The organism is Flagellimonas flava, assembly GCF_900129665.1.
GTDB classification, from domain to species: Bacteria; Bacteroidota; Bacteroidia; order Flavobacteriales; family Flavobacteriaceae; genus Flagellimonas; species Flagellimonas flava.
The window spans coordinates 1-115343 of the sequence record NZ_FQWL01000005.1 but is presented as its reverse complement, the minus strand read 5'-3'; the positions used below and the strand labels follow the sequence as shown (position 1 = coordinate 115343).

Annotated in this window: 96 protein-coding genes, 1 tRNA gene, 1 other RNA gene and 2 pseudogenes; 40 read left to right on the top strand and 60 right to left on the bottom strand. The window is 41.4% G+C overall.

What is annotated here, in order from left to right; genetic code table 11:
• Positions 1-43: 43 nt before the first annotated feature.
• From BUC10_RS14245 to BUC10_RS18055, 21 genes and pseudogenes are all read right to left on the bottom strand, one after another.
• The gene (locus BUC10_RS14245) at positions 44-2455 is read right to left on the bottom strand and encodes a glycoside hydrolase family 2 protein (protein WP_073180859.1); all 2412 of its coding nucleotides are present in this window, start codon (positions 2453-2455) and stop codon (positions 44-46) included.
• 135 nt (positions 2456-2590) lie between these two features.
• Positions 2591-4252: a sodium/sugar symporter gene (locus BUC10_RS14240; protein WP_073180857.1), complete on the bottom strand. Its 1662-nt coding sequence runs from the start codon at positions 4250-4252 to the stop codon at positions 2591-2593.
• 139 nt (positions 4253-4391) lie between these two features.
• Positions 4392-5417, bottom strand: a complete 1026-nt coding sequence (locus BUC10_RS14235; protein ID WP_073180855.1) for a LacI family DNA-binding transcriptional regulator — start codon at positions 5415-5417, stop codon at positions 4392-4394.
• A gap of 1 nt (position 5418) precedes the next feature.
• Positions 5419-6465: a UDP-glucose--hexose-1-phosphate uridylyltransferase gene (locus BUC10_RS14230; RefSeq protein WP_073180853.1), complete on the bottom strand. Its 1047-nt coding sequence runs from the start codon at positions 6463-6465 to the stop codon at positions 5419-5421.
• The gene (galK, locus tag BUC10_RS14225; RefSeq protein WP_073180851.1) at positions 6446-7609 is read right to left on the bottom strand and encodes a galactokinase; all 1164 of its coding nucleotides are present in this window, start codon (positions 7607-7609) and stop codon (positions 6446-6448) included. The genes BUC10_RS14230 and galK overlap by 20 nt, the downstream gene beginning before the upstream one ends.
• A gap of 84 nt (positions 7610-7693) precedes the next feature.
• Positions 7694-9097, bottom strand: a complete 1404-nt coding sequence (locus tag BUC10_RS14220) for a serine hydrolase domain-containing protein (protein WP_073180849.1) — start codon at positions 9095-9097, stop codon at positions 7694-7696.
• A gap of 53 nt (positions 9098-9150) precedes the next feature.
• Positions 9151-10041 carry a hypothetical protein gene (locus BUC10_RS14215; RefSeq protein WP_073180847.1) on the bottom strand — a complete coding sequence of 297 codons (891 nt, stop codon included), beginning with the start codon at positions 10039-10041 and terminating at the stop codon, positions 9151-9153.
• On the bottom strand, positions 10020-10925 hold the full coding sequence (locus BUC10_RS14210; RefSeq protein WP_073180845.1) for a polysaccharide lyase: 906 nt from the start codon (positions 10923-10925) through the stop codon (positions 10020-10022). The genes BUC10_RS14215 and BUC10_RS14210 overlap by 22 nt, the downstream gene beginning before the upstream one ends.
• Before the next feature lie 276 nt (positions 10926-11201).
• Positions 11202-11411, bottom strand: a complete 210-nt coding sequence (locus BUC10_RS14205) for a hypothetical protein (protein WP_073180843.1) — start codon at positions 11409-11411, stop codon at positions 11202-11204.
• A 51-nt stretch (positions 11412-11462) separates the two neighbouring features.
• Entirely contained in the window at positions 11463-13064 is a 1602-nt protein-coding gene (locus BUC10_RS14200) for a sulfatase family protein (RefSeq protein WP_073180841.1), read from the bottom strand.
• Positions 13065-13182: 118 nt separating this feature from the next.
• Positions 13183-15762: an MGH1-like glycoside hydrolase domain-containing protein gene (locus BUC10_RS17925; RefSeq protein ID WP_073180839.1), complete on the bottom strand. Its 2580-nt coding sequence runs from the start codon at positions 15760-15762 to the stop codon at positions 13183-13185.
• Positions 15763-15820: 58 nt separating this feature from the next.
• Positions 15821-17374 (bottom strand): sulfatase, encoded by a 1554-nt coding sequence (locus BUC10_RS14190; protein ID WP_084732664.1) that lies wholly within the window; start codon positions 17372-17374, stop codon positions 15821-15823.
• A gap of 59 nt (positions 17375-17433) precedes the next feature.
• Positions 17434-18810 carry a sulfatase gene (locus BUC10_RS14185; protein WP_073181050.1) on the bottom strand — a complete coding sequence of 459 codons (1377 nt, stop codon included), beginning with the start codon at positions 18808-18810 and terminating at the stop codon, positions 17434-17436.
• 98 nt (positions 18811-18908) lie between these two features.
• The gene (locus BUC10_RS14180; RefSeq protein ID WP_116465779.1) at positions 18909-21071 is read right to left on the bottom strand and encodes an alpha-galactosidase; all 2163 of its coding nucleotides are present in this window, start codon (positions 21069-21071) and stop codon (positions 18909-18911) included.
• Positions 21068-22267, bottom strand: a complete 1200-nt coding sequence (locus BUC10_RS14175) for an aldose epimerase family protein (RefSeq protein WP_084732663.1) — start codon at positions 22265-22267, stop codon at positions 21068-21070. Before BUC10_RS14175 ends, BUC10_RS14180 begins: the two co-directional genes overlap by 4 nt.
• Positions 22268-22543: 276 nt before the next feature.
• Positions 22544-24049, bottom strand: a complete 1506-nt coding sequence (locus BUC10_RS14170; RefSeq protein ID WP_084732662.1) for a RagB/SusD family nutrient uptake outer membrane protein — start codon at positions 24047-24049, stop codon at positions 22544-22546.
• An 11-nt stretch (positions 24050-24060) separates the two neighbouring features.
• Positions 24061-27429, bottom strand: coding sequence for a TonB-dependent receptor (locus BUC10_RS14165; RefSeq protein WP_084732661.1), 3369 nt, complete (start codon positions 27427-27429; stop codon positions 24061-24063).
• Between the two features lie 131 nt (positions 27430-27560).
• On the bottom strand, positions 27561-28766 hold the full coding sequence (locus BUC10_RS14160; protein WP_073180834.1) for a FecR family protein: 1206 nt from the start codon (positions 28764-28766) through the stop codon (positions 27561-27563).
• Positions 28767-28978: 212 nt separating this feature from the next.
• Entirely contained in the window at positions 28979-29623 is a 645-nt protein-coding gene (locus BUC10_RS14155) for an RNA polymerase sigma factor (RefSeq protein WP_073180832.1), read from the bottom strand.
• A 216-nt stretch (positions 29624-29839) separates the two neighbouring features.
• Positions 29840-31756: a sulfatase-like hydrolase/transferase gene (locus tag BUC10_RS14150; protein ID WP_222843731.1), complete on the bottom strand. Its 1917-nt coding sequence runs from the start codon at positions 31754-31756 to the stop codon at positions 29840-29842.
• A gap of 480 nt (positions 31757-32236) precedes the next feature.
• A pseudogene (locus BUC10_RS18055) lies at positions 32237-32731 on the bottom strand (NAD(P)-binding oxidoreductase).
• A gap of 284 nt (positions 32732-33015) precedes the next feature.
• On the opposite strand from BUC10_RS18055, the gene BUC10_RS14135 reads away from it, so the two are divergent.
• From BUC10_RS14135 to BUC10_RS14110, 6 genes are all read left to right on the top strand, one after another.
• Positions 33016-33594, top strand: a complete 579-nt coding sequence (locus tag BUC10_RS14135; protein ID WP_073180825.1) for a TetR/AcrR family transcriptional regulator — start codon at positions 33016-33018, stop codon at positions 33592-33594.
• A gap of 73 nt (positions 33595-33667) precedes the next feature.
• Positions 33668-34672: an NADPH-dependent aldehyde reductase Ahr gene (gene ahr, locus BUC10_RS14130; protein ID WP_073180823.1), complete on the top strand. Its 1005-nt coding sequence runs from the start codon at positions 33668-33670 to the stop codon at positions 34670-34672.
• Between the two features lie 118 nt (positions 34673-34790).
• Positions 34791-35204 carry a nuclear transport factor 2 family protein gene (locus tag BUC10_RS14125; RefSeq protein ID WP_073180820.1) on the top strand — a complete coding sequence of 138 codons (414 nt, stop codon included), beginning with the start codon at positions 34791-34793 and terminating at the stop codon, positions 35202-35204.
• Positions 35205-35223: 19 nt separating this feature from the next.
• Entirely contained in the window at positions 35224-35667 is a 444-nt protein-coding gene (locus BUC10_RS14120; protein WP_073180818.1) for a nuclear transport factor 2 family protein, read from the top strand.
• Positions 35668-35773: 106 nt separating this feature from the next.
• Positions 35774-36853: a zinc-dependent alcohol dehydrogenase gene (locus tag BUC10_RS14115; RefSeq protein WP_073180816.1), complete on the top strand. Its 1080-nt coding sequence runs from the start codon at positions 35774-35776 to the stop codon at positions 36851-36853.
• Between the two features lie 141 nt (positions 36854-36994).
• Positions 36995-37669, top strand: coding sequence for a ZIP family metal transporter (locus BUC10_RS14110; protein ID WP_073180814.1), 675 nt, complete (start codon positions 36995-36997; stop codon positions 37667-37669).
• 184 nt (positions 37670-37853) lie between these two features.
• Here BUC10_RS14110 and BUC10_RS14105 read toward each other — a convergent pair whose 3' ends face one another.
• The 10 genes from BUC10_RS14105 to BUC10_RS14060 all read right to left on the bottom strand — a co-directional run bounded on the left by BUC10_RS14105 (position 37854) and on the right by BUC10_RS14060 (position 46625).
• Positions 37854-38207 carry a DUF983 domain-containing protein gene (locus tag BUC10_RS14105; RefSeq protein ID WP_073180812.1) on the bottom strand — a complete coding sequence of 118 codons (354 nt, stop codon included), beginning with the start codon at positions 38205-38207 and terminating at the stop codon, positions 37854-37856.
• A gap of 11 nt (positions 38208-38218) precedes the next feature.
• The gene (locus BUC10_RS14100) at positions 38219-39103 is read right to left on the bottom strand and encodes a formylglycine-generating enzyme family protein (RefSeq protein ID WP_084732660.1); all 885 of its coding nucleotides are present in this window, start codon (positions 39101-39103) and stop codon (positions 38219-38221) included.
• A 4-nt stretch (positions 39104-39107) separates the two neighbouring features.
• Positions 39108-40139 carry a S1C family serine protease gene (locus tag BUC10_RS14095; protein WP_073180809.1) on the bottom strand — a complete coding sequence of 344 codons (1032 nt, stop codon included), beginning with the start codon at positions 40137-40139 and terminating at the stop codon, positions 39108-39110.
• A 26-nt stretch (positions 40140-40165) separates the two neighbouring features.
• On the bottom strand, positions 40166-41059 hold the full coding sequence (locus BUC10_RS14090) for a DUF6268 family outer membrane beta-barrel protein (RefSeq protein WP_073180808.1): 894 nt from the start codon (positions 41057-41059) through the stop codon (positions 40166-40168).
• Between the two features lie 12 nt (positions 41060-41071).
• Positions 41072-41611 (bottom strand): DUF4136 domain-containing protein, encoded by a 540-nt coding sequence (locus tag BUC10_RS14085; protein WP_165614908.1) that lies wholly within the window; start codon positions 41609-41611, stop codon positions 41072-41074.
• Positions 41612-41790: 179 nt separating this feature from the next.
• Positions 41791-42783 carry a transporter gene (locus BUC10_RS14080; RefSeq protein WP_073180806.1) on the bottom strand — a complete coding sequence of 331 codons (993 nt, stop codon included), beginning with the start codon at positions 42781-42783 and terminating at the stop codon, positions 41791-41793.
• A 4-nt stretch (positions 42784-42787) separates the two neighbouring features.
• Positions 42788-44557, bottom strand: coding sequence for an arylsulfatase (locus BUC10_RS14075; RefSeq protein ID WP_084732659.1), 1770 nt, complete (start codon positions 44555-44557; stop codon positions 42788-42790).
• 110 nt (positions 44558-44667) lie between these two features.
• Positions 44668-45474: a transporter family protein gene (locus tag BUC10_RS14070; protein ID WP_116465778.1), complete on the bottom strand. Its 807-nt coding sequence runs from the start codon at positions 45472-45474 to the stop codon at positions 44668-44670.
• 134 nt (positions 45475-45608) lie between these two features.
• A complete protein-coding gene (locus BUC10_RS14065; protein ID WP_165614907.1) occupies positions 45609-46307 on the bottom strand; it encodes an ion channel in 699 nt (232 codons plus the stop codon).
• A gap of 6 nt (positions 46308-46313) precedes the next feature.
• Positions 46314-46625: a hypothetical protein gene (locus BUC10_RS14060; RefSeq protein WP_165614906.1), complete on the bottom strand. Its 312-nt coding sequence runs from the start codon at positions 46623-46625 to the stop codon at positions 46314-46316.
• A gap of 138 nt (positions 46626-46763) precedes the next feature.
• On the opposite strand from BUC10_RS14060, the gene BUC10_RS14055 reads away from it, so the two are divergent.
• Positions 46764-51827: an AAA family ATPase gene (locus BUC10_RS14055; protein WP_073180801.1), complete on the top strand. Its 5064-nt coding sequence runs from the start codon at positions 46764-46766 to the stop codon at positions 51825-51827.
• Here the strand turns inward: BUC10_RS14055 and BUC10_RS14050 are convergent.
• On the bottom strand, positions 51819-52586 hold the full coding sequence (locus BUC10_RS14050) for a LytR/AlgR family response regulator transcription factor (protein WP_073180799.1): 768 nt from the start codon (positions 52584-52586) through the stop codon (positions 51819-51821). The genes BUC10_RS14055 and BUC10_RS14050 overlap by 9 nt on opposite strands.
• A gap of 78 nt (positions 52587-52664) precedes the next feature.
• On the opposite strand from BUC10_RS14050, the gene BUC10_RS14045 reads away from it, so the two are divergent.
• Positions 52665-53297, top strand: a complete 633-nt coding sequence (locus BUC10_RS14045; RefSeq protein ID WP_073180797.1) for a peroxiredoxin — start codon at positions 52665-52667, stop codon at positions 53295-53297.
• 742 nt (positions 53298-54039) lie between these two features.
• Here BUC10_RS14045 and BUC10_RS14040 read toward each other — a convergent pair.
• On the bottom strand, positions 54040-54852 hold the full coding sequence (locus BUC10_RS14040; RefSeq protein WP_073180795.1) for a hypothetical protein: 813 nt from the start codon (positions 54850-54852) through the stop codon (positions 54040-54042).
• 254 nt (positions 54853-55106) lie between these two features.
• Here BUC10_RS14040 and BUC10_RS17870 point away from each other — a divergent pair, with 254 nt between their 5' ends.
• The 12 genes from BUC10_RS17870 (at position 55107) to BUC10_RS13985 (ending at position 62665) form a co-directional block, all read left to right on the top strand.
• Positions 55107-55268 (top strand): hypothetical protein, encoded by a 162-nt coding sequence (locus BUC10_RS17870; protein WP_165614905.1) that lies wholly within the window; start codon positions 55107-55109, stop codon positions 55266-55268.
• Between the two features lie 86 nt (positions 55269-55354).
• Complete coding sequence (locus BUC10_RS14030; RefSeq protein WP_245812836.1) at positions 55355-56959, top strand: tetratricopeptide repeat-containing sensor histidine kinase; 1605 nt, start codon at positions 55355-55357, stop codon at positions 56957-56959.
• Positions 56960-56962: 3 nt separating this feature from the next.
• Positions 56963-57628: a DNA-binding response regulator gene (locus tag BUC10_RS14025; RefSeq protein WP_073180790.1), complete on the top strand. Its 666-nt coding sequence runs from the start codon at positions 56963-56965 to the stop codon at positions 57626-57628.
• A 93-nt stretch (positions 57629-57721) separates the two neighbouring features.
• A complete protein-coding gene (locus tag BUC10_RS14020) occupies positions 57722-57973 on the top strand; it encodes a hypothetical protein (protein WP_073180788.1) in 252 nt (83 codons plus the stop codon).
• Positions 57974-57995: 22 nt separating this feature from the next.
• Complete coding sequence (locus BUC10_RS17865; protein WP_165614904.1) at positions 57996-58136, top strand: hypothetical protein; 141 nt, start codon at positions 57996-57998, stop codon at positions 58134-58136.
• 2 nt (positions 58137-58138) lie between these two features.
• A complete protein-coding gene (locus BUC10_RS14015) occupies positions 58139-58675 on the top strand; it encodes a hypothetical protein (RefSeq protein ID WP_131819088.1) in 537 nt (178 codons plus the stop codon).
• Entirely contained in the window at positions 58672-59034 is a 363-nt protein-coding gene (locus tag BUC10_RS14010; protein ID WP_073180784.1) for a hypothetical protein, read from the top strand. The genes BUC10_RS14015 and BUC10_RS14010 overlap by 4 nt, the downstream gene beginning before the upstream one ends.
• Before the next feature lie 101 nt (positions 59035-59135).
• Positions 59136-59786: a hypothetical protein gene (locus BUC10_RS14005; RefSeq protein ID WP_073180781.1), complete on the top strand. Its 651-nt coding sequence runs from the start codon at positions 59136-59138 to the stop codon at positions 59784-59786.
• Entirely contained in the window at positions 59783-60127 is a 345-nt protein-coding gene (locus tag BUC10_RS14000; RefSeq protein ID WP_073180779.1) for a hypothetical protein, read from the top strand. Before BUC10_RS14005 ends, BUC10_RS14000 begins: the two co-directional genes overlap by 4 nt.
• 27 nt (positions 60128-60154) lie before the next feature.
• Positions 60155-60415, top strand: coding sequence for an alanine-zipper protein (locus tag BUC10_RS13995; RefSeq protein WP_073180777.1), 261 nt, complete (start codon positions 60155-60157; stop codon positions 60413-60415).
• Between the two features lie 12 nt (positions 60416-60427).
• On the top strand, positions 60428-60868 hold the full coding sequence (locus BUC10_RS13990; protein WP_073180775.1) for a hypothetical protein: 441 nt from the start codon (positions 60428-60430) through the stop codon (positions 60866-60868).
• Between the two features lie 24 nt (positions 60869-60892).
• Positions 60893-62665: a DUF6119 family protein gene (locus tag BUC10_RS13985; RefSeq protein WP_073180773.1), complete on the top strand. Its 1773-nt coding sequence runs from the start codon at positions 60893-60895 to the stop codon at positions 62663-62665.
• 99 nt (positions 62666-62764) lie between these two features.
• Here the strand turns inward: BUC10_RS13985 and BUC10_RS13980 are convergent, their stop codons facing one another.
• Together BUC10_RS13980 and ssrA are read right to left on the bottom strand one after the other, a co-directional pair.
• Entirely contained in the window at positions 62765-64006 is a 1242-nt protein-coding gene (locus BUC10_RS13980; protein ID WP_073180771.1) for a site-specific integrase, read from the bottom strand.
• Between the two features lie 234 nt (positions 64007-64240).
• Positions 64241-64639: a transfer-messenger RNA gene (gene ssrA, locus BUC10_RS13975) on the bottom strand.
• Between the two features lie 424 nt (positions 64640-65063).
• Here ssrA and BUC10_RS13965 point away from each other — a divergent pair.
• Both BUC10_RS13965 and BUC10_RS13960 read left to right on the top strand, forming a co-directional pair.
• Positions 65064-66269, top strand: a complete 1206-nt coding sequence (locus tag BUC10_RS13965) for an NAD(P)-dependent oxidoreductase (RefSeq protein ID WP_073180767.1) — start codon at positions 65064-65066, stop codon at positions 66267-66269.
• 82 nt (positions 66270-66351) lie between these two features.
• Entirely contained in the window at positions 66352-66627 is a 276-nt protein-coding gene (locus BUC10_RS13960; RefSeq protein WP_131819087.1) for a hypothetical protein, read from the top strand.
• Here BUC10_RS13960 and BUC10_RS13955 read toward each other — a convergent pair whose 3' ends face one another.
• The 4 genes from BUC10_RS13955 to BUC10_RS13940 all read right to left on the bottom strand — a co-directional run bounded on the left by BUC10_RS13955 (position 66628) and on the right by BUC10_RS13940 (position 70186).
• Positions 66628-67740, bottom strand: coding sequence for an Sb-PDE family phosphodiesterase (locus tag BUC10_RS13955; protein WP_073181039.1), 1113 nt, complete (start codon positions 67738-67740; stop codon positions 66628-66630).
• Between the two features lie 136 nt (positions 67741-67876).
• On the bottom strand, positions 67877-69229 hold the full coding sequence (gene creD / locus BUC10_RS13950) for a cell envelope integrity protein CreD (RefSeq protein ID WP_073180763.1): 1353 nt from the start codon (positions 69227-69229) through the stop codon (positions 67877-67879).
• 53 nt (positions 69230-69282) lie between these two features.
• Positions 69283-69576 carry a winged helix-turn-helix domain-containing protein gene (locus tag BUC10_RS13945; RefSeq protein WP_073180761.1) on the bottom strand — a complete coding sequence of 98 codons (294 nt, stop codon included), beginning with the start codon at positions 69574-69576 and terminating at the stop codon, positions 69283-69285.
• Position 69577: 1 nt separating this feature from the next.
• Positions 69578-70186 carry a hypothetical protein gene (locus BUC10_RS13940; RefSeq protein WP_073180760.1) on the bottom strand — a complete coding sequence of 203 codons (609 nt, stop codon included), beginning with the start codon at positions 70184-70186 and terminating at the stop codon, positions 69578-69580.
• An 85-nt stretch (positions 70187-70271) separates the two neighbouring features.
• Between BUC10_RS13940 and BUC10_RS13935 the strand changes: the two genes are divergently transcribed.
• Positions 70272-70637 carry a DUF1801 domain-containing protein gene (locus BUC10_RS13935; RefSeq protein WP_073180758.1) on the top strand — a complete coding sequence of 122 codons (366 nt, stop codon included), beginning with the start codon at positions 70272-70274 and terminating at the stop codon, positions 70635-70637.
• Position 70638: 1 nt separating this feature from the next.
• Here the strand turns inward: BUC10_RS13935 and kdsA are convergent, their stop codons facing one another.
• On the bottom strand, positions 70639-71457 hold the full coding sequence (kdsA, locus tag BUC10_RS13930) for a 3-deoxy-8-phosphooctulonate synthase (protein WP_073180756.1): 819 nt from the start codon (positions 71455-71457) through the stop codon (positions 70639-70641).
• A 70-nt stretch (positions 71458-71527) separates the two neighbouring features.
• Here kdsA and BUC10_RS17780 point away from each other — a divergent pair, with 70 nt between their 5' ends.
• Complete coding sequence (locus BUC10_RS17780; RefSeq protein WP_131819086.1) at positions 71528-72085, top strand: DUF3575 domain-containing protein; 558 nt, start codon at positions 71528-71530, stop codon at positions 72083-72085.
• Here BUC10_RS17780 and BUC10_RS18070 read toward each other — a convergent pair.
• Positions 71992-72240, bottom strand: a pseudogene (locus BUC10_RS18070) (LytTR family transcriptional regulator DNA-binding domain-containing protein); the annotation flags it as partial. The gene BUC10_RS17780 and the pseudogene BUC10_RS18070 overlap by 94 nt on opposite strands.
• Before the next feature lie 269 nt (positions 72241-72509).
• Here BUC10_RS18070 and BUC10_RS13920 point away from each other — a divergent pair.
• Positions 72510-74909, top strand: coding sequence for a TonB-dependent receptor (locus BUC10_RS13920; RefSeq protein WP_073180752.1), 2400 nt, complete (start codon positions 72510-72512; stop codon positions 74907-74909).
• 185 nt (positions 74910-75094) lie between these two features.
• Positions 75095-76894 (top strand): translational GTPase TypA, encoded by a 1800-nt coding sequence (gene typA, locus BUC10_RS13915; RefSeq protein WP_073180750.1) that lies wholly within the window; start codon positions 75095-75097, stop codon positions 76892-76894.
• Here typA and ppgK read toward each other — a convergent pair.
• Both ppgK and BUC10_RS13905 read right to left on the bottom strand, forming a co-directional pair.
• Positions 76891-77649, bottom strand: coding sequence for a polyphosphate--glucose phosphotransferase (gene ppgK, locus BUC10_RS13910; protein ID WP_073180748.1), 759 nt, complete (start codon positions 77647-77649; stop codon positions 76891-76893). The genes typA and ppgK overlap by 4 nt on opposite strands.
• Before the next feature lie 146 nt (positions 77650-77795).
• Positions 77796-78479: a cell division ATP-binding protein FtsE gene (locus tag BUC10_RS13905; protein WP_073180746.1), complete on the bottom strand. Its 684-nt coding sequence runs from the start codon at positions 78477-78479 to the stop codon at positions 77796-77798.
• Positions 78480-78677: 198 nt separating this feature from the next.
• Between BUC10_RS13905 and BUC10_RS13900 the strand changes: the two genes are divergently transcribed.
• The 3 genes from BUC10_RS13900 (at position 78678) to BUC10_RS13890 (ending at position 84652) form a co-directional block, all read left to right on the top strand.
• On the top strand, positions 78678-81698 hold the full coding sequence (locus tag BUC10_RS13900) for a tetratricopeptide repeat protein (RefSeq protein WP_073180744.1): 3021 nt from the start codon (positions 78678-78680) through the stop codon (positions 81696-81698).
• Positions 81699-81709: 11 nt separating this feature from the next.
• Entirely contained in the window at positions 81710-83461 is a 1752-nt protein-coding gene (locus BUC10_RS13895; RefSeq protein WP_073181037.1) for a TonB-dependent receptor, read from the top strand.
• A gap of 102 nt (positions 83462-83563) precedes the next feature.
• On the top strand, positions 83564-84652 hold the full coding sequence (locus BUC10_RS13890) for an OmpA family protein (RefSeq protein ID WP_084732656.1): 1089 nt from the start codon (positions 83564-83566) through the stop codon (positions 84650-84652).
• A gap of 33 nt (positions 84653-84685) precedes the next feature.
• On the opposite strand, the gene BUC10_RS13885 is transcribed toward BUC10_RS13890, so the two are convergent.
• Positions 84686-85021 (bottom strand): carboxypeptidase-like regulatory domain-containing protein, encoded by a 336-nt coding sequence (locus tag BUC10_RS13885; RefSeq protein WP_131819085.1) that lies wholly within the window; start codon positions 85019-85021, stop codon positions 84686-84688.
• Positions 85022-85180: 159 nt separating this feature from the next.
• Between BUC10_RS13885 and BUC10_RS13880 the strand changes: the two genes are divergently transcribed.
• Positions 85181-86269, top strand: a complete 1089-nt coding sequence (locus BUC10_RS13880; protein ID WP_073180737.1) for an OmpA family protein — start codon at positions 85181-85183, stop codon at positions 86267-86269.
• A gap of 138 nt (positions 86270-86407) precedes the next feature.
• Positions 86408-88030, top strand: a complete 1623-nt coding sequence (locus BUC10_RS13875; RefSeq protein WP_073181035.1) for an amidohydrolase — start codon at positions 86408-86410, stop codon at positions 88028-88030.
• 45 nt (positions 88031-88075) lie between these two features.
• Here the strand turns inward: BUC10_RS13875 and BUC10_RS13870 are convergent, their stop codons facing one another.
• On the bottom strand, positions 88076-88606 hold the full coding sequence (locus BUC10_RS13870; RefSeq protein ID WP_073180735.1) for a DUF2911 domain-containing protein: 531 nt from the start codon (positions 88604-88606) through the stop codon (positions 88076-88078).
• Positions 88607-88847: 241 nt separating this feature from the next.
• Here BUC10_RS13870 and asnB point away from each other — a divergent pair, with 241 nt between their 5' ends.
• The 3 genes from asnB to BUC10_RS13855 all read left to right on the top strand — a co-directional run bounded on the left by asnB (position 88848) and on the right by BUC10_RS13855 (position 93790).
• Positions 88848-90518 (top strand): asparagine synthase B, encoded by a 1671-nt coding sequence (asnB, locus tag BUC10_RS13865; RefSeq protein WP_073180733.1) that lies wholly within the window; start codon positions 88848-88850, stop codon positions 90516-90518.
• A 249-nt stretch (positions 90519-90767) separates the two neighbouring features.
• A complete protein-coding gene (gene gyrB, locus BUC10_RS13860; RefSeq protein ID WP_073180731.1) occupies positions 90768-92708 on the top strand; it encodes a DNA topoisomerase (ATP-hydrolyzing) subunit B in 1941 nt (646 codons plus the stop codon).
• A gap of 68 nt (positions 92709-92776) precedes the next feature.
• Complete coding sequence (locus tag BUC10_RS13855; RefSeq protein ID WP_313785976.1) at positions 92777-93790, top strand: DUF6588 family protein; 1014 nt, start codon at positions 92777-92779, stop codon at positions 93788-93790.
• Positions 93791-93793: 3 nt separating this feature from the next.
• On the opposite strand, the gene BUC10_RS13850 is transcribed toward BUC10_RS13855, so the two are convergent.
• Together BUC10_RS13850 and BUC10_RS13845 are read right to left on the bottom strand one after the other, a co-directional pair.
• On the bottom strand, positions 93794-94351 hold the full coding sequence (locus tag BUC10_RS13850; protein ID WP_073180726.1) for a DUF6882 domain-containing protein: 558 nt from the start codon (positions 94349-94351) through the stop codon (positions 93794-93796).
• A 130-nt stretch (positions 94352-94481) separates the two neighbouring features.
• The gene (locus BUC10_RS13845) at positions 94482-94853 is read right to left on the bottom strand and encodes a hypothetical protein (protein WP_073180724.1); all 372 of its coding nucleotides are present in this window, start codon (positions 94851-94853) and stop codon (positions 94482-94484) included.
• Between the two features lie 247 nt (positions 94854-95100).
• On the opposite strand from BUC10_RS13845, the gene BUC10_RS13840 reads away from it, so the two are divergent.
• Positions 95101-96027: a malate dehydrogenase gene (locus BUC10_RS13840; protein ID WP_073180722.1), complete on the top strand. Its 927-nt coding sequence runs from the start codon at positions 95101-95103 to the stop codon at positions 96025-96027.
• Positions 96028-96204: 177 nt separating this feature from the next.
• Positions 96205-99171, top strand: coding sequence for a protein translocase subunit SecDF (secDF, locus tag BUC10_RS13830; protein WP_073180718.1), 2967 nt, complete (start codon positions 96205-96207; stop codon positions 99169-99171).
• Positions 99172-99207: 36 nt separating this feature from the next.
• On the opposite strand, the gene BUC10_RS13825 is transcribed toward secDF, so the two are convergent.
• The 11 genes from BUC10_RS13825 to folE form a co-directional block, all read right to left on the bottom strand.
• Positions 99208-99984, bottom strand: coding sequence for a HEAT repeat domain-containing protein (locus tag BUC10_RS13825; protein WP_073180716.1), 777 nt, complete (start codon positions 99982-99984; stop codon positions 99208-99210).
• 11 nt (positions 99985-99995) lie between these two features.
• Complete coding sequence (locus BUC10_RS13820) at positions 99996-100319, bottom strand: hypothetical protein (protein WP_073180714.1); 324 nt, start codon at positions 100317-100319, stop codon at positions 99996-99998.
• Positions 100320-100329: 10 nt separating this feature from the next.
• The gene (locus BUC10_RS13815) at positions 100330-100848 is read right to left on the bottom strand and encodes a GNAT family N-acetyltransferase (protein ID WP_073180712.1); all 519 of its coding nucleotides are present in this window, start codon (positions 100846-100848) and stop codon (positions 100330-100332) included.
• Positions 100845-101384 carry a DinB family protein gene (locus BUC10_RS13810; RefSeq protein WP_073180710.1) on the bottom strand — a complete coding sequence of 180 codons (540 nt, stop codon included), beginning with the start codon at positions 101382-101384 and terminating at the stop codon, positions 100845-100847. The genes BUC10_RS13815 and BUC10_RS13810 overlap by 4 nt, the downstream gene beginning before the upstream one ends.
• 1 nt (position 101385) lies before the next feature.
• On the bottom strand, positions 101386-102636 hold the full coding sequence (locus BUC10_RS13805; protein ID WP_073180708.1) for an ATP-binding cassette domain-containing protein: 1251 nt from the start codon (positions 102634-102636) through the stop codon (positions 101386-101388).
• Between the two features lie 28 nt (positions 102637-102664).
• A complete protein-coding gene (locus tag BUC10_RS13800) occupies positions 102665-103189 on the bottom strand; it encodes a GNAT family N-acetyltransferase (protein WP_073180706.1) in 525 nt (174 codons plus the stop codon).
• Positions 103190-103672: a DUF192 domain-containing protein gene (locus BUC10_RS13795; protein ID WP_073180704.1), complete on the bottom strand. Its 483-nt coding sequence runs from the start codon at positions 103670-103672 to the stop codon at positions 103190-103192. It lies immediately after the preceding gene.
• Between the two features lie 11 nt (positions 103673-103683).
• Positions 103684-104619, bottom strand: coding sequence for a prolipoprotein diacylglyceryl transferase (lgt, locus tag BUC10_RS13790; RefSeq protein WP_073180702.1), 936 nt, complete (start codon positions 104617-104619; stop codon positions 103684-103686).
• 129 nt (positions 104620-104748) lie between these two features.
• Complete coding sequence (gene yidD / locus BUC10_RS13785; protein ID WP_073180700.1) at positions 104749-104976, bottom strand: membrane protein insertion efficiency factor YidD; 228 nt, start codon at positions 104974-104976, stop codon at positions 104749-104751.
• A 23-nt stretch (positions 104977-104999) separates the two neighbouring features.
• Positions 105000-106481: a cysteine--tRNA ligase gene (gene cysS, locus BUC10_RS13780; RefSeq protein WP_073180698.1), complete on the bottom strand. Its 1482-nt coding sequence runs from the start codon at positions 106479-106481 to the stop codon at positions 105000-105002.
• A 14-nt stretch (positions 106482-106495) separates the two neighbouring features.
• The gene (gene folE, locus BUC10_RS13775; RefSeq protein WP_073181033.1) at positions 106496-107176 is read right to left on the bottom strand and encodes a GTP cyclohydrolase I FolE; all 681 of its coding nucleotides are present in this window, start codon (positions 107174-107176) and stop codon (positions 106496-106498) included.
• Positions 107177-107311: 135 nt separating this feature from the next.
• Here folE and BUC10_RS13770 point away from each other — a divergent pair, with 135 nt between their 5' ends.
• Both BUC10_RS13770 and BUC10_RS13765 read left to right on the top strand, forming a co-directional pair.
• Positions 107312-109117, top strand: coding sequence for a T9SS type B sorting domain-containing protein (locus BUC10_RS13770; protein WP_073180696.1), 1806 nt, complete (start codon positions 107312-107314; stop codon positions 109115-109117).
• 115 nt (positions 109118-109232) lie between these two features.
• Entirely contained in the window at positions 109233-110684 is a 1452-nt protein-coding gene (locus tag BUC10_RS13765) for a T9SS type B sorting domain-containing protein (protein ID WP_073180694.1), read from the top strand.
• Between the two features lie 47 nt (positions 110685-110731).
• Here BUC10_RS13765 and BUC10_RS13760 read toward each other — a convergent pair whose 3' ends face one another.
• Complete coding sequence (locus BUC10_RS13760; RefSeq protein ID WP_073180692.1) at positions 110732-112231, bottom strand: OmpP1/FadL family transporter; 1500 nt, start codon at positions 112229-112231, stop codon at positions 110732-110734.
• Between the two features lie 38 nt (positions 112232-112269).
• Positions 112270-113601, bottom strand: a complete 1332-nt coding sequence (locus tag BUC10_RS17775) for a hypothetical protein (RefSeq protein ID WP_131819084.1) — start codon at positions 113599-113601, stop codon at positions 112270-112272.
• Between the two features lie 95 nt (positions 113602-113696).
• Here BUC10_RS17775 and proS point away from each other — a divergent pair, with 95 nt between their 5' ends.
• Both proS and BUC10_RS13745 read left to right on the top strand, forming a co-directional pair.
• A complete protein-coding gene (gene proS / locus BUC10_RS13750; protein WP_073180688.1) occupies positions 113697-115172 on the top strand; it encodes a proline--tRNA ligase in 1476 nt (491 codons plus the stop codon).
• A 78-nt stretch (positions 115173-115250) separates the two neighbouring features.
• Positions 115251-115322, top strand: a tRNA-Glu gene (locus tag BUC10_RS13745).
• Positions 115323-115343 lie beyond the last annotated feature (21 nt).

The following is a 115343-nucleotide window of genomic DNA, read 5'->3' as shown; positions in this document are numbered from 1 at the left end:
CGCAATTCCCATCCTCCAGCATAGGGATTAAAAAACGTATCAATTATTTTTCAACGGTCAAATACGTACCCTTGAAGTTTTGATTTAATACCATAAATTTCAAATTTTTGGTGGTTTGGTCCGGAACAACCTCAATGGAAGCCTTTCCATTTGACATGGCAATGATTTCGCTTCCGGTTGGCGTGCCTTGGTTTTTTAGGGTAGTGCCACCTTCCAAACACTGGAAGTATACTTTCTCCTCATAGTCCAGGCACCTAAGTCCTTTGTCATCCACGGCCGTTGCAGTAAGCAAAAAATTCCCGTTGGGCAACCTTTTGGATGAAAGTATCAGCTTCTTGGCGGGACCGTTCTTAATGTGTCTATAAGTGATTTCCAAAACGTCTTTAACACTATTTCCGTTCCTGTCCTTACCCTCGGCGACTAATATGTTGTCGCCAGAAACAAATGTTACATCCCAATTTAGGCCCGAAGCCGGAAAAAGGGCCATATTCCTTTTTTTTGTGCCCAGACTTTTTCCATTGTGGGTTAGGGTCACTTCATTGCAATTGCCAAAAACGGAAATATTTCTGGCCAATCCTTCTGGGCCCTGGCGTTCGGTCCAGGTATGTGATTCGATATGGACAAAAGGTGCTTTGGCCCAGTAACTCTTGAATACGTAAAAGGCATCTTTAGGATTTCCATTGCGGTCCACCAATCCCTTTTGGTTGATGTATGGAATGTCGTTCTCGGGGCGTAAGGGTGTTCCAAAATCCTTGAATGCCCACTGTGCGTTGCCCACAAAGGTGGAATCGGTTTCGGTAATCCTTAAATGCCAATCGAAAAGGTCTACGATATAATTTTCGCTCCAATCTCCAATTTGGGCAATATTTGCCACATTGGTCTGAACAATGGCTTCCTCCCATCCATCAGACGATATCATACCTTCTCCGGTGATTGGATTTTCTGAATGCCTGCCAACATGACTTGAACCGCCATACTCAGCATGTAAAAAGTGTTTGTATTGGGGCTTGTAGGTATCCAATGCCTTCCGATAGCTCTTGTAGCTCCCCGAATACCAACCGGACCATATGGATGGTGAAAAGACATCGACCAATTGGGCTCCCTCATAATATTTGCGAATGGCCGTTTTTCTTGTGGGATCCATGGTATGGGCAATGGTATTCAATTCTTTTAAAAATATATTCATTTTTGCTGTGTCATCTCCACCTTCAAAATCTGGTAGCCAGTACATTTCGTTGCCCAAGGACCAAATGATGACACTGGGATGGTTGCCATTTTGCCCTATCATCTCCTTGAGCATGTTTTTTGTGTTTTTTTGCCACACTTCCCCTCCAAGGCCTCCACGGCACCAAGGTAGTTCATCCCAGACCAGAAGTCCCAGTTCATCACACGCCCGATACACCTCTGGGTCCTGGGGGTAGTGGGCCAAACGAACAAAATTTGCTCCCATTTCTTTGATAAGTTCCATGTCCTTTCGATGCTGTTGGTTGCTCATTGCCGCTCCGACCCCGGCATGTTCTTCATGGCGATGTGTGCCCCGCAACAAAACCCGTTTGCCGTTTAGATAAAACGGTCCATTTTCCTTAAACTCAAACCAACGGAAACCGACCCTTTCGTTTACTTCATCAATCAGGGTTTCATTTTCCCACAATTGAATGGCAACTTCATACAAATGGGGACTATCGATATCCCATAATTTAGGGTTTCGAACTTGAGGGATGACCATGGAATCATTGTCATTTACGACTTTTTGTATCCTTGAAACCACCTCCTTTCCCTCAGGGTCCCGTAAAATAGTTTTTAAGAACAGATCGGTATTTCCCCGTGTTCCCTCGATTGGGACATCGATTTTTAGGGAAGCATTCGAATGGGAGACCGTAGGCGTGGTCACTTTTACCTTACCTAGGGCCAATTTGGGTTTTTGCAATAGCCAAACATCTCTGGTGATACCTCCATAAATGAAAAAGTCGCTTTTTTGTGAGGGAATGATATCTTTGTAATACCCGTTGTCCACACGAACCATGACCTCGTTTGTTCCTTTTTTTACAAATGGGGTCATGTCCACTTCGAACCCCAAGTACCCTCCAATGTGCTCACCGGCATTCATACCATTGATATACACGGTTGTGGTGATGTTGGCTCCTTCAAAATATAGGATGTACCGTTGGTTCGTGTGTATCCCATCGATTGGAACATCTTTTCTGTACCAACTTGCCGATCTTCTGTAGCCGGGTAAATTATCAACGGTGTCCTCATCGTTCCAGGTATGGGGCAAGTCGACTGTTTCCCATTCGGTGTCATCTGGTATTTTTGAAGGCTCATCATAGGGTACCTCAGTATAGCCCCAATTTTTGTTCAAAAGTGTTTTGGATCTTTTTTCGTGCCCCATTTCAACTTCACTACAAGAGATTACCAGCAGAAAGGAAATAAGGGCAACTGGAATTTTATGTATCATATTGTTTTTTAAGAAAGTCCCCTTGATTGCTTTTTTTCAGGGTACGGTTTGACCTATTCTATTGATTTTGTGTTCGGTGGAAAATTTCCAATTTCATATCCATTTTGAACTGCGTTTGGTTTTGTGTCATCTGCCCTACCAAAACAGGGCATATACAACCGCTAGGACAACCAAAATGGCAAAGCTCCCAATATTGAACAAGGGGCTGGTTTTAAATGTTTCCTTGGATAGGGCAATGCCCTTTACATCATTCTCCCCTTTTTTCTGAAGGTAACTTACCAGGGCGATGATCGACATGGTGCCGAGACAAGTAAGTCCCATTTGATCCATCCATGGCAATGTCGGAAACCAAGATTCGAATGCACTGCCTGCCGCCCACCCTTTCGGGCCCACCTTGAAGAACATCGCAATGGGGATGGAAGCCAAAGCGCCAACTATGGCCCCTCGATTGGTAGTCTTTTTCCAGAAAAGCCCCAATAGAAAAACAGCCAAAATCCCAGGGCTTACGATACCTGTATATTCTTGTATGAATTGAAATGCCTGGTCAAGACCATCCAGTATAGGGGCGATTGCCACCGCAATCGCAAGGGCAACACCAGCGGATAAACGCCCCACGTTTACAGTGGCGCGATCATTTGCATGCCTGTTGAAATATTGACGGTAGATATCCATGGTAAAAATCGTCGATGTGGAGTTCAACATGGAAGCCAAGGAGGAAACGATTGCGGCTGCCAAGGCGGCCACGGCCACTCCCTTAAGTCCCGTGGGCAAAAACTGCATCAACCAGGGGTAGGCCTTATCCGATGCACCGGATGAGGGAATGTTGGCGACGCCGTTTTCGCCTAAACTAGCCAACATTTGTGGGTCATTCACAATTACATAGGCGGCAATACCCGGTATCACGACAACTAAAGGAATAATTAGCTTAAGTCCCGCCGCAAAAAGGATGCCTTTTTGCGATTCGCGCAATGATTTTGCCGCCAGGGTGCGTTGTATAATGTATTGGTTGAAACCCCAATAGTAAAGATTTGCCACCCACATGCCACCTACCAAAACTCCAATCCCGGGAAGGTTGATATATTCGGGATTGGACTTGTCCAAGATCATGTCAAAATGATTTGGGGCCGCTTCGAAAATATTATGGAGTCCGGCCAAGACTCCTTGGCCTCCCGAGGCACTGTCCAAGGCCAAATAGGTGGTCACCAGTCCTCCAAACACCAAAAAGATCACCTGGATGATATCAGTCCAAGCTACCGCCGACAACCCTCCATAAAGCGAATAGGCCGCAGCAAAAAGTGCTAGCCCAACAATGGCGTATACTATATTTATTCCCAGAATGGTCTCGAGGGCCAATCCCCCTAAATAGAGTACTGAAGTAAGGTTTACGAAGACATAGAGGGCAATCCAAAACACGGCCAATATGGTCTTCAAATTTGTGGAAAAGCGCTTTTCCACAAACTCAGGGATGGTATAGAGTCCCTTGTCAATAAAAATGGGCAGGAAATACTTGCCAACGACCAAAAGTGTAACTGCACCCATCCATTCATAAGAGGCGATACCTAGGCCTAAGGCAAAACCGGAACCCGACATTCCAATAAATTGTTCAGCGGAGATATTGGCGGCAATCAATGAGGCCCCAATGGCCCACCAAGGTAAAGACCTACTGGCTAAAAAATAGTCCTCTGCATTTTTTTCTTGCCCTTTTTTGGTTCTTGAGACCCACAGCCCGACACCTAATATCAACAGGGCATAACAGACAAAAACGGTATAGTCCAAAAATTCAAATAAAGTGTTCATTGTTTTATTTACAATTGATTTTATTAATGATTTAGTTGTTTTACTGTTCTGAAGTCTATGTGCTCAGCTCTGGGATTCGTACAGGTTCCTCCCAAGAAAAACCGGGATATGTTCCCCTTTGCCGCTATCCCCATCCCATTCATTTTTGTTTCATTTTTTTTGTGGAATCCCTTAATACCAATTCTGGTCGTATGACGATTCTTTTGTTTTCCCGTTGCGGGTTAATAAGTATATCCCTAATCAATCGGAGGGACATTCGTCCAATTCTTTCGGCATGCTGGGAAACCACACTTAGGGCAGGATGGGAGGCCTGCGCCATGGGCCCGTTTGTAAAACCAATCACTGATGCTTTTTTGGGGACTTTATGCCCCAATTGTTGCAAGGTGTTCAGAGCATAAACGGCAGAAAGTTCATCTGCCGCCAAGATGCCATCAAAACCATGTTTCGCCATTGCACCCGAGAACGTTTTCTTGAACTTGGCATAGTCGCTGAACTCGATGGAAAAAGAGGTATTCGATTTCGGTCCCATGGATTTGAGTGCCGACAGGTAGCCTGCCTTACGTGACCGTCCCACGCTCGTGTTTGCTATCGGGGATAAAAAGGCAATTTTTTTACATCCGGACCTGTGCAGGTATTCCGTGGCGATCAAGGCCCCATTGAAATCGTCAATGGTCACCGAATCGATGGGCAGTTCCCCGTGAATCCGGTCAAACATCACCATGGGCAACCCATAGTTCAATATGTTTCTGATGCTACTGTAGTCATTCGACTTCTGTGTTTCCTTTGAAAAGGAGATCAGAATCCCATCCACACTATGATTGATCAATGACAACAGGTTTTTATATTCATCCTTTTTTCGGTCGTTGGAAAAAGTGACCAGGAGTGTGAATCCATATTTTGATGCCTCTTTCTCTATTCCATGCAATACTTTTGCAAAAAAATCATCAATCACATTGGGTACCATGATCCCTATGGTCCGGGTAGTTTTGGACTTCAGACTACGGGCATAGTGATTGGGTACATAGCTTAAAGCTTCGGCGGTTTCCCGAACCCTCTGCTTTGTTGATTGGCTGATTTCTGGACTGTCACTGAGCGCTTTTGATATTGTGGACGGCGAAACCTTTAGAAATTGTGCCACTTCTTTTATGGTTGTCATCTTGGGCATCTTAATCGGATTTTTGGCTATAGTGCTCGTTTGAAAGTTTTCTGAGGGTCTGCGCCGCCTGTTCCACGGTAATGTCACGTTGCGGGTTGGCGAACATTTCATAGCCGACCATGAATTTCCTTACCGTTGCCGAACGCAACAACGGGGGATAGAAGGACATATGGAAATGCCATTCTTCATGGCCCGCCCCGTCAGTGGGAGCCTGATGAATTCCCATGGAGTAGGGGAACGGGGTCTCAAAAAGATTGTCATATTTTATGGTGACCTCTTTGATGATTTCGGCAAAACCTGTCCTTTCGCTCTTAGCCAGTTGTTCGATGTTTTGGTAGTGCTTTTTTGGGGCAATCATGACTTCATACGGCCATACCGCCCAAAAGGGGACAAGGGCCAAAAAGTCTTCGTTCTGTGCAACGATCCGCTCATTGAGATGGATTTCCTGTATCAAATAATCCTGTAAAAGACTAGCACCGTTTTTCCTCCAATAATGAAGTTGTTGGCGCGATTTTTTCTCAACTTCCTGTGGCACGGAACATTGTGCCCATATCTGCCCATGGGGATGTGGGTTGCTGCAGCCCATCAATTCTCCTTTGTTTTCGAATATCTGAACATGGTTGATGTTTTCCATTGCCCCCAATTCGGTATACTCTTTCTGCCACAGACCGATCACTTTTTCAATGGCCTCTATTTTCATCAGCGGAAGGGTCAACGAATGGTTTGGGGAAAAACAGACTACCTTGCAAATGCCGGTCTCGTTCCTTGCCCTCAAAAGCCCATCTTCATACCCATCATCTGGAGTATCGGAAAGGAGGGCAGAAAAATCGTTGGTAAAACTATACGTTGATTCGTAATTAGGGTTGACCTCTCCGCTAGCTCGTGTGTTGCCCGGGCAGAGATAGCAGTTCTCATCATATTTTGGACGTTCTTCCGATACCGTTCCTTCCTGTTTGCCCTGCCAAGGTCTTTTGGTACGGTGCGGTGAGACCAGGACCCATTCACCGGTCAATATATTGTGCCTTCTGTGCGGGTGTTCATCCAAATTTAAACTCATCATATGTTTGTTTTGTTATTGAAGTACCCTGACTGGGCACGGTTACAAAATGTGAAAGCTTTATTTTGAACTTTTTTTCATAGGCTATTGAGGCCCTTTCAACATAGTCAACTACCGCATCTTTATTGATAAGGTTTAACGTACAACCTCCAAAACCACCACCGACCATTCTAGATCCCAGAATTTCTTTGGTTCCTTTTGAAAATTCTACCAAGAAATCAAGTTCGGGACAGCTCACTTCATATTTTTCGCTTTGACCTTTGTGTGACCTGTACAAGAGCTCGCCCAATTCTAATAGGTCATTTTTCTTGAGAGCTTTGGCAGCTTTGAGAACCCTTTGGTTTTCCTCCAAAATGTAACTGCACCTTCTGTAGCGCACATCTCCCAAGAGCTCCCTACATTCCTCCACCATTTCCATATTGATTTCCCTAAATGAGTTTTTTACTCCAAAATGGTCCGTAATGATTTTTAATCCAGATGCACTTTCCTCTCGTCTCGTATTATAACCACTGGTCGAAAGGTTGTGCGTCACATTAGTGTTCAGCATTAAAATGACATAAGGATTCAGTTTTGTTGGGATGTATTCGAAATCCAACGATTGGCAGTCGAGCAACATGGCATGGTCCTTTTTGCCCATTACCGATGAAAATTGGTCCATGATGCCACATTTGGTTCCTACGAAATTATGTTCAGCACGTTGGCTCAGTTTGATGAGTTGCCATTTGTTCAGCCCGAGTTCAAAAAGCTCGTTCAGTCCATAGGCCAGCCCACATTCAAGGGCGGCCGATGAACTGACTCCGGAACCCGCAGGCACCTCGGTATACATTTCACAATCAAAGCCTTTAAGCCCTTGGGTCAACAGTTGCAGCTCGTTCAACACCCCCAGCACATAGTTGTGCCAACCCTCGGTACCCGGTTTTAGACTAAATAGGTCGGCCACCAAAACACTGTCAAATCCCCTACTTTTTATTCTACAAGTGGTCTTAGTTCCATTCTTCGAAAGCCTCATATAAATTCGCTTGTCTATGGCAGCGGGTAGCACAAAACCGTCATTGTAATCCGTATGCTCGCCAATGAGATTAATCCGTCCTGGAGATGAAACCTGAATCACATCGCTGCTTTCCTTTGTTAGTGTAATACCCATTGTTATCTTGTATACATATTTATCGATTGTTACAATTTGCTTGCCTTACTACCTCTTTCTTTTCTTGACAGAACTACTCTATACTCAATCCACTGGAATTGGTTCGACCAGATTGTAAACTTCTGGATGTTTTGTCTGCAAATAATCTTTCAATTCTTCAGCTAAATCAATCTTCTCCTCCATGACAAGATTTGAGTAAAACTCAGCCAAAATTTCAGGTGGAGTGCTGTATCCTGATTCCTTATTTTTATACTCTAACTCATACCCTTTCAAAACCTTCTCCAATGTTTTTCCCTCACTGAGTTGTTTGCCCATTGCGATTTGGTAGGGTGGTTTTATTTCTATCTTTTTATGGTGGATGACGTTTTTCCAAAAATTATAGGTATAGGTAGCAGGGACAAACTCTGAGACCGTGTTAGTTATAATAACCATGGCAAATGAGTTTTCCGGTTCAATGAGTACAGAACCACTAAAACCCCCTTGTCGCCATGAGTGTTCGAACAAGCAGGAATCAGAAACTTTAAGTACCTGCCAACCATAAGCAGTGTAGGTATCATTAGAAGTTTGGTATTGTCTTTTAAAGAGTTCTTTGTATTCAAATTGGAAAATGTTGTTTGCCTGATCAATAAGAATTGTAAACAATTTGAGCATATTAGAGAGCGAACTGTGAAAACCATGGCTACCTGCATTTTCCCTTGCATAAGGGTAAAAATCTCCGTTTTTATAGGTATGGGCCAAATAGTTTTTCTTCACCTGTGGTTTCGCCAACTTGGCAATATCTACCTTTCTGATTTCAAATGTAGCATCTTGTATGTCCATTGGTTCTAAGACAAGGGAATCCAACAAATGTTCAAATTTTTCACCAGTCGTTTTTTGCATGATATCTGCCAATATATCAAAGCCATACCCACACCAAGTTCGTTTACTGCCCGGTTCAAAGAGTAGTGGTAATCCGGCTATGCTTTTAGAGGTCATCTCCAATTCGTCGGTATCATATTTTGTGTCATCCCAAGTTGGATTGGTATCTTCTATGCCCGAGGTATGGGTCAATAAGTGATGGATGGTCGGTTGAACACCATCAAATTCCTTGTCGAGGTAAGGAATATATTTTCTGAATGGAATGTCCAAATCTACCAGACCTGCCTCTTCTAACTCCAACATGGCCATGGTCATAGGAACTTCACTAAATGAGCCCATGTAAAAAAGCGTACTATCGGTAACTGGAAGGTTCATATGTTGATCGGCAATTCCTTTGGAGAATACAAACTCATCTTCACCATAGCGTATGGCAATCGCCAAACCGGGTAGACTATATGCCTCATATATTGAATCACAGATTTTAGTTAACTGTGTCCTTTCAAGAACCAAGTCTACCGGTAGTTGATTTTTGGTCGATTTTTTACAGTTGTAAATCGTACCTACCAGAAAAAATACCCAAAGCAGCCTTTGGGGGATATTATATCTGTGTAGTAAAGAATTATAGTTCATCTCCTTCTGTTATATTCCGAAATGGGGAACACAATCCGTTTATCAATTACTTATCACCAAAACCATCTACTATAGCTTAAACCCAATCCAAACGTTTGGCTAGATGCTCCATTGAATTGGGTATAAGCCACACTTCCATCTTCAAAAAAGAGGGTATCAACACCTTCGTCTGAAGATGCATAGTCGTAGAAAAGAATTACTGCCAAACTCGATTTTCCAATACTTTTAATAACAGAAAACTGGCTGTTGATGCTGTACATATTTGCTTTATGGCGAAAGCTGTCAGGATGTTGTAACTCTTCAATCAAGTTCCAATCTCCTGAAGCCCTGTATTTGGTAGCGCCCAACCGACTTTCAAAGGCCACTTCCCAATGATTTTTAAAACCCATTTTTAGTGTTACTCCCAATGTCGGGCCATAGGTGTAGGGTCTATAAGAACTATCCAACCCATTAGATTTATTAATGATGGATAGATAGCGGTTTGAATACACCACCCCTAGATAAGGGATCATGTAAAGATTTCTACCCAATTGGAAATCATAAGTCATACCAACATCTGACTGCACAAAATGTCCTTTATTGGCATTTTCAGATGTCCTAAAAACTGGATTCTGTCGGTTATCGCCTTCATAATCGGTGTCCGTAACATTACCACTCAAGGTTGTCATTACAACTTGACTTAACACTATCCGAAATTGACTTGAAATCTTGTAACGAAGCCCTATTAGGAATCCTGCATTGACAAGGTTTTCCCATTCCAGTTCGGATAGAATATTAGGGTCTGCACCTTCGAGATTTCCAGCAATTGACCATGAAAAATTTTCTAAACTTACCACTGGTGCCAATTGGACTTCCAGTCTATTGGTCTGACCCAAAAGACTGGAAGCACTGAAGGTTACCAACCAAAAAACCAATAAACTTCTTAACTGGCTAACCTTTTCCATTTCACATAATCGAAACGAACGAAGTGATCATTGTTCGCTTCCCAGGTTGATGAACTACCTCCCCTGAATGTGTTAAACAATAATTTTTCTACTTTCCTATTGTTGGAATTATCACTCCACCACATGTTGCTCTTGTCTAAAAATTTATTTCCATTAACCCACATTTTAAGCTTGCCGTTTTGGCTTGAATTACTGGTGTTCTGCTTGTAGTAGATTTTAACGGTATACCATACCCCCGTTTGTAGAGATGAGCTGCTGGGCCATTTAGCTCCAAAATTTTCAGCACAGTCATCAGGCATTCCTCGGGAGTAAACGCCTGGTCGGAAATATGCAGTACCGTTATTATCACCTTTTGACATATCTGGCGCGTACCAGATACACCGTACACTACCGCCCTGGCCTGCTCTGGCATCATCACCGTTGCAGCCCGTGACTCCATTACCAATTGAAAAGCCCCAACCCATTTTTCCTCCGCGACTCCACTCAAATCCACTATTGAATTTCACCTTGAACTCCACCTCATACTCTGTACCATCAGATACATTGACGGTAGAATTCATACCACTGCCAGAACCTACCTTGTTCTTCTTCAAGGTTATTCTAAGTGCATTGGCTCTTATGTAAGCTCCTGCTTCACCTGAACTCCAGCCTCCAATACTGCCAAAATCAGAGGTGGCCATAGAATTGGTATAGGTTTGATCAGACTTGTTAAAACCAACTGTTCTGTTGGAATAGACCGCACGGGCAAGGGTGTTTTCAGAGGAATCCTCTATAAGGGGAGCCTCTAGGTTTTCTTTCTCACAGGAAGAAATCATGACTGCTAGGCACATGGTCCCAACAGCATAAGACCAAAATCTGGTCTTTAAAACTTTTGTTGTTTTCATTTTTTTAATAGATTAGATTACTTACTACAATATTTGTTTAACAGCTGGAGAGATTTCCAACAGTATCTCGGCTATCCCGATTCATAGGGTAGAGTTTTTTAGGGCTCATTTGATTTTTTTAATGATGACCTTTTCGAGATTGTTCCCATTGGCATCCACATAAAATGGTTCGAAATCACTTTCAATGACCCAGCTTGCCTTTGGGTTTTTTCCACTCATATAATCTTCATAAAAATGACTTAGCTTTACTTGTGGACTACTTTCATATAGATGGCCTTAACCTTGAACCCTAAGGTCATTTTGGTTCTCTAGATGCGCATAAAGACTTGCTTTAAGTTGATCTTTGCTTTCTTCAAATCGTGCCTTCCCTTCCAAATTGTTCATACAATACGGGTTTTTCTTAATATTGTACAGTTCTTCGGAGGGCCTTTTGCCAAAATTCCATTTCCAGTATTTCTTGTCAACACCTGTTCTTCTACGCTTCAAAATTATTTTTATCCTCCTGTGTAGAGGTTTTAAAATGCATCTTCCCTACTTTTAGTTAAAATCACCCTTTTCAAAATCAGAAGGATTAACCCAACCGGAATTCAGTTTTTCTCCTGCCATGTATCGTTCGTAAAAGTTGACCCCTGTTGAATCTGCATATTTATAGTTATCAAATATTTCCCCATTCCCTAAAATTCTTGGGTCTGTTTGCTTTGTTAACTCTGAAACCATTAGATTCTTAAGCCTCTCAGCAGTTGGCAATAATTCAGGCTCATTCACCAGATTGTACATACATTCCGGATCTGTCCTGATGTTGTAAAGTTCATATTCTGGCCTCTTGCCAAAAGACAGATTCCAATAGTGGGACGTTTTAGGGTCTTCCCTGGATTTTAATATTTCTGTCTTTGTAATGCTTCCATCGCAATTCAAATAGCCTGTGGATGGATTTCCGGCGGGCCACCTTTCCGTCTCAAAGTTTTGGATAAAGAGATAATCTTCCTTTACAATTCCACGAATCGGATAGCCCACGTCATCAGGCCGCCCAATATCGTGTCGCTCTTTACCTATAAGGACAAAATCTCTAAAAGTATCTTTAACATCCGATTGATTGGAGTCAAAAAATTTGACCAAACTTTTGCCGGTAATAGGTTCCATTCCGCTTGAGTCTTGACCAATTTTGGCCAGTTCTAAAAATGTAGGCGCCAAATCGATAAAACTTACCAAACCATCGATAACCCTACCAGGATTTTTGATGCCATCCTTCCACATTATTGCAAGTGGTAAATGATTTGAAAGCTCATATTCTTGTCCCTTGATTCTGGGAAATGGCATGCCATTGTCAGAGGTTACCACGATAATGGTATTATCCAACTTTCCTTTTTCCTCCAAAGTTTTTAGCATTTTCCCCAATTGAAAATCAAAATATTCTATCTCATAAGCATAATCCAATAAATCGGAGCGAACAGCTTCATTATCTGGCCAAAAGGAATACACCATATCAATCTGCTCAATTTTCTTACCGCCTTTGCGAATTCCAGACCCTTCTTCATAAGCCCTATGTGGTTCTCTTGACCCATACCAAAAACAGAATGGCCTATCCCCTTTATCAGCTTCCAAAAAGCTTGAAAAATTGGCGGCGTAATCGACAGTTGAGATTTTGCTAGTAGGAGGTGAAGTTATTTTTTCATTATATGCTTTACCAAGTAGAAACCGTTCTGATCCATCTGCGTTTTTGGCAATTCCGGGAGCCCATCCTTTGTCTGTATAACCTACATGATAGTCGTTTTCTTCCAAAACTTCAGCATATGTTTTGAATTTTTGTGGGAAATAGCACCAATGGTTTGCGGCCTCTTCCAATTGCCAAGAATTTCGCCCCGTAAGAATGGAAGATCGAGAAGGGGCGCATTTGGCGTTAGGGGTATAAGCCCTCGAAAACAAAAGCCCTTCACTGGCAATTCTATCAAAATTCGGAGTATCTATCCAGTCACAGCCGTAAGCTCCCATATGGAGATACGTGGCATCATCCATTATGGCAAAAAGGATATTGGGTACTTCTGATATTGTCTCTTTATTCTGATCTTTGCAACCCAATGAAAATATAATGAGAACCAGAAACAGCTTCAGAATCACTTTTTGGAGTTTAAGTCGTATCATCTTCACTTTTTTATCAAAAATTTGGTTTTAATTACGAATGTTTCAACCTGGGCCTACTTGATGAAAAATATATGTGAAATATCGCCCATAATAGTTGAGTTAATACGGTATGAAATTGTTACTTGTCAAAACCCAGATCCTCTCCTTTATGAATGGCCAGACCAATCTGCTCAACACTTAGTTTTCTGCCATTATACCAAAGCATCCATTGATCATTTTCTTCGTCAAAAATGACGTAGGGCTTATAACAGGCATCCCGGTCCCATCCCTCTTTACTGGTTTTGATAATGGGATTTTGAGGATGTCTCTCCCAATTGGAAACACCATCTTTAGAACGTGCTACTCCAATCTGTGCCCAATGAACGTCGTGGAAGCCGATGTAGAACATATAATACCAGTCCTTATGCTTTACTACCTGACAAGCCGTTACTTTTTCATACTCCCATGGGCTGTTCTGGTCCGCACTAAAAACAGGATTGGCTTCATGCTTGTTCCATTCTACCCCGTCTGTGCTGGTAGCATAACCAATGGCATCCGGTTCGTATTGTTCCCCTCCGGAATACCACATTTGATAAAGATTGTTGGACTCATCCCAGATTACATGGGGACACATAATGGCGTTCTTTTCCCATGGCACACTGGGTTCAATGACCGATTCTCCTTGTACTCTATTCCAAATAATCCCATCCGTACTGGTGGCCAACCCGATTTCAGATTTATTTTCAGGAGTTGAAATCTGGCCCGTGTACCACATTTTATAACCTTTGTCATTCTTAATGACCACGGGGCGGTTTACCCTATCTTCCCACTTTGATTCCATATTGGGTGCCAGGGAAATTTGGGGCTTGTCCCAGTTCTTGCCATCAGTGCTTTCCACCAGGGCAATACTTTGTTCTGGGCGCCACGAAAACCACATCTGATATTTATCTTCTTCCTTGAGTAGGGAGACATCGAAACATGTTCCCAGCTCGCCTCCCAGAACCGGGTTGCCCTCGTATTTTTCCCAACCAGCATTGGTCTCACTATAGGTTTCCGTCAAGGGAGGAAGTTCTACTTCTATTCTTCCTAGTTCTTCGCTTGAGGCAATCTGTTTGCCATTTACATAAACCATAATTCCCTTGCCCAACCCATATTTTTTTCCGGTCTTGTCATAAACTATGGATATTTTTTTATCATGGTACAGCACATTGTCCAGTCGGAAATAATCCCATTTTTCCTCGGGAACAAGCGGGTTAATCTCTAAAATGTTGTCTTCTCTAGGCCTTAGTCCCACCAAACCTGTAACGATAAGGTCTATATATCCTGAATGATTGTAATGGACACCTCGATCCTTGTCATCTGCATTCTTTTCGTACATGATTTTTCGCGAGAGCCAATCACCATTTTCGGGATTGATGCTCTCCCCAATCCAACTCACTTCTTTGCCATTTTCCAACTTAAGTCTATGTGAATGTGCATAGTCACCTAAAACCTTCAAGTAATCTTCCTTACCTATGACTTGCTGGTCGTAATTATTTAACAAGTTCGCAAGACCCACCAAGGTTTGGGTAGTTGCAAATGGCCATGAGGGGCCATTCCAAAAGCACATATGGCCATTTTCATACATAAAGTCAGGATGCCTCTTTTCGGCAGATGTGGGGCCATAATCAGAATAAAAACCTTGGGAATCCATCAATTGGGCCCATGATTCCTCGTAGCCTTCATCCGGAAGATTGAAATACCACGGTATATAACCGCTCAACTCCCTGGCCTCGGAAAGAATAGGTGAATCACCATTGTCAATGGATGATTTAAAAAATTGGGCATCATGATCCCATAGTTTATTTTGAACCAAGCTTTTTAGTCCCTTGGCCTTATCCTCGTATAGTAGTGCAGTTTCTTCCTTACCGGCCAACTTCGCTATTTTAGAAATTGCAAGGGCATTTGCATACATATAGGAATTTGTTGCGACCCGATAGCCCTTGTGTGCCAAACCAGGCGGATAAACCTGTTTATGGGCAAGATTATTTGCAATAACTGTGTCAGGAACACCGCTTATACTGAATTCCATACCTTCCCTGGTATCGATGCTCCAAAAAAGGCCATGTTTGGTCATTTGCCTTTTTTCAAAAGATTCATAGAAATCAATCATCTTAGGAAGTAGTGCCGTAAGAGACTCCTTTTCTTTGACCACCAAATATCTCTGATAAAGGGCATCAACTATCCAATTGGAATAGCGATCCACTTGACCCTTTTCAAACCAAAATCTCGAATAGTCATCGAGATAGCTAGTCTCGTGAAACCATCTGAACTCATTGTACTGATGACCGACGGGGCACACTATGGTGTTCTCTGGGCCAGCCCATGGCACCTCAGGCAGAAACTCGGTCATTACAAAAGATTCCTTGCTCTTTTTGATATGTTTTCTGAGGGTCCACCACCTAAAGTAATAGGTCTTTTCAATAGTGCTATCGGGGCATTCAAAAAGTGGTATCTGACCTCTTAACCAAGCCCAGGCCTTATCGTTTGCTACATAGGAATCGGATTCATATAAATCGTCATTGTTAAACCTGTCTATATAATGTTTGAAGTCATCTGGGTTCAACTCCGTCATTTTCGATGGCTCGGTCACTTCCTTCGGCTTATCCTGACAACTCTGGCCAATTCCCGCTAAACAAAGAATTAGGCTATAAAAAAATGTGCTTTGTAGTTTTCTCATCGATTCAAATTGAATACTGTTCATAAAAAAGTTCGCTTATCTATGCTTTAATAATCTGTCATTGGATTTTGCGCTGTCTTTGGAGACGGTTACTAAAGTCCTTCACCATGTCGGTGTGCTCGTACCGTTCTGCAATATTTACCGTTTCATCGGGATCTTTATGGTGGTCGTAAAGCATTCGCGCTTTGGTTCTACCGTCTAAGGTGTACCATTCTGTATATAGATATCTGTCCGTTTTGATTAGATCTGCGTCCACCCATCTTCCAAAAATGGCATCCTTGCCCTTTGCATTGGGGTTTTCAATCAGGTAAGCAAAACTATCACCCTGAAGATGATAAGGCCTGGACAACCCTGCAAGGTCACAAAGGGAGGGATAGAGGTCAACAAGTTCGGTAAGGGCCTTGATTTTTTGGCCTCCTTTTTTATTCGGAATTTTCACTATTAAGGGAGTATGCAGGGCTATGTTGTATGTGGAATGCTTGCACCAAAGTCCGTGCTCCCTTAGGCTCCAACCATGGTCGCCCCATACCACCACAATCGTATTCTCCTCCAATCCAAGCCTTTTTAGCTCTTCCATTACCCTACCTATCTGGGCGTCCACATAGCTCACGCACGCATAGTAGCCGTGCATCAATGAGCGCGCCATTGCATCGGACAAAGGGCCTTCTTTGGGAATGTCGTCGTAGGTGCGCAGTTCGCTGGAATTATGGCGCGCCTCGTCCGGAACGTTCTCCGGGTATTCCATGAATTCGGGGAACTCGATTTTATTTGGATCATAGAGGTCCCAGTACTTGGCGGGGGCATTGAAGGGCAGGTGCGGCTTTACGAAGCCCATAGCGATGAAAAAAGGCTGGTCGCTTTCAGCAAACCTCTGCAGCTCCTTTATTGCGCGGTTCGCAATCTTTCCGTCCAGATAGGCAGTGTCGGCAACTCCCGCCTTTTCAATCGGTGCCCGGGTTCCAAAATTTTCGGGACGTAGGTAGTTCAACCTTTGTTGTTCCCAAGAACCGGGCTCAAATACCCTCGGATGCCAAGGTGTCTCGCTCCAGCTGTCAAGGGCATCCTCGTTCCAATTGTGCAATATCTTCCCAAGGCTCAATGATGCATAACCATTGTTCTTGAAATGCTTTGGCATGGTGACAACGTTGGGTGCATCAACATCGATATAGCTTTTATGGGTAAGAAAACGTGAAGGGCTGGGCCGTAAACCTGTGAGGATACTGGCCCTGGAGGCCCCACAAACAGGGGCATTGCTATAAGCACGCTCAAACAGAAAACCTTGATCGGCCAATTTATCGATATTGGGGGAATATATTTGTGATTTGCCATAGCAGCCAAGTTCGGGCCTTAAATCATCCACTGCTATGAAGAGAACGTTCAAGGGCTTTTCCTTGGTCTTAGGTAAAGATCTTTCAATTTCATTTTCATTCTTTTCAGATACCGATTTCTGGGCATTCGCAGATGACGTATTTTCTTTGTGATTAATAATTTGATGATCAGTTGGTTCTTTTTTGCGGATCTTATCGACCCCGCTTTTTGAAAAACTCCAGATAAACCCTAAGACAAAGAACCCTAATAGGCTATAAAAAAATATTCTAAGCTCCCTTTTCATTGTGTTCTGTTTATATAATTTCTTATTGTTCCAATAATGTTCCCTTAAGGGTACACTTGTTATTCAATTTGACGTAATTCTTCAACACGTTCGCTGAACTTGTTTATCATATCGGCATTACCCTGTTTTTGAGCAATATTTTTGGTTTCGTTTGGGTCGATCAAATGATCATAGAGCATTCGAGCTTGTGATTTGCCATCTTCGGAAAACCATTCTGTATAGCCATGTTGTCTGGTTTTCATAAAATCAGCATTTTGCCATCTGCCAAAAACCGCTTCTTTTCCGTTCGCATCTGGGTCTCCCAACAAGTAGGTAAAACTATCGCCTTGGAGATGACTGGGTTTAGTTAGGTCGGCCAAATCACACAGCGTAGGATACAAGTCAACGAATTCCACTAATGAATGAACCCTTTGATCACCTTTATTGACCGGGGTCTTTACAATGAGGGGTGCCCGCATAGCGACATCAAATGTGGAATGCTTGCACCAAAGTCCGTGCTCCCTTAGGCTCCAGCCATGGTCGCCCCATACCACCACAATCGTATTCTCCTCCAGCCCAAGCCTTTTCAACTCCTTCATCACTCTCCCGATCTGGGCATCCACATAGCTCACGCACGCATAGTAGCCATGCATCAATGATCGCGCCATTGCATCGGACAAAGGGCCTTCTTTGGGAATGTCATCGTACGTGCGCAATTCGCTGGAATTATGGCGCGCCTCGTCCGGAACGTTCTCCGGGTATTCCATGAATTCGGGGAACTCGATTTTATCCGGGTCATAGAGGTCCCAGTACTTGGCGGGGGCATTGAAGGGCAGGTGCGGCTTTACGAAGCCCATGGCGATGAAAAAAGGCTGGTCGCTTTCAGCGAACCTCTGCAGCTCCCTTATTGCGCGGTTCGCGATCTTTCCGTCCAGATAGGCAGTATCGATAACTTCCGCCCTTTCATAGGGCGGTCTCTTATCCTTATTTACATCCAATTGATAATTAAGTCTTTGTCTTCCAGCATTTCCTTCTTCGAACACTCTTGGATGCCAGGGTGGTTCGCTCCAACTTTGAAGGGCATCGTCTGCCCAATTGTGTAGCACCTTTCCCAAGCTTAAGGTCAGGTATCCGTTGCGTTTAAAATGTTGGGGCAGCGTAACCACGTTCGGCGCATCAACATCGATATAGCTTTTATGGGTAAGAAAGCGTGTAGGGTTGGGTCGTAAACCGGTTAGGATACTGGCCCTCGAAGCTCCACAGACAGGTACATTGCAATAGGCCCGTTCAAAGAGCGTGCCCTCAGCGGCCAGTTTATCCATATTGGGAGAAAGTATTTGTGATTTGCCGTAACAGCCCAGTTCGGGTCTCAAATCATCCACTGAAATAAAAAGTACATTTGGTCGTGTGCGCTCACTATTGTAGGTCTTTGTGCCGCACGCAAAAACTAGTACCATGGGAAAAATCCATATACAGCCATAAACATACCTTGCAATATTTTGATTCTTATGAGTCATATAGTGTTTGGCCATTTGTATAAAAATTCTTTATCATCTCAGTTGTATTGATATCTGTAAAGTGCAAAACTGTTCGCTTTAGGCAACATGAATTGAATACTTCCTTGATCATCCACTAATGCTTCAAAGTCCTGACCATGGCCAAGTATACTGGTCATGATTACTTTTCTGCCTTGAGGAAGCCAAGTATTTATGGATGCTGCGTCGTTGTCATTACCTTCCCTGAACACAAGAAAGTAGCCCTCATGGTTCTCCTTTAAGGATTGAAAGCCTGTCCATGATTTTCCTGAAGGTTCTTCACCAATGGGTAAAATAATGCCTGAGTGAATGTCATGCATGACCTCCTTATATCCCTGTACGATCGGGGAAATGTCAAATGCCTTTTCAGGAAGATTGCTCCCTTCAAACCAAGCCAATGGCTGGCCCATCATGGTTATGGCAAACTGATAGTCGAAGGGTAGTTTGTGGGGAGCGAATGGATCATCCGACCTATATTTTTCCTCGTTGCGCCATTTGTTCAAAAATTCTATTTGAAGATTTTCTGCAGGAACATAGCGGGAGAGCATCCACAGGTTTCGCAATGTCCAATGTGGGTAGTAATTGCTCCAATCCGTATACCGATTTTCAAGGAAAATGTTTCCATATTCCTGTAAATAATGGTAGCCTCCCCGTTTTCCCGCGGTCGCATCCAAATTAAACACTACCTTGCCTTCGGTATCTTCCACTACTTTGTCGAAAAGCCTGCGAAGATTGATTTCAGATTGTTTATCAGGCAATTCAATGCCATCAATCTTAAAATTCGTTATACCATATTTTTCGTATAGCGATAAAAGCACATTTGCATCCTGCTCCCAATTCTTATAACTATCTGCATCGCTTGGATGAAACCAGAGTCCCAATTTTATACCAAGGAACTTGGCTTTTTCAAGTATTGGTTCCAGGCCATTGGGGAACCGTTCCGGATGGGGCTCCCAACTTTCCGCATCCCACTGGTTCCACAAATTCCCGGATTCATCAACAGAATTTTTTGAAAGGCCTTTTTGCCATCCATCATCCAATTGCAAATGGGTTATGCCCAATCTAGATCCTGCCTCCAACTCGCGTATTGCGAATACTTCGTTGATTTTTCCGTCTTGGCCGCGATCTCCCCAAGTGTTCATCATCAACATCTCGTCACGGATTGAATCACGGTTCCGCAATTGTTTTTGATACAATCGCAATGCTTCAAGCTTACCCAACTCATCCAACCCTGCCACTCCAATTACAACTCCGTACCCCCTTGTCCATTCCGTTTCCTTTATATTGGAGGTATTCATTCCCAGACCCACGACCTGTAGTTCATCGTACTTGAAATAAAAATCATAGCCCGGATAATACAATTGCTTATTGGATAGAGGGGCCTCTTTTAAAACAAAAAGCTGCTCTTCTTTTATCTGGTCAAAGGCAAACAATAGATTACCCTTTAGCAATAAGGGTCGATTAAAGGCCAAGTAGTTCTCGTCTTGTATTAAATTGTTGTTTATGTCGGTAACATCCTTAAAATCAACAACGTTTAATTTCCAATGGTTGCCAGGCATTATGAGCCTATCCAAGATTGGGAACGGATTGGTTTCTTCTAATTGTTTTAACAACTTTTTTTCTTCCCCCGACATTGCCGATTGAGTAAAAGTCTTATCATTCCAATCTATCCTTGTTTTTCCTTTGAGATAAATATCGCAGACTATGGCTGGAGTATCAGGATAAATTCTGAACACCTTTTTAATATGTAATTCACCAAGGGAATATTTTAGGGTGGCCTCCAGATGACCATTCAAGATATTAGTGCCTGCAACCCACTGAGCTTCAAATGTTGCATTTTTCGGGGAACTACCCTCCTCAGGAAAAGTAGTATTTGGTTCAGTTTTTATTGCCCAAGTATGATTGGAATCCTTATTGGTGATGGCCAAGCCAAGTAGATTACCTCCGTTCCATAGAAATTGTCGTTCAATTCTTGTATTTCCCAGTATAAGGGTGTCATTTTCCAAACGTGCATAACAACTCTCTTGATATAGTGATTCGGCCGATGCAAAAGTTGGAACTGACCAAACGATGAAAAAAAGTAGGTGGAGAATTGTATGTCCATTTTGCCCAAAAATTTTGTTTGTAAAACAATTGAGCGTTTTATTTAAATTGTTGCCGATATTTTCTTTCAACTCAATCATTTCTTGATTCCAAACTTGTAAACTGTTTTGTGGGTATAGGTTTCACTGGGAAGTAGCACTGGGCTTGGGAAATGATGCTGGTTAGGGGAATTAGGAAAAAACTGTGATTCCATACAGAATCCACCATTTTTTATGATGGGTTTCCCATACTTTCCGATTTGGGTGCCATCCAAGAAATTGCCCGTATAGAATTGGAGTCCGGGTTTGGTGGTCAGTACGGTAAGAGTCCGCCCTGACTTGGGTTCTAGTACCTTTGCGGCCAAACTAAGAACGTCCCTTTCTGTTTTGTTAAGAACATAATTATGATCGTATCCCCCAGAAACGGAGCCTATTTCCAAACCAATGGTTTTTGGAGCTATAAAATCCATTGGCGTATTCTTTACAGAGATAATCTCACCAGTAGGTATCAGTGTCTCATCAACAGGGGTATAAAAATCCGCGTTAATGCTTACTTCATGCCCCAATACATTTTCGATTGGGTCATCACCGTCTGAAAGGCCTAAAAGGTTAAAATAACTATGGTTCGTCAGGTTGATTATTGTCGGCTTGTCCGACGAAGCCCTATATTCTATGACCAGTTCGTTATTCTCGGTCAAGCTATAATCGACCTGTAGATCGACATTTCCCGAATATTCGGATGAATTTTCGGAACTATGGTATGTCAGTCTTAGTCTTGGTTGTTCTTTTTCATCGACAATTTGTGACGACCAAAGAACCTTGTCCAAATTTCCCTTGACTCCGCCATGAAGATGGTGGTCGCCATTGTTAGCTGACAATACATGCTCCTTTCCGGCTAGGCTGAATCTTGCATTACCTATCCTGTTGGCGTATCGGCCTACAAGAACACCAAAATAGGAATCGTTTTTATGGTACAGGTCTTCAAACGAATCATATCCAATTATGATATCGGCGCTATTTCCATTTCGGTCAGGGGTTTGCACCGATACCACCGTGCCTCCGTAATCGGTAATTTTGACAACCAGGCCACTAGAGTTTTTAAGGCTGAACAAGTTGACTTTTTTACCATCGGGCATAATACCAAAAACTTCTTTAGTAATTAAAGAATCGCTCATATTATCAAATCCGAAAACCTCCATTGTAGTTAAAAAAATAAGTAGTACAACAGTATACCCCTTTGGCCAATAATTGACTTTCTTAAAGCCTTGTTCCATTATTTGTTCATCTTTTATAATCATTCTAGGGAATTTTGTGTTCTAGAAACTGCTGTAGAGTATTCGTATTAATCTTGAATAAGTCTAATACCTTAGAAAGGAAGTTCAGATATGACTAAAGAATCAATTGTAGATAGGCTTAGGCTCATTTTTTTAAAAAGAGCACCCTGATTCCAATTCGTGGTGTAGCAGGGATACTCTTTTCTTAAAAAAACCTAACTCAAATAATTACTAACATAGCCCCTCTAAAAAGGCCTTTTGCTTGCACAACTATCCGTTAATCGTTTATCCTAACACCAATCAATATCCAGGATTCTGTTCAAGACTTGGATTCACCGAGAGTTCGTTTGCAGGAATTGGATAAAGTACGTGATGAGGCTGAATACCATCCTCAGCAAATTCCTCTTGCGACATGACCTCATAAAATATTCCATACCTCACTAAGTCGAAACGCCGCTTCAATTCAAAGTTTAGTTCTAATTCCCTTTCCAATCGAACAGCATCCCTGAATTCATCTTGACCCAATCCCGATAAGGGTGCAAGTCCGGCCCTATCCCTTACCTCATTAATGGCATCGTAAGCATCTTGTGTTGGGCCATTATTTGCTTCATTATCAGCCTCTGCTATAAAAAGTAATACCTCTGCATATCTATAAATTGGGAAATTTGTTGGCTGCCTTCTGCCGAAATTTCTAAACTCGTTATAAGGTCGGCCTGAATCAAAGTATTTTAGGCTGTATGGCCTTGTTTCCTTCGGATTGGTACCTCCATTGAATTCAGTATAATTCCAAATTCTAACAGGGGAATCCACAGAGGCCGTTTCAGTACTTACAATAATCGTATCAAAAGAGGCCGATCGTCGCAAATCCTCATCGGAATACTTGTTATATAGACCCCAATCTCCATTATAATTTGAAGTTCCCGATTGATATCCTATAAAGTTCGGTCGTGTTCGCGCCGGAAAAAATGCCTGAAGACTGCTCTCTGCCATATCCCTTTGGGTAGAAAAAATATGTTCAGGGCCATTTTCGTTGGCTATCAACCAAAGATCGGAAAACGGTCTTACCAAGCTATAAGTTCCCGAGGCCTTAACTTCTTTCGCCTTGGCTGCCGCCAATGCCCATTTGGAATCATCTTCTAAAGGAAATCCGGCCATAGTCAGATATACATTGGCAAGTAACGTCTTTGCAAACCCTACCGTGGGCAATCCCGGTCTTCCAAAATCGACACCTTCCAACAAAGACTCTGCCTCCAAAAGATCATTTTCAATCAACGCATATACCTCGGCAACTGGGCTTCTGCCCACCTCAAGTCCAGATCCCAGGTCGGATATGGGTTCGGTAACAATGGGCAAATCTCCAAACAACTGAACCAAATGAAAATAGAATAGCGCCCTGAAGGACAAAGCGGCACCCCTATATCCAGGAATCCAACCCTCATCACGTCCCTCCAATGCCTGTAATATCTGGTTCATCGCATTGATGCCAAAATAGTTGGTTTCCCATAGAGACAGTATTCTTGGGTTATCTGTTAAAAATGTATAGTGCTCCATATCCCCTCGGATATTCCCAGGCAAGAATCTGGATGTAACATGATCAGCCCCATAACCTACGACATCCCATAAATCCCTGTCATAATAGTCGTTTCTGCCAAATCTAGTTTGCACTCCTCCAATAAGTTGTATAACATCATTCTGTGTATTGGGAAAATTATCGGGCGATAAAAAGTCCTTTGGTTCTTCTTCCAAAAAATCACTGCATGCACTTGACAGCACTATCAAGATTGCAAGAATCATTATTTTTCTCATTTTCTTTTTTTTTAAAAGGTCAAATTAAGACCGATGTTATAAATTTTTACTCCTGGAAATCCACCATGATCATAACCCAACAAAATGTTTTGATTAGATAAATTGTCATTTCCTCCTCTTGAATTCACTTCAGGATCATAGCCCGGATAATTGGTTATAGTAAATAGGTTTTGGCCACTCACATATACTTTGGCAGCCTGTATTTTTAACCTGTCTAATAATGTTCTTGGAAAATTAAATCCTAGCGACAAATTTTGTAATCGTATATAGGACCCATCATGAATATATCTGCTTGACATGTCTCCGGGTCCCTCACCAAGACCCTGAACCGTATTACTGGTGCCTTCACCATTCCAAAAGTTCCTTATCGAGGCTAAAGAATTGGATTCTCGGCCAACCCTGGAAAGTTGAAATTCGGTTGTCCAAAAAACTTCATTGCCCTGTACACCCTGAAGGGTAAAGTCCAAGTCGATATTTTTGTAAGATAGATTATTGGTTAAGCCCCATATAAAATCGGGTTGGGCATTACCGATAACAGTTCGGTCTTCAGAATCTATAGCACCGTCCCCATTGACATCTTTAAACTTTACTCTACCTGGCGCGCCACGGGGGTCATTTATGGCATCAACTTCAGCCTGATTCTGGTAAATACCATCAAACACAAACCCATAAAACGATCCCAAAGGTTCACCAGGAGTCAATATGCCGCTCTCGCTTATCTCACTAAAGACCGAGCCAGAACTCAAGATCAAATTTTCGTCCCCACCAAGGTCCAAAACCTCGTTTTCGTTGAAGAAAATATTGAAGTTCGTATTCCACCTAAATGTATCAGAGTTTACGTTGACCGTATTCAATGCAAATTCAAATCCTTCGTTGCGCATACTACCGATGTTCTGAACCTGGCTGCTGAACCCTGTATATTTAGGAAGCTCTTTATCGAAAAGGAGATCCTCGGTTTTCTTATAATAATATTCCGCAGTGAAGTCTATTCTTTGGTTGAAAAGTCCTAAATCCAAGCCAACGTTATAGGAAGTAGTAGTCTCCCATTTTAAATCGTTGTTCGCTATACGACTTGGAATCGATCCATTCAAGGCTACTTCTTCGCCAAAATTTATAGCGACACCGGATTGGAACGCTGCTAAAGATTGGTAAGGCTGAATAGCCTGACTTCCAGTCACCCCATAGCTCCCCCTCAACTTAAGATTGCTTATGGTCTTACTATCCTTTAAGAATTCCTCTTGACTTATTCGCCAACCTACTGAAGCTGAAGGAAAATAAGCCCATTTGTTATTTTTGGCAAAAACAGAGGCTCCATCAGCCCTAAACGAAGCTGAAAGTAAATATTTGCCGCCGTAGGAATAATTGATCCTACCTAAAAAAGAAGCTAAAGTCCTCCTATCAAAGAAAGTAAATGCCGGCCCCAGGTTTGTCGCCAGTTGAATACCATTAAATCCGAGTTCATCACTGGAGAAACCTGATGCACTAGTCGATAGTCCCTTGTTCTCAATTGCTTGTGTAGTGAATCCAGCAAGGACATTCAGATTGTGTACCTCGTTGAAGGTGTTGGAGTAGTTTAGGGTATGCTCAAGCAGATAATCTGTTTGGTTTCTACTATTCACATTGGCAAATCCGATATCTTGAACACCTACCAGTTCCCTGCTATCATATCTTTGCTGCAAAAAATCCCTGAGGATATACCCAAAATTAAGCTTATACGTTAATCCTTTAACAATATCCAATTCCCCGTATAGATTTCCGAAAAGGTAGTTTGTAGATCTAACATCATCCCTTTGATTCACCAGACGCACAGGATTTTCCGCAATCGGCTCAAATGGATTATAGGTAAATGTGTTTATGGATTCATCAAAAACAGGATAAGCTGGCGAAGAAATAAGGGCTGCAAAAGTTACCGGCCCTCCATCGTTCCCAAAGCCTTCGTTCATTTTCACTAAGTTGTTCACCGTTCTTGAAAAGGAAAGATTGTTCCCAATCCTAATTTTTTTGCCTAGTTTTTGTTCTAGGTTCAATCGTATGGTCGCTCGATTGAAGTCGGCATTCTTTATGACGCCTTCCTGATCAAAATAATTGAGCGAAAAAAGATAATTTGTATTCTCGGTACCCCCGGAAACCGAAAGCTGATAATTCTGTATAGGAGCCGTCTGGAAGATTTCATCTTGCCAGTCCGTATCCGCCGCAATAGGACCATCAAGGTTAATTGAATTCGGGTTTTGATTCAAAATACTGGTCCACTCATTGGCATTCAACAAATCTATTTTCTTGTTGACATTTTGTACACCTCCATATATATTAAGGTTCACGGTCGGCTTTCCTTTTCTACCTTTTTTAGTAGTGACTATAATGACCCCATTTGCACCACGAGAGCCATAAATTGCTGTAGCAGAAGCATCTTTCAATACCTCTAAGGAGGCAATGTCATTGGGGTTTATAAAAGTTAGGTCTCCACCTATAAGTCCGTCGATTACAATTAAAGGATTGTTATCACCTTGAATGGAGTTGCTTCCTCTAATCCGAATCTGAACGGTTCCACCGGGATGGTTGGAAGTCGAAGAGATTTGCACACCTGGGGTCTGGGCTTTCAATCTTTCCTCTACCCTTGGCGCATTAATGCTGTTGATCTGCTCGTCATCCAAGGAAACCAGAGCTCCTGTTAAATCACTTTTGGCCTGCGTTCCGTAACCGATGACCACCACTTCGTCTAAGCCAGATGTGCTTTCCTGCAATGATACGTTGATACTGGTCTGTCCATTGACAGCCACCTCTTTCTTCTCAAACCCTATATAAGACACTACCAAGGTTGCATTGGCATCTGCAATTGAGATTGAAAAATTACCATCGAAATCGGTTACAACACCATTAGTAGTACCTTTCTCAACTATGTTGGCACCTGGCAATGGGGTCCCATTTGAGTCCGAAACCGTTCCTGAAACCTGAGCTTGATCCGGTTGTTGGGTCGGTTTTGATTGTTTTACCGGTTGTATAACCCTAGTAGAAGTGCCGGTCGGGGTAAGTACAATTTGTTTTTCGATGACTTTGTAAATAGCGACTCCGTTTGAAAAGAGTTCACGCAATACATTGTCTATCCGTTGCTTTTTTGCATTGATGCTTACCTTACGGCTTAAATCGAGTTCTTGACTACTGTAGAAAAATTTGAATTCCGAAACTGATTCAATTTCATTCATTACCTCCAAGATGGAGGCATTGGTCATATTGACTGTGATTTTTGCCTTTTGGGCATATCCCGTCTCTGCCTGTAATTGAAAAAAAACTGTTAATATGAGCAGTAGCGAGATTTTCATTTTCAAGTCAAACTTTGGGAATGCATACTTCCTTTTCTTAGGGAAGTTCCTTAGTTTTTTCATAATTTTGAATTGATTTTAGTTAGTTTACTTACGACTAGATCATTTGTTAATCGGAAAGTGTTGCACCACTTTCCGATTTTTTTGTTTCATAGGCTGACGGTTTAAGGTTTGTATCTAATTTGTTGATTATTTTACTTTCTTTCCGTTATAATTATTGTTTCTCCCTCAACAGTAAAGTCAAATGCAGTATGTTCGCTGAAGACTTTTAATATGATGTCCAACGATTCATGTTCAAAAGTTCCCGTAAACCTTTTGTTGTTTAAAGCCAAGAACCGGTTGTTTATTCGAACATTAAAATGGCGCTCCAATTCTTTCAAAATCAAATCGAACGAATCGTTTGCAAAAAGCAGTTTGTTTTCCTTCCAAGCAATATATTTTAATACCTCTGCATCTTCAACGGCTATGGTATTGTCTTGATAGACCGCACGTTGACCGGGAGCAATGGCTATTGGTTTCAACGCCTCGTCATTATTAGAGCGGTAGACCCCGACACTTCCCTCAACAAGTACGGTGGATGTATTGTTCTCGTTCTTGTAACTTGAAACATTGAACTCGGTACCATATACCCTGGTATTCATATCATCGGTAATTACTGTAAAAGGCCTTTCTTCATCACGCTTTACGGAGAAATACGCCTCCCCGTCGAGATATACATCTCGATTAGAGTCTTTTAAGAAGGTCACAGGGTATCTCAGTTTTGATCCCGAATTCAGAAACACATGGGTTCCATCAGATAGCATCAGTTCAAATTTCTTTCCATATGGAACGGTAAGCTGGTTGTAGTGCAAAGTTTCCTTACGCGATTCGGGTGATTCATACAGTAGGGTATTCTCTTCCTGCCGCACGATAATACTGCCTTCGGAATCCTTGACAATATTTGTGGAGTTTTCCTTAAGAACCTTGACGGTTCCATCCTCAAGTTCAAGGGTGATTTCAGAACCTGAAAGTGACGGGACAGAATTAGTATCAAAGAGCCCGGATTGATAGATTCCAAAACAGGCCACCGTAAATCCAATGAACACGGCAGCGGCCCTTAGAAGCGCAAGTTTTCTATATTTTTCGAAAAAGTGGAATTGGCGTGGGTCTTTATGGTCATCTTTTCTTCTCTCCACAATAACGCGCCACATCGTGTCAAAATCCTGTTTGGAAAGAGGGTCATTGTCAAAATTCATCAGAAGAATCTGCCTTTTGGCCTTTTCAACGATTTCTTTCTTTTCTGGATGGTCGGAAATCCAGTTTTCCCAAAAATTGGACGTCAAGGAATCACTGTCCAAAATCCATTTTTGGAAATACTCGTCCATTACAAAATCCTCAACCTCGTATTTGCAATATTTCATCAACAAAATTTTGATAATTGTCAATCTCTAATTAATAAGAGGTGATTTCTGTCATTTTACTTAAAAAAAGTTGGAATTTTCGTGAATTTCTTAATAGGTCGGTGAGAAACAACCGTGAGCCTTTGGAACAATGGGCTGAAAACCAATGATATAATAGTCTCTTCAAAAGAGCAGGGGGCCGAAGGTTTTGGCCAAGCAGAATTAGGATAGCATCACAAAAGAAAAGCTAAAACCGACAAGCTCAGATATTGCCTGAGCAACTTTAAGGTGTAAGCTACTAAATTGTACGTTTTCTTTTTGTCCAAGGACATCACCTCGGCAATTTCTTCATAGCTTAAGCGACTATAGAATTTCAAATGAATTACCTCTTGTTGCTTGGGGTTGAGTTTTCCTAAAGCTTTTTTCAATTTTTTTCTTTCCTCATCAAAGCGCTGCTTTTCAATCAAATGAATTTCCTGGGAGGGGACTGTTTCTTCAAAACGCTCTAGATGATAGAAAAACCCCAGTCTGTTTCTTTTATTGGATGCTTTCGAAATAAGGGCTCTACGAATGGATTTGTACAGATAGGATTTAATGGATTTAACTTCTCCCAACCTTTGTTTGGTATTCCATAGCTCTACAAAAAGGTCCTGTATCGTGTCTTTTACCAAATCTTGGTCATGAACCAGCTTTATCCCATAACTGTACAATCTACTAGCATTGTCATTGTAGATGGTTGCAAAAGCATTTTCGCTGCCAGACTTGAACTCCTGCCAAAGTTGAAGGTCCGAAGGTGCGTTATGCCCATTGGATGGGGTCTCCATCCGATTTTGTTTTTCATTTTTTTCGGTCTCAATATGTCGCTGGGCAATTTTCACTTGAAATAGGCTTGCTTTTTAATAGGTCACATTGTAAATCTGCAATAAATATATTTTTGAAAGTAAGGTATTATTAATAAAAAATATCATTTTGTAATAAAAATTCAAAAAAACTGCAAAAATAGTAAGAATAATCTTATTGGTATATCTAAAATATCATTTGATTAAAACAAATCTTTGTCTTGGTTCATGACTACGTTGCCGGAAGCATGTGAATTAAATTTTATATTCAGGTCCAGTGTCAATTTCAATTTTCCATTTCTTACAGAGATATCGTACCATCCTTAAATCGTAGCGTGAACGGTCATTCTCATAGTTTTGCTTATAAAAATCAACAACCGCTTTTTTGATTTTTTCATCTTCAAGTCCCAAAACATCCACTATGTTCAGCGTATGAACCCTTGAGTAATGATCGCCGTGAGCAAGATTTTCAATAAGTTTTGCACGAGCAATTTCTCGCTCACCCAAATTATACAGCACCTCCGACAACACATTGGTTACGGTAATCGAGGGATCTCCCAAGGCAAGTTTTATGCTTTTAATTTCACCCATAGCATCACTTTTCAGAATTTGAAGACCCGTTGCCCCCCAATACCTAATAGCATTGTCCTTGTGATATAAGTATTCCATAATTCGGGGCAAAGAGTCCCTTGTCGCAAGGGATACATTCTCGGCAACCTGTATTATTTTCTCTAGATTATTGCCGTCAGAACGCAGATAATCATATACTGTGGTACTTTTTGTTCGCTCCATGAGTTCAGCTTCTGGAATAAACCCTGCATCTTTGATCTTTTTTGTCCATTCGAGATTTTTCCTCCTAAGTCGCCACAAATCGGAAACGTACTCAGGGCGGTCAGCAAGATTCTCTGTTTCCCATGGGTCGTTCTCAAGATCATATAGTTCTTCTACTGGCTTGCTTTCCCAAAACGCAGACTGAATTTTGTTCAAGTTTCCCAACTCCCATTCATTTTGCCAAGATTGTATTGATCTGGCCCGGAACAAATAGTTCAAGGGTTGGCCGTATGCGCGAAAAGGCATATAGTTTTTGATGTACCTAAATCGTTTGTCGCGAACTGCTCTAGACATATCATAACGCTCATCCATCCTTCCCTTGAAAATATGTACATAATCCGATGGTTCTTCTTTGAATTCACCCAAGAACACCTTGCCCTGCATGTGGTCAGGAGCGGCAATACCTGCGAGGCCCAACATAGTGGGGGCCAAATCCACAAATGATATCATTCTAGCTACCTTTCCGCCAACTTTTGAAGGCCTCCATGTTTTGTATTTATCAGGTATCCGAATGATAAAAGGGACCCTGGTACCCGTCTCAAAGGGATAGCGTTTGCTCCTTGCCAAGACCCCACCATGGTCGCTGTAGTAGAAGACTATCGTATTTTCAGCTAAGCCACTATCCTCAAGCTCTTTCAATAGTTTACCTACCTCTGCATCCATCTGTGTAATCCTATCATAGTACTGCGCCCAGTCATGTTTTATATCCGCTGTAGGGGGGTGGTACGGAGGGATGGCCATTGCTTCAGGACGATGCACAAGTTCGGAAGAAGGAATCGAATCATGAATACTGCTTTCATGGGTAGTATGTATGTTTTTTACATGAAAGAAGGGTTGTCCTTGGTCACGGTTACTGTAATGCGCGGTTTCGGAAGATTCATCCCAGACCTCTTTCGAGATTGGAGTGTTGGTATTGTAATCTTCCTTTGCATTGTTGGTACAGTAATATCTTTTCTCTTTCAAGTATTCCGGAAAAAAACGTACAACCTGGGACAGGGGGTTGTAGCTCCTCATATGCTGACTGCCATTTGAGGTGGCATAAACTCCAGTGATAATTGTGTTTCTTGCTGGGGAACATACAGGAGCGTTTGCGTAGGCATGGGTATACAGATGGCCTTCCATGGCCAATTTGTCAATATTAGGCGTAGTGGCAAGAGAATCCCCATAACAGCCGAGATAGGCGCTATTGTCCTCGCTGACTATCCAAAGGATGTTGGGGGGCTGGGTTTCGGTCACCTTTGTACAGCTGCCTAAAACAAGCAACATTGTCAAAACCATTAGCGCTATGGGCTGTCTGGCTGACTTTAAATCCCAAAATAAATGTCCGGTTCGTAAATTCATAAATGTTTTATTGGTGGCAACATCATCTTTTTAATAAAATTTTTTCCCGCTGTTTTTATAGAGAAGGCAAAGCCAATCGAGCGCTCCATACGAATTTCATCCCAATCAATGTGACCCTAAAGCGACAACTCTTTTCTAAGACCTTTGGGAATCACTCGGCAAATTATTGTATTTGTCAAGCGTTCCAATCTTTTTAAAACCAATCGATTGGTGCTGAAAAAACAACATTAAACTTTTCTGTGTATTATATACACATATATGAAAATAGATATTTTTATTGAAGCAGGAAAACCAAGTACTGCAAACCCAGTTGCTTTGGTACAAAAACAGCAAAACTCAAAAGAGCCTATTAAATCTGGCTCCCTTAAGTGATTTGCGACCATTTATTGAGCTATTTTTAGCTATTGAATGAAAGTAAACAAAATAAAAAAACCTGTAAATCAGTAATTTACAGGTTTAATGGTTTGAAATGATGCCATTTCAGTGGAGCTTACCGGTACCTGGAACCTCTTTTAAGTTCCCGGGCTGCAATATGGAATAGTTCAACCCAGTGTTCTTGGTCAACCATTGGTCGGCATAATGCTTCGAAACATAGTAGTCCCTAAGCTGGTCAATATCGTCAATGTGCCATTTGGACGTGTCGAGCGCAAAAAGGGTGCTCAATAAAATATAACGGGGTATGTTGAGCTCTTCGGCGGCCTGCATGGTCTTAATGGCACCGTGCAAATCTACCTGAAATAAATCCTTGCCACGTTACCCCGACACAAAATAAACGGCCCCTACATCGCTGGGAACCGTGTTCACGATGTCCTTTATATCGTCGAGCAGGTTCAGGTTGATCGGACTATAATTATCCGATTCAAACAGTCTTTCTTCCCCTCTTGAAGTACCCACAACGGTATGGCCCTGTTCAAGCAACTTTTCGGTCAACAAACGGCCGACCCTGCCCGTTGACCCTATTACCAATACTTTCATTTCAATATTTTTTTGTTCCTAATTTTTTGACTGTTTCCTAAAAACCACATAAGTTTATCTAAGCCTCTACAATAACCCTTTTCAACGAGGCATTAAGGTAAACCTCTGATAGTTAATTATATATATGTGTTTTTTTGAGATAGCTACCGACTTCTGTCGTGTTTTTTCCAATGCCATTACAGACAACCCTTGAATATGAAAAGTTGCAAATGGGAAAAAAAACAAACATTTTTTTATTTCTTTTGTAAGCGTATAGATTTGTATACGACTGTTCGAATATTAAAATGAAAAAAGAGAATATACATAGGGCCTTGGAGACCGGGGTAAAGGTTTTGAGCCAGAAAGGGTACCACAATCTTGGACTTAGGGAATTCTTGGAAAATGCCGAGATTCCCAGTGGTTCATTCTACTACTATTTCAAGAGCAAGGAAGACTTTGCCGCCAAAGTACTTGAACATTATGGGGACAAGGTAGCCGCTTACTTTACTTTGAGGTTACTGGAAAGTGATGCGCCACATAAAGCGAGATTGGAAACGGTTTTCAATGAGGAATTGGAGCGATTGGAGGCCACGGCATGCAAGGAAGGATGTATGGTCGGCACCCTCACCAGTGAGATAGCCGGACAGAACGAGTTCATCCAGAAGGTGGCCGATGGCAATTACAAAAAATGGCAGGACATATTTGAGCGTTTTTTCATGGAAGGACAAGAGAACGGAGCTTTTTCCAAAGATTTTAAAGCTTCAGAAATGGCGGTGTTCTTTCTGACAAGTAGACAGGGCGTGATGACACGCATGAAAGCTGCTGGAAAAGATGAGTCCTATCGGCTGTTCAAATCCTTTATGACGAAAATGATAGAGAGTTGATTTTTTTTTTTGGCATATAATATACGAACGTTCTAATAGTAAATAATAATACAATCATACCATATAGAATTAGATGAAAGTAAATGCATACGCAGTTCAAGAGCCCAATGGAAAATTGACACCATACACCTATGAACTAGGTAAAATCGGGGCGGAAGATGTCGATATCAAAGTTACCCATTGCGGAGTTTGCCATTCAGACCTGAGCATGATGAACAACGAATGGGGCATGACGGAATACCCCCTGGTTCCTGGTCACGAAATAGTGGGGGAGGTCATTGCTATCGGAAGTTCCGTGAAAAACGTGAAAGTGGGACAAACAGTAGGCATGGGCTGGTTTTCGGGCTCCTGTATGAGCTGCTCCAGTTGTATGGGTGGGGACCATAATATGTGTGATACTGCTGAACAGACCATAGTGGGCAGACATGGCGGGTTTGCAGACCATGTCCGTGGACATTGGTCATGGGCAATCCCAATTCCCGAGGGAATGGATTCTGGCAAAGTAGGCCCATTGTTCTGTGGTGGTGCGACGGTGTTCAACCCGATTGTAATTGCGGGTGTGCAACCTACGGACTCCGTTGGGGTAATCGGTATCGGAGGGCTTGGGCACTTGGCCCTTAAGTTCTTGAAGGCCTGGGGATGTGAGGTAATCGCTTTTTCTTCAAATCCTGATAAAAAAGAAGAGATTCTTGCCATGGGGGCGTCCAAGGTCATCAACTCCAGAGACCCAAAAGAGTTGGCAGCGGTACAGGGGAAACTCAAACTTATCCTAAATACCACAAATGTCAACTTGGATTGGAATGCCTATCTATCGGCCCTTTCAAAAAAAGGAAAACTACATACTGTTGGAGCCGTATTGGAACCCATGGAAATTCCAGCTTTTAGTTTAATTGCCGGAGATAAAACGGTAGGCGGCAGTACCGTTGGAAGTCCCGAGTTGACCAAAACAATGCTGGAGTTCTGCGCAAGGCATGAAATTTATCCAACGGTGGAAGAGTTTCCCATGGAAAAAGTAAATGAGGCCATGCAGCATCTAGAGGCGGGCAAAGCACGGTTTAGAATAGTGCTTAAAAACTGATAAATCATAAAAAAGAAAAATCGCACTAATTACGGTGATGGTGCACTAGGAGTTTAAAACATCATTAAACGAAAGTTCAAATAGTAAATATTAATACAACAATAAATAATAAGAAAAAATGGAAACAGTTACAGAATTGACAAAAGAGACAAAGGCAGATGAAGTTCAAAGCTTCAATGAGTACAAGGAAGTTGAAAAGGCTTTACAGCCCTACATTGAGAGTGCCAGTACGGGTGATGGTAAGTTGAGCCGTTCGGCGTTCTTTGACCATGCCCATATCCTTGGGTCCGTGGGCGGAACCGTGTACAACCAGACCGCAGATGAATTTGAGGCAGTGGTAAACGAGGGTGGGCCATCCCCTGAAGTACAAAGCCGTATTGCCTGGATAGATATATCAGGGCCGGCAGCTGCGGCCAAGGTAGAGTTCATCGATTGGGTCGGGCTAAGGTTCACCGATTTCTTTGTCCTTTACAAGGAGGAAGGGAAATGGAAAATCAGTGGCAAGGTGTACGATTCACACGCAAACAATTAATCCATAAAACTAAATTCAGATGAAGACCTTAAGTATAGTGGTATTTTCCCTTATTGCTTTCAACTCATTTGCACAGAAGGGAACAGCGCAGGAAAAACAGAGCTTTGATGCGTACAAGGAAGTGGCCAAGGCCTTGCAGCCCTACATAGAGAGTGCCAAGACAGGCGATGGCAAATTAAGCCGTTCGGCATTCTATGCCCATGCCCATGTTGTGGGATCAGTGGACGGGGAAGTATATAATGTGACCGCGGACCAGTTTGAAGGTATTGTCGATGAAGGCGGGCCTTCCGAGAACGTAAGGCACCATATTGCATGGATCGATATTTCAGGACCGGCTGCAGCGGCCAAAGTTGAATTCTACGACTGGGGCGGATTCCGTTTCACCGACTTCTTTGTCCTTTACAAGGAGAACGGGAAATGGAAAATCAGTGGCAAGGTGTACGATTCGCACTCACGCAACTAATACATGAAACAATTTGATATCAACAGGAAGGCCCGAAAGATACTTGATCACGTTCGGGCTTTCTTTTAAAATCTGATCACAGCAAAAACAAAATAAATAAGTAATTATGAAAGCAGTAGTTTATAAAGAAAGAGCAGAAATCGAGGTCGTGGATATACCAAAACCTCAATTATTAAAAGATGATGACGTAATCGTACGTATCACACTTGCTGGTATTTGCGGAGCGGATCTCGAATTCACCCAAAACGGTCCTGAAATGGGTCTATTTGAAGGAATGCGGATCGGTCATGAATTTGTGGGTGTCGTAGACCAGGTGGGCAAGGACATTCATACCTTGAAAGTCGGGGACCGTGTTATAGCCTCCGCCATGTTCGTGGATGGGGATTGTTACTATTGTAAACGTGACCTACCTTCGGCATGCGACCATGGCGGTTTGTTCGGGACACCGCTTTTTGCACAGCACGGAGGTGATGATATTCAAGGAGGACAGGCTGAATTTATACGTGTTCCTTACGGTAATTCAACACTTTTCAAGCTTCCAGAAGGTTTGACCGGGGATGAGTATGATACCAAGGTTCTTCCACTGGGGGACAATTTTGCCACCGGTTATCACGGGGCATTGAACGCAAACATCAAAACAGGTGAGACCGTAGTGGTCATCGGTGATGGTGCGGTTGGCCTAAGTGCGGTAATGGCCGCTACATTATTTGGTCCCTCTACCATTATCCTTGTTGGGCGTCACGATAGTCGATTGGAATTGGCAAAAACCATTGGAGCGACCCATGTGGTGAACTCTAAAAATGAAGACCCTGTAGCTTTCGTCAAGTCACTTACAGAGGGACGAGGTGCAAACTCTGTTATCGATTCTGTAGGTAACAAGACCGCGATTGCACAAGGCATGGAAATGACCCAGGCCGGGGCATCGATAAGCGTTCTTGGGTTTGGCCATCTTTACGAGCAAGTCGAGCAGCCGTATTCATCAGCATTGTTTAGGAACATAACCATTCACACAGGTGTTGTAAACGTAGCTGCCTATATGAAAAAATTACTTCCAATAGTGGAGAGGGGCATTATTGACCCGAGTAAGATCTTTACCGATATTTTGCCATTGTCAGAGGCAGTGAAGGGATATGATTTGATGCGCGATCGGACATCGGGAACACTTAAAGTGGCACTGCGTCCCTGATACATTTAGTATTAGAAATTCAAAACAATTACAAAATCGATGTGTCGAAAAAGATTTTAAAAAGAATCTTTTTTGACACTCTTTTAAATTCAAAAATCATATCGTCATAACGTTCGATTGAAACTTTTAAGTAGTATTCCCATGAACAAGTATTTACTCCCTGTCATTGCCATTTTGATCGGTGTTGCCATTGCCTTTATCACCAAAAAACAGAAATCGATAGGCACAAAGCTCTTATTGTCATTTAGTGGTGCATTTCTGTTGGCATTAACACTGTTTGATCTATTGCCAGAGGTGTACCATCATTTAGAGGCCGACCAGACCGGACTTTTTATAATGTTGGGTATTTTGTTGCAAATAGTTTTGGAATTTTTCTCTGGAGGGGCCGAGCATGGCCATGATAATTTACATAACCGGGACAAAGGGTTTCCATGGTTGCTTTTCATCGGTCTTTGTATCCACAGCTTTTTGGAAGGGTTCCCGATACACGAACATAATGACATGATGTATGGTGTATTGATTCATAAGGTCCCGGTGGCGGCATTGTTGACCACATTTTTGTTCCAGTCCAACTATAGCAAAGTTCAAATTGCTGGTTTCCTGATCGCATTTGCGGTAATGACCCCTTTGGGCACCTTTATATCCAATAATACGATATTGGCCACAGAATATTTGGATATCGTCAATGCTTTGGTTATCGGTATCTTTTTGCATATTTCCACAACTATTTTATTTGAGGCGGGCGAAGGCCATGAGTTCAACCTATCCAAGTTGTTAACGATATTTTTGGGTGTTTCAATTGCCCATTTTATCTAATTGTTCACAAAACGAGGCTCAAAATAAGTTACGACAAGGGTAATGGACTAGCTTTAAATGATAATTTCCAAGAAAACGGCGGGTTAATGAGACTCTCTGGGCAAAAGATAAAGATTCCTAAGAATTGTTCAATTCTTAAAACTCAAATCGTTCGTATGAATGGTTCTAAAAGTTTATGGCCAAGTCAATTTCGGTACTCTTTAAAAAGATAAATCCATAATATCCGTGAAATTCTCAGGTTGAATGAAGAGAGGAGGATAAGAACTAAGGCAATAACCCAAATGATTCGTAGGTCAAAACGTTCTGAAAAGAACGGACTGGCCATCAGATATGTCAAGATACCTTGACCTACTGTAAGTCCATAGCTAACATACATAGCCCCGTAGAAGAAACCTGGTTCTTTACGGTTTTTAAAGCCGCACTTCGGACAACTCTCGTTCATTTCAGCTTTTCTGAAATTGAAGTAGATGTTGGAGTTTTTGAAAATTTTCCCTTCACCGCAGTTGGGACACTTATTGGTCAAAATGTTTTTGATCATCGTTATGAGTTTTAATTGTTAGGGATATCTTTTACGCATCTAAAGCCTACATGCATTAGAGAGGTTTCAGGTGTGGAACCACTTCTTCCTGATACTCGATACCCATGACAGACCATTGGGTCGCATAGATAAGAACCTCCTCGCTGGGCCTTTTCACTTTCGGCTTTGGGAACGAACGGTTCCGAACTTTGATCATAAGGTATTTTCCAGTTTTCACACCACTCCCATACATTGCCAGCCATGTCCTCTAAGCCCAAAGGGGATTCTCCAAAAGCTCCTACGGGAGAAGTGTATTTGTAACCGTCTTTCACGCTATTATAAAGTGGGAAAGCACCTTGCCAGACATTTGCTTGGTATTTGCCATCTTTCATAAGGGTATCTGAGCCCCAAGGATACTTAGCTGTCTTTATAAGTCCTCCGTTTCTTGCCGCATGTTCCCATTCTTGCTCAGTGGGCAAACGTTTGCCAGCCCATTTGCAATAGGCTTTAGCATCATTCCAGGACACTTGGGTGACTGGGTGATTATCCTTTGCATTTGCTCCTTTAGGACCTTGTGGAAACATCCAATTGGCGCCAGCAACCAAAGTCCATTGACCTATCTCCATTTGAAATACCCCTGCATTGCCGAATTTTTCCGCATCCGTTTCATAGGCTGTTTCTTGTACGAACGTTCGGAACTGGGCCACCGTTACGGGGTGGATATCCATATAGAATGATTTTGTCACCTTTTCATGAACTGGCCCCTCTTGTTCAAATACTTCATTGGATCCTATTAGGCTCGTACCGCCAGAAATCACTACCATTCCCTCTGGGCTGCTTTCTGTTGAGCTAACAAACGAGCTGAACAGCGTTGCTGTAATTATCAATGCCGTTATAATTGGGATAAATTTTTTCATTGCTTTAGTTCTTTAATTGAACGGACAACTTCTCTATTTTTCCACCCCTAAGGACTTCCAGTTTGAGGTAGCCATTCTCGTGTTTTTTGTCTTTTATGGTTTGGACTATTTCTTCCAAAACATCTAAGGAATCTAGTTTGATATTGTTCACGCTTAGGACAATATCTCCTCCTAGTGTTATTTCTTCTTCGTTAAATTCAGTGGTTAGAATTCCACCTTTTAATCCAGCAAAGTCTGCCGGAGAAAGCGGAACAACCCTTTGGATTAGGAGACCACTTTTTTGAGGAACATTGAGCAAATAAGCCAAACCTTCATCGAGTATATAACCATCTAGTCCTGTGTACAGGCTATTTTCATCTACCACCAAATTCTTGGTAACATTAGAGGTTGCAGCGAACCCAATTCCTTCAAAACCTCCAGATTCAGAGAGGATTGAACTCACAATTCCGATTACCTCGCCCTTATTGTTAAACATCGGACCTCCCGAATTACCGTGATTGATCGCTGCATCGGTTTGAAAAAATTCGGCCCTCAGGAAACCAGTAGTTTTATTTAGTTCTTGGTGTCTCCTGCTTATGTGTCCTACAGAGAGCGAATGTGAAAGCCCATAGGGAGCTCCAATGATGCACACTTTATCTCCTATTTGGGTCTTATCAGAGTCTCCTAGTGTTACCACGTTCATTTGGTCGGGTATCCAGGCCAGTTTTAGCAAAGCGATATCTGCACCTTTGGACAATCTGATGACTTTAGCAGGAACTTTTTTTCCTGAAGTGAATCTGATTTCAATCTTCTCTGCTGTTTGAACAACATGCGCCGCCGTAAGGACCAAACCATCCTTTGAAATCACAACTCCAGATCCCTGACCCTCTTCATACAATGTAAATGATGGATTTGAGCGATCCTTTGAATTGGCTATAATTTCAACTACCGCATCATTGACTTTTTGGTAGGTTTCTGAGGGGGTCATTTCGGATTGCCCAGCAACCTGGTGAAAACTGACGATTAAAGCAAAGATTAGATTGAAAATGGTTTTCATAACATTAGAAATGAGTGGTTCTGGACTTACTTTATCAAGAGAAAACTAGCTTTCACGAATGCCCCATTTTCTAGACCATAATCCTCAGTATCACCATTGACATCTGTTGCCGTGAGTTTCCTCTTTAGCGAGATACCTCCTGACAACTGAAGTCTTACGCTTTTTGATAAATCGGTTGCAATGGTTGGCCCAATATTGTATCTGGAAAATTTTACACTTTCGATCTGGCCTATGTTGGTTTCTGCGTCCTCAACATTCAAGGCATACTCATTACCTTGAAGATCTACACGAAACCCAAGTATCATTTTGTTAAGACGGTATCTCACAGCCGCCTGAACGGGTGCCAAAACCAGAACATCTAAATTGTCCTTTCGATAAATGAACTCTCCCATAGGAACCAATTGAGGCTCACCAAATCCATTGGTATAAGCTGCACCCAAACCGAACTTAAATCCTTTGTTTGTTATATGTCTTATAAGACCTGATGCTTGAAGGGTAAATGCATCCGATGTTAAACTTCCTGAGAAATCTGAAGCTATGGTAGGTGAAAGAATTGCCCTTATCGCCCAATTATCGTTAAGCTTCTGATTAATTCCAGCCGATAACTTCAGTGCATGTAGATTGGCCTCAACACTTCGGTCATTTGGTAGGTCATTTAAAGGCCCGCCTAGAAATGTATAGTCTATACCACCCAATAAAATGGTCTTGTCGTTTTTTAACTTGAATGGAGCTAAAAAGAATGCTTTAAACTCAGAAAGATTTATTTCAGTTTCCTGAAGCTGTTGATTAGAAGGATTATCCAAACTTACTGCTGGATTAAAGGTGTATGATATACCTGCCAGGTTAAAGTCTTCTTCTTGAGCGCTGATTTGCAAGTAAGAGATTGCTACAATTAGTACGGTTAATATCTTAGTTTTCATAACTCCTTGTTTTTAAAGAATTTGGTCTTTTTTGTATTGGTTAAAAATGGCTTTAACGGCTTCGTTTATTTTTTCTTCCAACTTGATTGAGTTAGAGGAAATGACTCCTGATGTACTTCCGTGCCAAACAACTTCCTTGGTTTTGGAATCAATAAAATCGACTATCAAGGTACCTTCCGTATATTCTCGAATTTCGACCTCAGTGATTTGATACTGCCACCTTCTCCTACCGTAATAGTTGGTGTATGTGTCAAAGTCTTGTTTTGCATCAATTACCACGAAATAGTTGATTAAGATATCTGGGCCAGTAACGCCAGAATTGGTCTGAACAACTGATAATGATCTGGCCTCCTGTTCGATAGCTGTTTGCAATTGCATTTTTTGAGTGGGGTTTACATTGGGCAAGAAGCCTTCTTCGGTATCGGCAACCGTGTAGAAGTTGTATTTTTTCAAATCTGCATTGTCAGCAATGTCGCTGGACACTCTTAAACTGGAGCAACTTGCAAATACTAGTGCAAGTGCTACGTATAAAAATTTCAATGTTGTTTTCATGACTAATAATTTTAGGTTGTTAAACATAATTTCTGGTCAAACTTACCCTTGAAAAAGCTTGTAAACACTCGAGAACTTCCCATCGTGCCTATTGGGTTTCCCAACGTAAAACGGGAATTTTAGACATAAAAAACCACCTGCAAAACAGGTGGCCCAAACAACTAAACTCAAAAATGAGACTAATTACTTTCTATATAGTTTTTAAACTTGTTTTGAAAATCATGAAAGCTCCAACTTAGGGTGATTTTTGTAAGGGTTCCATCAAGTGACACATTGTCGTTACCTGACGAAAAGGATTGATTATGTGTCATTGTTAGATTTAGATTGTCATTGATGTTGAAGCCAAGTGAGGCGCCTATCAGGTGTACATTTTGACCTGCTTGCTCATTTACCAATGCGCCTGTTTCGTTCAAAAAGAATTCCGAATCACCTCCATTGATATAACTGTAATCCAAAGACAGATAGCTCTTGTTGGTGATATCTCTGGTCAAATGGCCCTCTAGAGTGAAAAGTCCTTTCTGTTGAACCTCTTGTCCTTGAAAATCATTGTTGTTGGATATCAAGGTGTAAGCGGGGAATAGCTCAAGTGTAGTTTTCTTTCCATCAATCCAAGGGCCTATACGTTGTATGAATGGAAGCCCAAGCTTCAACTTGAATTGATTACTACCGATGTTTACCGCTTCATCGGATTCATATTGTCCTATGGGAAAAGTCAATCCAGCCTGAAAGTAGAGTAATGAGGGACTTTCATGTCTTACAAAGTCCTTGATCATTAATCCTTTTGCACCGATTAGATTTATGGTGTTCAACCAGGTTAAATCTCCAAATCCATGCTGAAATATGGTATTGGAACTACCTACAGGCCCAGGTGCATCTACATCCAAGGTTGCTGTTAGGTTTCCTGCTGGCATAATAAGCGTTGAATAAAACGTTCTGCCGAAAATGGGTTGACTTCTTGTGTAAGTTAACATGTACAAGTTACTTTCAACCGTAGCATCGGGGTTAATAAAACTCAAGTTGTTTATTGAAGCATTGGCCTGAGCACTTATAAAATGGGCGCTCAAAATATTCAGATTCTTTGGTACTGCTGCATACGTTCGTGGTCCATCAATCTGTGCAAATAGGTTTGCTGATGATATAATTACTAGAAATAATGTTATTGCTTTTTTCATGATTTTAGTTGTTAGATTTTGTTTCTACTGGGATTTCACTTCCTCGACCAAAGTCAGGGTCGTATACTGGGGGTCTAGGTGGTAATTTGTCCTCCATGCCATCAAAATTCGTTCTGTTAGGTATTATGACATTATTCTCTTTTTGATATTCATCCCAGTCCAGTTTCAATTCTTGAAGCTTGGAAGGATTTTTAGCTGCGAGGTCAAAGCGTTCTCCAGGATCTTGTTTTACATTGAATAACTGCCATTCCCCATTACCTATTGGTTCGGGAACATTTACAATTTTCCAATCCCCTTTTCGTATTGATCTGGCGCTGAACAATTCTGTGCCTAAGTAGTCATTTTCACTTCTCGGAGACATGGTTTTACCATCTAACATACTGGCCCATGATTTACCTTGTATGGCAATGTTGGTTTGGTAGTTGTTAGAAGAGACTCCCGCTAACTCCAAGAATGTAGGTGCGATATCCTTTACATGCAGAATAGCTTCCGTGTTGATAACTCCCTGGTTGTCTTGGTTGGGGGAAACCACAATCAAAGGCGATCGAATACCCCCTTCATAGGTAGTATATTTGAATCCATAGAAAGGCGCACTTGAAACTTGTGCCCATGAAGGTCCATACGCAGTGAAAGACTCGGCCCTTCCCCAATTTTGAAAACCGTGGGTATACGTTTTGGCCATCCAATTGGCGGCGGCTGTACCAGGATACTTTTTATAGGTAGAAGCTTTGTCATTTACATCTGGACCATTGTCCGAAAAGAAAACGATGTAGGTGTTATCTTTTAAATTGTTCTTTTCCAGATACTCCATTAATCGTCCTATTTCCATGTCCATATAGTCTAGGACAGCAGCATAGATTTCCATTTTTCTGGCAGTTGTGACTTGAGCCAGTACTTTCAACTCGTCAAATCCAGGGATGTACCAAAGGCGTTCACCCATTTCGGTTTTCTCCGAAAGAATGCCCATTTCAACCATACGCTCTAAACGCTCGTCTCTTAACACATCCCAACCGTTGTCAAAAACACCTTTGTACTTTCGTAACCACTTATTGGGAACCATCAATGGGTCATGGGGAGCTTGATGGGCCAAGTATGCAAAGAATGGTTTACCATCATGCTTGTTCTCATCTATGTAAGAGATGATTTTATCAGTAAATGTGGTTGTGGCATAGTAATTTTTAGGAAGCTTAGAAAGATACTGGTCATCTTCAACAAAATGATTAGGTGTTGCATCTTCATCAGGACCATTCATTGAAAAATAACTTCCAGAGCCAGATAACATGGAGAAAGAACGTTCAAACCCACATGCTGAAGGGAGATGCTCTTTGTTTTTCCCTAAATGCCATTTTCCCGTCATGTATGTATGATATCCATTATCTTTTAGGATTTCCGCAATGGTTGGAACCTCTTTGCTTAAAAAACCTTCATAACCTTTTTCATTGATTTGATTGGGTGCTGGATATTCATACATATTGCCCAATCCAACTAAATGATTGTCAATTCCCGTTAAAAGCATAGAACGGGTTGGTGAACATGTCGGAGCTACATAATAGTTGGTATAGCGGGTACCCTCCTGGGCCAGCTTATCTATGTTCGGGGTGTTTATTTCACCTCCAAAAGCACCCACATCGGAGAACCCCATGTCATCTGCTACGATGACGAGGAAATTTGGCTGGTCTTTTGTTTTCTCTTGCGCATAGGTCTTGCCACATAGAAGGAGCACTATCAATGCAAGCAGAGAAAGCATTTTCGATTTTAATTGATTCGTTTTCATAATTTTCAAATTATCAGGTTGTACTTATTTTAATTTTGACACAATGTTATGGATGTGAAGTAGGTCTTACCACTGGTATTTCCCGAATGGGGCATTTCATCTTCCCAACGTTACTCGGTGTTACTTTTCTTTTGGAATATGGCTTTAGGAATCAAGGCGGTAAAGGAGACTTTAAATGTCCAATCACCTCCAGTAAGTTCTGGGCTTTCAATTAGGTAATCGGCTCCAACCTGCACGTTAAATGGAAGAAACCCTTTTGGTTTAACAAGTTTTCCAAAACCGATTCCCATTGGAATCGTCCATCGATTATCTGAATTAGCTTCCCACTTGGCCACCACTTTGGGAGAGGTGGATAAATAGTATCCGTTGGGCAAGTTGTAGTTAATAAAGGGCTGAATCGTAAATGCTGAATTATCACTTTCCAGGGACCAAACGTTATTGATCAGCATCCCAATTACCCAATTACTTGGTTTAATTACACCTACAATGGATGGCCCTACTCCCCATTCTTTAAGGCCTAAATTTTCACCTGCTGTTGGTAAGTTGAATACTGGTCCTATACCCCAACTTATTTTGCCCTTTTTTGTGTAGAACACAGAAAGGTTTACATCACCTATTCCATTAAAATTTCCCGACTCGGTAAAAACATTTGGCTGGTTGACAATGGGTAGAATTACCCTGGTAATAATCTTTCCATCCGCAACAGGTATAACGGGCTGAATATTGGTAACGTTCATTGTCCGATCAAATGGACCAACTCCAAAAGTGGTATTGTTTTGAAATGGGACACTAATAATGTTGGCAATGGGATCTTGTGCAATTTTGGCCAAGTCTTCCTCGGTAAGTTGGCCAAACCCTTTTGAGCAACCTAGATAAAGGCAAAGTAGTAAGAATACAATGGGTTTAATTTTTTTCATGACTTCTAGATTTATTGATTATTGACCAAATCTAGAAGCGCTGATAACCATAAACACCCCGCAATTACCTATCGTTATCGTATTACTTCCCAACGTATTGATTATTGCCAGATGATGATGATAATTGTTAGGGGTTAAGAGTTTGAAGGATCTTGAATTAGATACTTCCCAACTAACATTGCTACCAATATTGTGAGATAAAGTTGCCCTGTAATACCTATTAAAAGGGCCATTGACTGAGCTGGGGCCGTCAATGGTAGAACGTCTCCGAAGCCAAGGGATGTCAATGTGGTAAAAGAAAAGTAGGTAAGTTGATATAAATCGCTTCCCTGATTTAGATTGTACGAATTGGGAACCAATAAGTTTATGAACTGAAATAACTGACCTCCAAATAATCCAATTAAAAAGTAACCAGAAACGGCCGCCGAAATAATGTTCAAAGTAATTTTAGGACTGTTCCAAATGATATTAAAGAGACGATAACTAAGAAAAGTAAGAAAGGCGCTGGTGAAAAAGGCCCTTAAAAACTTTACCACGGGAAGTAGTCCACTTTCAGCCCCAAGCCAAATAAATATGATTGCCACGATACCAATCGTAAAACCGACTAGAAAGTGCCTAATGGAATTGGAAATCAGTTGTATGCCTGTAAAAACAACAAAAGATAAAACTACCTGAAAAATCAATGCCCTTAAATGTGGAAGTAAATAAACTGGTATGGGTAGTAATAGTAACAGAACAAGGCTTAATAAAAGCCAAGTAGAATTGTTTTTGCCTCGGAAAAGAAACCGTTGCAGCTTCAGGTGGTAACGATATGCCTTGCGGATTCTTTTCAAAACTATTCACTTTATGTTGTATCGGAGTTTGAGTAGTATTAGTTCTTCCTCCAGTTCATTCCGAAGCTCAGATAGTCTATCGCTTCCCTTTCTTCCTTTTTGACCAGCAATTAAGCCATTGATGCACTTCTCCAAAAAAGGGACATCTGCATTTTTGTTACCGTTTATGAATTCCATAGTTCCTTTCAAAGCAAATAAAAAGTATTGGGTTTCCGAAGTGTCTTGATAGAGGTTCATCACCCTTTCGGTCTTCTCCAAGTAATATTGTAATACCCTGTGGCACTCATTGAGTAATCTTTGTTTATCGTAAACGGTCATGGCAAGAAATTTCATCAAAAGTATTCCATGACCAATGGGATGGACATCAGTAATTTCCCAACGTTCTTCCTTGACTTCCGAACGTACTGGGATATTGCCCCATTATTAATATCTTGAAGTGGTCATAATTTGAAGTAAATGTCATTCACTGCAAAGTTTTCCGATGTGAGAATCAATGTTCAAAACATTGATGGAAAGCCTATGCTCATTGAAAAAATTCATTCTGAACGGAGGATTGAAAGTGTTTTCTTGGATGTGCCTCATATACTCAAACCATTGGGGTCTGAAGAAAACCATATTTCTTATGATTTCATGGATATTGAAAAGTTTGACCCACCAATTCCAAGAACTGAAACGGATTTTATAGACCTTCTAAATAGTTGCTTGCAGGTTGTCCAGGCTCTTAAATCACTTCATCAAAAGAATATGTCCATTGGGACTTTGTCATCTAGCAGGATTGCGCTAAATGAAAAAAAGGAAATTATGATTTTGGGCAATTCCTTATTTCGTGAAATACCCTTTAAATCTTCATCCGAGGTTTATGCTCTTGAGGACTTGTATTTCTCGGCTCCTGAAAACTATGAAAACACGGTGATAGTCGCCGATAATCGTTCAGATTTCTATTCTCTTGGGATTAATTTATATACATGGGTTACTGGAAGTCTACCGTTTAAAGGGAATGATAAATTAGAGCTAACGCATCAGCATCTCACCAAGACTCCGATTGCTCCTTCAGATATTAACCCTAAAGTGCATCCAAGCTTCGAAGAATTAATTTTAATTCTTTTGGCTAAAAATCCAAATGAAAGGTATGCCTCGGCATTTGGTCTGTTTCAAGATTTAAGTGAAATATCGGAAGCATACAAAATAGATGAGGACAAAAAAATACAACTTCATAGGGATTACAATCCTGGTAGAATAGAATTCGCATCCATACTTTTTGGAAGGGAAGACCAATTAGGAAAATTGGAAGAATGCTATAAAAAAGTAGGCTACCTAGATTCCCAAATTGTTTTCGTAGAAGGTTATTCTGGAGTAGGGAAAACAAGCCTGATCAATAAGTTCATTGACGGTTTATCTCCCAATAAGAACATTGTACTGGAGGGGAAGTTTGATCAGTTTAAGAACACACCATATTCCGCAATTCAGTCGGCGTTTACCAGCATGGAAAGACAACTTCTATTGAACTCAAAACTTGATACAAAGAAACTTCAAGAGACTCTTAAGGAAGCCCTTGGGAAAAATGCTGGGGTTCTGAAGGAGATCATTCCAGGGATTTCTGCAATGGTACCTAAATTGGAAGTAGTTGAGGCATTAAATCCGATTGAGACTAGAAACCGTTTTGTTTATGTCTTTCAAAAGTTTTTTGAGGCGGTCGCAGACCTAGGATTGAAAATCATTCTGTTTTTGGATGATTGGCAATGGTGCGACGTTCCATCTTTGGAACTTGTTAATGCTTTTGTCAAGATTGAAAGTAAAAATGTCTTTTTTCTGTTCGCCTATCGAGGTAATGAAATTGATAGCAATCATCACTTTCATAGATTCAAAACGGAAATCGAAAAAAGAGAAAATTACAGTCACTTATTGGTATCTCCTTTAAACAGAAAATCGGCAAATGAAATGATTGCCAACACTCTGGGGATGAATGAAACTGACACTTCAGAGTTTACAAAGCTTATTTTTCCCAAAACGGAAGGGAACCCATTTTACATCAAACAATTCATAAACTCTTTACACCAAAATAGGGCGTTGAGTTACGACTATGACAAACATGTTTGGAGATGGAAAAAGTCGATGGTAGGTGCCAAAAATGTATCGGACAATGTAGTTGGCCTGATATCCAAAAAGATTGATAAGCTCTCTTACGAAGCCCAGATTATTTTTAAGGTTGCCTCCTGTATTTCGGGTCGATTCGACTTGGATTTAATATCGGAGATAAGTGGGATAGAGAAAGTACTAATGCCGATATTATTGGATATTTCCATTGGTAGTGGTTATATCATCAAGACCCAAAATGACGGTGTCCCAAAATATTCATTTGCCCACGATAGAGTGCAACAAGCAGCATATCACCTTCAGGTACCTTCGTTTAATCTATCAAACGAGAAACTACATTATCGACTTGGAAAGACTTTACTTAAGAAAAAGAACCAAGCCGATTATTCCATTGGCGAAATCCTATTGCATTTTGTTAATGCTAAAGAGCATATAGAAATTGATATTGCCAAGGCAATAATCAAAGCTGTATTGGGTCAGAATAAGGAATCGGGCCTGTCCATTACCCCTGAGGCGAGTAAACAATATTTTGAGCTCGGTCTTTTCCTAGTTGACAAATTTGAAATATCACAGTACCGCTTTCAGTGTTTACATGGAATTTGCGAGTCCTTATTTCTATTAGGTGATTTGGAAAGTGCTGAGATTTTTGCAAATAAGGCTTTTTCGGCAACTACGAAGGTTTTGGAAAAAGTTCAGCTCCTAAGAATGAAAATGCTTTTTTACGAAAGCTATGCGATGTATGAAAGGAATATCCAGACTGGTTTGGAAGCCCTTGAACTGTTCAATATACAGGGTCGAATTCATTTTGAAAACAATGGTCTGGAGCCACTGATCCAAAAGGAATATGAGTTGTTCAATTCTCTTGCTGCCAAAGACAACTTGCTGCAAGACTTGGCCCATCGAAAAATGACCTCTCCAGAGGATTTGGTCGTTATGGATGTATTGGTGAACATGAATGCCTCCGCATACTTTGTTGACCTTTATCTTTTTGCTTGGAGCACCTTAAAAATGACCAACCAAACCTTGGAAAAAGGGTTGACGCATTCTACTCCGTTTGCTTTGGTATTTATGGGGTCTTTACTGGTTGCTTTCTATAAAGAATTCGACTATGGCTACGAATTTGGAAAAATTGGAGTTGATTTGCTTTCCCATATCGACAATGACCAATACAAATGCAGAACATTATCTATTTTTCCAATTTTCATTCAGCATTTTAAAGAACCTATTCTGGCAGGCACTTCAAATTTGGACGAATCCATTTACAGTGGATTGGAAACAGGTGATCTACCTTATGCGGGGTACTCCTTTTATGCAAAAGTGCGGGATGCTTTTCTAGCAGGGGATGATTTGATTAAAACTTTGGAAATCTGTGATGAAAGCATAGTATTTATGGAAAAGGTCAATAATCAAGGTTTGTTGGCCCTCATGAAACTACTTAAAGGAAGTCTGTTGAAATTATTGGGCAGGTTTGACCCGGAATATCAGTCTAAAGAGATGGAGGCCCTGAAGTTTTTACAAGAGGTAAAGTTTTTCACCGCAATATCCCACCATTATATCTTCAGGAGTTGGGTGTGTTGTATGCTTAAGGAATTTGAAGAGGCCAGCATTCTTTTAAAGCAAAATGAGGAGATAGTGATCTATGCGGCCTCTCAACCGCACGTGCCAAAACACTACTTTCTGGATTCACTTTGCATACTCTATTTGAACGAATCACTTACGAAAAAACAGGAAGAAAAAGTAAAAGAAAATCAAGGAGTCCTGAACCTTTGGAGCAATAGTATGCCCGATAATTTCAGTGCTGAGTATTATCTAATCGAGACACTTTTAAAAGGACGCTCTGGCAAAATCGAAGAGGCGCTGGGAACTTTTAATTTAGCCCTTAAATGGGCGGAAAAAGGTGGTTTGAGAGGTGTTAAGGCGTTTGCCTATGAAATTGCCTCTGACATGCTTAAATCAAGCGATTATTCCATTTTGGCCGAGGGGTTTGAAAAAAATGTGAATTCCATCTACGAACAATGGAATGCGGTGGCAAAGGCAAAGAAAGGCAAAAATGAAAAGACAACTTTGGATTACACGTACTCAGACCTCACGACTGAAAGTTTGATTAGGTCCATGCAGGTAATTTCATCGGAAGTTAACAAAGGTGATGTAGTTGAAAAGCTTCTAAATGTGCTTATGGAAAAAGCAGGGGCGGACCGAAGCGTGTTAATCCTAATAGAGAAAGGGCACCCCTATATAGAGGCAGAAATAAACTTGAACGCTGAGAAGGAGCTTTTGGTCAAGGAACCCCTTGGAAAACAAAAGTCAATTCCCATTAGCATCATTGAATATGTCATAAGCTCTAAAAAGGAATTCGTTTTTGACAGTAGTGATATAGCGATTTCGGTAGATAAAGACTATATAGAAAAAACTAAAATACAATCATTGCTTGCCCTGCCCTTAATAAGGCAAAAAGAGCTTATTGGAGTTCTATATCTTGAAAATCGAAAATTCCAAGGTTTGTTTCAAGGGAACGATCTCGATACACTTAAGGTAATCGCATCTCAGGCTGCCATATCAATTTATAACACGCTCCTTTTTGAAGAAGCCTCCGAACTTAATATAGCACTGCAATCTTCCAAAGACGAATTGAGTAAGATGAACCTTTTGTTGGAGGATAAAATAAAGGATAGGACCAAAGTTCTTAGACAGGAAATTGAAACCCGAAAGGAAATTGAAGAAGAACTCAAAAAGGCTCAAAAAGAAGCGGAGAAATTTCATCAACAGCAGATAAAGGAAGAGCGACGGGAAAGCTTGCAATCAAAAATGATGATGTTATCCTCCCAAATGAACCCACATTTTATTTTTAATTCTTTAGGCTCGGTACAGTCTTACATATTGAATAATGATACCAATAGAGCTGTGGACTTCATTTCTGAATTTGCGGGGTTGATGCGAAAAAACCTGATCAACTCGACTACCAAATACATATCAATAGCTGAGGAGCTGGAGTTTTTGGACAAGTATCTTTTGTTGGAAAAAATACGATTCAACGACAGTTTTGAATACCATATAAGCGAGGAAATAGATAATCCTCATGACACGTTGATTCCACCAATGTTGCTGCAACCATTTATAGAAAATGCAGTGATTCATGGACTAAGCAAGCTAGAAGGAAGGAAAGGGAGCTTAAAAGTCCATTTAGACGAAACAGAGGATAGGATTATCTGTATCATAGAGGATAACGGAATTGGAAGAGAGAATGCTTTAAAGCATAAGAGCCAAGGTCATAAGTCAGTTGCCATAAGTAATCTTGAAACCCGATTGGAACTTCTAAATGATTCCAGTGAGGATAAGGAGTATACTTACGAAATATTAGATTTAAAAGACAAGAATGGTCCGTCGGGGACAAGGGTAAAAGTATGTTTCCCGAATGACTTACATTAACCTATTGAGTAGGTCGTCCTTCTTTCTAACTGACACATCTACATGTGATCCATCTTTCATTATCACATATCCACCCTTTCCTTTCACATATTTTTCCAGGTGAGTAAGGTTGATCATGTGAGACTTATGCACCCTGAAGAAATTGCACTGTTCCAATAGTGCTTCATACTCTTTCAAAGGCTTTGAGACCAGTATTTTTTTCCCACTTTGCAAATAAAAGTTTGAATATGACCGTTCCGCTTCGGCTCTTATAATGGCCTCGGCCTCGATAAAGTCTATTCCATCCGAAGAAGGTAGGGCAATTTTGGTAAAGCGTTGGTCTTCCAACTTCAAGTTGGATTTAAGTACATTAATCTTTTCACTACTAACGGTAACCCCTTTTTTGTTAATGACTTTTGCAGCCCTAGCCACTGCATCTTGTAGCTCCCTAATATTTATGGGCTTCATGAGATAATCGAGAGCGGCATATTTTATTGCGTTGATAGCATAAAGGTCATGAGCAGTAGTAAATATTACTTCGAAAGGTGGTTCTTCGAAGTGGTCAAACAAGGTAAAACCGTTACCACCAGGCATCTCAATGTCCAAAAAAATTATTTGAGGACTTTTATCCATTATCAAACTAACGGCTTCTGAAACATTCTGGGCATTTCCCAAGATTTCAATTTCAGGGCAAAAATTGCCTAACATTTTTCCCAGGGTCTCATGATGACGAGCCTCATCATCAACAATTATTGCCTTAATAGTACCCTCAGTTTCCATTATTTGTTCGTTACTAAGTAAATATACATTTATTACTCCTTTAGTAATTCTTTGTTATTTAATAATTTAGTCAAAGCCATGTCAATTACTTTAGGTTCGATAGCACCAGATTTCAGCGCAAGCACTACAATGGGAGAATTGGGATTCCATGAATGGCTTGGCTCAAGTTGGGGGCTATTTTTTTCACACCCGGAGGATTACACCCCAGTGTGTACAACGGAGCTTGGGGTAGTCGCTAATTTACATGATGAGTTCAAAAAACGAAATGTTAAGGCAATTGCCCTTAGTGTTGATAGCCTTAATTCTCATAAAGGCTGGATATCCGACATTGAAAAAACAATGAAAACTACGGTGAACTTTCCGATAATCGCTGATGAACAAGCAGAAGTCGCTCAGCTTTACGGAATGATTCATGAGGGGAGTTCTGATAAGCACACCATTCGGTCGGTCTTTGTTATCGGGCCCGAAAAGGATATTAAATTGATGCTTACCTATCCTATGGCCGTAGGCAGGAATTTCGATGAAATTTTACGAGTGGTGGATGCTCTTCAACTTAGTTATAAACATCCTATTGTTACCCCTGCGAATTGGGAACAAAATGATGATGTGATTATCGATCCTTCCATTTCAAGTGAGGAAGCGGGCAGAACATTTCCAAAAGGACACGAGGAGGTCACTTCTTATTTGAGATATACAGAACAGCCAGATTAAGCTTAAATGATTTTTTTGCGTTAGGTATTATATTTTGCGGTTTCCATACAATGTAATTCAGACGTATAAAGACCAGAACCTAATTCTGGAGTACAGGTGATTACCGGCTTTACAATACTTTCGTTTTTTATACTCACCGAATAGCTCACCTAAATCAAAAAATCAAAGAAACTACAATAAAATATTGTGCGTAATAGACTTTCCTATGAATTGAATTCATTTTTCATTAAATAATATACGGAAATACTAACCTTAATTCTACATAAAATTTGACGGCTTTTGTGGTCATTTAATAGATGCCCAAAGCGCATAGTGTTTACATTTTTTGTCCTGCCAGCAGGACGTGGAATGTAAAGCAAGAGGGTAACACGCTAACGCGATGTTACGATTTTTAGTTTACTGATTTTCAATATCTTACAGAGATATAAAAATCCGTGAAAAATAGTTTTTGTGACAAAAACCTTGGGAACCCCTATAAACACGGAAAATTTTTGGCACAAAAAATAATGTTTGATTCGAATTGTAGCTGTTTGAGGCACTTTTTTTCACGGATTTAATTTGAAGTTATTTGTTCTGATTTGAAAATAGAATTGATTTGAAAATAGCAAGTACGCCCTATTTCAATTTTACTTCCTGCCTGTCAGCAGGCAGGTACGCTTAGCTTCCCGCACACTATAAAATCGAAACAGGATCCGGCGCAGGTTATTTATGGTAAGATTTGGGGAAACTCTGGAAATATGAGTTACGGATATTTTTCACAAATGTATTTTTTGATCATATAACTAGTTATTGGATTAAGGGATTTACCTGTTTCTGGATGTCTTGCCAAGTCAGTGAAATATTCCAGTTCACCTAATGAATTTTTTCCATACCATAGATTTTCCAAACCCTCTTCTGTGAAAAACTCTGTATTGCAATCTGGAGCGATTTTTTCAAAATACTTGATCCGATCTTCTTTATACACCTTTAATAGACCTTGTTGTAATTTTTCTGCATCAAATTTTGTTTCAATGTAATGACTACCATTCCATATCATCCATCGCTGTCGATTTACCGAAACTATTACCATAAAAATAGCTGTGGTAATAATAAAAAGTATGATTAAGATTTTATACTTTTTTAAAAAGACTAGCAATTTTTGAAGGATGCTTTCACTTTTTATACTCTCCTCAAACTCTTCATAAGTTTTGTAACCAAGAAATCTACAAAGACCTACAACAACCTTTAGTTGTTTAATACTTATATCCTTCAGGTTGTTCCCCAACTTTTTTGCTTCATTGAAATAATCACGATAACTTTTCTCACCCAATCCGAATTCCATTTCATCTTTGATAAAATTTGAAATATCGCCTGCTAGGTCAACTTTTGAGGGCTTTTTTTCTCCTCTTTTTTTTCTTTCCTCCTCTGCCTTTTTAAAAGCATGAATGATTAGTGTTTTGTGCATTAAAAGGTTGATTTTTAGATAGTTTAAAATAGGAAATCTTTTGGAATGTCTGTGGAATTTTTGCTCAGAAAACTTTCCAAATCTCTTCCATAATAATTCCTGGGTTTCCAAGATTTCATCATTTCATTTGCTTCAGAATTTGAAAATGTCTTCTCGTATAAGGCTTGCGAGTTTCAATTCTAAATCAGAGGGATTAAGTCCATTGCTGTAGGTAATTGAGAAGTAATTACAGCTGTGTACTTCTTACCTCAATACTTCTCAATCGAGAGGGACGCCTCTCATATTTCTATGCGATTTCTCATCGCAGAATTCACTGAATAATAACTCGGACAGCCATTGGTATGTCCATTTTCAAAGCAAGTAAAATGACAAAAACATATTTAATTTTGTTTACGGTTTTCCTCAATTTTATGCTGTTTTCCTGTACGCCGGAAAGTATTGCAGACGAGGAAATTTATATAGAAGCCTGTTGTGGCGGTGATGGCGGAGATATTCCCCCACCTCCACCTCCTGGCGGGGACAACTAATTATTATTAGTTTATATTTTAGAGGAATGAAGTACCAAAACATTTCATTCCTCTTTTTTTATTTATTGCTGTCATTTTTGATAACAATGATTTCTGGTAAATGTACAGCACAGGATAAATCAGATAGTGTAAGCTATTACTACTATGCTATCCTAAACCCAAAACAACCTGAGCATTTGCCTGACGGAATCAGCTATTATTCTAAACGAAAAGAAAGAAATTTAATCAATGGAGATACCTTAAGAGCTATTGGAGATTTGAGAATGATTGCCATTGGTCAGTTCAAAATAGGAAATGTATACGACAGTGAAAGCTCAATTGTAGAAGCACTTGATTTGATCAACAAAAATAAGAATAGAGATAATTTGGTTGAATCACGAGTAGGATTACTAAATCAACTGGGGAGGGTTTATCGGTCTGCCAATAATTATGAAGAAGCTCTCAAGTCTTTTGAAGAAGCTCTCAAAATGGCCTCGAATACAAAAGATAGTATCACAATACTCAACAATAAGGCTAATGTGCATAAGGACATGCTTCAATATCAGCAAGCACTAAATCAATATGTTCTAGTCTATGACAAGACTTCGAGTGGTAGTGACAGTTTACAACTGGCTATGGTTTTGGATAATCTTGGATATGTACAAGCTAAGCTAAATCTGCCATCAGCACTGGACAATCTAAACAAAGCTTTAAAGGTTAGGATAAAGGAAAATGAACTTGCTGGAATTTACAGAAGCTATAAAAATCTAACCCATTTCTTTCTTGACAAAAATGACAAAAAGAATGCCATGCTTTATGCAGACCAAGCTTATGCGATTGCCAGAAAACTGGAGAATGGTGGGTATGTGCAAGATGCGTTATCACTATTTGTTGAATTGGATGAAGACCCCAAAGTGAAACAATACAAGAGATTGACCGATAGTATTGTTGAAGCAAGACAATTGGCTGAAAATAAAAATGCATACATAAAGTATAATGTTGAGGAAGAGCGAAAGAAAACAGAAGCAAGCAGATTGCAGCAGGAGAAGGAGAAGCGTTTAAAACTTTTATATAAAGCTATAGCGGCTTTAATACTTTTAGCGTTATTGGCTTCCTATTTTATTTTTCGATACCGGTACAAAAAAGGAAGATTGGAGCAGGCATATAATACCGAGACTAGAATTTCCAAAAAAGTACACGATGAGGTGGCAAACGATATTTATCAAGTAATGACCAAACTGGAAAACAACCCGGATGTTAAGTCTGATGTCATGGATGATTTGGAAAATATTTATTCTAAGACAAGGGATATTTCGAGGGAAAATAGTCCTATTGACTTTAATGAAGATTTTGATCTTCTGCTAAATGACCTGCTTCTAAGCTTTAAAAATCAAAAGGTAAATATTGTTACTAGAAATATTGTAAAAATAGATTGGAGTCGGGTTTCAGATTTGAAGAGAATGGCAATTTACAGGGTCTTGCAAGAACTATTGACCAATATGAAAAAGCATAGCAAGGCCTCATTGGTCGCATTAACGTTTAATAAATCAGGAGCTAAAGTGTCCATTGATTATAAAGACAATGGGATTGGATGCGACCTGAAAAAGAAACTCGGGTTGCAGAATGCGGAAAACCGTATTACCTCTCTAAAGGGAACCATTACTTTTGATTCACAAAGAAATAATGGATTTGAAGTTCATATTATTGTTTAGAATATGTTTAGAAAGGTATTGGTAGCGGAAGATATGGATGATGTAAACCAAGGGGTTTACACGATTCTTTCCAAATTGGATATTCCTGAAGTTCATCAAACACAGTATTGTGACGATGCCTATTTAAAAATAAAGAGAAGCTATTTAGATGATGGGCCTTATGAATTATTGGTCACAGATTTGTCTTTTAAAGTAGACCATCGGGAACAAAATTACCCTTCAGGAGAAGCTTTAATTGAAAAAGTAAAAAGCGAGTATCCCAATTTAAAAGTCATAGTATATTCCGTTGAGGACAGGCTTCAAAGAGTTAGAACTTTGGTAAATGACTATGGGATTGAGGGTTACGTTTGTAAAGGGAGAAACGGTCTTAAAGGACTATCCAATGCAATCACATCTATATATAATAATGAACGTTATCTCTCTGAAGAAGTGAAAAACGCACTGAGCTCAAAGTTGGATTTAGGAATTAATGAATTCGACATTGAACTGATGGAACACTTAGCCAAAGGTCTTTCACAAGATGAAATCAGTTCGTTGTTCAAGAAGAAAAATATCTCCCCCTCCAGTTTAAGTTCTATCGAAAAACACCTGAATAAACTTCGCATACAGTTCGGGGCTAAAAATGCCATACACTTAGTGGCAATTGTAAAGGATTTGGGGCTTATTTAGTTTCCAAAAAATTTATTTTCTATTGATGAGGAATCCCGTAATGAAGTGGTTCTTCAAGTTTTTATTTTCCCATAATAAATAAAAACAGTGTATATGGCACTTTACTTTTTAAGTTACGATTTACGTAATAATAGGGATTATCAAAAATTGTATGATGAGCTAAAATCTTTCGGAGCAATTCAAGTTTTAGAATCAACCTGGTGTTTTAAAAGGGTTAATACTTCCATAGCTGCTCTGAGGGACTATTTTAAGGGATTTATCGACAAGGATGACGGACTATTAATCGATGAGTCAGTGGGTTGGGCGACATATAATTCCAATAATACCCCAAACAACCTACCATAACTTTAATTTCAAAATATATCCAATGGCAAAACAAAGAAAGACGAGTAAAAAAGCAGCTTCTTCCGCATCCAAAGTTTTGAGGGATAAAAGAACTAGCAAAGACAGCAAGAGAGCTGCAGGTAGTGCTCTTTCACAGAGAGCACCTAAAAAGAAAAAGAAATGATAATGAATAAAACTATTAGTCTGTTAATTGCTTTATTAAGTGTTGGTACAGTTTTTAGTCAAGACCTAAAAGAACAACAGTCTAAAATGTTGGACTTTGTATCGAAAACTGGGGTTTTGATCAAATATGAGGATTATCGATTGCCTAGTATCAAGTTGAACTATGGAATTGCCCAAGCAAGAATAAGGAAATTGACCAGTGGAACAGAAACAAAATTGTTCTACCAAATTTCCAAAGAGGGCAAATATGATACTAAGACGGCCTCGGTTGCTTATGAAGATTTACTAGAGATGCAAAAGGCACTAGAAAATCTGAAATCTCAGAGTACAAACGACACTTCTACATACGCAGATTATATTGAGAATAAATTTGTGACAGATGACGGATTTCAAGTTGGTTATTTTGTGAGTAAGGGTAAAACTAGTTGGTATCTAATTCTAGAAAAGTACGGAGATGGTAATACTGTTTTTATGAAAGATGTAGCCAGTATAGATGTAGCCTTTGATTTGGCAAAAACTAAGATGGATGAGCTAAAATGAAAAAGTTTGTTTTGCTCTTGGCTTTAATGTGCTCTGGAAACAGCTTTTCCCAACAGATAAGCTGCAACAGATTGTTGGAATTTGTTGAATCGGGGGGATATGGGAAAGGTTCTTTGAGCAGCTACACCCTTAATTCGTCCTGGTTGTACAAGGTAACTGCCTACGAATATAATTACAGTATTTATGTTGTGGCTGAAATAAAAAGGAATGAGTATAGTTTTAGCACAAACACATACATCTTTTGTGGTATTCCTTCTCAAAACTGGAGCAATTTTCGATATGGAGGTTATGGAGATCCAAATTCTTATGGGAAAAGATTTCATAAGTATATTATAGACTACGTATGTAATTGTTACTGAGGGTTAAACTTCATCCAAAAATTTAAAGACCTTACGGAAACCCGTAAGGTTCTTTTTTGCAGAGGGAATAAGTTTGTTCTTCAACTAGTAACAAACATAAAATGAAAAGACTTACTCTCATAATTATTTGCTTGTTCATACTACAATCTTGTTCCTCGCCTCTAGACAAAAAATATAGTAAGATATCACTTTCCGCAGATGCGAAAGAAATTAGAGAAAAGGCAGGATTGTCTGATGAAGAACTTCAAACAATGGCGGGTTGGATTGCTAAAGCCGAATTGACCGGAGAATCCTTGGAAGGAAAAACTTATAGCGAAATTCTAGAGGAAGCTAATGACTACGAAAAACAACAAGAGAATCTTGCAAAAAAGACAAAGCTTGAAGAAGAGCAGAAGCGAATAAAAATGGGGTCCACATTGACAGTTGCTCTTTATGATAAGGGTTATACTGAATATGATTACCAAGATTATCTGACTTATAGCTTGGCTTTTGAAAACAAATCTCAGAAAGATATAAGAGCATTTAAAGGAGTGTTGACCATCAATGATTTGTTTGACACGAAAATTACTTCTATCAATTTAACAATTGATGAAACAATTCCTTCGGGAACCGTATACAGAGGTACGTATACAACTGATTATAATCAGTTTAGAGATGAAGATGTTAGATTGAGAAATAAGGACATAGAGGATTTGAAAATTGCTTGGACACCTGAAAAGATATTATTTGAAGACGGAACCTCTCTCGAATGAAGAAAAAACACTTTGAATATATAAGTGTATTTCTTGCTCTGCTGATTTCCTTTTTATTGGGAAGGGAAAGTAAGAGCGTTGGTTATGAAGATAGGTTTCACAATGAAAACACTTATCAGAATATCCCAAAGTTTGAACCGGAAGGTCCGCAAAACTTAGACACCATTCATCTTCTTACGGGTGAGAGCCCTGAAGTTTATGTATGCAATGGTAAATCAAGCAAACGCTATCATTATAAAAAAAACTGTAGAGGTCTTTCAAATTGTAGATCATCAATTTCTAAAGTGAGTCTTGAGGAGGCCAAGAGAAGAGGAAGAACGCTTTGTGGATGGGAAGATTAGAACACAAGAAAATTCAATCTGAAATAAATGAATAAAATTTCCAACAAAACTTTGATTGTTGTTGTTTTTATTATGGTGTTGGCATATAATATTCAACTTCAAATTAAACTCAATAGGATAATGAAATCTGTAAGTAATGCAGAGTATGAGGCCAGAATGGCAAAAAATAATGCTGAGGATGCGGCTTCTTATGCAAGTGATGCTGCAGACTATGCAAGGGAAGCTTCTGAATATGCTCAAGAAGCTGCTAATAAAGCTTTTGGCAATGAATGTTGGTCGTGTCCATAATCATTATACAATATGAAAAGCGCTGAATACATTAAATATTTACTTTATGCAGGGGCTGTATTAGGAGCTATTATTATAATTTCAAAAGTGATAAAAGCGGACAACAGTGATAATTCAAAAACCTATCATGAGCAAAAGATGTCCATTGAGGAGATTGAGAGTGCAAATCCTGTTCAATTTTTAACTGCTAATGGAAAGTATAAAGAAAGCTTTTGGGGTACTGAACTGAAAATAAATGGAAAGATTTCTAATAAGGCTACTGTAGCCAGTTATAAGGATGTTGTTTTAAAAGTTACCTATTATTCCAAAACAAACTCTGTTATTGGAAACAAAGAATACACCATTTATGAAATTTTTCCTCCTAATAGAACAATGCCTTTTAAGTTGAGCATTAAAAACTATAAAGAGGTAAGCTCAATTCGGTTGGAGGTAGTCAATGCATTACCATACTGAATTAAAACAACAAATCTTTATCATATGTCACGACGTGTAAATGCCAAGCTTTATAAACTTCAAGACATAGTTGTCGAGAATTATGCCGGTTCTGAAGAGTTGGTTGCTAAAATGATTGATGAATATAGGGAGAAGAGTGGAAATCAGTTTGTTTCCGTCACCTTAAATGCCAATCTGACTTCAAATGGTTATACACCTAAACTATATGTCTATAGAACACAAGAAAAAAATCCAAAGTGGGTTGATTTTCTTTCAGAAATTGTTGCAAATGAAAATGACTTGGGTGAATTGGAAGCAAAGTACTCATCGTTCATACTCTTCTTATATAGTGAGAATAGGATTTACGCTATTACAAAGGGATATTTCGGAAGATATATCTTAGAAGAGTTAATGGATCGCTTCTTTGGTCTTGAGGTATTATCGAGGTTGGTTAACAAGAGTGAAACAGAAATAAGACAAATAGAAGAAAGAGGGGTTTTCGGAGAAGTGCTTGGAGCTGAGAGATATTTCAGAGAAAATTACAATCTAAGCTATGAGGATGATTTTGGCAAAATTTATAAAAAAATGTTGGCTTCAATAAAAGAAGAAAATTTCGAAAAACTGGGTATAGTTAAAAAACGGGATGATATTCGGAAAGTATCTGTAAATGGAAGTTCCTCGATTGAAATGTCAACTAATTTTGATTATAATGAATTACTACAAAGAGTTTTAAAAATTGAAGAATTACTTGAACTTGAAGGTGTTCAATTTAATCAGTTTTACAGGCTTTCTATGAGTGAATTGGGAGCAATAAGAGATAACCTAAATGAAGAATTAATCAAGATGGCCTATAATTCTTATATGGAAGGAGAATCAATAGATTTTTATCATCCGGACGTATTCGAATATATGAGGTCAATTGAGGCTAGATTCAATGTTGATGGAGATTATCTAGAAATATCCTATGCATATTCAATTGGCTTTACTTCAATCATATCCCAATTGGTGGCAGAGGACAAAATAGATTCCTCGACGGAAGCTACTTTCTTGGAAGGTCTACAAAATTGTTATGGAGGTTATAAAATTACTGAAGATGGAGCTTATTTGAATGAAGTTTCTTTGGATAAATGGATTGGGGGAGAAGTGGAGTTTGATGGGAACAAGTTTTTCAAAATCGATAATGATTGGTATCGATATAGAGATGGTTTTGATGACCATCTAAACACATATTTTTCAGAATTTGACTTTGATGCAATAGTGCCAGATTACAAGCTAGAAGCTTGGGACCTTAATCTAGTTCCAAAAGAAGGGGGCTACAACGATGAATATAAGAATGTTGACAATTTTATAGTGACGGATACCAAACTTCTGAATCAAATCGAAATTTGTGATCTAATTAGAATTTCAGAAGATTCAATATATCTGTATCATGTGAAAAAAGATCTTGGTAGAGATTTGAGAGTTCTTTCAAATCAAATTGTTAATGCTGCAAGAATACTTAAATCTGCAATAAATGAAAGTGACAATGCCCTACTAAAAAAGTACTATAGCACTGTTTCCAAGAATTACGAGGATAATGAAATTACATATAATAGAGATGACAAGAGTATCCCTGTGGGAGAAAGCGATTTTATCGATTTGTTCAAGACAAAGACTATCGTTTTTGTCTTTTCTTACTCATCAGCTTCGGATGTCGCAATTAAAGAAGAAATCATTGCAACCAATTCAAGGATAGCTAAACTTTCACTTTTATATTGTATGAGGGATATGAGGAGTACTAACTTTAGCTTTTTAATTGAGAGAATTTCTCAACTTTAGTTTGTTTCAATCTATGGGATTTTGGAAGAAATTATAGGCAAAAAATATGCTATAACATAAAAGTTAGCAAAAAAATTTACGTCTATACTGGACCTTACTCTAATTAGAAGTTTTTTTGTTTACCTCGGCGCTAGTCAACTTTTCCTTTAAAATTGCCATATCCTCGCCCACCTTCTTATTTATGATCTTAGCATAATGTTGTGTAGCTCTAAGATTTTTATGACCTAACATTTTTCCTACAGTTTCAATTGGTACACCATTGGAAAGAGTTACAGTAGTGGCAAAAGTATGTCTGGCAAGATGCGTAGTAAGGTTCTTTTTGATACCGCATAAATCAGCAATTTCTTTGAGATAAGCATTGGATTTTTGGTTACTCAATATGGGAAGAACACATTCCCCGTTCATCACTTTGGGATGGTGTTTGTGCTTCGCCAGGATGGCCAAGGCATTTGGCAGTAGGGGAATGCTAAATTTAGCATCAGTTTTGGTCCGTTTGGCTTCTATCCAGAGCTCTCCATCAATATTTCTAACCAAATTATCCTGAGTCAAGTTCTTCACATCAATATAAGCTAGCCCTGTATAGCAACAGAAGACAAACATATCCCTAACCATATCAATTCGTGGCCAGTTAATTTCAAGATCTACCAGGCGTTGCAATTCTTCTGTAGAGAGAAATTCACGGTCTACCCATTTAAACTTAACCTTGTAATTGTAAAAAGGATCTCTGGCTATCCACCCGTTGGCAACCGCCAGGCGGACAATCTTTTTAAAGTTGTTGATGTATTTTAATGCGCTGTTGTGATTACAATCTTTCACCGATTTCATAAAGTATTCAAATCGGGTAATGAACTTCAGGTCTACATCCTGGAACGGTAAGTCTTCCCTCTTGTATTCATGGCGAATGAATTCCGCAATATGGTTTCTGGTGGTGAAGTACCGCTTCCAGGTACCGATGGCAAATTCCTTATCTACCAGTTTTTTCATTTGGCGGTTGTGTTCATCAAATACAACCAGAAGCATTTTAACCTCTTTGTCTTTGCCTAAATAAATGTTTTTGACATCAAGGGCCGTAAATGGTTTTCCCCCTTCTATTAATTCATGTTGTATTCTATTTATCTTATGCCGTATTGTGGTCATAAAGCGATTCAATTCTTCGGCTTCAACACCTTTCCCTTTTAATTTATTCATCCGCGAGTCCCATTTGGACGGATCGACTTTTCGGTGCAAACTTATTGATGTTCGCCTCCCATCTACCGTAATCCTTAGGTATAAGCCTGCTTTTCCGTTCTTATCCCTACGCTCATTTTTTATATAGAATAGTGTTGAAAACGTACTTACCATTTTTTAAGTGTCGATTTGTACCTTTTAAAGATAATAAAAAGAAATTACATAATCTTTTAATTAATTGAAAAATAGTAAATTACAGAGAAATCGACACCGCATTTTATTTTTAAAATAGGTGTCGATTAGGTGGCATTTTAAATGATATTATTTGGGTATAAATGAAACCATATAAAATTAAAAAATCCTGTAAATCAGCAATTTACAGGATTTTAGTCTAATTTGGTGTTCTAAAAGTGGAGCCGGGGAGAATCGAACTCCCGTCCAAACAAGCAAAGTCAATGCTTTCTACATGCTTAGTCTATGTTCAATTTTAGATGCACAACCGACCAAAGACCGCCTATTGTACACTTAGCTTCTTAAAATTTTAGTGGTACTGCCAAAGCGAGCCGTACCCTTATGTTGACTTTTATGGTGCTCCAAAACGGATCGCCGTCAACAAGGGCTATCCAGGAACATCTCGCTTCCCTACCTAGTAAGGACGAGGCAAATCTTACTATAATTCAGATTATGCGGCAAGAGCGTAATTATTATCGCCAATTAAAAGTGTGGAAAATGAGATTAACGAGCTGTATCCCAGCGCTCGACATGCTTACATTGCCAATGGTCTCGCTGTCAAAACCAGTCGGCCCCGTAATGAGTTAGGTACGCTTTGCTTACCGTAAACGAATTACGACCATCGAACCTGCCTTGGGCTGGGAAGATGGACAAAATCCTCTCATTTTTTTATCAAAGAACTGACGTCACTTCGAGTGTCCCGAACTTGTTTCGGGATGTATCGAGAAGTGGGCGTTCGCCCCTTCACCAATCTTTTTCACCAAATGGTTTCAAAGAGCTTAGGTTTCGGGGCACCAGGCTATTGGCTGTACACGCCTTTGGCGGGGTACGTGCCGCTATCCCTAACGCAAAAATCGTACAAATTGCGTACGTTTGCCATGCTTTAAAACTAAGCAAGGCCTGCAAAGGTACCCCAAAAAGCATTCCAAAAAAAGTTTTGAAATCCTGCTTTCAAAAAGTTATGTTTGTAACAATAGTCAACCAAAAAGTTATATAATTCATGAAATTCGGCATCATCCAAGAAAGAAAGTCCCCGCCAGATCGCAGAGTAGTGCTATCTCCGACCGAATGTCAAAATGTGCTCCAAGCCTTTCCAGAGGCGCAGATTTTGGTCGAAACTTCGCCCATTAGGGTCTTCACCGATGATGAATATGCCGAAATGGACATCCCTGTGGTCTCCGCTATGCAGGATGCCGATGTGCTCCTAGGCGTAAAGGAAGTGCCCATTGATGCCCTTATTCCCAATAAAAAATACTTCTTCTTCTCCCACACCATTAAAAAACAAACCTATAACCGGGATTTGCTTCGTGCCATTCTGAAAAAGAACATTGAGCTCTATGATCATGAGGTTATCACCAATCCCAAGGGGCAACGTTTGGTGGCCTTTGGGCGCTATGCGGGTATTGTGGGGGCCTACAACGGATTTAGGGCATACGGACTTAAATACGGGAGTTTCGACCTGCCCAAGGCGGAAACCCTAAAGGATCAACAAGCGTTGATAGATGAGCTCAATAAGATAAAACTGCCCAACATCAAAATCCTGCTGACCGGCAGGGGTAGGGTAGGTAATGGATCTCGTGAAATGCTGGATGCCATGGACCTAAAGCGGGTCAATGTGGGTGACTACCTAAACGAATCGTTCAACGAACCGGTGTATTGCCAAATAGACGCATCAGAATACAATAAACGTAAAGATGGGGTTCGGGGCAACAAGGCCGATTTCTTCGCCAACCCCGAAGAATACAAATCCAACTTTTTCCGCTTTGCGGAAGTGACCGACTTTTACATCGCCGGGCACTTTTACGGTGACGGGGCACCCTATCTCTACACCCGGGAGGATGCCAGACACCCTAACTTTAAAATCAGGGTGGTAGCGGATATTAGCTGTGATATAGACGGACCTGTGGCTTCCACCATTCGCCCTTCTGAGGTGGCGGACCCCGTTTATGGCTATGACCCCCAATCCGAAACCGAGGTGGATTTTAAAAACCCGGATGCCATTGCCGTAATGGCCGTGGACAATCTCCCTTGCGAGTTGCCCCGCGATGCCAGTAACGGTTTTGGAGAGGCATTTTCCAAATATGTGATTCCCGCATTTTTTAATGGGGACGAAGACGGCATCTTGGAACGGGCCAGAATGACACAAAATGGGAAGCTTACCAAACGTTACGCTTATTTGCAGGATTACGTGGATGGTCTGGAATAAATTGGTGTTGGTCGAAGCTATTTAGGTCATACCCAATTGGATAGGTTTTTTTCTTATCTTGGGCTTCCTAATATCCAAAACAGTGACATTCAATTGGCTCAATCCTGGAACTTCCGATCCGGCTACCAAAAAAGTCTGTATTGATTTAGAATATAGGCTTAGACCGCGAATCACGAGGTTCCTCCTATCTCAATTTGATGGAGATCATCTGTTGGATTTTTCAAACTTTTATTTTGACGTGGACTTAAAGAATGAATGGATTTGGATTTCTGAACAAACCCCATTCGATATCATTGAAAAAATAAAGGCCGATTTTGATCGGGAAATCAACGGATCCCGGCTTTTTTCTGTTGCCTAACTAGTCAACTTTAACTTTTCTACTTAAAACAGCATGTGTCTTTGGTGCTACGTAGGTTTTAATGGCACTTAATTTCAGTTCAATTTCTCCCAACACCTCCAACGTCTTTATCTGTAGTGTTTTGGTCCCCATAGCCGGAACGGTGAACACCTCTGGACTGGAATAAAACGTATAGGGCATCTGGTTTTTGAACAAGAGATCGGCACTGGATACGTTTTCAAGCGTAACCTTCAACACTTGGGTATTGGGAATGTACGAGACATCTGAAATTTTAATACAAGCTTCGAGTAGTGGTATTAGATTTTCTTCTTTTCCCACCAACAAATTATTAAAAACCGCAACAGTACGGCCCGCAAATAAGGCCTCTTTAACGCTTGAGGCGGTTTTCTCCTTTGCAAAGACCAAGGTTATGGGGCGATCATGGCCTTTTTCCGTATAGTGCCAATCTATTAACCCATGAATATCGCTGGTTCCCATAATGGTCAGGTTGTTTTCCAAGGCCAGGGCCAGGGACTCCTCGGCATAGTCGCGCTCATTGATAACCTCAATGCCGTGCAGCTCTCCATTTTTAATGCGCTTTTTCTGAAAATCGCTCAAATAAGGATTTCCGTTTGGGTTTTGGGGATACCAGGCAGGATGGTTCCAAAAGACAAAGGCATTTTGCTTCTTGGCAGCGGCAAAAGCATCTTTAGCTTTTTCGGTTAGCAGTGTATTGGCATTTGTTATAAATATCGCATTGCTATGTCCCATAGGCTCACTACGGGTTATTTCCGATCCGTTGATGACCAGTAAGTCGTGGTCTTTGGCCTCGTTCAGTGCCAATTCATAAGCCCTGTTCCGGTCTGGATGCGGAATATCTTCGGAGTGCGGTTGATACTCTAGATGTTCGGTAAGGGAAATAACGTCCAGATTATCGCGCAAAGCTTCCATGACCCGGATGGTAGGCCACACGTTACCGTCTGAAAAAACAGTGTGCTGGTGAAAATCGGTTTTTAATGTCTTGTATCCCGGCACATCCGGAAATGAAATGGCTCCAGGGAATCTGTGCGAATGGTCTTGGGCCGTTAGGAAAACAGAAGAAATAAGGGAGAGAAAAAGAAGTTGGTTTTTCATGTTGTTGGTTTTTTCAAAGGTATAAAACCCTATACCAGAATGAGTTGAAAATGATAGTTTTTTGGTTAACAAACCATTTCGACATCTCCAAAAATGCTGCGATGGGAATCCAAGACAGCATTTGGATAGTGAATGATTAGTTTGTGCCTCCTGACCAGTCAATTTTTCGAGAAGTAAACATGATGGTGCCCAAGATTACAAACAGTCCAATACTACCAACAAGGAGGGCATAGTCTTCCAATTGTATGATGACAAAGATGAATGCATACAAGCTAAACATGGACCCTAGAACGAGCAAAGTGAATTTTGGATTTTTCAAAATGGAACGGGAATAGATAGTAATAAGGCCCACTACTGCAATACCTGCAACGAGATATGCAAATAGATAGTTCCGATGTTCTGAAATGGAAATCAACAAGGTGTAGAACATCACCAAAGCCAAGCCGATCATGAGGTATTGGAAAGGGTGTATGACAATTTTACTACTGATTTGGATCAAAAGAAAAACAAGCAAGGTAAGTCCAATGATCATGAGGCCATATTTGCTGGTACGCTCGGTTTTTTGATAGTCATCAACCGGCACCATAAATTCTGTTCCCAAAGAGAATTCTGATAGATCCGGCAAATTGTCAAAGAAATACTGACCAAACCTACGGTTGGTTTCCAAAACCTTCCAATGTGCCTCAAAACCGGAAGCACTGATTTTCTTCCTTTCCGTTTCGGGTAAAAAGTTGCCGTTGAAGCTAGGAGAGTGCCAGTTCGATTTCATGAAAACTTGGGTTTCCTTCCCAATAGGGATAAACTGTAGTGTACTGCTTCCATTAATATCCACAGATGAAGAAAAAGATATGGAACCTTCTTGAATGGATTTCAAATCTTTTAGAAAACCGGATTCCAGAGTGTTCATATAACTATTGTCGAACTTGGGCTTTAACGCATATTCCTCCGCACCCAGCTTCACTTTGACCGTATTTCGGATGCCTTTGAGGTTGCTGGTCTTAAACAGGACCGTTGCCTTGTCCCAAAGGATGTTTTCCTCTTGCACTTCGTTTGCGGAAAAATTCAATTTGGCAAATGACCCCTTCATCTTGGTCTTCGCGGTAAATACTACGGACTCGTAAATACCCCTTTCCAGGGGCTGTGTTTCCACATTGGAATCAATATGGAGTTCCCAAGGAAAAAAATAGGCATGGTGCCGCACGGCTTTCTGACTTTTTAAAAAGGTCTTGGTCTTTTCATCAAATACCTTTTCCTCAACAAATACGTTATAGGGAACTTTTAAGATAGGGCCGTTCATGACCACTTGTTTGCCCCATTTGGAGTTGATTTCTTCAATGACCTCGTGCTGGCGAAACCCTCTTTCCCGGATAAGGTCTTTTACAAATCCGAGGGGAATCAATAGAATTAAGATTAAAAATCCGACCATGAGCATCTTGGCAGAGATGGAGTTTTTGAACCAGTTGCCAATTTTTTGTTTTTGTGTATTCATAATATTAAATTAAAAGTACTTTGTATTTCAAAGTATATAAGTAAAAATTTTTGCTATTGCTTTTTTATAAGTTGTTCCAGGGCCTCTATATGTTTTTTAAAGGCCATTTTACCACTTGGGGTGACGATATATCTCGTATTTGGTTTTTTTCCGATAAAGGATTTTTCAATTTTAATATACTCTGCTTTTTCCAGGGTTTTGGTATGACTGGCCAGATTTCCGTCCGTAACATCCAAGAGTTCTTTTAGCCTGTTGAAATCCACCTCTTCGTTCACCATTAGGATGGACATAATGCCCAGTCTTATACGGTGGTCAAAGAGTTTGTTTATGTTGTCAATAAGCCCCATGCTATGCTTTTTCTTCCTTGAAATAGATCAGACTACCATAAATAATATGCAACAGCCCAAAGCCAAGTACCCAGAACCAGAACCCATAGCCGGGCATGGCAGCGCAAATGAGGCCCAATACTATCTGTAGGTACCCTAGATAGCGGACCTTGCCGATAGTGTATTTAGCTGCATTGACCAGCGCCAGTCCGTAAAAGATGAGCATCAAGGACGCTGTGAGCCCATAATGTTGACTATTTAGTTTGATCAAGATGTAAATGCCGCCTGTAACCAAGGGAATCAAAAAATTGATGAGCAGCCGCTTGGTGGTCTCATCCCATACCTTTTCGTTGTTTTTTTTGGCTTTTTTAGAGGTGAGGAGGTAGGCGGTTACGAGACTAAGGATGGCTACTGCGATTAAAACACCCACGATCATTTTAAAGTTCCAACTATGCAATATAACATAACCGCCCTGTTGTGGGATAAGGTAAAAGTGGGCTATAAGGGCTCCAACAATGGCATAGGTTCCAGCCAATATTCCGGAGAGGCCGCTAAGGGATATAAATCGCGAAGAACGGTTCATCAAATCCTTGATTTGTGAAATGTCTTCCAAATATTTTTTTGATTCCATTTTAAAGTACTTTGAATTTCAAAGTTAATTAAATATTTGAACCTTCCAACTTTTTTTCGTTGAACCAAACTTTTATTTTTAGCTAATGAATCCTGCTGAAGATTATATACTAAGCCAGAAGGAACCTTTCAAGTCAATGCTGTTACAACTGCAAGTATTGATTGAGACGACAGTTCCTGGGGTAGAATTAAAGTTCAAATACCGAATTCCCTTTTATTATTTGGACGGAAAGCCACTATGTTACCTGAATGTTCCTAAAAAGAAAAACTATGTGGATGTGGGGTTTTGGAGTGCGGCACACTTAACGGTCCATCAAGATAAAATGGTGACAGAAGGCAGAAAGGTGATGAAATCCCTCCGCTATGCCAATCTTGAGGATTTGGATGCCCAAGTATTGGTGGAAGTGCTTATGGAAGCCTGGCAGGTAAACCACAAAGGTTTTTGGAAATAAGTTACAATCCTTGAACCACTTTCCTGATAGCGGTCAAATCTGTAAGCAATTTCTCCAGTAAACTCAGGTCCAGCATATTGGCACCATCACTTTTGGCGTTGGCCGGATCAAAATGGGTTTCCATGAACAATCCATCCACCCCGGCAGCAATACCAGCTCTGGCCATAGTACCGATCAATGCAGGTCTACCCCCGGTGACCCCGGAAGACTGATTGGGTTGCTGCAGACTGTGGGTAACATCCAAAACTACAGGAGCATATTGTTTCATGGTAGGAATACCCCTAAAGTCAACAACCATATCCTGATACCCGAACATGGTGCCGCGATCGGTAATCCATGCCTTGTCGCTTCCTGAGTCAATTACCTTTTTTACCGCATGTTGCATGCTCTCTGGACTCATAAATTGTCCTTTTTTCAGATTGACCACTTTCCCGGTTTTGGCTGCGGCAACAACCAAATCCGTTTGCCGGACCAAAAAAGCTGGAATCTGAAGGACATCAACATACTCGGCCGCTTTCTCCGCATCGGACACTTCGTGAATATCCGTAACAGTGGGAACCTTAAAGGTTTCTGAAACCTTTCTAAGAATTTTCAGTGCTTTTTCGTCCCCAATTCCAGTAAAGGAATCAATCCTACTTCGATTGGCCTTTTTGAAACTACCTTTGAAAACATATGGGATTCCAAGCCTGTCAGTGATGTCCACTACACGCTCGGCAATACGAAGGGCCATATCTTCACCTTCTATGGCGCAGGGACCGGCGAGAAGAAAAAAGTTATCACCTTTTGTATGTTTTATCTGGGGAATTACGTCTAATTGCATGCACTTTGATTTTGTGCAAAAATACTATTTTGATAAAGGAATAGTTCTAATACTACCAAATTAACCTACGATGAAGAGAATTTTTGTTGGGCTCATGATGGGTTTCACTTGCATGCTGCAGGCACAATTTGGAAAGAATTGCGAAGTTCGCCAGCTTAAGATCAACCTTTTTAATCCAGGGTTGGAATACGAAATGGCATTGGGTGTAAATAGCACTCTAGACTTTAGGGTGGGGTGGCAAGCAGCACTGGAACCTGCCAGTTCAGAACCCTTGGAAAACTACAATTTTTTTCCGGCCATAACCATTCAGAACAGATACTACCACAACTTTAATGGAAGACAACAAAGAGGTAGGGATATCTACGGAAATTCCGGAAATTACCTAGCACCGACAGTGGCTGTTTTTTCTCCTGACGCCCGTGTTGTGGATGGAAGACAGGTAGATGGAGTTCATGGATATGGTGGACTGGTGTATGGTATTCAAAGGAGTTTTAATTCTGGTCTTAGCTTTTCACTTGATGCTGGGGCAGGATATTATGTTGGACCTTTTAAAGGGGACATCCTTCCCGTAGTAAACCTGAGTATTGGTTGGATCATAAGCGAAAAAAGATGGTGCGTGGGCCGATAAGAATCACAGCATAATTCTTTTACTTTTTCCATATTGATCATGGAGGAGCGATGTACCCACGGAACCAGTTTGGGATGCAATTTTTCCTCCACATCCAAGATGCCAAAATTGCTGAGGTATGCTTGGGATGCTGCATGTATCTTGGAGTAATCACCGTAGGCTTCGACCTAGATAATGTCCTCACATTTAATAGAGATCAACTTCTTATTGTGGTGTACAATAGAAGGGTTCTTCCATAAAAATGCTCTACGTCAACGCCCCAATTTTGTCGTTTTTGGGATGGAGTCACTCCACCTTATGAATGGTCCTATGGACCCATGGATGGTCAAGACCAATAAACTGGAAGTGGGTCAATTCGTGGGATTCCAATTTTACTCCTGTAACGAAATGGGAATTTTTGGGTATCTAATTTAAATCGACAACTATGAAAAGTCTAACCACTTTGTTTTTTATGTTAATCATTACGGTTACACAAGCGCAAACCATTATGGGTACGGTAACCTCGAATACAGGCGCATCAATACCCTATGCTGCGGTGACCCTAACTTCAGTGTTGGACAATTCGCTGATCAAGGCAACCATAACTTCTGAAGAGGGAACATTTGAGATCAAAGGAGTCTTTCCCCAAGAGTTTTTGTTGAACGTTTCTAGTATTGGCTATGCCGATTTTCAAACCCAGTTGACCAACGAAAAGGATAAATTGGACTTGGGTATTATTACCATGGCCGATGCTGCGGAAAGTCTGGAGGAGGTTACTGTGGTTGCCGAAAAACCTATGGTTCAAGTGTTGGCGGACAAAACGGTATTTAATGTCGAAAATACCATAAATGCCACTGGGACCAGTGCATTTGAGCTATTAAGAAAGGCCCCCGGGGTCATTATGGACAATACCGGAGGCATTATTTTGGAAGGGAAGACAGGAGTGCAGATTTTTATAGACGGAAAATTATCTGTGCTTCAAGGCGAGGATTTGTCCAATTACCTGGAAAGTCTTCAAGCCACCGATATCGAAGCTGTGGAAATTATCACGCAACCCTCTTCAAAATATGATGCGGCCGGAAACGCGGGTATTATCAACATCAAACTAAAGAAAGATAAAAGCCTTGGGACCAATGGAACCTATACCTCCGGGCTGACCAATGGGGATTTTGCTCGATTTAATTCCAGCCTAAATTTTAACAACAGGGGAAAAAAGGGGAATCTCTACGGAACCTACAGTAACCGTTTTGGCAAGAGCACCAGATTCATCAATTTGTTCCGAACACAATCCGGTACCCAGTTTGATGCGGAGACTAGCAGTGTCTACGACCGGAACAGCAATAACCTTAAATTGGGTTATGATTACTATGTGAATGACAAGCATACCGTGGGGGCCATTTTCAACGGAAATTTCAACAACGGATTTACTACCGACAATTCCAGAACACCCATCCGACCTGTTCAAGTGCAGCAGCTGGACAGTGTGCTGGTGGCCCTGAACCAAACCGACAACACCTCGTACAACATCAACACCAATCTCAATTATAGGTATGTGGACACCTTGGGCCATAGTGTCAATGTGGATTTGGACTTTGGGAAGTACAACAGCGACAGGAATGCTTTTCAGCCCAACACCTATTTCAGTGGGGACGAATCCCAGGTTCTTACGGAGCGTATCACCCTCCAAAAAACACCTATAGATATCAGTATCGCCACCATAAAAGGGGACTACGAGCAGAATTTTTTAAAGGGAAAGCTAGGTACTGGGATTAAAATTGCCCTTGTGAATACGGACAATACCTTTGATTTTTTTAATCAACAGGGAGGAGTTAGTGTGTTGGACCCAACCCGGAGCAATCAGTTTGAATATTCGGAAAACGTTAACGCGGCTTATGTCAACTACAACAGGAAATGGGGCAAATGGAACCTGCAAGCTGGTCTACGGATGGAAAATACCATTTCTGATGGAAAGCTGGAAAGCGCCCAGGAGAATGAAAATGAAAGGGTGGAGCGTAACTACACAGACTTTTTTCCATCAGGGGGATTGACTTATCAGCTGAATCAAAAGAACCAGTTTGCCCTGACTTATAGCAAACGAATCCAACGCCCAAATTATCAATTGCTCAATCCTTTTGAATACAAACTCAATGAATTGTCCTTTGGTAAGGGGAATCCTTTTCTTCAACCGCAATACACGGACAATATTAAACTATCCCATACCTTCAACTACCGGTTGACCACTTCCTTGAGCTACTCTTACATCTCGGACTTTTTTGCGCGAGTTACTGTGGCTGAAGGGGAAAGCGCCAGTTTTTTGACCACTTTGAATGTAGCAGATCAGGAAATCATCAATTTGGGAATTTCGTACCCCAAGAAAATCTACGAGTGGTGGAATCTGTATTTCAGCTTGAATGCCTACATCAGTGACTACAAGCCCACTAGTCCAGAATTTTTGGCGGTAAAGCAGGAAACCCTCAGTTTTTACGCCCAAAATACCTTTACCATTTCCAAAGATTTTAAAATGGAAATCTCAGGTTGGTACAGCTCTCCTTCCATTTGGGGCGGAACCTATGAAACAGCATCCTTAGGCTCTTTGAACATAGCATTTCAGAAAAAGTTTTTTGACAACAAGGTCACCGGGAGATTGGCATTCAATGATATTTTGTATACCATACCCTGGAGGGGAACCACACAATTTGGCGAACTGTTCATTGATGGAACTGGAGGAAGTGATTCCAGACAAGTAGCTTTTAGCTTTACCTATGATTTTGGGAGAAATGAAATTAAAAAGGCTAGAAAAAGGAAAACAGGATTGGAAGATGAAAACAACAGAATAGGAAGTTAGTTGCCGTGTTTTGGTTAGGACTTTGATAACGCGCTGTTGGATTTAGTTTTTGGTTTTAAAGCCCAATGGGCTCCGAGCAATAGAAATGGACTCAAACTTTCTCATAATCAATAAGATAAAAATAACATATACGAGGGTGGACAAGTAAAAAATAGCAGTATCTTTGCGGGCTTAAAATTCAGCTTATGTCCAAGATTAAGAATATAGCCATCATTGCCCACGTTGACCATGGGAAGACCACCTTGGTGGATAAAATTATGTACCATTGTCGCTTGTTTCGTGAAAATGAAAACAAGGGCGACCTTATTTTGGACAATAACGATTTGGAGCGGGAGCGTGGAATCACCATTGTTTCCAAGAACGTTTCCGTGGTCTACAAGGATACCAAAATCAATATCATTGACACTCCCGGTCACGCCGACTTTGGCGGTGAGGTGGAACGTGTATTAAATATGGCCGATGGCGTATTACTGCTTGTGGATGCCTTTGAAGGCCCAATGCCGCAGACCCGATTTGTACTGCAAAAAGCCATTGATCTAGGATTGAAACCTTGCGTGGTCATTAATAAGGTGGACAAGGAGAATTGTACCCCTGAAGAAGTGCACGAGAAAGTGTTCGACCTGATGTTTGAGCTTGGGGCCGAAGAGTGGCAATTGGACTTCCCGACCGTTTATGGTTCGGCAAAGCATAATTGGATGAGTGAGGACTGGCAAAAGCCTAATGATACTATAGAACCACTATTGGATATGGTCATAGACCATGTTCCAGAGTTTAAACCAGAACAAGGCTCTACCCAAATGTTGATTACCTCCTTGGATTTTTCCTCTTTTACGGGACGAATAGCCATCGGTCGCTTGCAACGAGGAACTTTAAGAGAGGGGCAACAGATTTCTTTGGTAAAAAGAGATGGAAATATTGTCAAGACCAAGGTGAAGGAATTGTTCACTTTTGAGGGTCTTGGACGTCAAAAGGTGCAAGAAGTGGTTGCCGGGGATATTTGTGCTATTGTTGGGGTTGAAGGTTTTGAGATTGGCGATACGGTAGCCGATTTTGAAAATCCTGAAAAATTGAAGACCATTGCTATCGATGAACCCACCATGAGCATGTTGTTCACCATCAATGACAGTCCATTTTTTGGAAAGGATGGGAAATTCGTGACTTCCCGACATATCAAGGAAAGACTGGAAAAGGAATTGGAGAAAAACTTGGCACTTCGCGTAGAAGAAACCGATAGTGCGGATAAGTTTATGGTGTTCGGAAGAGGTGTACTGCATTTGTCGGTACTTATAGAGACAATGCGTCGCGAAGGCTATGAACTACAAATTGGTCAGCCTCAGGTAATTATTAAAGAGATAGATGGGGTAAAATGCGAACCGGTAGAGCATTTGACCATCGATTTACCAGAAGAAGTTTCCGGGAAAGCGGTGGAAATGGTATCAATCCGAAAAGGAGAAATGACCAGTATGGAGGCCAAGGGTTCGCGAATGCTATGCGAATTTATAATTCCTTCTAGGGGAATAATAGGCTTACGGAACCAATTGTTGACAGCCACAGCGGGAGAGGCCATTATGGCTCACCGATTCTTGGAATACCAACCACTCAAAGGAGATATTGCACAACGTATCAACGGTTCATTAGTTTCCATGGAAAACGGTACGGCAATTCCATATTCCATAGACAAACTTCAGGAACGAGGTAAGTTTTTTATTGACCCAGGAGAAGATATTTATGAAGGACAGGTGATTGGCGAGAACTCCCGTGGAGATGACATGACCATCAATGTGACCAAGACCAAAAAACTTTCAAATGTTCGTTCCGCGGGTGCTGACGACAAGGCAAAGATTGTTCCGGCCATCAAGTTTTCCTTGGAAGAAGCGTTGGAGTATATCCAGAAAGATGAATACGTTGAGGTGACGCCAAATCATCTTCGACTTAGAAAGATATTTCTAAAAGAAGTAGACCGAAAAAGAAATAAAATAAACTAGGTTAAATGCCCGTGGTGTTGCTCTCGTAGGCAGGCCACGGCAGGACCGATAATGCCTGCATGGTTCATTAATTCGGCCTTTACAACTTCCGTTTCAATGGTGATGAGGTGACTGAATTCCTTCCATTTTTTGGAGGTGCCGCCACCCACAATGATGAGGTCCGGAGCTGTAATCAGTTCCACATATTTTAGGAATTTATTGAATCGCTTTCCCCACTTCTCGTAGCTCAGATTTTCGCGCTCTTTTGCCGAAGCTGCGGCCCATTGTTCAATTTTGTCATATTTTTTATATGGAAGTTGCCCCAATTCAAAATTGGGCAACAATATCCCGTTATAGAAAGCCCCGCTTCCCAAACCTGTGCCAATCGTGATCATGATGACCAATCCTTTTCTGCCTTTGCCCACTCCATAGTTCATGGAAGCATAACCCGCAGCATCAGCGTCGTTGAGCACGGTAAATTCGTGACCTGTTGCTTGTGTAAAGAGTTCATCAATATTTACACCCAGCCAACTGGAATCCAAATTTCCAGGTGAAGCACATACGCCATTCTTGACAATTGTGGGGAAACCGCAACCTACAGGACCTTCATAATTGAAATGATCTACAATTTGCTTGACCACTTCGGCCATATCCCCTGGTTTCCTCGAACTGGGCGTTGGAATGCGATGTCTTTCCGTTACCATTTCGCCGGTTTCTGCATTTACCAAGGCACCTTTAATACCTGATCCACCTATATCAATACCAAGAATTTCCATAAAAGGGATAAAATTTAATGCTGCAAAAGAAACAAAAAAGTTTTGGCCATCAAAACCTGAAGATATCTGGTTGTCAAATTGTTGTTAACGGGATCCTGTACCTGTGCGAGGGAATAGCGTCTTGGGGAAAATAAACATCGGTTTACTTAAACCGCTTTTTGTATGACTTCAAATACCTTGCTGCCATCACATTTTAAGGTTTTATGGGGATATTTTAAGATCAGCGCGTAGTCGTGGGTGGCCATGATGATTGTCCGTCCGTTTTGATTGATGTCCTGAAGCACTTTCATCACCTCAACACTGGTTTGGGGATCTAGATTACCTGTAGGCTCATCGGCAAGGATAAGTTCAGGGTCGTTCAATAAGGCCCTTGCTATCGCAATACGTTGTTGTTCCCCTCCTGAGAGTTCATGCGGAAATTTAAAGCCTTTGGTCTTCATGCCCACTTTATCCAATACCTCTTCAATTTTGGAATCCATTTTTGAGGTATCGGTCCATCCAGTGGCCTTTAGAACAAAGCGTAGATTGTTGTTCACGTTCCGGTCCGGTAACAGTTTAAAATCCTGAAAAACGATGCCCAATTTTCTTCGCAGAAATGGAATTTCCTTTTCCTCCAGTTTTTTTAAGTCGAAGTCAACAATAGAGCCTGAACCTTGTTTTAAGGGCAGATCGGCATAGAGGGTCTTCATGAAACTACTTTTGCCACTCCCGGTTTTTCCAATGACATAGACAAATTCCCCTTTTTTTACCTCCAAGGTGATATCGTTCAAAATGAGATTCTCGTTTTGGAAAACGGCAACATCCTGCAATTTTAAGATGGTTTCAGGCATTTATGGCAAAAGTTTATAAGTTATGGGTACATTCCTATTGACGATTTGATAATAAAAGACAACAGCAACTTAGGTCAAAGTTACCATGTTTAAAGTTAATATGCATGAAGGTTTTACGAACTACCTTTGGCCTAAAATATACTTTGGCTTAAATTTTCACGTTATGGTAACAGTCAATCGAGAACAGCGTAGAACACTATGAATCGAAAAAATCTCCTTTATTTTCCCATATTCTTGGGAACTTTTTTTGTGCTTTCGGCTCAGGAAAGTCAAATTTTCACCCACGAAGATAAGGTGTACCAAGAGGCCTTAACGCTCTATAACAATCAGCAGTACCAAGCGGCCCAAGCTATTTTTGAAGATGTAAAATCCAGCACCGAGGACGGGGAGACCGAAGCCAATAGTGCTTATTATGCCGCCAATGCCGCTATTCGATTGAACCAACGCGGAGCGGACAGACTCATGGAGGATTTTGTGGATCGTTATCCCACTTCCACCAAACGAAATTCAGCTTTTTTGGATGTGGCCGATTACTATTTTGAGACTGGAAAGTACCCTTATGCCCTTAAATGGTATAAAAAAGTGGATCAATCTGCGATGTCCAATGCAGATAAGGAACGTTTCAATTTTAATAACGGTTACGCCTTATATGCTTCAAGAAGGCCCAAGGAGGCTGAACGCTACTTGAGCAGGGTGAGCACCTCGCCTAAATATGGCTCACAAGCCAAATACTACTTAGGCTATATAGCTTATGAGCAAGACGATTACGATGAGGCAAGTGCCCGTTTTGATCAAATCACGGACCCGGAACTGCTCAATGAAAAACTATCCTATTATCAAGCCGATCTAAATTTTAAACTGGGCAATTTTGAAGAGGCCATCGCCATGGCCAAGAAACAATTGCCCAAATCAGATCGGAAAGAGGTTTCCGAACTCAACAAGGTCATCGGGGAAAGCTATTTTAATCTGGAACAATATGATGAAGCCCTTCCGTACCTTAAAAAATACAGGGGTAGAAGAGGGAAACTCAGCAATACGGATTACTACCTCATGGGATATAGCCATTATAAGCAAGGAGATTTTGAAGGGGCTATCCAGCAGTTCAATAAAATCATTGGTGGAACCAACAGTGTTTCCCAGAATGCATATTACCATTTGGCCGAGTGTTACCTCAAATTGAATAAAAAGCCGGAAGCCCTAAACGCTTTTAGGAATGCTTCCCAAATGGATTTCAGCCCTGAAATTGAAAGAGATGCCTTGCTCAATTATGCAAGACTGAGCTATGAAATAGGGAATGCCTATGAGCCTGTTCCCGAAGTCATGACCTCCTATTTGGAGAAGTATCCCAAAGATCAACACCAACAGGAAATTCAGGAGCTTTTGGTGGATTCCTATATCACATCCAAAAACTTTGAGGGTGCCATGGAACTTTTGGAAAAGAACAAAGGATATGCCAGTAAGGAAACCTATCAAAAGGTGGCATTTTATAGAGGCGTGGAACTTTTTATGGAAGGCGATTACGCTGGCGCGGAGGAGCGTTTTTTAAAATCCTTGAAGAATGTGGGCAGTACCGATTTTGAGGCCAGAGCATTGTATTGGAAGGGAGAAAGCAACTATCGTCTCAATCGATTTGAAGAGGCCCTGGATGACTTTGGTCGTTTCAAACGACTGGCAGCTGCCAAGAATTTGCCCGAATATCAACATTTGGACTACAATTTGGGCTATGTCCACTTTAAATTAAAAACCTATGGAAGTGCTATAAACCATTTCAAAAATGTCACAAGTTTAGGAGTTGATGCAGACGGAAGGTTGGGGGATAGCTATGTGCGCTTGGGTGACAGCTATTTTGTAACCAGCAAGTACCAATCTGCACTAACAGCCTATAACGATGCTTCGAAATTAAATGGCCCAGAAAGGGATTATGCTGCTTTTCAGAAGACGTTGTGCAACGGATTTTTGGGAAAAAACAAGGCAAAGATTGATGGGTTGAACCAATTCTTAAGTCGTTACCCCAAATCATCACTTAGGGATGACGCCCTTTTCGAACTGGGGAATTCCTACATCAAAACGGACAATGAAAGTTTAGGTATGCAAACCTATGACCGTTTGGTGGAAGAATTTGGAAGGAGCAAATTTGCGCCAAGGGCTCTATTAAGACAGGGGTTGGTCCATTACAATGCCAACAGAAATGATCGGGCACTGACAAAATTGAAGTCGGTGGTAAGTAAATATCCAAATACACAAGAGGCGAAACAAGCTGTGGCAACTGCTAAATTGGTTTATGTGGATGAGGGAAGGGTAAGTGAATATGCCGCTTGGGTAAGAAATCTGGACTTTGTTGAGGTCACGGATGCAGAATTGGACAACGCTAGCTTTGAAGCCGCGGACCGGAAAAATTCGGAAGGAAAAACCGATGCCGCCCTTCGGGGGTATGAAGCCTATCTAAAAGAATTCCCATCCGGAATACACTCCCTTCAAGTGAACTTTAAGTTGGCCCAATTATATTTTTCCAGGAACCAAAAGGACGAGGCGTTGAAAAATTATTTGGTCGTGGCAGATAGCGGAAGCGGCGAATACACGGAGCAGGCATTGACCCGGGTATGTGAAATTTATATTGGGCGACAAGATTATCCAAGTGCAATTCCTTATTTGGAACGTTTGGAATCTTCTGCGGAAATTGCCCAGAACCGAACCTTTGCGCAGTCCAACCTGATGAAAGGATATTACGGTCAGAAGAATTATGATATGACCATTGCCTATGCCGAAAAAGTGCTCAATGCTCCCAAATTGGACAACAGAATTAAAAGTGATGCCCAAATCATGATTGCCCGGTCTGCCATTGCCACCAATGATGAGCGTTTGGCAGAGACCGCTTATGGGGAGGTTAAAAAAATCGCAACAGGTAAGCTAGCTGCGGAGGCATGGTATTATGATGCCTACTTCAAACACCAAAACCAAGATTTTGAAGCTTCAAATACTTCGGTGCAGAAATTGGCAAAGGATTATTCGGCACACAAGGAATGGGGAGGTAAAGGACTGATCATTATGGCAAAAAACTTTTATGCGCTGCAAGATGCCTTTCAGGCCACTTATATTTTGGAGAGTGTAATTTCCAACTTCGCGGAATATGATGAGATTGTTGCGGAGGCCAAGGGAGAGCTTGCCATAATCAAGTCAAGGGAAGCACAAAGTAATTCTTCCGTGGAGCCGGGCAATTAATGCGAGAAAACATGAATAAGAACACATATCTATTTTCAATTTTATTTTTGAGCCTTTGGGGAGCCTTGCTGGCTCAGGAGACCGATGATATAGGAACCGAGACGGTAACGGTGGTCAAACCTTATTCACCTACCGTTTCGGATGCCTTTAAGATTAAATCGGCACCCGACCTGAACGATTCGATCGTTCTTCAAAAGAAGAAAATCGACTATAACATTTTTTCAGTGCCAGTGGCCTCTACTTTTACACCGGCCAAAGGAAAGGCCTCAAAGGTAAAGCGTACCCCTCCACCCACCTTTTACAACTCCTATGCCTCAATAGGATTAGGGAACTACAACAACGCCATGGTGGATCTGTACACCAGTCGGGAGTTCAACAGGGGAGAGAATTTGTTGGATTTTGGCCTTAGCCATCATTCCTCAAGGGGAGCTATTGAAACCACACCTCTGGATGCGGATTTCTATAACACCAAGTTTGATGCGTCCTATGCCAAAAAAGATCGCGATATGGATTGGGGCGCCAGTATTGGACTGCAACATCAACTTTATAATTGGTACGGTATTGAAAACGGGGCTTTTGACGATGCCACGGTTGCCTCTATTGATGGGACCCAGAATTACTTCAATGCCCAGGCCCAGGCCCATTTGAGCCTTGAGGATTCATTTTTTAAGAAGGGCAAGATTTTGGTTAGACGATTTTGGGATGCTACCGATTCCGGGGAGAACCGGGTCGTAATTACACCGACAATTGAGTTGCCGATTACGGAAGAATTGGTAACTATAAATACAAAATTGGATTATGTTGGAGGGAGTTTCCAAAACACATCCCTAAACAATACGGTCAATGATGAAGAAATCAACTATGGCCAGTTTCAGGTTGGGATTAACCCCAGTCTTTTAGTGCTAAGGGATGATCTTACCCTAAATTTGGGTGCCAATTTTGTATATGGCATGGATACGGAAAACAGTGATGGCAATTTTTACATTTATCCGGCAGTAACCGCTTCGTATAGGCTAGTGGATGAAACTGTAATTGCTTATGGGGGAATAGAAGGACAACTGAACCAGAATTCGTACTATGGATTTGTTCAGGACAACCCCTTTGTTTCACCAACCTTGTCTATTCTGCCAACAGATCAACAATATGAGGGCTATGTGGGGTTGAAAGGGCAGTTGCTCTCTAATGTGGGATACAATATAAAAGGTTCGTACACCGCCGAAAATAGAAAACCGTTGTTCTTATTAAATCCTCAAAATTTGTTTAGGACAGATGAAAAAGGCTATTACTATGGCAATTCGTTTCAAGTGTTTTATGACGATGTGAAGACTTTGGGCATTTTTGGAGAGCTCAACATTGATGTTAATCGCAATTTTACCTTAGGAGTAAATGCCGAATTTTATGACTACGATACGGAAACGGACAATCCCGCTTGGAATTTACCAAGCATTAAAGGATCCGTGTTCATGGATTATCAGATCAACAAACAATGGTACTTAGGGGCCAACTTGTTTTATGTGGGAGAACGGGACGATTTAGTTGCGCAGGCGTTGGAAAATGCAACCCCATCAGAGTTTCCTGCAACTATTGTAACATTAGATGGTTTTTTTGATGCCAATGCGCATGCAGGATACCGGTTTAACGAGCAACTCTCCATTTTTGTGAAGGCTTCCAATATTGCCAATAATGACTACCAGCGATGGGCCAAATTTAGAGTGCAGGGATTTCAGGCTCTAGCGGGGGTGTCTTATAAGTTCGACTTCTAGTTTTGTAGGAAAAACACAATAAAGTCTAAAGAAAATCGTTATGCTTTGACTGTCCTGTGCTAAATTTTCAGCGTTCTGGGCGCCCCAATTGGATTCGAAATCATGCGATTACGATTCTCTTACATATTGACCAGCCTGGCTTTGACCCTGTCCTGCTTCATGGGAATGGCCCAAAATCTAGTCCATAACGGAGGCTTTGAAGATTTTGTGGAATGCCCTATCAAAATGAGCAATCTTAACGGGGATACAGAGTATTGGAGTGCCCCTACCTTGGGCACTACGGACTATTTCAACGAGTGCAGCAAGACCAAACTGGGAATCCCAATGAACTTTAAGGGAAAACAAGAAGCCTATGAGGGCAATGCCTATGCGGGACTGTATCTCTTTGCACCCAAGGACTACAGGGAATATATTCAAGTTGAATTGATGGAGACCTTAAAAAAAGGTCATAGGTATAGATTGAGCCTTAGCCTCAGTCTTTCGGAAAAATCGGATGGAGCGGTCATGGATATGGGAGCTGTATTTTCCCAAAAACCTTTGTCCATACATACCAAAAGACAGCTGTCCAATGCTGTGTTGGCCTCTGCAAGAAGCAAAACCACACATGCCAAGCAATTTTCGGCTACAGGATTTTATGATGACAAGAAAGAATGGATGCGGGTAAGTCTGGATATTGTAGCCAAAGGGTTTGAGACCAATCTGGTTTTGGGTAATTTCAAAAGTAACGGAGGAACCCATTATCTGGATTTTGGTAATAAAACAACTTCGGGAGAAGGTTATTCCTATTACTACTTGGACGATGTTTCCTTGGTGTATTTAGGACCTGATTACCAACCTAACCAAAGCTATGTGCTCAATCATGTGAATTTTGATTTTGACCGTTTCGAATTGGAGCCCAAAGCCAAGCAGAGTTTAAGAGATGTATATAGCTATCTGAAAAAGAACCCGAAACTTAAAGTTTCCATTAGTGGTCATACTGATGATTTAGGTTCGGAGGAATACAACGATGTCCTATCTACACAGCGCGCCAATACGGTTGCCCGCTATCTTATAAAACTAGGACTTGAGAAAAATAGAATATCTTCTGCCGGGCATGGAAACAAAATCCCTTTGGATAGTGCAATTAATGACAAAGCAAGGCGCAAAAACCGTAGAGTGGAATTTGTGATGACCGAATTCGTTGATGAGTAGTTTACTGTCGTCCCAGCTTTCCTAATTGAGAAATCAATCAATACCGGAACTGGCATCCAAAAGTTCCTTGATGTCGGCGTCAAACTCCAAAACTATTGCGCCTGTGCTGCCTCCGCTTAGTACGAAATAGGATTCTGGCTTATAGCCTTTGGAGGAAATGTTGACTTTCCAATGAAAATCTTTGTCGCTTGTCAAGGTAAAGGACCCGTCATAGTCGGTGTAAGTGATAATATCCGTGGTGTTAAGTGCAACGGAAGCACGGTAGATGGGAAACCCAAGCTGGTCCACAATTTTACCTGTAATCTTATTTTGGCCAAAGCCAAAACAGGGCACAAGAGATAACACCAATATGCACGTCACTATGCGCATGATAGTAAGATTTGGACTATAGTAACGTATTTTCCTGAAAGTTAGTATGGTAGTAATATCCAAGATCGATAAGGGGGTAGAAAAGATCGTTCTAGACAATACAGCGAAAAAACCAACGTTTATATAAGCGGTACGAGAACCAAAAAAACAGATTCAACTATGGTTTATAAGGTTACTCGTATTTTTTTTGCTCTTATTTTTGGTTTTGCACTGGGGGCGTCAAGTTATGGGCAAAATTTAGTTCTTAACCCCAGTTTTGAGGAATATAAGTCCTGCCCTACCAACATTACCGGTTTCGATGCTTTGCTCGAAGAGATTTCATTGCCATCTTCAAGTTCTGGAGATTACTTTAATCAATGTGGCACAAGTGATTTTGGGGTGCCCGCCAACTTTAAGGGTTCCCAAGTGGCTACGGATGGTTCCGCTTATGTGGGACTGTACTTCTATGCGTTAAACGATTATAGGGAATACCTTCAATTGAACACCAGTAAAACTTTGAGGGAAAAACACCCCTACAAAATATCCTTGCAAGTAAGTTTGGCAGATGCTTCCAGCCTTGCCCTAAAAAACTTATCGATTGTCTTGGTCAATAAAAAAATTAAATTCCCGAACAGTTCTGCGTTAACCGGTTCGAGAATGGACCTGGAAGAAGGCTTGTCATTTCACAAGGTAAAGCTTAAACCCAACAAATCTTTGGCAAATAAGGATGAGTGGGTTACACTGACAGCTGAGTTCGAGGCCAAAGGTTTTGAAAACCATATCATCGTAGGAAATTTTGACAATAATGTAAACACTGAACTTCTCGGACAAGAAGGACCGGTCCTGTCAAGCGATTTTTCATACTATTATGTTGACAATTTGGTGCTGGAAGAACAGCCCAGGATAAATTATGAAAAGGACAAGATCTATGTTCTAGAGCGTAATCCTTTTGAGCCCAAAGGATACGAATTGGATGCCGAGGCTGTGGCAAGTGTCAAAAAAATATTTAAGTACCTAAAGGAAAATGCCGAAGTGCAAATGAAGATTACCGGGCACTCGGATAATGTAGGGCAACCTGGCTACAATAAGTTTATCTCTTCCTTACGCGCTAGGGCCGTTGCACTGTACCTGACCAATCTGGGGATTGATGACAATCGAATTGTTTGGGAGGGAGTAGGAGATACAAGACCCTTGGGGAATGGTAAAATTGCCGAAGATCATATGGCTAATCGGAGGGTTGAATTTGTAATGACCGATGTAGATAATTAAACATCACCTCTTTCTGTAAAAACTTTGCTTGAAGGTCAAACCATCTAAAATCTTTTATTTTGTATAAAGGCAATGAACATTCCATTGTTCTTTAGCTTAACCATACATTTTCTATTTTTGGAGGAAACCTTCAAGAAAATGAAAAACATCCTTTTTGCCACGGTGCTGGCATTATCAATGCTTTCTTGTGCTACGAAACAAGAAGCTGATGTAATTGTATACAATGCCAAAATCTATACTGTAGATGCCGATTTTTCAAAAGGCAATTCCATTGCGATAAAGGATGGTAAATTCTTGGCGGTTGGGGATAAGGAGAAAATCTTTCAGGATTTCAATGCTGCCAATCAACTTGATGCAGAAGGTAAGACCATAGTACCAGGGCTCATTGATGCCCATTGTCACTTTTATGGGCTTGGCTTGAATCAACAGGTTGTGGATTTGGTGGGCACCTCCAGTTTTGAGGAAATTCTGGAGAAGGTAGTGGCTTTTCAAAAGGAAAATCCTACAAATTTTATTCGCGGTAGAGGTTGGGATCAAAACGATTGGGAGACAAAAACGTTCCCGACCAAAGATAAATTGGATTCATTGTTCCCAGACACACCGGTAGCCTTGGAAAGGGTTGATGGACATGCATACCTCGTTAACAAAAAAGCGTTGGAGCTAGCGGGGATAGATGGTACAACCGAAGTTAACGGAGGGGAGATTGTTACTAAATCAGGTAGGCCAACCGGAGTTCTAGTGGATAATCCGATGGCCCTTGTTGATCAGGTGGCCCCAAAACCCAATAGATCTACACAGATTCAGGCCCTGAAAGCTGCCGAACAATTGTGTTTTAATTATGGTTTGACAACCGTTAATGATGCAGGCTTGAACAAATCTACCATTGAACTTATCGATAGCCTTCAGCAAACCGGTGATTTGTCAATTCGAGTTTATGCCATGATCAGCAATACGGCTGAAAATTTGGATTACTATTTGGATAAAGGGATAATTAAAACGGACCGACTAAATGTACGATCTGTAAAGGTTTATGGAGACGGTGCTTTGGGGTCAAGAGGAGCTGCGCTTAAGGAGCCTTATTCTGACCATGATGGTCATTTTGGCGCTATGATAACTCCAGTACATGATATTGAGTCCCTGGCGGAACGGATTGCTGCGACCGAATATCAAATGAATACCCATGCCATCGGAGATTCTGCTAATGTAGTGGTGCTAAGGGCCTATGAAAAAGCCCTTGCAGGTAAGAAAGACCGTCGATGGAAGGTAGAGCATGCACAAGTAGTTTCTGAAGACGATTTTGATTATTTCGCTAAGGGAATTATTCCGTCTGTGCAACCAACACATGCCACTAGCGACATGTATTGGGCAGAGGATAGGCTAGGTCCAGATAGGGTAGAAGGGGCATATGCTTTTAAAAAATTATTGGACAAAGCAGGTATTGTGGCATTGGGAACCGATTTTCCCGTGGAAAGGGTTAGTCCATTCTTAACTTTTTATGCAGCGGTCGCCCGTCAAGATTTAGAGGAATACCCCGAAGGTGGTTTTCAAATGAAAGACGCGCTGTCAAGAGAAGAAACACTAAAGGGGATGACCATTTGGGCTGCATATTCCAATTTTGAGGAAGCTGAAAAAGGAAGCATTGAAGTGGGTAAAGTTGCCGACTTTGTTATCCTAAGTGACGATATAATGACCATACCGGCAAACCGTATTCCCAGTATTAAAGCTGAGCAAGTTTTTGTGGACGGCAAGCAGGTCAAATAAAAAAGCGGGCTATGCCCGCTTTTTGAATTCTTTTTTTGAGAGCTCTTATAAGCTCATAGCCAAAGAAACACGAGTGGTGCCCCAGCCCATTACCATATTTCCGTTATCATCGAAAGCTATGGAGAAGGCTTCAAGAGAGTCGCCATCTGTGCTGGCCTTGGCAGTAACCCTGGCTACATCAGCTGCGCTATCATAGGAATAGGCACCCCACTGGTTCAGATTACTATTTAGAATGACGGTCCATTCGTCAGCTCCAGGAATGGTAAACAACGAGTAGGTTCCGGCCTTAACGGCTTTACCCCCTACTGTCGCATCCTTGTAAAAAGTAATTTCGGCAGCTTCGTTAGCACCAGTTCTCCAAACTTTACCATCGGGAGCTAGTTCCGAAAGATTTCTTCCCTTTAATTGTGGACGACTGTAGATTACCCTAACGGATTTGTCCGAAACCCTGTAGCTGGTAGGATAAGACGCTATGTCAGCTGGACTCTTATCTAGGCCACTGAATTTCTGCGCTGTGGCCTCCGTGGAAAAAACAAATGTTAAGGTTAAAAAAGTAAGTAAGAAAACATTTTTCATGATGATGATTTTAGTTGAACCCAAAACTAGGGTGTTATTAACTGAAGGTTTTATAAAAAGACGTTAAAATTTAAGAACCTTACATATTGCATTGCTGGGCTTGTAATTATATTCATATGGTTATTTATTATCGATTATGTCATGCTTTAAGTTTAAAAATGTAATTGATATTACTCTTTATGTTTTTAAAATGTAAATGTAAGTGGATATTTGTATCAGAATTGTTATTAAAGAATAAGATATGTGCGGAATTGTATGTGCGTTCGATATAAAAGAACCTGTTGAGGTATTAAGGCCCCAACTTTTGGAAATGTCCAAGAAAGTGAGGCATAGAGGCCCAGATTGGAGTGGTATTTACGCGGATGAAAAGGCGATATTGGCCCATGAACGTTTGGCCATTGTGGACCCTGCTTCCGGAAAGCAGCCACTCTTTAGCGCGGACGGAAAATTGGTGTTGGCCGCCAACGGTGAAATATACAACCATAGGGAGTTACGGCAGCAATTTGAGGGAAGGTATGAATTTCAAACCCAATCGGATTGCGAGGTTATTTTGGCCTTGTACAAAGAGAAAGGAGTTGATTTTGTTGATGATTTAAACGGAATTTTTGGATTTGCCATTTATGATTCCGAAAAAGATGCGTATTTCATCGCACGAGATCATATGGGCATTATTCCTTTATACATTGGATGGGATGAACATGGAACTTTCTATGTGGCCTCGGAACTTAAGGCCTTGGAAGGAACCTGTTCAAAAGTTGAATTGTTCCCTCCAGGTCATTACTTGCACAGTGCCGATGGAGAATTCAGAAGATGGTACAAACGGGATTGGATGGAGTATGAAGCTGTAAAGGAAAACCAAACTAGCATTCAAGAAATAAAAGATGCTTTGGAGGCTGCTGTACATCGACAGTTGATGTCCGACGTGCCTTATGGCGTGCTTCTCTCCGGTGGATTGGATTCATCTGTCACCTCTGCCGTTGCTAAAAAATATTCCCAAATGCGAATTGAGTCGGGAGATACCAAGGAAGCTTGGTGGCCTCAATTGCATTCCTTTTCGGTAGGATTGGAGGGCTCCCCGGATTTGGCCGCGGCGCAAAAGGTGGCTGATCATATCGGAACCATTCACCATGAGATAAAATTTACGATTCAGGAAGGATTGGATGCCATCAAGGATGTCATTTATAATCTTGAAACCTATGATATTACCACAATTCGGGCATCCACACCAATGTATTTGATGGCTCGGGTAATCAAGTCCATGGGAATTAAAATGGTATTGTCTGGCGAAGGTGCAGATGAGCTTTTCGGAGGGTATCTGTACTTCCATAAGGCGCCAAGTCCAAAGGATTTCCATGAAGAGACTGTCAGGAAACTGGATAAGCTTCATATGTACGATTGTTTAAGGGCCAATAAATCTTTGGCGGCTTGGGGAATAGAGGGTCGTGTGCCATTCTTGGATAAGGAATTCATGGATGTGGCGATGCGAATCAATCCAAAGGATAAGATGATCAACGGGGAGCGAATGGAGAAATGGGTAGTTCGCAAGGCTTTTGAGTCTTATTTGCCGGAGAGTGTGGCTTGGAGGCAAAAAGAACAATTCTCCGATGGTGTTGGTTACAGTTGGATAGACACCCTAAAAATGTTGGTGGAAGAAGAGGTCACGGACAAACAACTGGCCAACGCCCACTTTAAGTTCCCAATTCAGACGCCAACAACCAAGGAAGAATATTATTACCGTTCCATTTTTGAAGGACATTTTCCTTCAGATGCCGCCGCTTTGAGCGTTCCGCAAGAACCTTCGGTAGCTTGTAGTACCAAGATTGCGTTGGAGTGGGATGAGGCCTTTAAGAACATGAATGACCCTTCTGGAAGGGCTGTAGCAAATGTTCATGAGGATGCTTATGTGAAATAACCAATCCATTATACGATATGCAGTAGTAAGATGCTGTTTTGTTTCATTTTCAATTAGTCAGAAAAGCCCCTTGTAGAAGGGGCTTTTTGGTGCTTTTAAGTTGAGTTTTGCATCAAAATCCAACCGGTATTTTTTCCACAATATTTTGTTGATAACTTGAGGGGTGCAATCAACCTCAAACACCTATTTACAAAGGGTATTCCTTATATTTGTAAGATTTGAAATTTTCAAGGCAAATAAAGAAAATATATGAGCGAAGAAGCTAAAAAGAATCAATATTCCGCGGATAGTATCCAGGCCCTTGAGGGAATGGAGCATGTGCGGATGAGACCTTCCATGTATATAGGGGACGTTGGGACAAGAGGATTGCACCATTTGGTGTACGAGGTGGTGGATAACTCCATAGATGAAGCCATGGGAGGCCATTGTGATACCATTGAGGTTGTCATCAATGAGGATAACTCCATTACTACCAAGGATAACGGTAGGGGTATTCCGGTTGGTTTACATAAAAAAGAAGGTGTTTCCGCCCTAGAGGTGGTAATGACCAAGATTGGTGCGGGAGGAAAATTTGATAAGGATTCCTATAAGGTTTCTGGTGGTCTTCACGGTGTAGGTGTTTCCTGTGTAAACGCGCTTTCAAGCCACTTGAAAGCCGTAGTGCATCGAGAAGGTAAGGTCTGGGAACAGGAATACGAAAGAGGGAAAACCATGTATCCTGTAAAAAGTACAGGAACCACAAAAGACACGGGAACTACGGTAACCTTTACCCCAGATGATACCATTTTTACGCAGACCACGGAGTATAGTTACGATACCCTGGCCAATCGGATGCGGGAACTTGCGTACCTGAACAAAGGAGTGACCATTACACTTACCGACAAAAGGAACAAGGACGAAAAAGGTGAATTCATATCTGAAACTTTCTTCTCGGAGGAAGGATTGAAAGAATTTATCAAATTCTTGGACGAGACCCGGGAACCTTTGATTCAAAGTGTGATTTCCATGGAAGGCGAGAAAAATGGAATTCCGGTGGAAGTCGCTATGATTTACAACACGGGTTTTTCTGAAAACCTGCATTCCTATGTAAACAATATCAACACCCACGAAGGGGGCACCCATTTGTCAGGTTTTAGAAGGGGGTTGACCTCCACTTTGAAGAAATATGCGGACAATTCCGGATTGTTGGACAAATTAAAGTTTGAGATTGCGGGAGATGACTTTCGCGAAGGATTGACCGCCATCGTTTCGGTAAAGGTGGCCGAACCTCAATTTGAAGGTCAGACCAAGACCAAACTGGGAAACAGGGAAGTGACCAGTGCGGTGAGTCAGGCAGTATCAGAAATGTTGACGAATTATTTGGAAGAACATCCAGATGATGCCAAACAAATCGTTGAAAAAGTAAAGTTGGCCGCCCAGGCCCGCCATGCAGCTGCCAAAGCACGTGAAATGGTCCAGCGTAAAAATCCAATGAGTGTTGGAGGACTACCTGGAAAGCTTTCCGATTGCTCGGAACAGGACCCCACTAAATGTGAAGTGTTCTTGGTTGAGGGAGATTCCGCAGGTGGTACGGCCAAACAGGGAAGGGATAGAAACTTTCAGGCCATTTTACCACTACGTGGTAAAATCCTGAATGTGGAGAAGGCCATGCAGCACAAGGTCTTTGAAAACGAGGAAATCAAAAATATTTATACCGCTCTAGGTGTCACTATTGGTACAGAGGAGGACAGTAAAGCGTTGAACCTGGAAAAACTTCGCTATCATAAAGTGGTCATAATGTGTGATGCCGATGTGGATGGTAGCCATATTGAAACTTTGATCCTCACCTTTTTCTTCCGCTATATGCGAGAGCTTATAGAAAATGGACATGTGTATATAGCCACTCCGCCACTTTATTTGGTCAAGAAAGGTTCCAAGAAAAGGTATGCCTGGGACGACAAGGAGCGTGATGATATTGTGGAGTCCATGAAAGGAGGAGCGAGTATTCAGCGTTATAAAGGTCTTGGTGAGATGAATGCGGAACAATTATGGGATACCACAATGAATCCCGAGTTCAGGACACTGCGCCAAGTTAGTATCGAAAATGCCACGGAAACGGACCGAATCTTCTCCATGTTGATGGGTGACGAGGTACCTCCAAGACGTGAATTTATAGAGAAAAATGCCGTCTATGCCAACATAGATGCATAGATTACGGCAGTTCACAACAAAAACTCGCTCCAACAGGGCGAGTTTTTTAGTTTTGGGAAAAACCTCACATGATGAAGAAAATAATTCTTTTGCTAACGTTGTGCAGTTTTTCCTTTGGAATGGCACAGTCCAACCTGAACGATATTTTGGCCGCTGGTCTTAACGACGCGGAACGTTTTACCACAGATTGGATAGCTCCAGTAACCGAGGCAGGGATATATAGTATCTCCAATGGTTGGTACAATTCGGCTGATGCCAAGCCTCTGGGCGGATTCGAAATTTCCATTATTGGTAATCTTACCGGCTTCAAAAACAAGGATGATAAAAAGTCCTTCACCTTGAATACCGCAGACTACGAAAACCTGACCTTTACCGATGGTAGTACCTCAAAACAAGTGGCCACTGCCCTTGGTGATATTGAAGGTGTGAGTGTGGCGATTAATGCTTTGGTAGAGGGGCAACCGGTGAGCACAGAGTTTGAGCTTCCTTCAGGTCTTTCCTCAGAAGATTTCAATTTTATACCGTCTGGATATATTCAGGCGAGTGTTGGACTCATTAAAGGAACCGAAGTTAAGGCACGTTTCCTGCCAAAGATAAACACAGATGACGTTAAAATCGGATTATATGGTTTTGGTGTTCAGCACGACTTTACAAAGCATTTGCCAGCTGATAAGTTGCTTCCAGTGGCTATTTCTGCAGTAATAGGATACACCAACCTATCAGGAGAGTATGATTTTTCAACTACGGATGTGATTTCTGGGGAAAATCAACGCATTGATGCCAAATTTAGTTCTTGGAATTTTAGTGCCGTGGTATCCACCAGATTGCCTGTCATTAATTTCTATGGAGGATTGAACTACATCACTGGAAAAGCGGATACCGACATTTTAGGCACCTACGAAATCGAAACGGTGGCCCAGCCTATCGTTTATACCGATCCTTTTAGCATAAGTAACAAAGTGAGCGGTGTTTCCGGAAATATAGGGACCAAGCTTAAATTGGGCTTCTTCCGACTTAATGCCGACTATAACATTGCTGAATTCAGCACTTTTACATTCGGAATCAACTTTGGATTTAGATAGTAACTAATCAACCGCAGGTTTTATACTTTTAAAAACCACATATGTATATTTGGAAGGGGTGTAGTGTCTAGCTGCACCCTTTCCTTTTAGGATATGGTTTACGGCAGCAGCCATTTCCCAAGCGTTTATCTCTTCTCCCAACCATTGGTCCACGGTGAGTTTATCACAGCCGTTTTCCATGCCATAGGCCTTTACCTCATGATAATCCGCTGCGAAATTGGAATCTTCTCCTCCATTTTCCCAAGCCCAATGCCAGATTTTCTTGGAGGCGTCAAAATGACCCACGGGAATAAACTCAATTTCCATAACAGTAAAACCGTTTTTCCTTTTTTGGATTTTCAGCACATTCTTCTCAAAATCATATGCCCTGGTATAGTCAGCGTCCGACCCATTCAAGTAACGTTCCATGAAATCTTCCTGGTCGGCGACCATTTCATCCATAGCTGATTTAAAGAAGGTCTTGCAGTCTGAAGTGACCAAAGCTTCGATTGGCGATGTCTCGGTGGTTTGGAAAGCGAGGAAAGCCATAAAAGCAACCCCGTAATGTATAAGAGCTTTCATGTTAGTTTTTTTAGTGGGGGGAGTTCTCTTAAAGGTATGAAATTGTGCCTAGTATTTGTGGGTATCCAATAAAAAAGAGCCCAACTTGGGGAATTGGGCTCTCTATTTTCATATGGTGGGTCTTCCGTGTTTACTCCCTGGTGGCGAAGACCGATCCATTTTCCAAGGATAAAACTTCAGGTTCACTGGTTTCTTCAAGGCTCACGGTAACATCCGTAATCAATTCATCGGAATAAATAATGGTATAAACTCCATTTTCTTCGGACCATTTAAAATCGGTGTAATAAGTAAGACTGGAGTTGGAATAGCTTTGGTAGCGTCCAAGGTACACATCGTTGAAGATCCATTCTTCTCGAGTTGTACCCTCAGCTTTGTCAGTTTCGGAAGATATATCGTCCCTGACCCATATCCCTAAAATAGGGTCATTGTTCTCAGGGATGCTTGTACAGTTGCTAATTGCAATAATAGAAGCAATGGCCAGCAATGAAAAGAGCTTTTTCATAGGTCAAGTAGGTTAATTCTAATTTGGGACTATTAGAACGGTAATTGACCACTTGGTATTGCAATAATTTCGATGTACGGTACGTTGGCAGGACATTTCTTCGGTAAACGGCACGCTTTGTTAACATAAAGAGCTTTTTACTTACAATGGCCAGACGAAAAAAGAAGTGCCGTAAAATGGTAGAAAGTCAGGTTTTATCTAAGCTAAATGCCTTATTTTTGAGCGTTTAAAATTAAAATCAATTAAAATGAAAGTTACCGTAGTAGGAGCAGGTGCAGTAGGGGCAAGCTGCGCCGAATATATCGCAATGAAAAATTTTGCTTCTGAAGTAGTCTTGTTGGACATTAAGGAGGGATATGCGGAAGGAAAAGCCATGGATTTAATGCAAACCGCTTCCCTTAATGGTTTTGACACCAAAATTACGGGAAGTACCAGTGATTACTCCAAGACTGCGGGGAGCGATATTGCCGTTATTACTTCTGGAATTCCCCGTAAACCGGGAATGACTCGTGAAGAACTTATTGGAATCAATGCGGGCATTGTTAAATCTGTAGCAACCAGTCTGCTGGAACATTCTCCAAATGCGACATTGATTGTAGTAAGTAACCCAATGGATACCATGACCTACTTGGTGCACAAGACCACAAATTTGCCAAAGCACAAGATAATTGGTATGGGAGGTGCCTTGGACAGCGCACGATTCAAGTACCGCCTGGCGGAGGCTTTAGAGGCGCCAATATCTGACGTTGATGGTATGGTAATCGGTGGGCACAGTGATAAAGGTATGGTACCTCTGATCGGTCATGCCACGCGAAATAGTGTTAAGGTTTCCGAATTCCTGCCCGAAGATAAAATGGATTGGGTAGTGCAAGAGACCAAGGTTGGAGGAGCAACCCTGACCAAACTTTTGGGAACAAGTGCTTGGTACGCTCCAGGTGCCGCGGTTTCTGGATTGGTGCAGGCCATAGCCTGTGACCAAAAGAAAATGTTCCCGTGCTCAACGCTTTTGGAAGGGGAGTACGGATTGGACGATATCTGCATTGGGGTACCTGTCCTTCTTGGAAAGAACGGTATCGAGAAAGTCGTGGAAATCGAGCTTAGCGATGCCGAAAAAGCCAAAATGAAGGAAAGCGCTGAAGGCGTTAAAAAAACAAACGGATTGCTTCAACTGTAAACGCAGCTTTCAAAATAGAAAATGCCATTTCGAGCCTGTTGGTTTGAAATGGCATTTTTGTTTTAACATGAGAACTGCCCAACTCCCTTGCAATTCCCCTAAATTCTATTGGCAAATCTTGTGGGAAATGATATATTTGCACGCTGTTTAAGAAAACATCATAAAATTTAATAATCAATGCAAAATAAAGGACTTATAAGGCTTTTTGCGCTCCTTTTTGGTTTGGTGAGCATCTATCAGCTTTCCTTCACCTTCATCACAAGTAAGTTGGAAGGTGATGCAGAAAAGTATGCAATCAACCAGATTTCGGAGGCTGAGGAAGATTATGTGGCTAAGCGTGAAGCCTTAGAAGCATCGTATTTGGATTCCATTGGCAGTAACCCCGTTCTAGGATTTACTAGCTATGACGATGCAAAGAAAAAGGAACTTAACAAGGGATTGGACCTTAAAGGAGGTATTAACGTTACGCTTCAGATATCGGTCAAGGATATTTTGAAAGGTTTGGCAAACAATACCAAAAATCCAGTTTTCAACAAAGCTTTGGCTGATGCCGACAATGCTTCAAAAAATAGTCCCGATACCTATTTGGAACTGTTCTTCGATGCCTTTGATGCCATTAAGGGCGACACCAAATTAGCTTCCCCTGATATTTTTGCAAATAAAGGCTTGAGCGATGTCATTAACTTTCAGATGACCGATGATCAGGTAAAACCGATTATCCGCACAAAGATTGATGAGTCCATTGTTTCTGCTTTCGAAGTACTTCGTGAGCGTATTGATGGTTTTGGGGTGACCCAACCAAATATCCAAAGAGAAGGTAACTCAGGGCGTATTTTGGTGGAACTTCCAGGAGCAAGGGATATTGCCAGGGCACAAGAGTTGCTATCCAGTACTGCACAACTTGAGTTTTGGGAAACCTATCCGCAAAGCAACCAGAGTTTGGGAACCTTTTTTATCAACGCAAATGAAAGGCTAAAGGAAATTTTAGAGCCAGAAACCGAGGAAGCGGAAGAGGAAGCTACCCCAGAATCGGAAATTGATTCACTGCTGTCTGATGTGGCCCAGGATTCCTTGGATCTTACAGCACAGGTAAATCCACTGTTGGGCAAACTTATTCCTGCAAACCCTGGCAGTCATGCCATTGCCCGAGTATTGGTTACCGATACGGCTGAGGTTGGTGAATATTTGAGAATGCGGGAAATAAAAAGATTGTTGCCCACGGATGTACAGTTTACCAAATTCTTATGGGAGAGACCTGCAAAGGATTCTGAAATAGCCGAACTGTTCGCGCTAAAATCAAATAGGGACAATACCCCAAGAATCAGCGGAGACGTTGTTTCTGATGCACAGGATACATTTGATCAGTACAACAAACCTGCGGTGAGCATGACCATGAACACCAGAGGTGCAAAAGAATGGGAAAAACTAACAGGTGATGCGTTCAATAACCAGACGGGTATCGCCATTGTGCTGGATAACAAAGTGTATACTGCCCCTGGGGTTTCCTCTGGACCTATCTCCGGTGGACGTTCGGAAATAACAGGAACGTTTACGGTGAATGAGACCAAGGATATCGCAAACGTGCTGCGAGCTGGTAAATTACCTGCTTCAGCTGAAATTATCCAGTCAGAGGTGGTTGGGCCTTCTTTGGGTCAAGAAGCCATCGATAGCGGTTTTATGTCCTTCTTGATTGCCATGGCATTTGTATTGCTATGGATGATATTCTATTATGGTAAAGCCGGGATTTTCGCGGATATCGCATTGATCCTAAACATCCTTTTGATTTTCGGAGTGTTGACCAGCCTTGGAGCAGTATTGACCTTACCTGGTATTGCGGGTATCGTTTTGACCATAGGTATGTCTGTGGATGCCAACGTGCTGATATTTGAACGTATTAAAGAGGAACTGGCGCGCGGAAAAGGTAAGGCACAGGCGGTGGCCGATGGATTTAGCAATGCACTTTCCTCCATTTTGGATGCCAACATAACAACAGGACTTACCGCAATTATCCTATTCATTTTTGGTTCAGGTCCAATTAAAGGATTTGCTACCACCCTTTTGATCGGTATTGTAACTTCCTTGTTCACGGCCATTTTCATAACCCGTTTGATGGTGGATTCCTATATCGCCAAAAAAGGAAGGAGCTTGGAATTCTCAACACCGTTGACCAAGAACCTGTTTAGAAACATTAGTATCAATTTCTTGGGCAAGCGAAAAATTGCCTACATAGTATCATTTATCTTGGTTGGAATTGGTTTGTTCTCCCTATTCACTGCTGGATTGCAACAAGGTGTTGATTTTGTTGGGGGACGTTCCTATCAGGTACGATTTGAGAAGGCTGTGAATCCTTCAGAAATTGCATCAGAATTGAACACAGTGTTTGGTAGTGGTACCAACGTAAAAACCTTTGGTGAGGCCAATCAGATTAAGATTACCACGCCCTATAAAGTGGATGTAGAAGGAATCGAGGTGGATAATGAGATTCAGGATAAACTGTATACCTCGCTTCAGAAATACTTGCCAGATGGCACTTCTTTTGAAGACTTTACTGTTGGGGCTTCCGAAAAATCCATAGGAATCCTTCAATCGGTTAAAGTGGGACCTACTATTGCGGATGATATCAAGAACAACGCTTTCTTGGCCATTATTGGCTCGTTGGCTGTTGTGTTCCTTTATATTTTATTGCGATTTAGAAAGTGGCAGTTCTCTTTGGGGGCCGTTGTGGCGGTTTTCCACGATGTGATGATCGTATTGGGTATCTTCTCCCTTACAGGCAAGATTATGCCATTTAACATGGAAATCGATCAAGCTTTTATTGCGGCAATCCTAACGGTTATTGGTTACTCCCTGAACGATACGGTGGTAGTTTTTGACCGGATTCGGGAAATTGTTGGACTGAAGGGATGGAATAACGGCCAAAATATCAATCAGGCCTTGAACAGTACCTTGAGCCGTACATTGAACACCTCATTAACGACTTTGATCGTACTTTTGGCCATCTTTGTTTTTGGTGGAGAAAGTCTTAGAGGATTTATGTTCGCCATGATAATCGGTGTTTTGGTGGGTACCTATTCTTCGGTATTTATTGCGACTCCGATCATGTTCGATGCATTGAAGAAAAAAATTGGTTCCGCCAACGAATAAAGGTAGGACCTTAAGCATTAAAAAAGCCATCTGATTTCAGATGGCTTTTTTAGTTTCTATATAATGTTTGTCGATATAGGCAATCGCCTCAGCCTGTGATAAAGCTGCGAAGTTTTTATACCGATGATGCACATCCACAATCTCGTCCAACACTTTTTGGACAAGTATTTTATTTTCCCAGGAGTTTAAATCGGTAATTACCGTTGGCAGACAACCCTTTTTGTAAGCGATCTGTCCAAGTACGTGCACTAGGGTATTGCGTACTCTTGCAGTTTCATCATGTTGGAGTTTGCGGAGGAGAGGTAAAGTGTCTTCTGGGTGGGTACGCCCCCTTAGTTCTATGCCATGGCAAATTTCACGGCGAATTTCTTTATCGGGATGCATAAGGTATCCTTCGGCCCATTTTAAAACAGGTCTAGGGTTCTTCTCTCCCATTTTTTTAATGGAACCAATTACTGCATTTCTCACCGAGTGGTGCGTATCGAAAAGCGATTGGTCAAAAAAGTGTACTACTTCCTGGAAATGGCTCTTTCCTATCTCACCCGCTGCATTCACCACGGTCTGTCTAACTTTTTCAGAATTAGAGATAAGAAGTTGGTTCAGAAAGGGAACGATGGTATCTATATCCAAGAGTCCCTTTTTTTGAATTTTACCAACTGCTAGGTACGCCGTTTTACGGATATAGGTGTCTTCATCCGAAAAGTAGGGAAGGACCAAAGCCGGATTTTTCTCCTTGAAACCATCCCAAATAGCATGGTCAATGGTTTCTACCAAAAGCTGGCGTTCCTCCTTGGGCAAATCGTAAAACCCCATGAATGAATTCCTTATTTGGGAGGAAGTGACATTACGTAATCATAACCTTTTTGCAGGTAGTTGCCTAGTTCCTTCTGGTTCTCTAAAAGTGCTTCGGGAATCAATACGTAACCCCGCATGGTAGCTCCGTAGGAGTGAAAGGATTGGGCACCGTAAGCCGTATCAAATTCTGCGGTATCCTCCTTGGAAAGTCGAATACCCAGTTCCCCAGCTTTGTTCAATAGCGAAAACATATGTCCGTTGGCGGAGGTATAGGGCATGGTCTTGCCCTTTCGTTCAAAGTTTGGGTTTTTGGAAACGACTTCATCGTATATTTTTAAAACTTCTTCTCGCATCGACTTAAAGTTAATACAAATTCTTGGCCATGGCCAGAAACTCAAAATGTTCTTTTCCAATCTGAAAATCATGATCGCCCAAAATGTTGAACCCATTTTTTTCGTAAAACCGTATGGCCCTGGCATTTTCTTTCAGTACCGAAAGCCAAATGTTTTTAATGCCTTTTTTCACCGCATGTTCCAGTATGGCATTTTGTAATGGCAGGCCCACTTTGTGGGAAAGAAAGTCCTTCAGCACGTATATTTTTTGCAACTGGCATATGGAATCGGACTGAAGAAATGGGGTAGGGGAATCCAATTTTAGTTTGGAATAGCCTACCGGAAGTTGATCAATATAGGCCAACCAAAACAAGTTGTTGGACTTTTTAAGGCTGTCTTGAAGCTTGGGCACATTGAAGGTTTGATTTAGGTATGTTTCCAAATCAGACCTATCCCGAAAATAGTGTCCAAACGTTTCCGTAAAAGTGAACCTGGCCAAAAGGGCGATATGCGCAGCATCTTCATGAGTTGCCTGTTTGAGTTGGATCATACGGGATGGTCATTTAGATTCTTCTGGATTTGCTTTTCGTGGTGGTTAACATGGTAGATGGTAAAATAAAGAATTTCCCGTAAAGAGAGTTTCCCCATTGCCGGATGAAAAATAGAGTGGGTGTCCAAGGTTTCCTCTTCAAAATGTTGTAGTCCTTTATTTAGGAGGGATATGGTTCGATTTAGCTCTTCGAGTTTAGTGGACTTGTTTTCTGCAGATATAGGATGGGGTACAAAACGTTCCGGTAAGACAAAATCCTTGAGTTTCTGTAAGACCAATAGATAATCATCTACAAGTTGCGGATAGCTCCGACTTGGTTTTTCCGAGAGTCCAAATTTGGATTCAAGTACTTCCAAGGGAGAATGGAATGCTTTGGCTACCGGAACAACGGATTTTAGAATATGGTCCAATTGCTGTCCTGCTGTCCATTTTGTTCCAGGTCTTCGAATAAAATCTTCATCCGACAATGCATTTAGAGTTGTGGTAAAGGTCTGATGATTCTCTACCAGTAGGCGCATTATTTCTTGTTTCTTCATGTTACATTGTTTTGACAACGCCTTTTGACCCACTTTCTGTCATAATAAGTTCAAAAACATACTTTGGTTTTAACTGGGGTTCCTTCCGATGCGAAACAAAAACAATGGCTGTGTCGCTTTCTTGGGCTATTTTGTTCACCAACGAAATGAACAGTAAGGCATTGATGTCGTCAAGGCCAGCGGTGGGTTCGTCCAATATAAGTAAGGGCGGATGCTTCACCATGGCCCTAGCGGTCATGACCAATCGCCTTTCTCCTTGGGAAAGCTCAAAGAACTGGGCATTCGCTTTGGCTTTTAATCCCAACAGGTCGATCCATTGGTTTGCCACTCTTTTTTCTTGATCCGAGGGTTGGATATAGAGTCCTACCGAATCATGGAAACCAGAAACGACCATGTTTTCAACACTATGGTAACCTCTAAACTTATCCGTCATGGAGGGTGTGAAATAGCCAATTTTTCTTTTGTGGTCCCAAACACTCTCCCCACTTCCCTTTTTTTGGCCAAAGAGGGTCAAATCTTGCCCGTACCCTTTATGGTTGTCCCCTGTAATCATGGATAGCAACGTAGTCTTACCACTTCCGTTGGGGCCCACCAGTTGCCAAAATTCCCCCTGTTTGATCTCCCAATCAATTTGATCTAAAACCTGGCGACCATCAAAACTTACAGAAACACCTTTGAACGAGACTAGGTTATTTAACCTAAGCGAACCATTTACAAGGGGAGGCGGGATGGAACCCTGAAAAGGGTTGTTATCCAAAGCATGCGCTTCCCTGAATTCTTTGGCACTGGTATATGCCTTTAAACAGATATTGGATAAGCTAAAAAAATCAGAAGTGATGGGCAAAATATCTTCCAATCTACTTACCACCTGTACCAGTGAAGTTGATTCCGAAATGGAAGTAAGCTGCTTCCTTAGTTGTTCCTGGGTGGCGATATCCAAATTATCGAAGGGATTGACAAGGACTAAAAAATCTGGTTGTTGGGACATTAAATGAGCAAGCAGGGCTTTCTTTTGTTCCCCGCTGCTCATGGATTTGAGGGATTGGGAGGTATTCTTGGTCAACACTTTGATATCGTGCCGTTCCTCTTCGTCCATATACCGATTGATCTCGGAACGGGAGAACAGTAACCCATTTTTTGAAGTTAATGCTTCAAACCCTTCGATGGGATGACCCTTTAAAAGGTTTTTGACCAACTTTTGGGTGCTAGCATTGTTCGGGGCCAGGATGGCATAGTTTTTTGGCTGTCTCATACCGGAATTAGGTCCATCAAATTAGAAATTATCCGCGATTTACCCTAAAGATATGGACGGGATTGTCCTTATAGCTTGTGGTTTTGTCCAAATACATCCCATTTTTTTTGGCAACCTTTTGGGACGGGATGTTGTCCACGTGAATTATGGAGATCAGGGAAGAGCTCCAATTGTTTTTAAAAGCTTCTTTTTTACACTTGTCCGCTGCCTCAAAAGCAAAACCTTTTAGCCAAAATTTAGGGAGTACTGAATATCCGATTTCCAATTCTTTTATACCGTCCACCTCTTGAACCAAAAGCCCACAAATACCAACAAGTTCATTCGTGGATTTAAGGACCAGAGCATTCATGCCGCCAAGACCTTGCTCATAGCGTTCAAAAATACGGTCGAATTGCTGTTGGCAGGCTTCAGCCGGATCGGCGGGAAGTCCATCCCAAAATTGCGTGGATTTGGGGTTGTCGAAAAATGGCAACCAGATGTCAAAATCAGAACTTTGCACCTTACGGAAACTCAGGCGTTCCGTTTCATGCCCGTCCAAAAGATAATTTGCCATTTAATCTCTGTTAAAGGAAACAACATCTCCCACTTGCAAACTCCATTGGTCTGATAATCCCGCTTTAACTTCAAGGACATATTTTGCGGGAACCTGGGAGGAAAGGCCAGTTTCATCAAAGGGTCTGGCATTTTTTTGAAAGCTGGCAATTTTAAGATTTTCATCGATATAGATGATATCCAGAGGAATTTCTGTGTTCTTCATGTAAAACGAATGCATAGTGACATCAGGAAAAATAAACAACATCCCTTGTCTGTCCTCCATTTCATTGCGGTACATTAAGCCGGTTTGCGTTTCATAGTCGGTTTCGGCAATTTCAATATCCAATTGCACCAAACTATCTCCGTCACGAGTGATTTCAAGCTCCCCTTCCTTGGTGAAGCTGATGACCTCTGTTTTGATTTCACGTTTTCCCTCCGTTTTGCAGTTGACTAGGAAAAGTACACCAGCACCAACCATTAAGACCTTTATGATGTTCCGCATTGTGAGATGATTTATGCTTTATTCTTTGAAGGTTTGAACATAAAGTAAAGTCCGATCAAAATCATGGGTATACTCAACCACTGGCCGGTGGTCATTAGGCCCCAAGACTCTTCAAACCCACCTTGGCTCTTTTTGAAAAACTCTACAATAAATCGAATGGTCCAAAGACATATCATGAATACCCCGAACAGAAACCCTGTTTTGTTTTTCTTGTCGGTTTTCCAATACAGGAAATAGAGCAGTACAAAAACTAGGGCGTAGGCCACTGCTTCATATAGTTGAGCAGGATGTCGGTATGGAATGGCCTCCAAAATTTCAGCATATTGTGGATTGTTTTCCAGCGCCTTATAGGCTGCACTGGCCGTTTTTTCCTGGGTCAATGACATCGCTTTGTAAGCGGGCATGTCATCAGAATCCCTAACAAATTTGGTGGCCAGGGCAAACGATTGGTCCACCACTTTACCATTGATTTCTGAGTTAAAGAAGTTGCCCAAGCGTACAAAACATGCGCCTATGGCCGAGGGGACCACCATGCGATCCAGCAGCCACAACATATTAATGTCCTTCCACTTTCTGCAATACAGCCAAACCCCAATAATTGCGGCTATAGTAGCACCATGACTCGCTAAGCCAGCAAAACCGGTAAACTTAAATTCCGGTACCGTACTGATTGGCAATAAAATAGACAGGGGGTCCTCCCAAAAAAGTTCACTTTGGTAAAACAATACATGTCCCAGCCGTGCGCCCAGCATTATGGAAACAATGCCGTAAATAAAAAGTGAATCCACCTGTTGCATGGTTTTTTTCTCGCTCAGGAAGATGCGCTTAATAATGTACCAACCAGCGACAAAGGCGGCTATCCAAAGCAGGTTGTAATATTTTAATTGGATAAAGCCAAGTTGAAGTAAAGTGTCATCTGGATTCCATGTAAAGCCTAGGAAATACATATGGTAAAATTTTGGACTAAGATACTTAAAGAAGTTAGACCGCTGCGCTTTTGAATGTTAGATTTGGGATAAAAAAGGTGATTTAAATTTCGCAAAACCATTCTCCTTGAATCTTATTCTCAAACTTCTTCAGGGGACAGGGTCATAACCCTTACCACCCCATGGATGACAGCTAAAAATTCGCTTGATGGATAACCATCCTCCCTTAAAGAGTCCATGCTTTTTAAGCGCTTCCAAGGTATAAGCGGAGCAAGTGGGAGAGTAGCGGCACGTAGCCGGTGTTAAAGGGGAAATAAGCAGTTGATAGAGTCGGACCAGCAACACAAAAGGGGCGATAATAATTTTTTTGATAGTCATTCCCCAGAAAATAAGGTCAGGTTTTAATTTATACTAAAGGTGGTTCCCTCTTTACCATCCTTGAGCTGAATGCCAAGGGCGTTAAGTTCGTCACGAATCTTATCCGACGTTGCAAAATCCTTATTGGCTCTGGCTTCGTTTCGCAATTTTATCAAAAGTTCCACTACCCCTCCTAGGGCATTGGTGTCTTCCCCAACGGATTTTTGATTTTCCAATCCAAGAATATCAAAAACAAAACTGTTCATAGTTTGTTGAAGCAGTGCTTTATCCTCCTCAGTAATGGTTTCTTTCCCTTCCTTGATTAGGTTTATGCGTTTCACGGCATCAAACAAATGAGAAATAAGAATAGGAGTGTTGAAATCATCGTTCATGGCATCATAGCACTTTTGCTTCCATGCCTTGACATCAAAATTGGAGGTATTGGTCGTTTTCAACTTTTCCAGATTCTCCAGACCATCCATGAGTCGGTTGTATCCCTTTTCAGAGGCTAAAAGGGCATCATCACTTAAATCCAAGATGCTGGTGTAATGGGCCTGCATCATAAAAAATCGAACTACTGAGGGCGAATACGCTTTGCTAAGGATATCATTTTCTCCACTGAAAATTTCAAATGGATAGATGTTATTCCCAGTGGACTTCGACATTTTTTTGCCATTAAGGGTAAGCATATTGGCATGCAACCAATATTTTACCGGGGATTTTCCGTTGCTCGCTTCGGCTTGGGCAATTTCGCATTCATGGTGGGGAAATTTCAAATCCATTCCTCCCCCGTGAATATCGAAGGTTTCACCCAAATATTTGGTGCTCATGGCCGTGCACTCCAAATGCCAGCCAGGGAATCCATCACCCCATGGGGAAGGCCAACGCATAATGTGCTGGGGCTCTGCCTTCTTCCAGAGCGCAAAATCCTGAGGGTTTTTCTTTTCGCTTTGGGCAGTAAGTTCACGGGTGTTGGCAATCATGTCTTCCAACTTACGCCCGCTTAACTTGCCATATTCATTGCTCTCATTGAACTTTATCACATCAAAATAGACGGAACCATTGATTTCATAGGCATAACCTTTCTCAATGATTTCCTTAATGATTTCTATTTGTTCAATGATATGTCCTGTGGCCGTGGGCTCAATACTTGGAGGTAAAAAGTTGAATTTCTGCAAGGTATTATGAAAGTCGACCGTATAGCGCTGAACCACCTCCATAGGTTCTATCTGCTCCAATTTGGCTTTCTTGGCGATTTTATCCTCACCTTCATCTGCATCGTTTTCCAAGTGACCGGCATCGGTGATATTACGGACATAGCGCACTTTATAGCCCAAATGCTTGAAGTACCGGAAGATCATATCAAAAGACATAAAAGTACGGCAATTGCCCAGGTGCACATTACTGTAGACCGTAGGCCCACAGACATACATGCCTATATGTCCTTCGTTGATGGGTTCAAAAACTTCTTTTTTTCCTGTAAGTGAATTGTGAACTCTTAAGTGCTGGTCTTTATACAGTTGCATTGATGAAATAAGCGTTAAAAGTCGGTATCGAGGTTGATGTAGTCCAAAAATTCCCTTCTTACCGCCTCGTCCTTAAATTTTCCACCGTATTCAGCGGTAACGGTGCTGCTTTCGATGTCGCGGATTCCCCTGGAATTCACGCAAAGGTGCTTGGCATCGATAACACAGGCCACATCATCTGTTCCCAAGACTTTTTGAAGCTCTTTCACAATTTGAATATTCATGCGCTCCTGTACTTGAGGACGTTTGGCAAAATAGTCCACGATACGGTTCATCTTGGAAAGGCCAACGACAGTTCCGTTGGAAATGTAGGCTATATGGGCCCTGCCGATGATGGGCAATAAATGATGTTCACAAGTAGAATAGACCACAATGTTCTTTTCCACAAGCATTTCACCATACTTGTACTTGTTTTTGAAGGTGGATGACTTAGGTTTTCTATCTGGGTGCAATCCTCCAAAAATCTCATTGACATACATTTTTGCCACCCGTTTTGGAGTCCCTTTCAAGCTGTCATCATCCAAATCCAGACCTAGTGTCAACATAATTTCATGGACACTTTTTTGGATTCTCTCAATCTTTTCATCGTCACTCAATACAAAGGCATCTTCCCTTATTGGTGTTTCGGTTGAAGAACCCACATGGTCATTCCCTCTTTCTTCATACTGTTCTTCCAGTGCCTGCTCTAGTTTCATTTGCTTTTTCTTCAAGACAGCAAAGATATACATTAATGCCCTATTTAACATCTGGTAGCAGGGGTTTGACAACATAAATTATTGTTAAGGCAATGAGCATTTTATTTTTATGGTGCCCAAAATCTATGGCTATTTATGTGGAAAACGGCTATTAAGCTATTAGCGATTGTTTTTTTCGGTCAAATTACCTCTGCGCAGGTCATTCCAGACTGTGGCAGCGCAGTGCCCATTTGTAGCAACACCCCCATCAATGGAGGGACCAATGGATATGGTTCGGATGACTTCAACGGGGCAAGTTCCAGCGGTTGTTTGGAGCGGACTACATCTGGAAGTATAGAATCCAATTCGGCATGGTACCATTTTAGAACTTCAGCTGCCGGTCAACTGGGGTTTAATATAGGACATGACAGCTCCGAAGATTGGGATTATGCGTTGTACCAGACCAGCAATTGTTCGGTTTTGGGAGACCCTATCCGATGTAATTTTTTCGACAATAGTGATGGTAAGAGCTTTATAGGGGTTGGAGAAGACCCGACCGGGGATACTGATTCTGTGCATTATGAAGACTGGCTTCAAGTCAATCCAGGGGAGGATTACTATCTCTTTATCAATAATTTTAGCAATGTAAATTCCGGATTTTCCATTCAGTTCACAGGAGATATCTGGAGCACCAATCCTACAGATGCGTTGGATTGTAGCATTGTAAACAATCTATTGGGATCACCAATAGCGGCCTGTGATGGGGATGTTGTGGCGTTGGATGCCACAACGGCGGGGGCCATTTCCTATGAATGGTATACGGATACCGGAAGCGGCTTCACCTTAATCGGAGGCGCCGTTGGTCCAATTCTAAGTGTTTCTGGAAGTGCAACCTATCGAGTGGTGGTGGCAACATCTTCAGGTTCAGTGGTAAGTGATGTACTGGCCGTTTTCAGTCCAATTCCAACGACTTCACCAATAGGTGATGAGGTGTTTTGTCATACTACGGGAATGGTTTTTGACCTATCACTAAAAGATGCTGAGGCAATGGGGGCACAGGACCCCAATGAGGTAAGGGTAAGTTATCACACTTCTCTGTCCGATGCCAATTTGGGAACCCATCCAATGGATAAACAATATGCAAAAACAGTCGGACAAGAAACCGTTTATGTGCGAACAACTTCGTTAATCAGCCCAGATTGTTTTGATACCTCCGAAAGTTTTATACTTGATGCCGTAGCAACTCCGGAGCTAAGCTTTCCGGATAGTTTTACCATTTGTGAGGATACTACAGGATATGAGATTGGAGAAACCATGCCGAACCCAAGCTATACCTATGTCTGGAGTACTGGTGAAACGAGTCCAAGCATTAGTGTTACTGAGGCAGGGACCTATACTTTAACAGTTACCAATTCGTCAAACGGTGTCAATTGTATTATGGACAGAACGGTCAGTGTAGCTGTTTCTAGCACCCCAGTAATCTCTGTAGATGTTGAGTTTGAAAATTTGAGCCCAACCAATAGAGTGACGATTGACAACGAGGTCGATGGGGAGTTCGAATATCGTATCGATGACGGACCTTATCAAACTTCCCCTGTTTTTAATGAAGTATTGCCCGGCTCGCATACCGTCACGGCCAGAGATATTTATGGCTGCGGGGAAGTGGTAGAAAACTTTGTGGTAGTAGGATTTTCGCCCATATTTTCACCTAATGGTGATGTCCTCAATGAAACCTGGCATGTAGATGGTCTTTCGGTACTGGACTCTCCTATTGTTACCATTTACGATCGCTATGGAAAGTTGCTCTGGCAAATGACAGAATTTAGCCCTGGTTGGGATGGTAGTTTTAATGGAATGCCGCTTCCTTCAACGGATTATTGGTTTAAGTTGTCCTATTTGGATGATACTGGAAACCGAATCTATGCCAAGTATTTACAAAGCCATTTTTCGCTTAGGAGATAGTCAAGAATGCATTTTATCGATTAAGTGTATAATTTTTGGGTTGAAACATACTAAATCGTCAGTTTTGGGAGTTATAGAGGGTATTATAGAATAACCCGTTTAGCCCCAAAATTCTATGAGAGCTCTATTATGCGCTATCTGTTGTGTTCTTTCGTTCCATTTAGCGAATTCACAAAACTCCCCAGATTGTAGAACGGCCATTCCTGTTTGTGCCGATATGCCCATTACTTCCGCCACCGATGGAAGTGGGGATATAGATGATTTTGATCCCGAAGTCATAACCCAATCCGGATGTTTGGAAAAAGGCAGTGTGGCCTCTGCCAATATAGAGAACAACACGTCTTGGTATGTTTTTAGGGCTGGAACAGACGGACAGATAGGTTTTGATATCGAAGCCCAACCCGTAACCCCGGGTGGATTGGTTACTTCCGAACTGGATTTTGCACTTTATGGCCCTTTTGACCAAACATCAGGTCAAAATTTCTGCACTCTTGTCGGAAATGGTTCTGCACAGCCCATACGTTGCAACTATGAGGTAAATGATACAAATTTCACCGGTATTGGGGTGAATCCCGTTGATGGAAGGGTGGGGGCGCCCTTTGTTGTGGGAAGCCAGAATACCTATGATGAATACATTGATGTCATCGCGGGGGAAATCTATTATTTGTTCATCAACAATTACAACACCAATTTTGACGGCGATCCGGAACCCTTTACCTTAACGTTCACGGGCTCTTCTGTGGACGATGATCAAAACACCGCCTTGGATTGTACCTTACGTGATGAGTTTTTAGGATTGGACATTATTGCCTGTGAAGGGGATCCCGATATTGTGTTGAGTGCATTGAATTCACCGGCCGGGCCCAATATTGCCAATATTACTTGGGAATTGGATGCAGATGATGATGGGACCTATGAAACCACTTTGGCCACTGGGGCCGGACAAACAGAATGGACTGTCACAAGTCCCAATTCAGGACGCTATAGAGTGACCATTGAAACCACCTTTGCGACCATAATTCAAGACGATATTCTCATCACCTTTTACGCAACTCCAACACCTGCAGACATTGATATTGTAGTCGTGGATGATTTCGTAAATAGTGATCAAACAGACCCTTATAACGTGGAGTTTGTTCCTATCGGAAATGGCAATTATGAATATTCGCTAAACGGAGAGGAGTTTCAGACAGACCCTGTATTCATGGATGTGCCTCCAGGGATCAATTCAGTGGTGGTCAACGATGTAAATGGTTGTGGAACCTCTGAGCCAATAGAATTTCTGGTGGTGGGTTATCCCAAGTTTTTTACTCCAAATGCCGACAATAGACATGACTTTTGGAACGTATACGGTGTAGAGGAACTATCCAATCCAAGAATTTATATTTTCGACCGTTATGGAAAGCTTATCAAAGAATTCCCAACAAACACTCTGGGTTGGGATGGCACTTTCAACGGACGGGATATGCCTTCTTCGGATTATTGGTTTCGACTTGACTATGATCGAGATAATGCCGGGGTAGTAGTGGCACGTTCCATAAGGCGTCACTTTTCACTGGTACGTTAACAAAAAAAGCCGGAATAGTTTCCGGCCTTTGATTGTTTATTTTCAACTTAGAATTTTAGGGTATACCCAAGGGTAACATTGGTATTGATTCTGTTGATCATGGCCGTGCTGTTCAGGCCTGCATCAAATAGCGCCTCGCTTACATCTTGGTCTGTTCTACTTACTCCAAGGTCTAAACGACTCCCACCAAAATTATAGCCAATCCCACCGGAATATGCTGTTAGATCCCCAATGGTATTCCCATTTTCATAGGGACTTTGCTCAAAACGGTATCCGGCACGAAGGCTTACTTGATCTATTCGGTATTCACCACCAACCCTGTAGGAGTTAACTACCCCCAGCGTGTTGGCGATTACATCATTTTCTTCGGAGAAATTTGGGTCTGAAGTTGGCCTAAGCTCAGCTTGGGACATATCCTGATAGCCATAATCGAAGCTCAAAAGACCATCCTTGCCAAATACAACAGCAACACTTCCCGTAAGTTTTGAAGGGGTCTTGATACGGTACTCTTCAAAAAAGTTGATAATGCCAAAATCGATGAAATTGATATCGGACACTGCCAAGGACGAATTGATCCGTTGTGAGATGTCATCGGTTAGTTCATACCAAGTAGGGGATTGGTAGCTTCCACCCACCCTAATGTTCTCGTTTAATTTGGCAATGCCTCCCACACTAAACGAAAAACCGTATCCTTCGGTGCGCAACAAATTGTCAAAGGTGGTAAACTGAACAGGTGAATCGGTATCGTAGCCTGATTCGTCCAGAAGGGTCAAACGGTCATATAGAATATTGTGAAAGTTCAGCGAGGCGCCCAAATACAAGTTTTCCTGATACTGACCTGCAAAGTTCAAGGTGAACTTGCTATTATAGCCAGTTGTGCGTTGCAAATACTCTTGGTTGACACTACTATATGCAGCATTTGAAAAATAGGCGGTATTGGCATCATCGTCCACATCGGGTTCAATAATTCCGGCCTGGAAGCCAAGAAAAGCCTGTTGTGCACCAAAACCGAGGCTCGAGCCAATATCCAGATAGGCGTCCTCTATAAACTCACCATCTTGAACTCTCAGTGGGCCTAGGGCTTGCCCTTGGGCAAAATTGAGAAAATAATTATCGATACCCTGGGTTGTATTGCCCACTGCTACAAACTCGTTATCAAAATTCTGTACCATATCGTAGTTGAAGGCCAGGGCAATCTTTTTCCAAGGACTGTCCGAGGATTCAAATACGAATACCCCGCCCACTTGGTTGAGCTCAACAGAATTCAGATTAGAATTCCGAACACTGTTTCCAAACAAAACTTCGTTGTCCCGATTGTAATTCGAACCTGAAATGGTAAACTGGCTGTGATTGAATACAGCAGAACCGGCTGGGTTGACGTTCAGGGAAGAAAAATCCCCTCCCAAGGCACCAAATGCACCTCCCATCGCTTGAAATCTTGCAGTTCCCAAGGTGTTTTCAGTGCTGTAACGGACCACATCATTTATGTTTTGCGACGTCGCATATGTGCATGACAATATCATGATGAAAGCTATGACTCTTTTCATTTCTTTGATTTAGTTTTTACAATAAATTGATTTGGAATTTAGTGTCTTCCCCTGCTTCTGGTTCCGGATGACCTAGATGCTCCAGAAGACCTCCCGCCACCTGAGCTTCTGTAGCTTCCGCTGCTTCGCGAACTTCTGCTCGGTGCACTTCGGTAGCTCCGCGAACTGCTGGATCTGCTACCGGAACTTCGGTAACTCCTGCTTGGGGAACTACTTCTGTATGTTCCTGAACTCCTTCGACTACTGGAAGATCTACTATAATTACTTGTTCTTGGAGCAGTCCTTCCGGAAGATTGATAGCTTCTTGAGCTTCTTCCCTGTGTTCTGTATCCCGTAGAGCCCCTATTTACGGTTCCACTACGGTAGGTTCCCCTAGACCTGTTTGAAGGCGAAGTGCCATAAGAACGATAGGTTCTTGAACTTCTGTTATAGTTAGGAGAAGTTCGGGTACTTCTGCTGGTTCTATAACCTCTATTGCGAGCTACGGCATCGCCATTGGACCTTCTTGCCGTTGTTCCGCTTCTGTAGGTTCTGGAGCTTCTGCCCGCATAACCATTTCGGGAAACATTTGAGCGTCCAGAATTGTATCTATATCTTGAGGCATAGCCGCTTCGTCTCGAAGACAGATTTGACCTTCCTCTTAAAGTCGTTCCAGGAATAAAGCTATTGTTGTACCCTCTTCTGCTTCTATTAAAGGCATATCCTCGGCCATAATATCCTCTACCGTAGAAGGGTCTGCCCCAACGGTTACCATAGAATCCACCCCAGCCAAATCCCACACCGGCGTAACCCCAGTATGGGTTGCCCCATCCATAACCTCCCCATCCGAAGCCACCCCAGCCCCAGCGGTTCCATCTCCACGGGTTGTTCCAACCCCAGCCCCAACCGTATCCGCCCCAGCCCCAGCCGTTCCATAGCCATGGATCGTTCCAGCCCCAGCCACCCCAGGCCCAACTGTTGTCGTAAACGTTAATGGAGAGATTGGTGGGATTGTCACCCCAACCAGGATTTCCTCTATAAGTATTGTTATTTGCGAAATAGTCTGTTTGCGCCCCTAAAGGAATACTATCATTCTGTACATCGCTGCTGTAGCTATCCACATCCGTAAAAATCTCACCATCCAGGATTTCATCATATTCCTTGGATTGTTGATCGAAGTATTCTCTATAGATGTCGTTTTCCAAGTTTTGGTTTCTAACACCTTCGGGAGATTGCTTCTCCACACGTACAACGCGATTGTTGTTGGAGTAGATCCCGTCATCATCATAATACGAAGACTGCTGATACGTACCACAAGAGACCAGTAATAGGGTGGTCAATAGCGATGCGGCAAGCATTTGGATTTTAGGGCGGGGTAAAGACTTTTTCATCGTACAATTTTTATTGTTGAACATACTAAAAATAGTTAGTTTTACCGAACTATTTTTCAAGATAAAGTCACAAGTTTTGTGCCAAACTACTGTAGATGGGTAAAAATTTAACGAGTCGAAGCGAGGATTATTCCAAATGGTATAATGAACTTGTAGTAAAAGCGGATTTAGCTGAGAATTCTGGGGTAAGAGGATGTATGGTAATCAAACCCTATGGGTTTGCCATCTGGGAAAAAATGCAATCCCAACTAGATAAAATGTTCAAGGAAACCGGGCATGAAAACGCATATTTTCCGCTATTCATTCCAAAATCGTATCTGAGCAAGGAGGCGAGCCATGTGGAAGGCTTTGCCAAAGAATGTGCTGTAGTCACCCACTATCGTCTTAAAAATGCAGAGGATGGAAGCGGAATTGTAGTGGATGAGGATGCTAAATTGGAGGAAGAACTTATAGTACGTCCCACTTCGGAGACCATTATATGGGACACCTATAGAAAATGGATTCAATCTTATAGGGACCTGCCCTTGTTGGTGAATCAATGGGCCAACGTGGTGCGTTGGGAAATGCGTACTCGACTTTTTCTTCGCACTGCGGAGTTTTTATGGCAAGAGGGTCATACTGCCCATGCTACAAGGCAAGAGGCACTTGACGAGGCTGAACAAATGATGCATGTTTATGCCGATTTTGCGGAAAATTATATGGGAGTCCCTGTGATTAAGGGGACCAAAACGGAAAGTGAACGCTTTGCCGGGGCAGAGGAGACTTATTGTATTGAGGCTTTGATGCAGGATGGGAAAGCACTTCAGGCTGGAACGTCGCACTTTTTGGGACAAAATTTTGCCAAGGCATTTGATGTGAAGTTTGCCAATAGGGAAGGAAAGCAAGAATATGTCTGGGCTACTTCTTGGGGAGTCTCAACACGACTTATGGGAGCTTTGGTAATGACCCATAGCGATGACAATGGATTGGTACTCCCTCCAAATCTAGCACCTATCCAAGTAGTAATCGTACCTATTTATAAAGGTTTGGAGCAATTGGATGCAATTTCGGAAAAAGTGGAGCCACTTGTGAAGGAGTTAAGGGCCAAAGGTATCTCGGTGAAATTTGATAAAAGGGATACTCACAAGCCTGGCTTCAAGTTCAACGAATATGAACTGAAAGGGGTTCCCGTTCGTTTGGCCATTGGTCAACGCGATTTGGAAAATGGCACCTATGAGGTGGCCAGGAGGGATACCCTGGAAAAGGAATCGGTCAAAGCTGAGGATGTTGTGGGTAGGGTTGCAGGACTTATGGAGGAAATCCAAAAAAATATATTCCAAAAAGCGCTTGATTTTAGAGCTGAGCGTATCACCGAGGTAGATAGCTATGAAGAGTTTAAAAAGGTGATTGAGGAGAAAGGTGGATTTGTATCTGCCCATTGGGACGGCACTATGGCCACAGAGGACAAGATTAAAGAAGAGACAAAAGCCACCATAAGGTGCATTCCTCTTAATGCCAAAAAGGAAGAAGGGAGCTGCATGGTAACTGGAAATCCATCAGCACAAAGGGTGTTGTTTGCCAAGGCTTACTAAAGCGGGCAAAAAATAAAATTTACTGTTGCAAGACTTAAAAATAGTTGTATTTTTGCATCCGCAATTATGCGAGCTTATGGCCCGTTCGTCTAGGGGTTAGGACGCCAGGTTTTCATCCTGGTAACAGGGGTTCGATTCCCCTACGGGCTACTAAAGTAAAAAGTAAGGAGC

Bases quoted from the DNA above. Each gene is read 5' to 3' on its own strand.
- BUC10_RS14245 (WP_073180859.1), bottom strand. From the start codon at position 2,455: ATGATACATAAAATTCCAGTTGCCCTTATTTCCTTTCTGCTGGTAATC.
- BUC10_RS14240 (WP_073180857.1), bottom strand. From the start codon at position 4,252: ATGAACACTTTATTTGAATTTTTGGACTATACCGTTTTTGTCTGTTAT.
- BUC10_RS14235 (WP_073180855.1), bottom strand. From the start codon at position 5,417: ATGCCCAAGATGACAACCATAAAAGAAGTGGCACAATTTCTAAAGGTT.
- BUC10_RS14230 (WP_073180853.1), bottom strand. From the start codon at position 6,465: ATGAGTTTAAATTTGGATGAACACCCGCACAGAAGGCACAATATATTG.
- galK (WP_073180851.1), bottom strand. From the start codon at position 7,609: ATGGGTATTACACTAACAAAGGAAAGCAGCGATGTGATTCAGGTTTCA.
- BUC10_RS14220 (WP_073180849.1), bottom strand. From the start codon at position 9,097: ATGAACTATAATTCTTTACTACACAGATATAATATCCCCCAAAGGCTG.
- BUC10_RS14215 (WP_073180847.1), bottom strand. From the start codon at position 10,041: ATGGAAAAGGTTAGCCAGTTAAGAAGTTTATTGGTTTTTTGGTTGGTA.
- BUC10_RS14210 (WP_073180845.1), bottom strand. From the start codon at position 10,925: ATGAAAACAACAAAAGTTTTAAAGACCAGATTTTGGTCTTATGCTGTT.
- BUC10_RS14200 (WP_073180841.1), bottom strand. From the start codon at position 13,064: ATGATACGACTTAAACTCCAAAAAGTGATTCTGAAGCTGTTTCTGGTT.
- BUC10_RS17925 (WP_073180839.1), bottom strand. From the start codon at position 15,762: ATGAGAAAACTACAAAGCACATTTTTTTATAGCCTAATTCTTTGTTTA.
- BUC10_RS14190 (WP_084732664.1), bottom strand. From the start codon at position 17,374: ATGAAAAGGGAGCTTAGAATATTTTTTTATAGCCTATTAGGGTTCTTT.
- BUC10_RS14185 (WP_073181050.1), bottom strand. From the start codon at position 18,810: ATGGTACTAGTTTTTGCGTGCGGCACAAAGACCTACAATAGTGAGCGC.
- BUC10_RS14180 (WP_116465779.1), bottom strand. From the start codon at position 21,071: ATGATTGAGTTGAAAGAAAATATCGGCAACAATTTAAATAAAACGCTC.
- BUC10_RS14175 (WP_084732663.1), bottom strand. From the start codon at position 22,267: ATGATTATAAAAGATGAACAAATAATGGAACAAGGCTTTAAGAAAGTC.
- BUC10_RS14170 (WP_084732662.1), bottom strand. From the start codon at position 24,049: ATGAGAAAAATAATGATTCTTGCAATCTTGATAGTGCTGTCAAGTGCA.
- BUC10_RS14165 (WP_084732661.1), bottom strand. From the start codon at position 27,429: ATGAAAAAACTAAGGAACTTCCCTAAGAAAAGGAAGTATGCATTCCCA.
- BUC10_RS14160 (WP_073180834.1), bottom strand. From the start codon at position 28,766: ATGAAATATTGCAAATACGAGGTTGAGGATTTTGTAATGGACGAGTAT.
- BUC10_RS14150 (WP_222843731.1), bottom strand. From the start codon at position 31,756: ATGAATTTACGAACCGGACATTTATTTTGGGATTTAAAGTCAGCCAGA.
- BUC10_RS14135 (WP_073180825.1), top strand. From the start codon at position 33,016: ATGAAAAAAGAGAATATACATAGGGCCTTGGAGACCGGGGTAAAGGTT.
- ahr (WP_073180823.1), top strand. From the start codon at position 33,668: ATGAAAGTAAATGCATACGCAGTTCAAGAGCCCAATGGAAAATTGACA.
- BUC10_RS14125 (WP_073180820.1), top strand. From the start codon at position 34,791: ATGGAAACAGTTACAGAATTGACAAAAGAGACAAAGGCAGATGAAGTT.
- BUC10_RS14120 (WP_073180818.1), top strand. From the start codon at position 35,224: ATGAAGACCTTAAGTATAGTGGTATTTTCCCTTATTGCTTTCAACTCA.
- BUC10_RS14115 (WP_073180816.1), top strand. From the start codon at position 35,774: ATGAAAGCAGTAGTTTATAAAGAAAGAGCAGAAATCGAGGTCGTGGAT.
- BUC10_RS14110 (WP_073180814.1), top strand. From the start codon at position 36,995: ATGAACAAGTATTTACTCCCTGTCATTGCCATTTTGATCGGTGTTGCC.
- BUC10_RS14105 (WP_073180812.1), bottom strand. From the start codon at position 38,207: ATGATCAAAAACATTTTGACCAATAAGTGTCCCAACTGCGGTGAAGGG.
- BUC10_RS14100 (WP_084732660.1), bottom strand. From the start codon at position 39,103: ATGAAAAAATTTATCCCAATTATAACGGCATTGATAATTACAGCAACG.
- BUC10_RS14095 (WP_073180809.1), bottom strand. From the start codon at position 40,139: ATGAAAACCATTTTCAATCTAATCTTTGCTTTAATCGTCAGTTTTCAC.
- BUC10_RS14090 (WP_073180808.1), bottom strand. From the start codon at position 41,059: ATGAAAACTAAGATATTAACCGTACTAATTGTAGCAATCTCTTACTTG.
- BUC10_RS14085 (WP_165614908.1), bottom strand. From the start codon at position 41,611: ATGAAAACAACATTGAAATTTTTATACGTAGCACTTGCACTAGTATTT.
- BUC10_RS14080 (WP_073180806.1), bottom strand. From the start codon at position 42,783: ATGAAAAAAGCAATAACATTATTTCTAGTAATTATATCATCAGCAAAC.
- BUC10_RS14075 (WP_084732659.1), bottom strand. From the start codon at position 44,557: ATGAAAACGAATCAATTAAAATCGAAAATGCTTTCTCTGCTTGCATTG.
- BUC10_RS14070 (WP_116465778.1), bottom strand. From the start codon at position 45,474: ATGAAAAAAATTAAACCCATTGTATTCTTACTACTTTGCCTTTATCTA.
- BUC10_RS14060 (WP_165614906.1), bottom strand. From the start codon at position 46,625: ATGACCGTTTACGATAAACAAAGATTACTCAATGAGTGCCACAGGGTA.
- BUC10_RS14055 (WP_073180801.1), top strand. From the start codon at position 46,764: ATGTCATTCACTGCAAAGTTTTCCGATGTGAGAATCAATGTTCAAAAC.
- BUC10_RS14050 (WP_073180799.1), bottom strand. From the start codon at position 52,586: ATGGAAACTGAGGGTACTATTAAGGCAATAATTGTTGATGATGAGGCT.
- BUC10_RS14045 (WP_073180797.1), top strand. From the start codon at position 52,665: ATGTCAATTACTTTAGGTTCGATAGCACCAGATTTCAGCGCAAGCACT.
- BUC10_RS17870 (WP_165614905.1), top strand. From the start codon at position 55,107: ATGACAAAAACATATTTAATTTTGTTTACGGTTTTCCTCAATTTTATG.
- BUC10_RS14030 (WP_245812836.1), top strand. From the start codon at position 55,355: ATGATTTCTGGTAAATGTACAGCACAGGATAAATCAGATAGTGTAAGC.
- BUC10_RS14025 (WP_073180790.1), top strand. From the start codon at position 56,963: ATGTTTAGAAAGGTATTGGTAGCGGAAGATATGGATGATGTAAACCAA.
- BUC10_RS14020 (WP_073180788.1), top strand. From the start codon at position 57,722: ATGGCACTTTACTTTTTAAGTTACGATTTACGTAATAATAGGGATTAT.
- BUC10_RS17865 (WP_165614904.1), top strand. From the start codon at position 57,996: ATGGCAAAACAAAGAAAGACGAGTAAAAAAGCAGCTTCTTCCGCATCC.
- BUC10_RS14015 (WP_131819088.1), top strand. From the start codon at position 58,139: ATGAATAAAACTATTAGTCTGTTAATTGCTTTATTAAGTGTTGGTACA.
- BUC10_RS14010 (WP_073180784.1), top strand. From the start codon at position 58,672: ATGAAAAAGTTTGTTTTGCTCTTGGCTTTAATGTGCTCTGGAAACAGC.
- BUC10_RS14005 (WP_073180781.1), top strand. From the start codon at position 59,136: ATGAAAAGACTTACTCTCATAATTATTTGCTTGTTCATACTACAATCT.
- BUC10_RS14000 (WP_073180779.1), top strand. From the start codon at position 59,783: ATGAAGAAAAAACACTTTGAATATATAAGTGTATTTCTTGCTCTGCTG.
- BUC10_RS13995 (WP_073180777.1), top strand. From the start codon at position 60,155: ATGAATAAAATTTCCAACAAAACTTTGATTGTTGTTGTTTTTATTATG.
- BUC10_RS13990 (WP_073180775.1), top strand. From the start codon at position 60,428: ATGAAAAGCGCTGAATACATTAAATATTTACTTTATGCAGGGGCTGTA.
- BUC10_RS13985 (WP_073180773.1), top strand. From the start codon at position 60,893: ATGTCACGACGTGTAAATGCCAAGCTTTATAAACTTCAAGACATAGTT.
- BUC10_RS13980 (WP_073180771.1), bottom strand. From the start codon at position 64,006: ATGGTAAGTACGTTTTCAACACTATTCTATATAAAAAATGAGCGTAGG.
- BUC10_RS13965 (WP_073180767.1), top strand. From the start codon at position 65,064: ATGAAATTCGGCATCATCCAAGAAAGAAAGTCCCCGCCAGATCGCAGA.
- BUC10_RS13955 (WP_073181039.1), bottom strand. From the start codon at position 67,740: ATGAAAAACCAACTTCTTTTTCTCTCCCTTATTTCTTCTGTTTTCCTA.
- creD (WP_073180763.1), bottom strand. From the start codon at position 69,229: ATGAATACACAAAAACAAAAAATTGGCAACTGGTTCAAAAACTCCATC.
- BUC10_RS13945 (WP_073180761.1), bottom strand. From the start codon at position 69,576: ATGGGGCTTATTGACAACATAAACAAACTCTTTGACCACCGTATAAGA.
- BUC10_RS13940 (WP_073180760.1), bottom strand. From the start codon at position 70,186: ATGGAATCAAAAAAATATTTGGAAGACATTTCACAAATCAAGGATTTG.
- BUC10_RS13935 (WP_073180758.1), top strand. From the start codon at position 70,272: ATGAATCCTGCTGAAGATTATATACTAAGCCAGAAGGAACCTTTCAAG.
- kdsA (WP_073180756.1), bottom strand. From the start codon at position 71,457: ATGCAATTAGACGTAATTCCCCAGATAAAACATACAAAAGGTGATAAC.
- BUC10_RS17780 (WP_131819086.1), top strand. From the start codon at position 71,528: ATGAAGAGAATTTTTGTTGGGCTCATGATGGGTTTCACTTGCATGCTG.
- BUC10_RS13920 (WP_073180752.1), top strand. From the start codon at position 72,510: ATGAAAAGTCTAACCACTTTGTTTTTTATGTTAATCATTACGGTTACA.
- typA (WP_073180750.1), top strand. From the start codon at position 75,095: ATGTCCAAGATTAAGAATATAGCCATCATTGCCCACGTTGACCATGGG.
- ppgK (WP_073180748.1), bottom strand. From the start codon at position 77,649: ATGGAAATTCTTGGTATTGATATAGGTGGATCAGGTATTAAAGGTGCC.
- BUC10_RS13905 (WP_073180746.1), bottom strand. From the start codon at position 78,479: ATGCCTGAAACCATCTTAAAATTGCAGGATGTTGCCGTTTTCCAAAAC.
- BUC10_RS13900 (WP_073180744.1), top strand. From the start codon at position 78,678: ATGAATCGAAAAAATCTCCTTTATTTTCCCATATTCTTGGGAACTTTT.
- BUC10_RS13895 (WP_073181037.1), top strand. From the start codon at position 81,710: ATGAATAAGAACACATATCTATTTTCAATTTTATTTTTGAGCCTTTGG.
- BUC10_RS13890 (WP_084732656.1), top strand. From the start codon at position 83,564: ATGCGATTACGATTCTCTTACATATTGACCAGCCTGGCTTTGACCCTG.
- BUC10_RS13885 (WP_131819085.1), bottom strand. From the start codon at position 85,021: ATGCGCATAGTGACGTGCATATTGGTGTTATCTCTTGTGCCCTGTTTT.
- BUC10_RS13880 (WP_073180737.1), top strand. From the start codon at position 85,181: ATGGTTTATAAGGTTACTCGTATTTTTTTTGCTCTTATTTTTGGTTTT.
- BUC10_RS13875 (WP_073181035.1), top strand. From the start codon at position 86,408: ATGAAAAACATCCTTTTTGCCACGGTGCTGGCATTATCAATGCTTTCT.
- BUC10_RS13870 (WP_073180735.1), bottom strand. From the start codon at position 88,606: ATGAAAAATGTTTTCTTACTTACTTTTTTAACCTTAACATTTGTTTTT.
- asnB (WP_073180733.1), top strand. From the start codon at position 88,848: ATGTGCGGAATTGTATGTGCGTTCGATATAAAAGAACCTGTTGAGGTA.
- gyrB (WP_073180731.1), top strand. From the start codon at position 90,768: ATGAGCGAAGAAGCTAAAAAGAATCAATATTCCGCGGATAGTATCCAG.
- BUC10_RS13855 (WP_313785976.1), top strand. From the start codon at position 92,777: ATGATGAAGAAAATAATTCTTTTGCTAACGTTGTGCAGTTTTTCCTTT.
- BUC10_RS13850 (WP_073180726.1), bottom strand. From the start codon at position 94,351: ATGAAAGCTCTTATACATTACGGGGTTGCTTTTATGGCTTTCCTCGCT.
- BUC10_RS13845 (WP_073180724.1), bottom strand. From the start codon at position 94,853: ATGAAAAAGCTCTTTTCATTGCTGGCCATTGCTTCTATTATTGCAATT.
- BUC10_RS13840 (WP_073180722.1), top strand. From the start codon at position 95,101: ATGAAAGTTACCGTAGTAGGAGCAGGTGCAGTAGGGGCAAGCTGCGCC.
- secDF (WP_073180718.1), top strand. From the start codon at position 96,205: ATGCAAAATAAAGGACTTATAAGGCTTTTTGCGCTCCTTTTTGGTTTG.
- BUC10_RS13825 (WP_073180716.1), bottom strand. From the start codon at position 99,984: ATGGGGTTTTACGATTTGCCCAAGGAGGAACGCCAGCTTTTGGTAGAA.
- BUC10_RS13820 (WP_073180714.1), bottom strand. From the start codon at position 100,319: ATGCGAGAAGAAGTTTTAAAAATATACGATGAAGTCGTTTCCAAAAAC.
- BUC10_RS13815 (WP_073180712.1), bottom strand. From the start codon at position 100,848: ATGATCCAACTCAAACAGGCAACTCATGAAGATGCTGCGCATATCGCC.
- BUC10_RS13810 (WP_073180710.1), bottom strand. From the start codon at position 101,384: ATGAAGAAACAAGAAATAATGCGCCTACTGGTAGAGAATCATCAGACC.
- BUC10_RS13805 (WP_073180708.1), bottom strand. From the start codon at position 102,636: ATGAGACAGCCAAAAAACTATGCCATCCTGGCCCCGAACAATGCTAGC.
- BUC10_RS13800 (WP_073180706.1), bottom strand. From the start codon at position 103,189: ATGGCAAATTATCTTTTGGACGGGCATGAAACGGAACGCCTGAGTTTC.
- BUC10_RS13795 (WP_073180704.1), bottom strand. From the start codon at position 103,672: ATGCGGAACATCATAAAGGTCTTAATGGTTGGTGCTGGTGTACTTTTC.
- lgt (WP_073180702.1), bottom strand. From the start codon at position 104,619: ATGTATTTCCTAGGCTTTACATGGAATCCAGATGACACTTTACTTCAA.
- yidD (WP_073180700.1), bottom strand. From the start codon at position 104,976: ATGACTATCAAAAAAATTATTATCGCCCCTTTTGTGTTGCTGGTCCGA.
- cysS (WP_073180698.1), bottom strand. From the start codon at position 106,481: ATGCAACTGTATAAAGACCAGCACTTAAGAGTTCACAATTCACTTACA.
- folE (WP_073181033.1), bottom strand. From the start codon at position 107,176: ATGAAACTAGAGCAGGCACTGGAAGAACAGTATGAAGAAAGAGGGAAT.
- BUC10_RS13770 (WP_073180696.1), top strand. From the start codon at position 107,312: ATGTGGAAAACGGCTATTAAGCTATTAGCGATTGTTTTTTTCGGTCAA.
- BUC10_RS13765 (WP_073180694.1), top strand. From the start codon at position 109,233: ATGAGAGCTCTATTATGCGCTATCTGTTGTGTTCTTTCGTTCCATTTA.
- BUC10_RS13760 (WP_073180692.1), bottom strand. From the start codon at position 112,231: ATGAAAAGAGTCATAGCTTTCATCATGATATTGTCATGCACATATGCG.
- BUC10_RS17775 (WP_131819084.1), bottom strand. From the start codon at position 113,601: ATGAAAAAGTCTTTACCCCGCCCTAAAATCCAAATGCTTGCCGCATCG.
- proS (WP_073180688.1), top strand. From the start codon at position 113,697: ATGGGTAAAAATTTAACGAGTCGAAGCGAGGATTATTCCAAATGGTAT.